This window comes from Mixta sp. Marseille-Q2659 (genome assembly GCF_940807255.1).
In the GTDB taxonomy this organism is placed as follows: domain Bacteria; phylum Pseudomonadota; class Gammaproteobacteria; order Enterobacterales; family Enterobacteriaceae; genus Mixta.
The window spans coordinates 57,186-172,528 of the sequence record NZ_CALNWY010000001.1; the positions used below are offsets into that span (position 1 = coordinate 57,186).

The following is a 115,343-nucleotide window of genomic DNA, read 5'->3' on the forward strand; positions in this document are numbered from 1 at the left end:
CGACAATCATCGGCACCGGAATGGTTTTTTGCGACCACTCATCCCAGTTATAAATATGAATATCCGTGCCGCAAATGGCGGTTTTACGGATTTTAATCAGCAGATCGTTATGGCCCGGCTCAGGGATGGGTGCATCGGTCACCATCCAAATGCCTTCCGCCGCCTTCAGTTTTGCCAGTGCTTTCATGACCGCGCTCCTCCGGCGATAACGCCCAACTGTTGTCCAATACGCGTAAAAGCGTCCACCGCGCGCTCAAGCTGCTGATGGGTATGCGCGGCGGAAATTTGCGTGCGGATACGCGCCTGGCCTTTCGGCACCACGGGATAGAAGAAACCGGTAACGTAAATGCCTTCATTCTGCAGCAGGCGCGCAAATTCTTGCGCTACCGTGGCTTCGCCGAGCATGACCGGAATAATGGCGTGATCGGCGCCCGCCAGGGTAAAGCCCGCCTCGGTAAGCGCGCGGCGAAAATAATGCGCGTTATCCCATAAACGCTGGCGCAGGCCGTCGCCTTCGCTCAACATCTCCAGCACCCGCAGCGAAGCACAGACAATCGCCGGTGCCAAAGAGTTAGAAAACAGGTACGGACGAGAGCGCTGACGCAGCCACTCTACCACCTCTTTTTTAGCCGCCGTATAGCCGCCGGAAGCGCCGCCCAGCGCTTTGCCCAACGTGCCGGTAATAATATCGACGCGGCCCATGACGTCGCAGTATTCATGCGTACCGCGCCCGCCCGCGCCAACGAATCCTACCGCGTGCGAATCATCGACCATTACCAGCGCATCAAACTCATCGGCCAGATCGCAGATACCGCGCAAATTGGCAATCACGCCGTCCATGGAGAACACGCCGTCGGTAGCGATCAGAATATGACGCGCGTTCGCCGCGCGCGCTTCTTCAAGACGGGCGCGCAGTTCGGCCATATCGTTATTGGCGTAGCGGTAGCGCTGCGCCTTGCATAAGCGTACGCCGTCAATAATCGAGGCATGATTCAGCGCATCGGAAATCACCGCATCTTCCGGCCCCAGCAGTGTTTCAAACAGCCCGCCGTTGGCATCGAAACAGGAGGAGTAAAGAATCGCATCCTCCATGCCAAGGAAATCGGCCAGGCGCTGTTCTAGCTGCTTATGAATATCCTGCGTTCCGCAAATAAAGCGCACCGAAGCCATACCAAAACCGTGGCTTTCCATGCCCTCTTTCGCCGCCAGTATTAGCGCCGGATGATTCGCCAGGCCAAGATAGTTATTGGCGCAAAAGTTCACCACTTCCTCACCTGAACCCAGGTGAATATCGGCCTGCTGTGCCGAGGTGATAATGCGCTCCTGCTTAAACAGGCCTTCCTGTTGCGTTACTGCCAGCTGTTCATTGATTTGACGATAAAAATCCGCAGGCATTTTTATTCTCCATTACCGGCTTATAGTCGGCACATCATACTGAACGCTTAGCGGTCAAACGATAATCGACGCAACAGAATGTTAATTTTGCAGCATATATCACGCCAGCCAGCCAGGTTACATTCCGTTACGGACTCCTCTGGCTGCCTGTACGCCGATGAAATGTTATGATGACGCTTATTTAGGTGTGGAACGCCCCGTTCCGCCTCACTGTTTAAGGTTAAGCCCATGATTATTGTGACTGGCGGCGCCGGCATGATCGGCAGCAATATTGTTAAAGCGCTGAATGACGAAGGTATTACCGACATTCTGGTGGTCGACAACCTGAAAGACGGCACCAAGTTCGTCAATCTGGTGGATCTCGACATCACCGATTACATGGATAAAGAAGATTTTATCGCCAGCGTGATGGCCGGCGATGACTTGGGCGATATTGATGCAGTATTCCATGAAGGCGCCTGCTCTTCCACCACCGAGTGGGATGGCAAATACATGATGGATAACAACTATCAGTATTCCAAAGAGCTGCTGCACTTCTGCCTGGAGCGCAATATTCCGTTCCTGTACGCCTCCTCTGCCGCCACTTACGGCGGCCGCAATGATAACTTTATTGAAGAGCGTCAGTACGAGCAGCCGCTGAATGTTTACGGCTATTCGAAAATGCTGTTCGATCACTATGTACGCCAAATCCTGCCGGAAGCGGATTCACAGGTATGCGGTTTCCGCTATTTCAACGTTTACGGGCCGCGTGAAGGGCACAAAGGCAGCATGGCCAGCGTCGCTTTCCATCTGAACACCCAGCTGAACAACGGCGAAAATCCTAAACTGTTTGAAGGCAGCGATAACTTTAAGCGCGACTTTATTCATGTCAGCGACGTAGCAGCGGTGAACCTCTGGTTCTGGAAAAAAGGCGTCTCCGGCATTTTCAACTGCGGAACCGGCCGTGCCGAATCTTTCCAGGCGGTAGCCGATGCGGCGCTGGCTTATCATCAAAAAGGCGCTATCGAGTACATCCCTTTCCCGGAAAAACTCAAAGGCCGCTATCAGGCTTATACCAAAGCCGATCTTACTAAGCTGCGGGCGGCGGGCTACGATAAGCCGTTTAAAACCGTGGCCGAAGGCGTGGCTGATTATATGGCCTGGCTAAACCGCGACGCATAAGGAAAGGAAGGCGCACCCGGCATGAAAATACTGGTAATCGGCCCTTCCTGGGTCGGCGATATGATGATGTCGCAAGGTCTCTATCGCACGCTGAAGGCCGAACATCCTGATGCCGAAATTGATGTGATGGCACCCGCCTGGTGCCGTCCGCTGTTGTCGCGCATGCCGGAAGTCAACGAGGCGCTGGCGATGCCGCTGGGCCACGGCGCCCTGGCGCTGGGCGAGCGCTACCGTCTGGGCAAAGCACTGCGCCATAAAAATTACCAGCGGGCTTATGTGTTGCCTGGCTCGTTTAAATCGGCGCTGGTGCCCTTCTTTGCCGGCATTGCGCGGCGTACCGGCTGGCGCGGCGAGATGCGCTATGGTCTGCTGAACGATCTGCGCGTGCTGGATAAACCCGCTTTCCCGCTGATGGTCGAGCGCTATGTGGCGCTGGCCTACGATAAGCCGGTTAAAAACGCGCGCGACCTGCCACAGCCGTTGTTATGGCCGCAGTTGCAGGTAGAAGAACAGGAAAAAATCGAAACCGCCGCCCTCTTTTCGCTCTCCGCCGACAGGCCGATTATCGGTTTCTGCCCAGGCGCGGAATTTGGCCCAGCCAAGCGCTGGCCGCATTACCACTACGCGACGCTGGCACAACAGCTGATTACCGCTGGTTATCAGATAGTCCTGTTTGGCTCCGCGAAAGATCATGAAACCGGCGAGCAGATCCGTCAGTCGCTGGATGAACCCGCACAGCAATATTGCCGCAATTTGGCCGGTGAAACGAAGCTGGAGCAGGCGGTCATTCTGCTGGCGCATTGCCGTGCGGTGGTTACCAATGATTCCGGGCTGATGCATGTCGCCGCGGCGCTGAACCGTCCGCTGGTTGCGCTGTACGGTCCCAGCAGCCCTGATTTCACGCCGCCTTTATCTCACCATGCCCGCGTGATCCGCCTGATTAGCGGCTATCATAAAGTGCGCAAAGGCGATGCGGAGGAAGGTTATCATCAAAGCCTGATTGATATTCAACCTGCACGCGTCATGGAAGAGCTTACCGCACTGTTAAGCCAGCAGGAGCCGGCATGAAGGTATTGATTGTAAAAACGTCTTCGATGGGAGACGTACTTCATACGTTGCCTGCTCTTACGGATGCGATGCAGGCGATTCCCGACATCCGCTTCGACTGGGTAGTTGAAGAGAATTTCGCGCAGATTCCTGGCTGGCATCCGGCAGTGGATCGCGTATTGCCGGTGGCGATACGCCGCTGGCGCAAGCACTGGTTCGGCAGTCAACAGCGCGAAGAGCGCGTGGCATTTAAGCGGGCGCTTCAGTCGCGTGAGTATGATGTCGTGATTGATGCACAGGGCCTGATTAAAAGCGCGGCGCTGGTCACGCGTCTGGCCAAAGGCGTAAAGCACGGCCAGGATAGCCGCAGCGCGCGCGAACCTTTCGCCAGCTGGTGGTACGACAAGCGTCACGAAATTGATAAGCGCCAGCACGCTGTAGAGCGTACGCGCGAGCTATTTGCCAAGAGTCTGGGCTATGAAAAGCCGCAAACGCAGGGCGATTATGCGATTGCCGCCCATTTTCTGGCTCATCCGCCCGCTGACGCGGGGCACTATCTGGTCTTTCTGCACGCCACCACGCGCGATAATAAGCACTGGCCGGAAAGCCACTGGCGTGAACTGATAGAGCGGCTTGCACCGTGCGGATTACGCATTAAACTTCCCTGGGGCGCTGAGCATGAGCATCAGCGGGCGCAGCGTCTGGCTGCTGGGTTTAATCACGTTGAGGTATTGCCGAAGCTGACGCTGGAACAGGTAGCGCAAACGCTGGCGGGCGCGAAAGCCGTGGTTTCTGTCGATACCGGCCTGAGCCATCTCACCGCCGCGCTCGACCGCCCTAATATCACGCTCTATGGCCCAACGGATCCTGGATTGATTGGGGGCTATGGGTTGAATCAGCATGTTCTGCGCGCGCCAGACAGTAATGACATGGCGGCGATAACATCTGAAAGCGTTTATGCTGCGTTGCAGCTTTTATTGAGTGCAAATTTGTAATGGCTACCTCGTACCGTCTGAGCATTATTATCGCCGCCCATAACTGTGACGCCTGGCTTAAAGATACGCTGAACAGCGTTATCGCTTCGCTGGGTGAGGCCAGCCCGCGCTGCGAAATCATCATCATTAACGATGCTTCAGACGACGATACGCAATCCATTATCGAAAGCTTCGCCGCTACTCATCCTCAGGTACACCATCAGCAGACACTGTTCCGTAATATTGGAAAAGTCCGTAATCATGCCGTTTCGCTGGCTCAGGGTGATTATATTCTGATGCTTGACGGTGATGATCAATTGCTTCCCGGCGCTATTGTCGATCACTTACGGGTGCTGGATGAGCAATCCCCTGATATATATCTCAGTAAAATTATTGAACAGCGAAGCGACAATTGCAGCAACATTCCTGGTTGGCATTATCGGGCTCCTGTTTCTTTAACCAATGATGAAGTTATCACGCGGTTTTTAATTCATCGGGATTTCCAGGCGCATTTTATTGGTCAGTATTTTCATCGCAGCTTGCTGCAGAGAAATCCATTCCCACATTTTATCTGTTATGAAGATGCGTGGCTTTTTCCGCTGTTATTAACTAAAAGTAAAAAAACGATCTTTTCTGAGTCAGGTTTTTATCTTTATAGAAAACATGCCACCAGCCTTTCAACTGTTATGAATCCTGTGAAGATCTCCTGCTTATTGGCTGCTACCGCTCATATGGATGAAGTGCTACCCGTTAAGTTTAAACCGTTAATTACTTGTCACTGGATTGACGTTATTAATCGTCATGCTGATGTTTTAAAACAACAGAATGAATGGGAGAGAGTGAAGAAGCGTATTCATGAACAGCATCTGGGTAGCTTCTTATTTAATGGCAAAGTTAGAATGAGCTATAAGAGAAAGATGCTTAAAGTAAGGCGGCTAAAATAGCCGCCAAAAAAAACACTATATTGACGTCCTGACTGTAACAGTCAGACTTTGCCACATCACACACAAGATAAGTAGAAGCGAAACACAAACGGTCAGCTCGCGACTGATAAAGACGACGTCCGTTAATCCACTGACAACAACCGCTGATATAACAGAAAGTAACAGAGCGTTATTTTTCCTTAGCGCATAGAACATAATTGCCAGATAAAACAAAACTATCACAAATACGCCCTGAATTCCTTGCAGCGTAGCGGTATCAATCAGCTCATTGTGCAAATGAATATTGACGTATTGTAAAGCACTGGCATCGCGATGATTTACTTCCACGTAATGTTTAAACCAGTCTGCCCGCTGCTCCATATTCATTCCCAGCGGATTAGCTAAAAAACAGGCAGTGCCAATATTCCACATTGCTAAACGACTGGTAAGTGAACCATTTTTATTGCCCTGACCATCACTATAACGGCTATATTCCGCCATTGATTTATCTAATCTCGGTTTGATCATCGGCTTGTAACAAGCTGTAGCTAATACAGCGACAGCAATAAACATTCCTGTCGCTGCTTTCCAGCCTAAATGACGAAACTGTAGCAAGCCAACAAATAAAATAATAACCGGAAATGCAGCGATCATATTACGCGTTCCGGTTTGAATAATAATAAACCAGGCTGTAATAAATATTCCTAAACACAGCAACAGATATTCTTTGGTATGGCTTTTCATAGCTAGCATAAAAATTAGCGCCGCTGCCAGCATCGCATAGCCGTAGGCAGAAATAGTAGCGCGATCGAGCGCAAACTCTACTCGCCCGGCATCGCTGAAATATTGATAGAGCCCGTAAAGAGTGGCGCCAATAAAAGCAAAGGCGAATCCCCATTCAATCATACGCAACGCAATATGTGAATGTCGTGATCTCTGGCTAAATAAGTAGTAACTAATTACTGAGGAAAATAACAGGCGTTTACCAGCATTTAGATAATCATTGAAAGGATTAAAATCCGCATTTCCCATATAATGCCAGTAAAACCAGATGACTTTACTGCATCCAAGCAAAGCTAATAGAACGGTAAACCAAAGTCTATTTCGACTCAGCTTACGTCCATTGAAAATAATTCCAATTATTGAAAAATAGAATGCCCAATAAAACGTAACTTTCGCCGTTTTTTCATGTATAAAAGTAAACATAACGGCCAACAATACTGTTGAGAGAGCTAAAAAATAAAACGCATCACGCCAACGATTGGCATTGATTAGATCGTTTTTTTTATCCGTAGATGAAATAGCTTTAGTCATTTACCGCGCCTGAAAGTATTGATAATATTCCGCCAGCGTCATACCTTGTGTCCGCTGCTGTAACCAACTAAATAATGCATCCAGATCGTCATACAGCCGTTCAATATCCGCTTCATTTTTAAAGGTTGGGCTGCCGTCAGGCATAAATTCTGAAGAATGCAGCATAAACTCCACATAGTCGCCTCCTTCCGTCAGCGTTGCTTCTGCTACGCGTTTCATTGCCGCCAGGTTTCCACCTGCAGGCCGCAGCCAGTTGACTGACGGACCGCGCTTTTTACCGCGTAGCCTGTCGTAACCCTGCTTTACTTTATTCATCAGCGCAGAATGTTTGTACTGGATGCTCATTGGCACTTCCAGCAGCGTTGAATTACCGCTACGGGAAATATCGTGCGGATCGAGGAAATAGGCATGGGAAGGAAAATGCGTATAGTCCGTTCCGCCTTGTCCCTGCGGCGCGCCGGGGGAATTACGCCAGCTAACGCGCGGCGTGACCGAACAGTCAACCTGATAACCCAGTTCGCGCAGCACGGCAGCATAGCGCTCATCAAAGGCCCAGCGTCCGGCGCGATGGCTTAACATTTTAGTCTGGAATTTATCTTCCAGCAGCTCGGTCATAAATCTGACCTTATCACGCAGCAAATTATCCGGATATTCAATAAGATAAGGCTGCCAGCGCCAGTCATCATCCGTCAGCGGCGTTTCGGGCGGACTGTTCCAGGCGTGCAGATGCATACCAACCTCGCCCTGACGCCGAGTGATCACATCGCGGGCAAATTCGACATAAGCAGGATCGCTGGCCATTTCATAGTTAGTTAGCCAGGTCGGCTTAAATCCATATTTTTCACACAGCGCCTGAAAACGCGGCAAAAATAGCGTATTACGGGTAGTGATGGTACGTCGATTGCGCCAAAGATTGTCGCCTTCCGTATCAATCGTGATGAGAAAAGCCGGTTTATTCATCTTATTTCCAACGCTCCGCTGATTAAGCCGACATGTTACGCAGCCCGTTTCTTCAGAGCAAAATTATTTCATTATGATAAATCCGCTTTTTTTAGCGTCGTTGGCGGACTAAGCTTCGCTTACTTAACCTATAGCTGATATACCGTCTGGTTTGTTTCTGACGCCATGAAGCTCTCTTTGTCAGTCCGGTATACCGGTCTACTGAACGCCTGCACTCGTCATAAGCGCTATCTTGCTGTGGTTGTGGGAACAGAGACTTAACTAACAACAAAATAACTCTTACACTTCTGCCAGTGGCGTTTTTGCACACATAAGGATTTTTAAAATTGTCCAGGCGTATTTTGCTGATCATTGATGGTTTACCCGGAGGCGGCGCAGAAAAAGTTGTGCTGACTCTGGCTAAAGGCCTGTTATCGCTGGGGCATCGCGTTTCGCTGTTTTCTTTACGCAGCGTATGCGATTACCCCCTACCAGCAGGGCTGGATTATCAGGTGATTCAGGATCGCTGTCGTAAACCCTGGCGTAAAGTAACTGAACTGCAAAGACGCGCTCGCCTGTTGGATCACGCGATTATCAAGGCGGAGCAGCAGGGCGGCGCATTTGATTTAGTCGTTTCCCATCTCCATAAAACCGACCGCATTGTCAGTCGCTGTCGTCATCTTGATCCTGCGAAAACCTGGTATTGTCTGCACGGCGTATTTTCTGCCTCTTATCTGGCGCGCCGCAAAGGGTTTGCGCGCTGGCTTAAAATTCAAAAAACCCGCCGGGTCTATCAGCATCGCAATATTATCGGCGTTTCGCAGTACGTGATTGACGATTTGAAACAGCACTACGGCATACAACCGTCCAGGGAAGCGGTTATTTTTAATCCTTTTGATGCTGAGCTGATTTTGCAACAGGCTGCGGAAGCCTGCGAGCTGTCCGGTCAGGATTATTTGCTACACGTCGGCCGCTTTCATCCGACAAAACGTCACGATCGCTTATTGCAGGCTTATGCGCACAGCGGCCTGCAAACGCCGCTGGTCCTCATCGGCCAGGGTGACGCCGCGCGCATTGCCGGGTTAAAACAGCTGGCAGAACAGCTTAATATTGCCGAACGTGTCATTTTCAAAGGTTTTACGCATAATCCCTATGCCTGGATAAATCATGCACGTATGCTGATTGTCAGTTCAGATAGCGAAGGTTTTGGAAACGTGCTGGTCGAAGCATTACTTTGTCAAACGCCGGTAGTCAGTACTCGCTGTCCTGGCGGGCCGGAAACCATTTTGCAAGGTGAGCTGGCGCGCGGTCTGGCAGACATGTCCAGCGAATCACTGGCGGAGAAAATTCGGGACATTTATCATTGCCCCCCCAGGCTGCAACAACTCGATCTCTCGGCCTACCATATTGCAACAGTCTGCCAGCGCTATCTTGCGCTGATCGAGCGTCAACCGTGATGCGCAATAATGGAATAATACTTTTTGCAGGGGATCGCTATGCTTTGCCCCGTTGCCAGTACCGCTGAGGAAACGGTGTGAATTATATTTTCATTTTTATTTTGCTGCTGCCGCTCAAGTGGATAAGGAAACTTTTCCAAAAAAAGGAAGGGCGCAACCTGGTGATTCAGACTGCCAAAATTGGCGACTTTATCAATATTACTCCGCTGCTGGCGCATCTGCAGCACAGCGACGCGCTGTTAAGCAGTACCGTTGCGCCTTTGGCGCAGCATGACGATACGCTGCAAAAAATTTGGTATATCGAAGATTATAAAAACGGTCTGGTCGCAAAAATTCAGCTGGCCTGGCAGTTAATGAACCGATATGACAATGTCTATCTGCTCCATCCTAATAACGCCAATCTGTTCTATGCCGCCTGCTGTAATGCCAGTAATAAACAGTTTTTGTCGAACTATCGCCGTAAATGGTACCAGGGCCTGTTTTACTGGACGGCTGACGGTATTGTGCAGCATGAGAAAAATACGCTGACGCTGGAAAATTATCTCAAGCTGGCGAACCCCACCTTTACGAAAGAGAGTTATCCAAAGCATGCCACGCGTCCGCTGTATCCTCTGGCTTCGGTGCCTGCGGCGCTACAGCGCCAGGACGGAATAAAAATTGGCATAAGTATTTCTGCGGGCAATAAAGCGAAAACTATACCGCCCGCAGTCTGGCAACGCCTGTTTGACCGGCTGGCTGACCTGCCCTGCTTGTTTTATGTTTTTGGCGCGCCGTCAGAAATGGATCGTCTGCAGGAGTTGTATAAGGTGGTTGGCGAACGTGAGAATATCATTAGCTTGATTGGCGATATTCCACTGGAAGGTTTGCCGCATGCTATCAGTATGATGGATTTTTATATTGCTTCTGATTCCGGTAATGTCTATATCGCCGATGCGGTTGGCGTGCCAATCATCCTGATTTATGGTCCCTGCTGCGTAGAAGAACAGCGTCCGCTGGGCGATGTTTTGTTAATCGGTCCCGATCATATTGCGCCTTCTTCGTTTGTTTTTGCGGCGTTATATCAGTTTCATCATCCGGCTGAACAACTCTATGCGCTCGACCAGCGCAAACTCGACGATATTTATCATTTTATTGCTGCCCGCCAGCCGGAGCGGCTGAGCCAACCCAAGCCTTAAACAACATGACTCAACACACTGCTACTGCTCCACCTTTACTCAGCGTCATCATTCCGATGTATAACGCTGGCAGCATGTTTGACAATTTTATGGCATCGTTGCTGGCGCAAACCTTTACCGATCTTGAAATCATTATCGTTAATGACGGTTCGACGGACGGCAGCGCCGAACGGGCGGCCGATTATGCGGCGCGCTATGAACATGTAAGCGTCATTAACCAGCAAAATGGCGGCGTTTCCCGTGCGCGCAATGCAGGACTGGCTGTCGCTCGCGGTAAATACGTCACCTTTCCAGATGCCGATGATACCCTGGTGCCAGAGATGTATCAGACGTTAGTCGGCATGGCCGAGCAGGACGATCTGGATGCCGCTCAGTGCAACGCGGAATGTTTTTATCCCAGCAGCCAGCGCGTTAAAACGCTGATTCCGCACGATCGCCTCACTTCAACCGACGTGCTGGACGGCGCCGCCTGGCTCAGCAAAGCGCTGGCGACCCGGCGTTATCTGCATGTGGTCTGGATGGGAATTTATCGCTTATCGCTGATTAAATCCTGCGAGCTGTGGTTTGAGCCGGGGCTTCATCATCAGGATATTCCATGGACCACAGAGTTTATGCTGAACGCGCGTCGGGTGCGCTATACCGATCGTCCGCTGTATCGTTATCATGTTCACGATCAATCCATCAGTAACCGCAAACGTACCGGGCAGCGCAATGTGGAATATCAGCGCCACTACCTGAAAATCGCCCGGATGCTGGAAGAGATTAATCAGCGTTATCGCGACAAAGTAAAAATTTATCCGCAGTTTCACTATCAGGTGACGCATGAAGCGCTGAGCGTTTGTCACTCGGTACGCCGGGAGCCTGAAGCCGATGCGCGCCAGGCCATTATTGCCGATATTTTTGCCACTCAAACCCATCGGCGAATGTTGCGCAATGCGCGTGGTCTGAAGCAATGGTATCAGCTGTTACTTTGGCTGAGCCGCATTTACCGCTGGCGTAAACGTTAACTGCGCAAAATCGGGGAGAATGGCGCAGACGGTGCTTTCTCCCCTGGCGGCTTTGCCCTAAAATCGGCCCACTTCCTTCTGAGACAGGCTTTGTATGGTAAGTCAGATCCCTGCATCCTTTACTCCACGCAATATTCTGGTGATTAAGCTGCGTCATCATGGCGATATGCTACTGACCACACCGGTTATTAATGCGCTCCATCAGCGTTACCCCAACGCCGCAATTGATGTCTTGCTTTACCAGGAGACGCGCCCGATGCTGCAGGCGCATCCGGCCATTCGTAAACTACATCTGATCGATCGTAAGTGGAAAAAGCAGGGTGTCTGGCATCAGCTTAAGCAGGAGCTGAAGCTGGTCAACGCCATTCGGGATAGCCATTACGATGTGGTGATTAATTTAGCCGATCAATGGCGCAGCGCTTTAATCGCCCGCCTTTCAGGCGCGCCAGTGCGCATCGGCTTTGCCTACAATAAACGTGATAACCCAATCTGGCGCTATTGCCATAACCAGCTGGTTTCAACGGCGAATTTCAGCCAGCTCCACACGGTTGAGCAAAACCTGTTGGCCCTGTCGCCGCTTGACGTCCCTACTGAAAATAGTCCTGTATCGATGTGCTATAGCGATGATGACTGGCGGGCAGCCCAGCAGCAGCTACAGAATCAGGGCATCCACGGCCCCTATATGGTTCTTCAGCCTACGTCGCGCTGGACCTTTAAATGCTGGGATGATGACAAGGTCGCGGCGTTAATCGATCGGTTAAACCAGCCCGGTTTACGTATTGTGTTAACGGCGGCACCCGACCGTAAAGAGATGGCGATGATCGAGCATATCCTTTCGCTGTGCCATAATCCGCAGGTTTCCACTATTGCCGGCCAGCTCAGTCTGCCGCAGCTGGCCGCGCTTATCGATCATGCCCGCCTGTTTATTGGCGTCGATTCCGCACCGATGCATATGGCGGCAGCGCTGCAAACGCCCTGCGTTGCGTTATTTGGGCCAACCAAGCTTCAGCAATGGCGACCCTGGGGCGTTAACAATCGGGTTATCTGGGCTGGCGATTACGGTTCGCTGCCGTCGCCGGATTCTATCGATACGAAAACTGAGCAGCGTTATTTAAGCGCGATTCCGGTTGACGATGTGGTTGCTGCGGCAAGGAGCTATCTGGATGCGTAAAATACGCCTGGCGATTGTGCGCCAAAAATACCGGCCCGACGGCGGCGCCGAGCGCTTTATTTCACGCGCGCTGGAAGCGCTGAATAGCGAACAACTCGACCTGAATATTATTACGCGCAGCTGGCAAGGCACGCCGAAACCTGACTGGCATCTGCATATTTGTAACCCGGCCAAATGGGGACGCGTCTCCAGAGAACGCGGTTTTGCCGCGGCGGCGCGTGCCTGCTGGCAACGCGAGCAATTTGATATTGTTCAGAGCCATGAGCGTATTGCAGGCTGCGATATTTTTCGCGCTGGCGATGGCGTACATCGCGTCTGGCTGGAACAGCGGGCGCGTATCGTTTCGCCGTTGCAGCGTCTGAGCGCCTCGCTTAGCCCATATCATCGCTACGTATTGCAGGCGGAAGAAGAGATGTTTCGCTCTGCTTCCCTGAAAAAGGTGATCTGTAATTCTGAGATGGTGAAGCAGGATATTATTCGCTGCTTTAACCTGCCCGATGACCGCATTACCGTTATTTATAACGCCATTGATTCTCAACGTTTTCAGCCTGCGACAGAGGCGATGCGGCATGCGTCCCGTCAGCAGCTGGCGATACCGCAGCAGGCCGTTGCGCTCATTTATGTCGGGTCCGGCTTTGAGCGTAAAGGCCTGAAGGCGGCAATCCAGGCCATCGCTAATAGCGATCGCTATCTGATCGTGGTCGGCCAGGATAAACATCAGTCGCGTTATCAACAGCTGGCGAATCAGCTTAACTGCCTCGATCGTCTGCGCTTTGTCGGTGTGCAGCAGGACGTACAGCCCTTTTATCATGCGGCTGATGGCCTAATTTTGCCGACGCTGTACGATCCTTTCCCCAATGTAATTCTTGAAGCAATGGCCTGCGGCCTGCCGGTGATTACCAGTACCGGCTGTGGCGGCGCGGAATTTATTGTTCAGGGCAAGCAGGGATTTGTCTGCGATGCGCTAAATATCAAAGGATTACAGGAAGCAGTGCAGGCCATTCCATCTAAAGCGCAGGATTCAGCAATGGGCGAAGCGGCACGGGCCAGAATAGAACCTTATACGCCGCAGCGGCTGGGCGCGGAGCTGCATTCTCTTTATCAGCAGTTGCTTACTGGCGCGGCGGAAGATAGATGAGCGCAGGCAAGTTATCTGCTAACATGCCACATTCCGCATATTTGCTTAAGTTTGACGCATAAGTGTCGTAAAGATCGGTATGACAACGATTTACACTGCCCTGCTTTACCTTATACAGCCTCTGATTTGGCTGCGCCTTTGGCTGCGCGGCCGCAAAGCGCCTGCCTATCGTAAACGCTGGGCGGAACGCTACGGCTTTTGTGCAGGAAAAGTGAGCCCTGGCGGTATTCTGCTGCATTCGGTTTCAGTAGGCGAAACGCTGGCCGCCGTTCCGCTGGTGCGGGCGCTGCGTCACCGCTACCCCACGCTGCCGATTACGGTTACCACCATGACGCCGACCGGCTCAGAGCGCGCGCAGTCCGCCTTTGGCAAAGATGTGCATCATGTCTATCTGCCTTACGAGCTTCCCGGCGCCATTCATCGCTTTCTTAATACCGCCGATCCCCGGCTGGTCATCATTATGGAGACCGAGCTGTGGCCCAACTTTATTAAAGCCCTGCATGAGCGTCAGGTGCCGCTTGTGATCGCCAATGCGCGCCTGTCAGCCCGTTCAGCGAAAGGCTATAAAAAGCTGGGGAAATTTATGCGTCAGCTGCTACAGCGCATTACGCTGATCGCCGCACAGAATGAAGAAGATGGCGCGCGCTTTGTCGAGCTGGGCCTGAAGCGGTCACAGCTGGCGATTACCGGCAGCCTGAAGTTTGATATTTCCGTTACGCCAGAACTGGCAGCGCGGGCGGTAACGCTACGCCGTCAGTGGGCGCCGCGCCGTCCGGTCTGGATTGCCACCAGCACTCACGAAGGCGAAGAGAGCATTATTCTGGATGCGCACCGCCGCCTGCTGGCGCATTTTCCCGATCTGCTGTTGATTCTGGTGCCGCGTCACCCTGAGCGTTTCGACACGGCGCGGGAAATGACGCAAAAAAGCGGCTTCAGCTATACGCTACGCAGTAGCGGTGAAATTCCTTCTGGCAGCACGCAGGTTGTTATCGGCGATACGATGGGCGAACTGATGCTGCTGTATGGCATTGCCGATCTGGCTTTTGTCGGCGGCAGCCTGGTGGAGCGCGGCGGTCACAATCCGCTGGAACCGGCAGCACACGCTATTCCGGTGTTGATGGGCCCGCACACCTTTAACTTCAAAGATATTTGCAGCAAGCTAAAACAGGCTGACGGCCTGATTACCGTAACCGATACCGCCACGCTGGTGCATGAGGTAGGTAATCTGCTGATCGATGACGATTACCGCCGATATCATGGCCGTCACGCCGTTGAGGTATTGCATCAAAATCAGGGCGCGTTGCAGCGTTTGCTACAGCTGCTTGAGCCTTACCTGCCGCCACGGAATCATTAAATGACCGCACGTCAACGCCTTTCCGTCGTAATGATCGCCAAAAACGAAGCGGAGCTGCTGCCGGATTGTCTGGCTTCGGTCAGCTGGGCTGATGAAATTATCCTGCTTGATTCCGGCAGCCAGGACAACACGTTAGAGATTGCCCGACAGTTCGGCGCAAAGGTTTATCAATCCTCCGTCTGGCCCGGCTATGGCAAGCAGCGCCAGCAGGCGCAGGCCCATGCCAGCGGTGATATGATTTTGATGATCGATGCAGATGAGCGCGTCACGCCTGAACTGCGTGCCGCCATTGAACAGGTGCTTAACGCAGCGCCGCAGCCAGATAAAGTCTACAGCCTGGGAAGGCTGAATCTGTTTTTAGGCCGTTTTATGCGTCACAGCGGCTGGTATCCCGATCGCGTAGTGCGCCTTTATCCACGCCGCTATAGCTATAGCGATCATCAGGTGCATGAGTCGCTGGAGAGCGGCCAGGCGCAGGTTGTCCCATTGGCAGGGCATCTGCAGCACCTGACCTGCCGTGACTTTGCTGCCTTTCAGCGTAAACAGCTAGCCTATGCGGAAGCCTGGGCGCAGCAGCGTCATCAACAGGGCAAGCGCTGCAGCGTCTTCTCGGTTTTCAGCCATACGCTGGGCGCCTTTTGTAAAACGCTGCTGCTACGCGCCGGTTTTCTGGATGGACGTCAGGGCTGGCTGTTAGCCGTCGTGAATGCGCAATATACTTTTAATAAGTACGCGGCGCTGTGGGCGCTGGGTCAGTCAGCGAGCGGAGAAAAGAAATGAGTACCAGAGCGATTTATCCCGGCACCTTCGATCCTTTAACGCATGGTCATCTGGATATCCTAAGTCGCGCGGCGCTGATGTTTGACCATATTATTCTGGCTATTGCCGCCAGCCCCAGCAAAAAGCCGCTGTTTAGCCTTGAAGAGCGCGTGGCGCTGGCTCAGCAGGCTACCGCGCATCTGCCCAACGTGGAAGTGACTGGATTCAGCGATCTGATGGCTAATTTTGCCCGCGAGCGGCAGGCCAACGTGCTGGTACGCGGCCTGCGTGCAGTTTCTGACTTTGAGTATGAAATGCAACTGGCGCATATGAATCGCCACCTTCTCCCCTCGCTGGAAAGCGTATTCCTTATGCCTTCCGAAGAGTACTCATTTATCTCTTCTTCGCTGGTCAAAGAAGTTGCCCGTCACGGCGGCGAGGTGAAGGCATTTTTGCCGGAGCCTGTTTACCAGGCGCTGCTGGCAAAGCTGGCTGGTTAACGCGGCAGACCTATTTCTGACAGCTTCGACAGAAAAAGGTACTCCGCTGGCCATGTTTAGCGATTTCAATCGGCGTTCCGCATACGCGGCATGGCTCTCCGGCACGTCCATACACCTGTAGCTCCTGCGCAAAATAGCCTGGCTTGCCGTCGCTCTGCAGAAAATCGCGTAGCGTCGTGCCGCCCTGTTCGATAGAACGCAGCAGTACCGCTTTTATCACTTTTACCAGTAGCGCGATTTCTTCATAGCTTAGCGACATCGCCGGACGATCGGGCAGGATCCCTGCGGCGAACAGCGACTCGCTGGCATAAATGTTACCGACGCCTACCACCAGCTTGTTTTCCATCAGCCAGGGTTTGATGGCGGTACGCTTTCCACGACATTTTTCAAACAGATAATCAGCATTAAACTGCTCGCTGAGCGGTTCCGGCCCCAGGTGCGCCAGCACATTGCTGGCCTGAAGGTCGGTACTCCACAGCCAGGCGCCAAAACGACGCGGATCGGTATAACGCAGCACTTTGCCGTTGCTCATTACCAGATCGACATGATCGTGTTTTGCCGCCGGGATCGCTTCCGGCAGTACGCGCAGGCTGCCGGACATACCAAGGTGGATAATAATCCAGCCCTCAGGCAGTTCCAGCAGCAGGTATTTAGCGCGGCGCTGAACGCTCAGCACCGGCTGATCGCTCAGAGCGTGAATCTCCTGTGATACCGGCCAGCGCAGACGCGGATTACGCACCACAGCGTGCAGAATGGTCTCTCCTACCAGGTGCGGTTCAATGCCGCGACGGCTGGTTTCTACCTCAGGTAATTCAGGCATGACAGCTCCTCACGTTTTACGGTTTCATAAAAACAAAAAACCCGGCCGAAGCCGGGTTTTTCGTGGAAGCCGCAATTATTTAATTTTAGCTTCTTTGTACATCACGTGCTGGCGTACAACCGGATCGAACTTTTTCAGTTCCAGTTTTTCCGGCTTAGTACGTTTGTTCTTCGTGGTGGTATAGAAGTGACCTGTACCAGCAGAGGAAACCAGCTTGATCTTCTCACGAATACCTTTAGCCATGATTCAGTTCCTTAGTACTTCTCACCACGGGCACGCAGATCGGCCAGAACCGTATCGATGCCCTTCTTATCAATTACACGCATACCTTTAGCAGATACACGCAGAGTAACGAAACGTTTCTCGCTCTCAACCCAGAAACGGTGAGAGTGCAGGTTCGGCAGGAAACGGCGTTTCGTCGCGTTCATTGCGTGGGAACGGTTGTTACCGGTCACCGGACGCTTGCCAGTTACTTGGCAGACTCGTGACATGTCAATTCTCCAAAAATCAAATCAGCTCGAGCTTTAAAAACTAGGTCTTGGCCGCCTCGTCAGGCTGGTAGCCCATCCAGGCGAGTTCCATGTGAACCCGCTGAGCAGGCCTAAACGCCAAACCCGAGATTCTCAAAGGTGGCGTAGTATACGCCTTGTATTGCCAGCGCTCAAGTCCCGAACAGATAAAGATCCCCCCGGATCGCCGAAATGGTACAGAAAAGCAGCGTTTTTCGCGCTTACAGCCAGCCTCGCTCGGCAAAAGAAACATATTCACCACTGCCAATCACTAAATGGTCGAGAACACGAATATTCATGAGCAGACAGGCCTGCCGAATATGTTGGGTAATATCCCGATCGGCACTGCTTGGCTCCGCGCGCCCTGAAGGGTGGTTGTGCGCCAGTATCAGCGCCGCCGCATTCAGCTTTAACGCGATGCGTACAATTTCACGCGGATGCACTTCCACGCTGGCAATGGTGCCGGAAAACATCTGCTGCGCCTCCAGCACCCGGTGCTGATTATCAAGAAATATCACCATAAAAACTTCCCGTTCCTGGTGCGCCAGCACGCTTTGCAGGTAAAGCTGCGTAAGCTGTGGATTTTCCAGCACGTTTTCACGCGCCAGCTGTGCGCTGAAAAAGCGCTTTCCCAGTTCGGCAATAGCGTGTAGCTGCGCCAGCTTAGCGTCGCCGATGCCTTTGATGGCCTTAAACGCGCTTTTTTCAGCGCTCATCAAAAGATAGAGCGAACCAAAAACCTCAAGCAGCTCGCCCGCTAACGCCATCACTGGTTTTCCGCAGGCGCCGGTGCGTAAGAAGATGGCCAGCAGCTCCGTATCAGTTAACGCCGATGCGCCCATCTGATGTAATTTTTCCCTGGGTTTTAACATGCGCTTTATCTCTCCCTGACGAGTAGCTCCTGAGCCATTACTTTGCGCCTGCCAGCACAAGGCAGCCAGCGGCGGGTTTTATCTTTTCGAGGCGACTCGCAAAGGTGGCGGGATGCTAAACGGCGCGATAGTAAGATTGTGATAAAATCGCGTCATTGTGATATGGCTGGGCTTGTCGCCAGGTCAACAAAGGCAGAAATGAAATGATGGGATTAACCGGTAAACATATTGTACTGGGCGTCAGCGGCGGTATCGCCGCCTACAAAACGCCTGAACTGGTGCGACGTCTGCGCGATCGTGGCGCCGAGGTGCGCGTGGTGATGACCGAGGCGGCGAAGGCATTTATCACGCCGCTGACCTTACAGGCGGTTTCCGGCTATCCGGTGTACGACGATCTGCTTGATCCGGCGGCGGAAGCCGCAATGGGCCATATTGAACTGGGAAAATGGGCCGATTTGGTTATTTTAGCGCCCGCCACGGCAGATTTAATTGCTCGTGTGGCGGCAGGTATGGCGAACGATCTGGTAACCACGGCTTGTCTGGCAACCGCTGCGCCAATTGCCATCGTACCGGCTATGAATCAGCAGATGTATCGCGCGAAGCCTACACAGGAAAATCTACAGCGCCTTGCCGAGCGCGGCGTACTGATTTGGGGACCTGACAGCGGCAGCCAGGCCTGCGGCGATGTGGGCCCTGGCCGCATGCTCGATCCGCTGGCGATTGTCGATCATGCCGTCGCCTGGTCTGCACCCGTCAACGATCTGCAACATCTCAATATTATGATTACCGCCGGTCCGACACGCGAAGCGCTCGACCCGGTGCGCTATATCTCTAATCACAGCTCAGGCAAGATGGGTTTCGCCATTGCCGCCGCCGCCGCCGCCCGTGGTGCGAACGTTACGCTGGTTGCCGGGCCAGTCGCATTAGCGACGCCCGCCGGCGTTAAGCGTGTTGATGTCACCAGCGCGCTAGAGATGGAAAAGACGGTAATGCTGCATATTACGCAGCAAGATATTTTCATTGGCAGCGCAGCCGTGGCAGACTACCGCGCAGCGGAAGTCGCGCCGGAAAAAATTAAAAAACAGGGTGATGAGATCACGCTGAAAATGATAAAAAACCCCGACATTATCGCTGGCGTAGGCGCTATGCAGGAACAGCGCCCCTATGTAGTAGGGTTTGCTGCTGAAACCCGTAATGTGGAAGAATACGCCCAACAAAAGCGTGTTCGGAAAAATCTGGACCTGATCTGCGCCAACGATGTTTCTAAACCAGGGCAAGGTTTCAACAGCGATACGAATGCTCTTCACCTTTTCTGGCAGGAGGGAGAAAAAGTTTTGCCTCTCGTAGATAAAACACTCCTTGGCCAGCAGTTATTAGACGAGATTGTCAGCCGTTATGATGAAAAAAATCGACGTTAAGATTATTGATGCGCGCGTAGGCAAGGAGTTTCCGCTGCCCACGTATGCGACCTCTGGCTCAGCGGGTTTGGATTTGCGCGCCTGTCTTGATGCCGCGCAGGAACTGGCGCCCGGCGCCACAACATTACTGCCTACCGGCCTGGCGATTCATATTGCCGATCCGTCCCTTGCCGCCGTTATTTTGCCGCGCTCCGGCCTGGGCCATAAGCATGGCATCGTACTGGGCAATCTGGTTGGCCTGATTGACTCTGATTATCAGGGCCAGCTGATGGTGTCCGTCTGGAACCGTGGCCAGGAGAGCTTTACTATCCAGCCTGGCGAACGTATTGCCCAGCTGGTTTTTGTCCCGGTGGTCCAGGCAGAATTTAATCTGGTTGAAGATTTCGACGCCAGCGCACGCGGTGAAGGCGGCTTCGGTCACTCCGGCCGAAATTAAACGCACAAGAACTCTCCTCCGCAACCCGAATTGTTTATTTTTCAGCACCGTGAGATGCCTTCTCACGGATGCTGCGTGGGCCTTTGCTCGTTTATGATAAATCTCAGGGGTTTATAACGTCATGGCAGAAAAAAAGAGCGCGAAAAGGAATCGTCGCGATGAAATCCTGCAGGCTCTGGCGCAGATGCTGGAGTCGAGCGATGGTAGCCAACGTATTACCACCGCAAAGTTGGCCGCCACGGTAGGTGTATCTGAAGCCGCGCTTTATCGTCATTTTCCCAGCAAAACGCGGATGTTTGATAGCCTGATCGAGTTTATTGAAGACAGCCTTATCACCCGCATCAACGCTATCCTGAAAGATGAAAAAGAGACCATGGCGCGTTTGCGCATGATCGTGCAGCTGATTTTGGGTTTTGGCGAACTCAATCCGGGTCTGACACGTATTTTGACCGGCCATGCATTGATGTTTGAACAGGATCGTTTACAGGGCCGCATTAACCAGCTTTTTGAGCGTATCGAGGCCCAGCTACGGCAGGTTATGCGCGAGCGAAAGATGCGTGAGGGCGAAGGCTTTACCACCGATGAAACGCTGCTGGCCAGCCAGCTGCTCGCTTTCTGCGAAGGCATGCTGTCACGCTTTGTACGTTCAGAGTTCCGCTATTTGCCGACAAAGGAATTTGAGGTACGTTGGCCGTTACTGGCGGCGCAGCTGGTGTAATGCTTGCTGTCCGGCACGGCTAGTTAGCATCCTGCCGTTGCCAGACAAAGGTGGATACAGCCGGGCCCGCTGATAAGCCCGGCGCATTGCAGTTAGATGCCGTAGGTTTGACGATAGGCGCGAACGGCAGCCAAGTGGTCGGCCATTTCCGGTTTCTCTTCCAGATAATCAATCAGATCGCTTAGCGTGATAATCGCCGTCACGTGACACTGATAATCATGCTCAACTTCCTGAATAGCAGAAATTTCGCCGCGGCCACGTTCCTGACGGTCAAGAGAAATCAGCACGCCAGCCAGCGTGGCGCCGTTAGCAGCGATGATTTCCATCGATTCACGGATAGCCGTCCCTGCGGTAATCACATCGTCAACCAGCATCACACGCCCCTGCAGCGGGCTGCCGACTAACATGCCACCCTCGCCGTGATCTTTTGCTTCCTTGCGGTTAAAGCAATAAGGAACGTCGCGCTGATGGTGGTCGGCGAGCGCAACAGCCGTAGTCGTAGCGATAGGAATGCCTTTGTAAGCCGGGCCGAACAACAGATCAAAATCGACGCCGGAATCTACCAGCGCCTGCGCATAAAAACGGCCCAGCAGCGCCAGGTCGCGGCCGGTATTAAACAGGCCCGCATTAAAAAAATAAGGGCTTTTACGTCCCGACTTCAGGGTAAACTCGCCGAATTTTAATACCTGCTTGTTCAGAGCAAACTCAATAAACTCACGCTGCCAGGCTTTCATCTTTACTCTCCTCGAAAATGAGCCATAAAAAAGGCGACTCTCTGGTCGCCTGAAATGATCAATTATTTAGCGCCGCCTTCTGCGCCTGAATCAAGGTATCGATACCGCCTCGCGCCAACGCCAGCAGCGTCAACAACTCTTCATGACTGAAGGGTTCGCCTTCGGCGGTGCCCTGAACTTCAATCATGCGGCCATCTTCCATCATTACCACGTTCATATCAGTTTCAGCGGCGGAATCTTCGATATATTCCAGATCGCATAATGCTTCACCGTTAACAATACCGACAGAAACGGCAGCCACCATGCCTTTCATCGGGTTCTTCGCCAGTTTGCCGGCGGCTACTAACGCATTCAGCGCATCAGCCAGTGCTACGCAGGCACCGGTAATAGAAGCCGTACGCGTGCCGCCATCAGCCTGCAGCACATCGCAATCAAGCGTAATGGTATATTCGCCCAGCGCTTTCAAATCGACCGCTGCGCGCAGCGAGCGTGCGATCAGGCGCTGAATTTCAAGCGTCCGCCCACCCTGTTTACCTTTGGCCGCTTCGCGCGCATTACGGCTATGGGTTGAGCGCGGCAGCATGCCATATTCGGCGGTGATCCAGCCCTGGCCCTGACCTTTCAAAAAACGCGGCACACCTTCTTCGACGGTCGCATTACAAAGTACCTTGGTATCACCGAATTCAACCAGTACAGAACCTTCTGCATGTTTGGTGTAATGACGAGTCAGGGTGACGGGACGCACCTGCTGTGTGAGACGGCCTGCTGGACGCATGGTTTTTCTCCGGCTTGCTAAGATTGGCTGCGCATTATACGGTTTTCAGCTCTGCCTGCCTACCGGCCCATTTCAGGAACGCAGCCAGAAAAGGTGAACTGGGGCTGATTTAATCAAGCGTTTCGCGGAAGGATTTTAGCGCAATAAACATAACCATGACGGCAAGCAACAGCAGCGGCAGGAGATCGGATAATAAATCGGTTAAAGAATTGCCCTTAAGCAGACGGATAAAACAGGTAAACTTCCCACAAGCTTAGCTTACCCCGCCAGCGGTAATGAATGTGCTTGTTCAAAACTAAACAAATAATTTAAGGTGAAAGTATAATTTTCATATTTATTAAATTTCTAACCAACTCGATTAATAATCAAATGCTTTATTTTGAAAAACTTAACATGAGTTTTAAAAAGTTTTTATAAAAAATATATTTAATTATAGATGGTAAATTATTTTTATAATAATTATAATGTACTTTAATTTCATGGCATTATAAAATTAATTTATAAATTATTTTTTATGATTCACAAAAAAACGCTAAATAACCCCTTAATAAAACGCAAGAAAAATACAGGTTCTACTGGAGTACTTAAAAACTCATTTGTATTGCCGGCAGTAAATCTCCTTATTTATCTCTCTACATCTATTGTAATTAAACCCCTTCCTTTTCTGTTAAAAATTCAAAGCCATCTGTAGCGAAAAATTGCTGTTTGCGGTCCTTCCGGCGCGCTAATCCGTCAAAATGCTTTAATACGCAACGGCAGCCAACATAATATATTCATCTTAATTGATGCTTTACCTGTTAAGGGGAAGGCGGCATCGCTATAATCCTTGGAACTTTACTTAATACGGGTACGCAAAATGATCCGCAGCATGACCGCCTACGCCCGGCGAGAAACCAAAGGCGAATGGGGCAGCGCAGCCTGGGAGCTGCGTTCCGTGAACCAACGCTATCTTGAAACCTATATTCGTCTGCCTGAACAATTCCGCAGCCTGGAACCGGTAATTCGTGAGCGCCTGCGCAACCGTCTTACTCGCGGGAAGATTGAGTGCAGTTTACGTTTTGATGCCGATCCAAGCGCGCAAAGCGCGCTGATCCTTAATCAGGCACTGGCCAAACAGCTGTTAGAAGCTGCACAGTGGGTTAAACAGCAAAATGCCGATGGCGCGATTGATCCCGTCGATATTTTACGCTGGCCTGGCGTTATGTCCGCACAGGATCAAGATTTGGATGCAATTAACGCTGAGCTGATCGCGACGCTGGAACTGGCGATTGATGATTTCATTGCCGCACGCGAAAGCGAAGGCGCCGCGTTGAAAAGCATGATCGAACAGCGCCTTGAAGGCGTTAGCGCCGAAGTGAAAAAAGTACGTGCATGGATGCCGGATGTGCTGAAATGGCAGCGCGAACGCCTGGTGACCAAACTGGAAGAGGCTCAGCTACAGCTGGACAACAATCGTGTTGAGCAGGAACTGGTGATGATGGCCCAGCGCATCGATGTCGCTGAAGAACTGGATCGCCTCGAAGCACACGTTAAAGAAACCTATAATATCCTGAAGAAAAAAGAGGCCGTCGGACGCCGCCTTGATTTTATGATGCAGGAATTTAATCGTGAGTCGAATACGCTGGCCTCGAAATCGATTAATGCGGATGTCACCGCTTCAGCCATTGAATTGAAGGTGCTTATTGAGCAAATGCGCGAGCAGATTCAGAATATTGAATAATTTTTAGCAGCCTTTAATCGACAATTGTCCGTAACATGGGGCTGAGTTGATTTCGCAGTAAAAAGCCTGAGTTCGGTACATAACCGGGCTCAGGCTTTTTAACGAAGTGAGGTTTTTTAGCCGCTAATGCTGAACCGGTTTTAAGACATCATTGATCAATAACTACCGATTAATGTATGAAATGCACCCGATCGACATCAATTTCAAGCTGACCATCGTTGCGGTCTACCTCGCCAATGAGCTGAACCCGCCTTTTGAAAACCACTTCATCTTCGTCTACATCTACCTTGATGCGACCGGTATTATCTTTAAACCAGTATTTATCATCATCGTATTTTGCCCGACCGACAATTTCGCCCTCCAGTACCACAAAAGCATTATCAGGCAGCTTTTTTGCCTCTGCTACTGAAATACTATGCGAACGCCCGTGGGGATAATTTTTTGCCTGTGCGGCGCAAAAAAAAAAGCAGGTAACGCACTGATCAATAAAAACAATACGCTTCTTTTCATATAAGCGATTCCTGAACATCCGTTTAGTAAAAGGGTTACCCTGGCCGAATCTGCAAATATTTAAAAAGAGAAAGGTCTCAAATAAGCGGTGCGGCAACGCTTTGCCCCGTTATGAAAGCCTTTTAGGTCGCATAGGCTTTTCACATGAACGTTCTACAATGCTTACATCGCTATTAGTTTTTTCAGGAGGATACGTGCTGCCATCACAAACGCTAAGCCTGACCATTAAGCGTCAATGGCTGGATCTTTATGAAACCATCTGGAAGCCTGAGTTTTTTCCAAAATGGGTAACAGGGCTGGGCGAGCTACCTTTGCAACCTGCTGGAAATGAAGCAAAAGGCAAGCATTCGGCCAGTGTACCAAAAGCGCGCTTTTCGGCGCATAACGAGTATGGCGTAATGGATTACTGGATTGATAATGGCTTCGGTAAGGAAATATATATGCCGATGCGTATCGTGCCGAATCAGGAAGGCGCACAGGTGTTACTTACGCTTTTTCGCCAGCCTTTTACTTCCGATGAAAAATTTCAGCAGGAACTGGACGTGTTACAGCATGATCTGCAACGGCTATATCAGCTGGTAACAACTTGACCATGCAGGCACTGCCCAACACATCGGCATGAAATTAATTTTAATCTGTTGTTTTTAAAGAAATTTAATGTTGCGAAGTTAGAACATTTTAGCAAGTCACCAAAAACTCTCATTACAGATACCCTTTTTCTCCATTAATGGGGCTTAATTTAATTTGGATCTGAACAAAATTACGCCACCGCCAATAATGCAGCCTGTTTATCTACGGTGGCGCATTTTTAACGAAATAATTTAATAAAATTAAACTATCGAAAGGCGGATTAATCTTAAGTAACCCAATAAAAATACCATTAATAATCAATAAGTTAATTGCTTTCAACTGTATGTTTTCTGTCACGATAAAAATTAACTCATCAGAGCAAAAATTAATTTCCTCTTGCTGATTTTATAATTCATTTATTTTATACATCCATTTATTATTAAAATAATAATTTCAGATATTTCTTATGGTGATTCTTGAGATAAAAAAAGTTATAAATCTCCCTGCACACAGCAATTTCTAATAATCAGACATTCCAGGAAATCCCTATGGAACGCACATCTCTGCAAGACTTTACCGAGCAAGAATATACCGAGCTTGCACGTAAAATACTGCTCGCTGAGTTTGAAACAACGGAAGGATTACTGAAGGCGGCAATGGAATTTGTTTTGTTATCAGGCCATCCTGCAGGAACAGATCTTATTTGTTACCCGCAGGAGTTTAATATTACCACACCACAGAGCATGGTTAATGTTGTTAAAACATGGCGACAACAGCATGGTCTCCCCTGCTTCAGAGACAATTACTTTTCCATTGCGCTTTAATTATCTGACTCACCTGCAATAAAGAATAATAAGAATAACGCCCAGGATTTTCTCATTTTAAAAATGGTAGCTTTACCGTTAAGAGTATACTATGTCTTTGAAGCAAAAAGCATTAAATGGAGCAAAGTGGTCAGCAATATCTTCAGTGATGACGATTGGGCTCGGCGTTTTACAGCTGGCCCTGCTGGCCAGAATTATTGATCCCAACCAGTTTGGTTTACTTACCATTGCGTTGGTTATTTTAACGCTGGTAGATACGCTTTCTGATTTTGGTTTGTCCAATTCAGTTATACAGCGAAAATCCATGTCAGAGGTGGAGTTATCTACATTATACTGGCTGAATATTATTATTGGCGCGGTGATTTTTATTATTGTCTACTCCAGTAGTCAATATATTAGTAATCTGCTTCATCAGCCAGCATTAAACGATCTTATTGAAGCGTTATCTGTTGCTTTTATCATTATCCCGCAGGGTCAGCAATTTCGGGCGCTGTTACAAAAAGAACTGGCATTTACTCAGATTGGACGAACCGAAGTATTGGCGGCACTATCAGGTTTTGCCGTTACGCTCATTTCTGCATACTTTTACCCATCGGCGCTGTGCGCTATTTGGGGTTATCTCACCATGGTTTCGGTGAGAATGCTGCTGTTTTGCTATTACGGCAGGGAGATTTATCGTCCCCAGTTTGTTTTTGATCTGAAAAGCGTGCGCAGTAATTTACGCTATGGCGGCTATCTTACCGCTGACAGCTTAATTAATCAGCTGAGTATGAATATGCCAACCATGCTGCTTTCGCGACTGCTGGGCGCGATCGCAACCGGTGGTTATAACCTGGCTTACAATCTGGCCGTGATGCCACCCGCCAAGATCAACCCAATTCTGACGCGCGTGCTGTTTCCGGCGTTTGCTCAGATGCAGGATGACCAGCCGCGTCTGCGCCATAACTTTTATAAAATGCTGTCCATCATGAGCTTGCTAAATTTTGTTGCACTGTTAGGCATGATTGGCGTCGCACATAATCTGGTGTTGAGCATTTTTGGCGAACGCTGGCTGTTTATTACGCCGGTGCTGCAAGTGCTGTGTATCGCAGGCATTATGCGGGCCATTAATAATCCGGTCGGCGCGTTAGTTATGGCTAAAGGTACGGTCGATATTAGTTCAAAGCTGAATGCACTGCGTCTGGTTCTTTCTATCCCCGCCGTCTGGCTGGGCGCGCAATGGGGCGGTCTTATGGGCGCTACCATCGGCTTTACGGCGCTACAGGCACTGACTGTATTGATGAATTATTTCGCGTTAATTCGTCCTATGTTAGGCGCCAGCGGCAAAGCCTACTTTGCCAGCCAGTGGATGCCGCTACGTATGGCGCTGCCGACGCTTTGGATTAGTTATGCTCTTGGCTACGCGCTAGAAGAAATGATGCCAGTTATGGCGATCCTGACAATACAGATTGCAGCAGGCGCACTGGTATGGGGATTAATGATGTTAAGCAGTCGCGATCCGCTGGTACTGGAGCTTAAACAGATCGTACGGCGTAAAGCCCGTCCTGCCGTTACGTTAAAGAGTGAAAACACGCTGGTATAATAATAAAGTTGTTTACGGGTGGAAAAGTATCCGTCAGCGGATATTTTATTAAGCGCGCTGCCATAGCGCGCTTTTTTATCTTCCGCACGCCTGCTTATTTACCCGCTTCGCATAAAAAGAACTAATCCGTAAGCAGATGCCTTAGAAATTTTCACTCGTCTACACTCAGAGAAGCGCTGTAGGCTTTGCCACCGTTTTCCTGGAGCTGGCTATGTTACTGACCGTTCTCTATATCATTGGCATTACTGCCGAAGCGATGACCGGCGCGCTTGCGGCCGGACGGCGAAAAATGGATCTCTTTGGCGTGATCATTATTGCGTCAGTCACTGCTATCGGCGGCGGTTCTGTACGCGATATGCTGCTGGGCCATTATCCGCTCGGCTGGGTAAAACACCCTGAATACATCATTATTGTTGCGGTTGCCGCTGTCATTACTACGGTTGTCGCTCCTCTGATGACGCATTTGCGCAAAGTTTTTCTGGTGCTGGATGCGCTGGGACTGGTGGTTTTCTCTATTATTGGCGCTCAGGTTGCGCTTGATATGGGCCACGCCTCTATTATTGCGGCCATCAGCGCGGTGATTACCGGCGTATTTGGCGGCGTGCTGCGCGATATGTTTTGTAATCGTATTCCGCTGGTTTTTCAGAAAGAGTTGTATGCCGGTATCGCGTTTGCCGCAGGCTGGCTCTACATTCTGTTGTTAAAAACGCCGCTGTCGCATGAAACAGTTATCATCATTACCCTGCTGTTTGGTTTTCTTTCCCGCCTGTTAGCGCTGCGTTTTCGTTTGGGGCTGCCCGTTTTCAATTACCCGCACCCTGAACATTAATGATTACGTAATAGTGATGAGGCAGGATAGGATAACGCAGTTATTCTGCCTGCTGCTGACTGGCCCGCCTCTGCTGAATAAAATCAATCAGCGCCCTTACCTGCTTATCCTTCAGCCAGTTTACGACCTTTTCTGCCAGCGTAGCGCCCATGCCCGGCAGCTGTTGCCAGTCGTGGGCGCTGCGCGCCAACAGCCCATCCCAGTCATCATCGGGTAACGCATTAAGCGCCGCTGACGGCAAAGGTACGCCAAGCGCTTTTACCCAGCGACGAAATGGCTGATGCTGCACTCTGTCGAAATAATGTCTTAGCTGCCTGGCTCTTTGAGGTGTCACGCCCGGTACGGCTGAAAGCTGTTCAATATCCATATTGAGCCATGAAAAAAGATGCAGGAAATCGGGGTGCAGAATCAAACGTTGCCAGGTGCTACGCTGGATACCTGGCAGATCGAGGACATCCTTTTGGCTCAACCAGCTCAGCCGTGAAAGAAACTGTTTTCGACAGTGGGGGCTGTTATCAAAACAGCTCAGGCTATGGTATTGCTCTGGGTTTGGCGCGTCAGGCCGATTACGCTGGGTAACGCGCCAGATCACTTTCTCGAAGCGCGGAATGCCTTGCCCCGCGAGGCCAATGACCACCTGATCGCCTGGCACAATATCAAGCGCCTGCCAGCGAGCCAGAGATCCTAAATTAACCCGACGTACGGTTTTATCATCCAGCTGTACCGGCGCGACATTAAGCACTACCGCAATTTTTCCGGTGCGTCCCACAGGGAAATCGATGGACTGAACTTCACTGCTGACTATTGGAGGATTATATTTCCAGGCAGCAATCTCTTCGCTGCTGCCCGGCATCCACTGCTTGCCAGTTGAACGCTTGTCCTGATGGATCACTACGCCATCGGTTACAAAGGGCAAAGGAGCGTGAAACCACCGATCGCGCCAGCGGGCGACATCCTCTTCACTGGCTACCGGTTGCGTCCATGCACTGGCCAGACCGAACCCTAACTGCTTAAGCGCCGCCTGCCGCATCGCCATGGTTTTTGGCCCATCCGGCCAGGCCCAAATAAAAACGCCCAGTTGGGCCAGTAAGGGCGACGGAGTCTGACGCATCAGGGCTCCAGCAACCTGGGCACGAGCATTAACGCCGCCCTGCTTCGCTTGCTGATGAGCGGTCACGGTTAAAAAGAGTTCACCCTGTAATACCAGCTCATCGCTCTTATCAGGAATCTCTCGCGGGATCGCAGGGATCGCGGCGGCCTTATCCAGCCAGCTCTGTCCTTTAAGGCCGTCGCCGCGACTGATAAGGGCTGCCAGTTTCCCCTGCCGATACACCAGCGTCACCGCGACACCATCAACCTTCGGCTGTACCCAGAGCGCTTCTTTGTCTTGCATCCAGTAAGCCACAGCCAGCTTATCCGGTAGTTTTTTGACGCCGGTATGAGCGACGGGATGATCGACCGTGCCGTTATCCGCCCAGACTGAGCGATCGGGCGCAATGGCCGGCTGAAAGCAGCGTTGCCATTGCCGAAGCCGCTGCTGCAGGCTGTCATAAAGCGTGTCGTCAATCAGTGTTTGGCCGTCACGATAGTAGGCCTGATCCCAGCTGCGTAACTGCTGTTGCAGCTGGGCGATTTCTTCCGTTGCGCGAACCGGCGTCCAGCGGGGACAAAGTGCCTGTGCCGTTCCGGCAAACAGCCACAGCAACCATAAAATCCTTTTCTCTGCCATCACCCTCTCCTTGTTCTCTGCTGCGGCAGTAAAACCCATAAACAGTGATACAGCGAGAAGCACGGTACTAAACTGGAAAACGGCGCGCGGATTTTTATTGCAAGGCGTGCAAATCACTTCACTTCATGAGGAAAACTTTCCAAAAAGGAAGAAAAACGACAGCGGAACGGCGCAAACGCTGCATGGCGGCGGCAAGCTGTGTATACTGTGCAGGAAACAGTCTCCGCTCTTTTACACACTTCAAGAACAATCATGGCTCAAGGCACGCTTTATATTATTTCTGCCCCCAGCGGTGCGGGTAAATCCAGCCTGATTCAGGCTATGCTGAAAACGCAGCCGCTGTACGATACTCAGGTATCCATTTCGCACACCACGCGCGGGATGCGCCCGGGCGAGCAGCACGGCGAACATTATTATTTCGTTTCCAAACAAGAGTTTGAAACGATGATCGCGCAGGATGCTTTTCTTGAGCATGCCGAAGTGTTTGGCAACTATTACGGCACTTCACGCGCAGCCATAGATCAAGTACTGGCGACCGGCGTTGATGTCTTTTTAGATATTGACTGGCAGGGCGCGCAGCAGATCCGGCAGAAAATGCCGACGGCACGCAGCATTTTTGTTTTGCCGCCTTCGAAAGAAGAACTGGATCGCCGCTTACGTGGCCGCGGTCAGGACAGCGAAGAGGTTATCGCCCGTCGTATGGCGCAGGCCGTGGCGGAAATGAGCCATTATGCCGAATACGACTATTTAATCGTCAATGATGATTTCGATCTGGCGCTGCTGGATCTGAAAACCATCATTCGCGCTGAGCGTCTGCGTATGGGCCGTCAAAAAGCCCGACATGATGCCTTAATCAGCAAACTGTTGGCAGACTGAAGTCACTTTCAGTATTATGCCGAGTCATTTCTTCACCTGTGGAGTAGCACACTTATGGCACGCGTAACCGTTCAGGACGCAGTAGAGAAAATTGGTAACCGCTTTGACCTGGTTCTGGTCGCTGCACGTCGCGCACGTCAGATGCAGGTGAGCGGTAAAGATCCGCTGGTACCGGAAGAGAACGATAAACCGACCGTTATCGCTCTGCGTGAAATCGAAGAAGGCCTGATCACTAATCAGATCCTTGATGTTCGTGAGCGCCAGGAACAGCATGAGCAGGAAGCCGCTGAATTGCAGGCTGTTACCGCTATCGCTGAAGGTCGTCGTTAATTAGCCGGAAGGCTCGCCCTTGTATCTTTTTGAAAGCCTCAATCAGCTGATTGAAAAATACTTGCCTGAGGAGCAGATCAAGCGCCTCAAGCAAGCTTACCTTGTCGCACGTGATGCTCACGAGGGGCAGACACGCTCCAGCGGCGAGCCTTATATCACGCATCCCGTCGCCGTCGCCTGTATTCTGGCGGAAATGAAGCTCGACTATGAAACCCTCATGGCCGCGCTGCTGCACGACGTGATTGAAGACACTCCCGCCACCTATCAGGACATGGAACAGCTGTTCGGCAAAAGCGTCGCCGAGCTGGTTGAAGGCGTATCCAAACTGGATAAGCTGAAGTTCCGGGATAAAAAAGAGGCGCAGGCGGAAAACTTCCGCAAGATGATCATGGCAATGGTGCAGGATATTCGCGTCATCCTGATCAAACTGGCCGACCGCACGCACAATATGCGTACGCTGGGTTCGCTACGGCCTGATAAACGTCGGCGCATCGCCCGTGAAACGCTGGAAATCTACAGTCCGCTGGCTCATCGCCTGGGTATTCATCATCTGAAAACCGAGCTGGAAGAGCTGGGCTTCGAAGCGCTTTATCCCAACCGTTATCGCGTTATTAAAGAAGTGGTGAAAGCCGCGCGCGGTAACCGTAAGGAGATGATCCAGAAAATCCTCGCGGAGATCGAAGGGCGTTTGCAGGAAGCCGGTATTCCCTGTCGCGTATTTGGCCGGGAAAAACATCTCTATTCCATCTATTGCAAAATGCACCTGAAAGAGCAGCGCTTTCACTCCATTATGGATATTTACGCGTTTCGCGTGATCGTCCGCGATGTGGATACCTGCTACCGCGTTTTGGGTCAGATGCATAGCCTGTACAAACCGCGTCCGGGCCGCGTAAAAGACTATATCGCTATTCCGAAAGCGAACGGCTATCAGTCGCTGCATACGTCGATGATTGGTCCGCATGGCGTACCGGTTGAAGTGCAGATTCGTACGGAAGATATGGATCAGATGGCGGAAATGGGGGTTGCGGCGCACTGGGCCTATAAAGAACAAGGCGAAAGCGGCACGACCGCACAGATCCGCGCGCAGCGCTGGCTACAAAGCCTGCTGGAATTACAGCAGAGCGCCGGCAGCTCCTTTGAATTTATCGAAAGCGTGAAATCCGATCTGTTCCCGGATGAGATTTACGTTTTTACGCCGGAAGGACGTATTGTCGAACTGCCCGCCGGCGCGACGCCGGTAGACTTCGCCTATGCCGTGCATACCGATATTGGTCATGCCTGCGTGGGTGCGCGCGTTGACAGGCAGCCTTACCCGCTTTCACAGCCGCTGGCCAGCGGTCAGACGGTTGAGATTATCACCGCGCCCGGTGCCCGGCCAAACGCTGCCTGGCTTAACTTTGTCGTCAGCTCAAAAGCGCGCGCCAAAATTCGCCAGCTGTTGAAAAACCTCAAACGCGAAGATTCGGTGAGTCTGGGTCGACGCCTGCTTAACCATGCCCTGGGCGGCAGCCGTAAACTGGCTGAAATCCCGCAGGTCAGCATTGAGCAGGAGCTGGAGCGCATGAAGCTGGCTTCGCTGGACGATCTGCTGGCGGAAATCGGTCTCGGCAACGCCATGAGCGTGGTGGTGGCGAAGAACCTGCTGGACACCGCAGGCGGACAATCCACCAGCGCCACGTCGCGCAGTAAACTGCCGATCAAAGGCGCTGATGGCGTGCTGATTACCTTTGCCAAATGCTGTCGTCCGATTCCAGGCGATCCGATTGTGGCGCACGTCAGCCCAGGTAAAGGGCTGGTGGTTCACCATGAATCCTGCCGTAACATTCGTGGCTATCAGAAAGAGCCTGAGAAGTTTATGGCGGTGGAGTGGGACAAGGTCACCGAGCAGGAATTCGTCGCTGAAATTAAAGTGGATATGTTTAATCATCAGGGCGCGCTGGCGAACCTGACGGCGGCAATTAATACCGCGGGTTCGAATATTCAGAGCCTGAACACCGAAGAGCGTGACGGCCGCGTTTACAGCACCTTTATTCGTCTGACGGCGCGCGATCGCGTTCACCTGGCAAATATTATGCGTAAAATTCGCGTGATGCCGGACGTGATCAAAGTTCACCGTAACCGAAATTAGCGCATGAATGCTCAACGTTTTGCTCGTATACGCGAGATGCTGGCTGCCCGCCAGCACGATCTCACCGTATGCATGGAGCAGGTACACAAGCCCCACAACGTGTCCGCCATTATTCGTACGGCGGACGCGGTGGGCGTTCACGAAGTCCATGCCATCTGGCCTGCCAACCGGATGCGTACCGTCGTCTCTTCCGCCGCAGGCAGCAACAGCTGGGTGCAGGTAAAAACGCACCGTACCATTGCGGATGCGGTATCCCATCTGAAACAGCAGGACATGCAGATCCTGGCAACCAACCTCTCCGCCAAAGCGGTCGATTTCCGTGAAATCGACTATACGCGTCCGACCTGCATTTTAATGGGTCAGGAAAAAACCGGCATCACGCAGGAAGCGCTGGCGCTGGCCGATCGGGACATTATTATTCCGATGGTCGGTATGGTGCAGTCGCTGAATGTTTCCGTCGCTTCCGCGCTTATTTTGTATGAAGCGCAGCGGCAGCGGCAGAACGCCGGAATGTATCAGCGCGACAGCAGCACGCTGCCGCGCGCCGAGCAACAGCGCCTGCTGTTTGAAGGTGGTTATCCGGTGCTGGCGCGCGTGGCAAAACAGAAACAGCTGCCCTACCCGGAAATCGACGACAATGGTGAAGTGGTCGCCGATACCGAATGGTGGGCCGCCATGCAGTCAACAGGCAAGCGATGAAAGGCCGCCTGCTGGATGCCGTTCCGCTAAGCACGCTTTCCGGCGTAGGCGCAAGCCAGGCCGGAAAGCTGGCGAAGATCGGGCTGCATACCGTGCAGGACCTGTTGCTGCATCTGCCGCTGCGTTACGAAGACCGCACGCAGCTCTACCGGATTAGTGATTTGCTGCCCGGCATTTGGGCAACGGTTGAAGGTGAAGTGCTGCATACCGACGTTACCTTTGGCCGCCGACGTATGCTGGTCAGCCAGATCAGCGATGGTTCGGGCGTAGTGACGCTGCGCTTTTTCAATTTCAACGCCGGCATGAAAAACGGACTGGCGCCCGGCGCGCGCGTGACCGCCTATGGCGAGATAAAACGCGGTCAGCGCGGTGCGGAAATTATTCATCCTGAATACCGCATTCAGGGCGAACACGGCGTTACCGAGCTACAGGAAACCCTTACGCCGGTTTATCCCACAACCGAGGGCATTCGCCAGGCGACACTGCGTAATCTGACCGACCAGGCGCTTACGCTGCTGGATACCTGTCCGATTGCTGAACTGCTGCCTGCTGAACTTCGCGGTGGCCTGCTGAGTCTGCCCGACGCGCTACGTACGTTGCATCGCCCGCCGCCGGATATGCAGCTTGTCGATCTGGAAAGCGGGCGCCATCCGGCGCAGCGCCGTTTAATCCTTGAAGAGCTGCTGGCGCATAACCTGAGCATGCTGGCCGTACGCGCTGGCGCACAGCGCTATCATGCGCTGCCGATGCAGCCGCGCCATGAGCTAAGCGATCGACTGCTGGCGGCGCTGCCGTTTAAACCGACCGCCGCGCAGCAGCGAGTGGTGAAAGAAATTGAGCAGGATCTTACTCACGACTATCCCATGATGCGGCTGGTGCAGGGCGACGTGGGTTCCGGGAAAACGCTGGTCGCCGCGCTGGCCGCCCTGAATGTTATTGCGCATGGTAAACAGGTTGCGCTGATGGCACCGACTGAGCTGCTGGCAGAGCAGCACGCCAATAACTTCCGTCAGTGGCTGGCGCCGCTGAGCCTGGAGGTCGGCTGGCTGGCAGGCAAGCAGAAAGGCAAAGCGCGTCTGGCGCAGCAGGAAGCGATCGCTAGTGGCCAGGTGTCGATGGTGGTCGGCACACATGCCATTTTCCAGGAACAGGTGCAGTTTAACGGCCTGGCGCTGGTTATTATTGATGAGCAGCATCGCTTCGGCGTGCATCAGCGCCTGGCGCTGTGGGAAAAAGGCGAAGAACAGGGATTTCATCCTCACCAGCTGATCATGACCGCAACACCAATTCCGCGCACGCTGGCAATGACCGCCTACGCCGATCTGGATACGTCAGTTATCGATGAGCTGCCGCCGGGACGTACGCCGGTGACCACGGTGGCGATCCCCGATTCACGCCGGGCGGAAATTATCGAGCGGGTGAAAAGCGCCTGTCAGACGGAAGGCCGTCAGGCCTACTGGGTTTGTACGCTGATTGAAGAATCCGATCTGCTGGAAGCGCAGGCGGCAGAAGCCACGTGGGAAGAGTTAAAACTGGCGCTGCCGGATCTGCAGGTTGGCCTGGTGTATGGCCGCATGAAGCCGCAGGAAAAGCAGGAGGTAATGCAGGCGTTTAAGCAGGGTCAGCTCCAGTTACTGGTCGCCACCACGGTTATTGAAGTCGGCGTCGATGTGCCCAACGCCAGCCTGATGATTATCGAAAACCCGGAACGGCTCGGTCTCGCCCAGCTGCATCAGCTGCGCGGACGCGTGGGACGCGGCGCCGTCGCCTCGCACTGTGTGCTGCTTTACAAAGCGCCGCTGAGCAAAACGGCGCAAAAGCGTTTGCAGGTTTTACGCGACAGCAATGATGGTTTCGTCATTGCCCAGTGCGATCTGGAGATTCGCGGACCAGGCGAGCTTCTCGGAACACGCCAGACGGGCAACGCGCAGTTTAAAGTCGCCGACCTGCTGCGCGATCAGGCGCTAATCCCTGAAGTACAGCGCATTGCTCGCCATATCCACCAGCATTACCCCGAACAGGCGCAGGCGCTGATAGAACGCTGGCTGCCAGAAACCGATCGTTATACCAACGCCTGACCGGCCTTTCCCTTTTCTGATCCAGAATAAATAAACCTTTTAAACCCTGAACGTGCGTTGGCAAACGATTGCTTTTGCGATGCAGTCGATTACAATCGCCACTTTGCTTTTTCAGGGAACCCACATCATGTCCGCCAACCCTAATGAAATCGCCCCGTCCGCTTCTGGAGCGACGCCGAAGAGCGAACTTATTTACCGTCTGGAAGATCGTCCACCGCTCCCGCAAACGCTGTTCGCGGCCTGTCAGCATCTGCTGGCTATGTTCGTTGCGGTTATTACGCCCGCTCTGCTGATCTGCCAGGCGCTGGGCTTGCCCGCTCAGGATACGCAGCACATTATCAGCATGTCGCTGTTCGCCTCCGGCGTGGCGTCGATTATCCAGATTAAAACCTGGGGGCCGGTAGGATCGGGACTGCTCTCTATTCAGGGCACCAGCTTTAACTTTGTCAGCCCGCTGATTATGGGCGGTCTGGCGTTAAAAAACGGCGGCGCCGATGTGCCAACCATGATGGCGGCTCTGTTTGGCACGCTGATGGTTGCCTCCTGTACGGAGATGATTCTTTCCCGTCTGCTGCACCTGGCACGTCGCATTATTACGCCGCTGGTTTCCGGGATTGTGGTGATGATTATCGGCCTGTCGCTGATTCAGGTTGGGCTCACCTCTATCGGCGGCGGCTTTGCCGCGATGAACGATCATACCTTCGGCGCGCCGAAAAACCTGCTGCTGGCGGGCGTGGTGCTGGCGGTGATTATTCTGCTCAATCGTCAGCGCAACCCTTATCTGCGCGTGGCATCGCTGGTGATCGCTATGGCCGTGGGTTATCTGCTGGCCTGGACGCTGGGCATGCTGCCGGACAATACGACGCCGTCAAACAGCGCGCTGGTGGCCGTGCCGATGCCGCTTTATTACGGACTGGGGTTTGACTGGAACCTGCTGATTCCGCTGATGCTGGTCTTTATGGTGACCTCACTGGAAACCATTGGTGATATTACCGCGACCTCCGATGTTTCAGAGCAGCCGGTTAGCGGGCCGCTCTATATGAAACGCCTGAAAGGCGGCGTACTGGCGAACGGCCTCAACTCTTTTGTTTCCGCGCTGTTTAACACCTTTCCTAACTCCTGTTTCGGCCAGAACAACGGCGTTATTCAGCTGACCGGCGTTGCCAGCCGCTATGTCGGTTTCGTTGTGGCGCTGATGCTGATATTGCTTGGTCTGTTTCCGGCGGTGAGCGGCTTCGTACAGCATATTCCAGAGCCGGTGCTGGGCGGCGCAACCATTGTGATGTTCGGCACCATCGCGGCGTCCGGCGTGCGCATCGTTTCACGTGAGCCGCTTAATCGCCGCGCTATTATGATTATGGCGCTGTCGCTGGCGGTAGGACTTGGTGTTTCTCAGCAGCCGCTGATCCTGCAGTTTGCGCCAGACTGGTTAAAAACGTTGCTCTCTTCAGGTATCGCCGCCGGCGGGATTACCGCAATTGTCTTAAACCTGCTTTTCCCTCAGGAGAAGTAAGCCTTCCCGGGCGGGCAGCAGCCCGCCCTTTGCATCGGGTAATTATTTCCGCCTTTACAACCCGACGGTTGAGCTATGCCAGTAATTAAGGCATAACAGGCGATACCGGAAATTCATACGGAAGGATGCAAATGAAATTTGTCGGAAAGTTAATTCTTTCGCTGCTGTTGCTACTGCTGCTCATCGTGGTCGTGCTATATATTTTGCTGCAAACCCGCTGGGGCGCTGAATGGGCCAGTCGGCGGATAAGCGACGATACGGCATATCATCTTTCTGTCGCCAAAATAGAACATAACTTCTCCGATCCTTCGCTGCTGATCCTGCATAACCTCACTTTTGGCCACGACGGCAAGCCCGCCGTTATTGTCGCCAAAAGCGTGAAGCTCGGCCTGTCGCTTTCGGTGTTCAACCAGCCCCGGCATTTTGCGCGCATTGAGCTACAGGACGGTACGCTGAATGCTGCTAACATGCCGGCGAACCTGGCCTGGCCGCTGCAGGCCGATCGTTTACAGCTGCGTAATATCAGCGTGAAAAGTTCCCGGCTGGCGATGGAGGCCACAACCTTAAACGGCGGCGTGATCCCGTGGCTGCCCCGCCCTGGCAATATTCTGGGCAATAATGCCAGCTTCCAGTTAAGCGCCGATAGCGTGGCCTTTAATGGGCTGAACGCCTCCAATGCGCTGATTCAGGGAAGGGTCAGTGATAAACAACTGATTATCAACAACTTCGGTGCCGATTTAGCACGCGGATCCGTAACCGGTAGCGCCCAACGCGATATGCAGGGCAACTGGAATGTGTCTGCGCTGCGCTTAAATGATATTCGTCTTCAAACGGATAAATCCCTTAACGACTTTTTACAGCCGCTGCGCAATTTGCCTTCGGTGCATTTTTCCCGTGTCGATATGACCGATGCGCGTTTGCAGGGGCCAGACTGGGCAGTGACCGATCTCGACCTGCTGCTGAAAAATCTGACCTTACGACATGGCGAATGGCAAAGCGACGACGGCTCGCTGGCGTTGAATGCAGACAACTTTATTAACGGTCAGCTCACTTTAAACGATCCAATTCTGAACCTCGATTTTTCGCCTCAGGGCGTAGCCGATGCCCGCTTTAGTTCACGTTGGGTAAACGGACTCATTCGGGCGCAGGGTAGTTGGGAACGGCAAAGCCGACAGCTGACGCTGGATGAACTGGTACTGGCGGGTCTGGAATATACGCTGCCGGAAAACTGGCGCGATCGCTGGATGGCAACGCTGCCGGACTGGCTTGATAGCGTTAAGGTGAAAAAGCTGAGCGGCAACCGCAACCTGATTATCGACATAAATCCGCAGTTCCCGTTTCAGATAACGGCGCTGGATACCAACGGTTCCGATCTGCTGCTGGCGCGTAATCATCAGTGGGGTGTCTGGCAGGGCACGCTTAACCTCAACGCGGCGGAAGCGACGTTTAACCGTACCGATCTTCGCCATCCCTCGCTGGCGCTCAATGCCAACAGTAATCAGATTAACGTAACGGAAATGAGCGCCTTTGCGGAAAAAGGGCTGCTTGAAGGGACGGCGACGCTGGATCAAACGCCAGCGCGCAATCTCGCTTTAACGCTGAACGGTCAGGCGGTTCCGCCTGACGTACTGCAAAACTGGGGTTGGCCGGCGGTAACGTTAACCGGCCAGTCTTCCCTGCAGCTGAAGCTGAATGCGCGCCTGGCGGCAGGCACGCCGTTAAAACAGAGCGCTAACGGCACCTTAACGCTATCGTCAGACGGGCAAACGCTACAGCAAACCATGACGCATGGGGAAATCAGTACGTCTCAGTGAGGCTCCAACGGCCCGTCGGGATCGGCGGGCAGCACAATATAAACGCCGCTAAATGTTGCTCCACGCTCTTCATTGCCAAACAGTTCAACTTCCAGCTGTACGCGCGCTTTGCGTCCACGCGCCAGACGATCCAGATCGCCGCTCAGCGAGCCGAGATCGGCACAGGCGCTCGGCTTACCGCTGATAGGCTGGCTGTAACGAATATGCGCATCGGCCAGAATAATAGTGCCGCCTAAATGACGCTCGCGCAGCAGCAGCCAGATCAGACCCCAGCCGGTCAACGTCGCCAGTGAAAACAGGCTACCCGCAAACAGCGTATGGTGCGGGTTTTGGTTGCCTGTCTCCGGCATGGTAGTCATAAATTTTTGCCCGGTGTACTGCGTGATACGCACGCCCATTTTTTCACTTAGCGGAATATGCTCGTACCAGGCCTGTTGCAGCTGTCCGCACCAGTCGGCGCGATGCAAAATGTCATCCAGCGTGATAACCGGTTTAATCATCAGGAAGTGACGCACCGGCGTGGTGAGCGGCGCGGTGATTTCGCCCTGGTTGAGGTAGCCCAGCTTGGCGAAGAACTCTACCGCATCCTCGCGCGCGCTGCAGACTACGCGTTTTACGCCTTCCTGACGCGCTACGGACTCCAGCGTCATCGCCACCAGCGTACCCAGGCCTTTGCCCTGCACCGTTGGATGTACCGCCAGGAAACGAATCGAAGCTTCATTGTCCGCATTAATATAAAGACGACCAGCGGCGACAGGTTTACCCTGCTCATCCACAACCATTTGATGATGCGCCATCGCATCCCAGGCGTCGCGCTCCGAACCCTGCGGCTGACGCAGCGGCTTACGTAACATCTCCCAGCGAAACTGGTAATACATTTCCAGTTCTTCGGCGGTTTCCGGCACTCGTAGGTGATACATAAAAGGATTCTCTCGTTCGGGGTGGGCGTGGCGATTTTTGACGTCTGCGGCCAGCAGCATCATACCTGTAGCCAGAAAGTCACCGGCCCATCATTCACTAATGCAACCTGCATATCTGCGGCGAAACGCCCGTTCTCAACGTTAATATTCTGTTGGCGGCAGCAGTCGCTAAAGTAGTGATAAAGACGCTCCGCCTCCTGCGGCTCGGCGCCGCGTGAAAAGCTGGGGCGCATGCCTTTTTGCGTATCGGCGGCCAGCGTAAACTGTGAAACCACCAATACGCTGCCGCCAGCCTGCTGCACGTTAAGGTTCATTTTGCCGTTTTCATCGCTAAAAATTCGATAGCCTAATACGCGTTCGCACAGGCGCTGCGCTTTCTGTTCGGTATCCTCTTTTTCCACACCCAGCAATACCAGCAAACCGGGGCCAATCTTGCCCACGGTTTCATCCGCAACCGTGACGCTGGCACTCTGAACCCGCTGAATCAATGCAATCATGCTTCCTCACTACACTTTTTTTGTTGTTGTCGCTGGCGATATTCTCCCAGCGTGACGGTAATTTCCGCACCCAGCAATACGATACACCACGTCCAGTAAACCCACAGAAACAGGATCGGGATGACGGCCAATACGCCGTAAATCAACTGATACGAAGGAAACATGGTGATGTAGAGCGCAAACGCCTTTTTACCCAGTTCAAACAACACGCCCGCCACCAGCGCGCCGACCAGCGCATCCCGCTGTGGCACGCGCGTGGTCGGCACCAGGCTGTACAGCAGCCAGAAAGCCAGCCACGAGAACAGCAGCGGGAAAATACGCAGCGCCTGATCGATAAGTCCGGTCATGCCGCTGACAGCAACCCATTTCAGTGAGAGCAGCCAGGTACTGATCGCCAGGCTGGCGCCGGCCAGCAGCGGGCCGAGCGTTAAAATCATCCAGTAAACGGCAAAAGAGTAGACCAGCGGGCGTTTTTTCTGACTGCGCCAGATGGCATTTAGCGCGCTGTCGATGGAGTGCATCAGTAACAGCGAGGTGACAATCAACCCGACCGCACCGACCACCGTCATTTTATTGACGTTCGCGACGAACTGATCGAGATAATCCTGCACGACATTGCCCGCTGCCGGGACAAAGTTACTAAAAATAAAATGCTTAAGCTGTACGCTAATGTCGGCAAAAACGGGAAAGGCGGCAAACAGCGAAAAAACCACGGCGACCAGCGGCACCAGCGCCAGCAGTGAGACAAAGGCGAGATTGCCCGCCTCGGTGGTCATACCGTCATGTTCAATACGCTGCCAAAGCAGCTTTAACCACGCACCCGCTGAGCGAATGCGCTGACGTAAAGAGAGCGGCGCCATTAGTTAACCATGACGGGCAAACCAGTCGGGAACGACCTGCGCATCGGTGACGTGAACGGTGGTGATCCCCAGCTGGCGCGCCGCTTCGATATTTTCCAGATTGTCATCAAAGAAAACCGCGTCTCCGGCACTGACGCCCTCTTCCTCCAGCACACGTTGATAAATACGCGCTTCTGGCTTACGCATTCCCATATCCTGCGACAGATAGAGTTTATCCGCAGCCAGCTGTACCTCCGGGTATTGCGACGGCCAGTAATCGCAGTGCAGTCGATTCGTATTAGAGAGGATGACCACGCGTTCGCCATTGCTGCGAAGCTTTTGCATCAGGGCGATAACTTCAGGACGCAGGCCGACGAATACCGCCTGCCAACCCGCAACAAACTGTTCGTAGCTCAATGCAATATCCAGTTCGGCGCACAGGTTAGCGGCAAATTGCTCATCGCTAATTTCTCCGCGCTCGTGCCGCGCAAAATTTTCACCCATCTGAAAGCGGCTTTGCAACAACGCCAGCGGGACACGGCCAAGGTCGCTCCAGACGCCCAGAACCCGGCTGAAGTCGATATTTACAATGACATTACCTAAATCAAAGATATACAGCATGGTCATCCCCTTTCATCCCGTTGAGTTATTCACTCTAGCGATAAAAGCGCAGGCTGAACAGAGTATGGCGAAAAGGAGGGAGGAAATGGGACGCCACCAGCGAAAGGAGCCACTGGCACACATCAGGAGAGAATGGGCAAAAAAATGGCTCCTTACGGAGCCATTTCATCACTTATCAGCAAGCAACATTAAACGTCTTTGCTGCCGCGTGAAGCGCGTTTACGATCGTTTTCCGTCAGGTGACGTTTACGAATACGTACGGACGTCGGGGTAACTTCTACCAGTTCGTCATCATCGATAAACTCGATCGCCTGCTCCAGCGTCATCTTGATCGGCGGCACCAGAGTGGTGGCTTCGTCCGTACCAGACGCACGCATGTTGGTCAGTTTTTTACCGGTCAGGCAGTTTACCGTCAGGTCGTTAGAGCGGCTGTGAATACCGATAATCTGGCCTTCGTAAACTTCCGCACCGTGACCCAGGAACAGCTTGCCGCGATCCTGCAAACCGAACAGCGCAAAGGCGACAGCCTTGCCCTGACCATTAGAGATCAGTACGCCGTTCTGACGCTGACCCACTTCGCCTGGACGTACGTCGTCGTAGTGGCTGAAGGTGGAGTACAGCAGACCGGTACCGGACGTCATGGTCATGAATTCGTTACGGAAGCCGATCAGGCCACGGCTTGGGATCACGTAGTCGAGACGTACGCGGCCTTTGCCATCCGGGTCCATGTTTTTCATGTCGCCTTTACGTTCGCCCATCGCCTGCATGACCGCGCCCTGATGCTGTTCTTCGATATCCAGCGTCACGTTCTCGAACGGTTCCTGCTTACGGCCGTCAACTTCGCGGAAGATAACTTTCGGACGGGATACCGCCAGCTCAAAGCCTTCACGACGCATGTTTTCGATCAGTACGGAGAGGTGCAGTTCGCCACGGCCAGAAACGCGGAACGCATCAGCGTCTTCGGTTTCTTCAACGCGCAGCGCAACGTTATGTACCAGCTCTTTCTTCAGACGATCAAGGATCTGACGTGAAGTGACGTATTTACCTTCTTTACCGCAGAACGGTGAGGTGTTTACGTTAAAGAACATGGTAACGGTCGGCTCATCCACGCTCAGCGCTGGCAGCGCTTCAACATTCTGCGGATCACAGATGGTATCGGAGATGTTCAGCTCGCCAAGACCGGTAATCGCAATGATGTCGCCCGCTTCGGCCAGATCGGTATCGATACGCTCCAGACCCAGGTGACCCAGCACCTTGCCGACTTTCGCGTTGCGCGTTTTACCTTCGCTGTCGATAACCGTAACCTGCTGGTTCGGCTTCACTTTACCGCGTTTAATGCGGCCGATGCCGATAACGCCCAGGTAGTTGTTGTAGTCCAGCTGCGAGATCTGCATCTGCAGCGGGCCGTCCAGGTCAACGTTTGGCGCCGGAACGTGGTCAACAATCGCCTGATACAGCGGTGTCATGTCGTCAGCCATATCGTTATGGTCGGCGCCAGCAATACCCTGCAAGGCGGAAGCGTAAATAATTGGGAAGTCGAGCTGCTCGTCGGTCGCATCAAGGTTTACGAACAGGTCGAACACCTGATCGACAACCCAGTCAGGACGCGCGCCAGGACGGTCGATTTTGTTGATAACCACGATCGGCTTCAGGCCGTGAGCAAAAGCTTTTTTGGTCACGAAACGCGTCTGCGGCATTGGGCCGTCCATCGCGTCGACAACCAGCAGCACTGAATCAACCATGGACATTACGCGCTCAACTTCACCACCGAAGTCGGCGTGTCCTGGGGTATCAACGATGTTGATACGATAGTCGTTCCATTTGATGGCGGTATTTTTCGCGAGGATGGTAATCCCACGCTCTTTCTCCAAATCGTTGGAGTCCATTACACGCTCGGTTGCTTCAGTACGGGCATCAAAAGTGCCAGACTGTTGCAACAGTTTGTCAACCAGGGTGGTTTTCCCATGGTCAACGTGCGCAATAATGGCGATGTTACGCAAATTTTCGATCACAGCTTTGCCTCAGGCATTAGAAATAGCGCGCTATTGTACACGGATTAATCGAAGGACTGAACAGGATCACAAATATCAAAGAAAGAATGCTGCAGGGGTTGCCTTAAACACCACTTTCAGTGCAAAAAATGCACCCGATTGACCAACTGCACCATAACAGTGCCTAAACTCTACCCAATTGCACTATAATGGTGCGCGACATCCATCATGGTGCATCCCTCGTTTGGCGAGAGCGCTTATAATAGCGCTTTTTAGCCCGAATAAAAAAGTTGGCACAAAATTCGCTTTAATCTACGTAAGCCAAAACGACAGTTTCCACAACGGTTGATAGCTTGTCTGAGAACATTGTTGCCTGCTGTACGCCCATCTTTACGCGCCTGGCCAGCGAAGTTCTCTCACCACGACGACAAATAATTACCTGGAGAGTTGAGTATGTCTGCTGAACACGTTCTTTCGATGATGAACGAACACGAAGTGAAATTTGTTGACCTGCGCTTTACCGATACCAAAGGTAAAGAACAGCATGTAACGATTCCTGCGCATCAGGTTGACGCAGACTTCTTTGAAGACGGCAAAATGTTTGATGGTTCTTCCATCGGCGGCTGGAAAGGCATTAACGAATCAGACATGGTGCTGATGCCGGATCCGACCACGGCTGTTCTGGACCCGTTCTTTGAAGATTCAACGCTGATCATCCGTTGTGACATCCTGGAACCTGGCACCATGCAGGGCTACGATCGCGATCCGCGTTCTATCGCCAAGCGCGCCGAAGATTTCCTGCGTTCTTCCGGCATTGCCGACACCGTACTGTTTGGCCCAGAGCCGGAATTCTTCCTGTTTGACGATATTCGCTTTGGCAGCAGCACCTCCGGCTCTCACGTTGCTATCGATGACATCGAAGCAGCATGGAACACCGGTAAAGAATACGAAGGCGGCAACAAAGGCCACCGTCCGGGCCTGAAAGGCGGCTATTTCCCGGTTCCGCCGGTTGACTCCTCACAGGACATCCGTTCTGCCATGTGTTTAACCATGGAGCAGATGGGCCTGGTTGTTGAAGCGCATCACCACGAAGTGGCCACCGCTGGTCAGAACGAAGTGGCGACCCGTTTCAACACCATGGTGAAAAAAGCGGACGAAATTCAGATCTACAAATATGTCGTGCATAACGTCGCACACGCTTACGGCAAAACCGCAACCTTTATGCCGAAACCGATGTTTGGCGATAACGGCTCTGGTATGCACTGCCATATGTCTCTGTCTAAAGGCGGCACTAACCTGTTCGCTGGCGACAAATACGGCGGCCTGTCTGAAACCGCGCTGTTCTACATCGGTGGCGTAATCAAGCACGCCAAAGCGATCAACGCCCTGGCTAACCCAACCACCAACTCTTACAAGCGTCTGGTTCCGGGTTACGAAGCGCCGGTTATGCTGGCCTACTCCGCGCGTAACCGTTCAGCATCTATCCGTATTCCGGTGGTTTCCAGCCCGAAAGCGCGCCGTATCGAAGCCCGCTTCCCGGATCCAGCTGCTAACCCGTACCTGGCGTTCGCTGCGCTGCTGATGGCTGGCCTGGACGGCATCATCAACAAGATCCATCCTGGCGATGCTATGGATAAAAACCTGTATGACCTGCCGCCGGAAGAAGAGGCTGAAATTCCAAAAGTAGCCGCTTCTCTGGAAGAAGCTCTGAGCGCGCTGAACGAAGACCGTGAGTTCCTGACCCGCGGCGGCGTGTTCACCGATGATGCGATCGATGCTTATATCGAACTGCGTAAGTCTGAAATGGAGCGCGTGCGTATGACGCCGCACCCGGTAGAGTTCGAGCTTTACTACAGCGTTTAATAAGTTTGAGTTTTTTGTTGCCGTGGAAACTTTCAGCCCATCTTCGGATGGGCTTTTTTCTCCACCTCTCCAACGGCCGGAATATCGCGTTATCAAACCTGAAACTATAATGCACTAAAACGGTGCAGGAGAACGCTGTATGGCAACTGGCCTGCTGCCCGATGCTGGGCAGATTCTCAATTCCCTGATTAACAGTATTCTGCTGGTTGATAACGACCTGGTTATTCATTATGCCAATCCCGCAGCGCAGCAGCTGTTAGCGCAAAGTTCCCGTAAGCTTTTTGGTACGCCGCTGCCGGAGCTGATGGGCTATTTTTCTCTTAACATCAACGTCATGCAGGAAAGCCTGACCGCCGGTCAGGGCTTCACCGATAGCGAAGTTACGCTGGTAGTCGATGGTCGCGCACATATTATGTCGCTTACGGCGCAGCGGCTGCCGGACGGCCTGATCCTGCTGGAAATGGCGCCGATGGATAATCAGCGTCGCCTTAGTCAAGAGCAAATACAGCATGCTCAACAGGTTGCAGCCCGCGATCTGGTGCGCGGCCTGGCGCATGAGATTAAAAATCCATTGGGCGGCCTGCGCGGTGCGGCTCAGCTGTTAGCAAAAGCGCTGCCCGATCCCGCATTAACGGAATATACCAAAGTCATTATTGAACAGGCTGACCGCCTGCGTAATCTGGTCGATCGTCTGCTAGGGCCGCAGCAGCCCGGTATGCACGTTACGCAGAGTATTCATCAGGTGGCGGAGCGCGTGGTGAATTTGGTCAACATGGAGCTACCGGAAAATATTTCGCTGGTGCGCGATTACGATCCCAGTCTGCCTGAACTGCCGCACGATCCCGATCAGATAGAGCAGGTGCTGCTAAATATTGTACGCAACGCACTGCAGGCACTGGGTGCTGAAGGCGGCACGATTACGCTGCGCACCCGTACCGCTTTTCAACTGACGTTACACGGCACGCGTTATCGTCTGGTCGCGCGTATCGATGTGGAAGATGACGGACCAGGCATACCTACGCAGCTCCAGGATACGTTGTTTTATCCGATGGTTAGCGGCAGAGAAGGCGGCACCGGCCTGGGCCTATCTATCGCACGCAGTCTGATCGATCAACACTCCGGGAAAATAGAATTTAGCAGTTGGCCTGGCCATACCGAATTTTCGATTTACCTGCCTATTCGCCAGTGAGGTTTCTATGCAACGAGGGATAGTTTGGATCGTCGATGACGATAGCTCCATCCGCTGGGTGCTTGAACGCGCACTTACTGGGGCCGGTTTAAGCTGTGCCACCTTTGACAGTGGCAATGATGTGCTGGATGCGCTCGCAAGCAAAACCCCAGACGTTTTACTTTCAGATATTCGTATGCCCGGCATGGATGGTCTGGCATTACTTAAACAGATTAAACAGCGCCATCCAATGCTGCCGGTCATCATAATGACCGCGCATTCCGACCTTGATGCCGCAGTCAGCGCCTATCAGCAAGGCGCTTTTGATTATCTGCCCAAGCCGTTTGATATTGATGAGGCGGTCGCGCTGGTTGAACGCGCGATCAGCCATTATCAGGAGCAGCAGCAACCGCGCAATCAGCCGGTCAGCGGCCCAACCACCGATATTATTGGCGAAGCGCCAGCGATGCAGGATGTGTTTCGTATCATTGGCCGCCTTTCACGCTCGTCAATTAGCGTGCTGATTAACGGCGAATCCGGCACCGGTAAAGAGCTGGTGGCCCACGCGCTGCATCGTCACAGCCCGCGCGCCAAGGCGCCCTTTATCGCTCTCAATATGGCCGCCATCCCCAAAGACCTGATTGAGTCGGAGCTGTTTGGTCATGAAAAAGGCGCCTTTACCGGCGCCAACCAGATCCGTCAGGGCCGTTTTGAACAGGCGGACGGCGGCACATTATTTCTGGATGAAATTGGCGATATGCCGCTGGATGTTCAAACACGCCTGCTGCGCGTGCTGGCTGACGGGCAGTTTTATCGCGTCGGCGGCTACGCGCCGGTGAAGGTGGACGTGCGTATTATCGCAGCGACGCACCAGAACCTGGAGCTGCGCGTGCAGGAGGGGAAATTCAGGGAAGACCTGTTTCACCGACTGAACGTGATTCGCGTACATTTGCCGCCGCTGCGTGAGCGTCGTGAAGATATTCCTCGTCTGGCGCGTTATTTCTTGCAGGTTGCCGCACGTGAGCTGGGCGTAGAGGCAAAAATCCTGCATCCAGAAACCGAGGCGGCGCTAACGCGCCTGCACTGGTCAGGTAACGTACGCCAGCTGGAGAACACCTGCCGCTGGCTGACGGTGATGGCTGCCGGTCAGGAAGTACTGATTCAGGACTTGCCGCCTGAGCTGTTTGAAAGCAGTACCAGCGATTCCACCATCCAGTCACTGCCGGACAGCTGGGCTACGCTGCTGGCGCAGTGGGCGGATCGCGCGCTGCGTTCCGGTCATCAAAACCTGCTTTCTGAAGCGCAGCCAGAGATGGAACGTACGCTGCTCACCACCGCGCTGCGGCATACACAAGGACACAAGCAGGAAGCAGCCCGTTTACTGGGCTGGGGACGCAATACCCTGACGCGAAAACTTAAAGAGTTAGGCATGGAATAAGCGCAAAAAAGATTAATTTTCACCCATTTTTTTGCGTTTCACTCTTTACACTCTGGAGCCGTTCAGTATCATTTTGGGCGGTCATCCGGAGGGTTATCATGCTCGAATCGCTGTTGGTATCGTTGAGCGCTGCAAGCAGTGCAGCCATCGGCCATTCACCACAAACCGCGCTGGCGGCGGTGTTATGCGCCGTAATGATCAACTTTTTTAGTTAGCAAAAAGGCCGGTTTATACCGGCCTTTTTACTGTGCCACGCGTTTTTACAGAAAAGCGAAGGTTCGCGGCTTTAGCTGTTAAATCACGCGGGAAAACTGCTGCTGACGCGCCTTTTGTCGCATATAAACATCAAAGCACATACAGATGTTACGGATCAGCAGCCGTCCTTTTGCTGTTACCTGCAACCCTTCCTTATTGATCTCCACCAGCCCATCGGCGGCCAGCGGTGCCAGCAACGCCAAATCCTCGGCAAAGTAATCGGTAAATTTCACGCCGTTTGCGGCTTCAATGGCATCGAAGGAAAGAGAAAAGTTGCAGATAAGCGATTTGATCACATCGCGGCGCAAGCAGTCATCCTGCGTTAATGTCAGACCACGCCATAACGCATTCCCCTGCTGTTCAACGCTGGCATAGTACGCTTTCAGCTCTTTTTGGTTTTGGGCGTAACAGTCGCCCAGCATGCTGATCGCCGAGACGCCCATCCCCAGTAAATCGGTATCGCCCTGCGTCGTGTAACCCTGGAAATTGCGGTGCAGTTTTCCGGCACGCTGTGCGATAGCCAGCTCATCATCCGGTCGGGCAAAATGATCCATTCCAATGTAGTGATAACCCTGCGCGGTTAACGTCGCGATAGTCTGCTGCAGAATAATCAGTTTTTGCTGTGGACTCGGCAGTTCTTCATCTTTAATTTTGCGCTGAGCAGCAAAAAGCGTTGGCAAGTGCGCATAGTTAAAAACGCTCAGGCGATCGGGTTTTAACATCGCGACTTTTTGCAGCGTATAGGCAAAGCTTTCCGGCGTTTGCATCGGCAGGCCGTAAATAAGATCGATATTGCTGGAGGTAAAGCCCAGCTGGCGGGCGCGCTCGATTAACGCAAAAATAAAGGCTTCATCCTGCACGCGATTTACGCGCTCCTGAACCACCTTATTAAAATCCTGTACGCCCATGCTCAGGCGGTTAAAGCCCAGCGAACGCAGATGATCGAGGACATCCAGCTCTATCTCGCGCGGGTCCACCTCAATAGAAATTTCCATTTCGTTATTGAAGTGAAAACATTCACGCAGCACTGCCATTAAGCGGCTCAGCTGCGCCTTGCTTAACCAGGTTGGCGTTCCGCCGCCCCAGTGCATTTGGGTAACGGTTCTGTTGCTGAACAGCGGGGCGCGCCGGCGGATTTCTTGCTCCAGCACATCCAAATAGCGATCGCCCTTATGCAGCTGGCGCGTTACCTGTTTGTTACAGCCGCAGAAATAGCAAAGCCGATGACAGAAAGGAATATGGATATAAAGAGAGAGCGGTCGATTGGGATAGCGCTGCGCCGCCTGCTGAAATGCGGCCTCGCTCCAGCCTTCAGAAAACTCCAGCGCGGTGGGATAAGAGGTATAACGTGGCCCGGCATAGTTATACTTTTCGATCAGGGCCTGATCCCACTCGGTTAACGGCATTGACATGTTCACTCCTTCCATTTACGACGCCTTACGGGCCGCGTCAATGGCAGGGAGGCCTGGCGCTGCCGGTTAGCGGTAGCACGGCGCAGCCGGGATTTCAGCTGCGTCAGGCGGCGTAGTTTAACAAACAGCCAAAACAGATAACACGCTAATAAAATGGCGACAATTGATCCAGGCCAAAACATAATCGAATACCTGAATGACGGGATACCAGTCTGCGTCAGTTCCCGTCAATTTACGCAATCGGGCTTACTGTTCGCCTTTTAGCAGACGATACATATCCACATCGGCTTCGTCTTCTTCTTCATCATCCAGACCGATGCCCAACTGCTCCATCAGCACATCAATACGATCCAGCGTCTGATCGAGCCAGGCCTGATCGTCTGCCGACAGCATCTCGCCATTTTCCAGACGATCGAGCAGATTATCCAGGCGCTCGTCATTTTCCAGCATCGCCAGCTCTTCTTCTGGACTCATCAGCGGCTTTTGCTCAACCGGCGCTTTTTTGATCGGTTTCGCAACCGTAACACCCTCTTTTAATAACGGCACCGGCTTTTTACTGCCGATACGCGGATCTTTTTCTTTTGCCGCGCCGTTTTTGGCGGCTTGGGGAGCGACGGGATTGGCGCGGCTACCTGCTGCGTGGCCGCGGCGCTTTTTATCGCGTTTACGATCGCGCGCTTCCTGATTTTTATCTTCGTGCGATTTGCGTTTCGCTTTTGGCGCAGCGCTGGTTTGTGGCTTACGAGCAGGTTTCATGATCTCTTTATCCGGGGAGTTTTCTTTAGTATAGAATTGCGGCGGAATCTAGCAGAAAGCGCGCAAAGAAAAAAGGCGGCAGGTCACCCTGTCGCCTTTTTTCGTACCTTCCGTAGAAGGACAACCTTCCTTTTACATCCGTGATGCAGTCAACGTCCCGGTTTTTCCCTGTGCTTTTCGCTCTCGTCCTGAGCGTTTCCCTTTCCTTGATGGCGCATTCCGATGCACCCGTTCCTTTTCCCAGCTCTGCGTTTTCCTGACTGCTCCCTGAGCGCTTCATCCTGAAGTGAGTCATCCAAACTCTGTGAAATACTTTAGACGAATAGGGGAAAGTAACAAGGTACCTAAAGATTTTCTTAGCCAGTTTTTTGCTGGTTTCAAATCAAATTATTGAATATAAATATATTTTTAATGAATTAAGCGCCAAAAAGCGTCAATAACTGGCAATAATTATGGCAAATATCTTACAAATTTATCAGGCAACCTGACCAGGCAGCGCTTTACGCGCTTTAAGGGTATAATCACGCCATTCAACTCAATGCACTCTCCAGGAGTTCCTATTTTGTCTGGCTGGAATTATCACGTTACCCATTTTGTTACCAGCGCCCCCGATATTCGTCACCTTCCGGCTGACACAGGTATTGAAGTGGCGTTTGCAGGCCGCTCTAATGCGGGTAAATCCAGCGCCCTGAATACGCTGACTAACCAGAAAAGTCTTGCGCGTACCAGTAAAACGCCGGGCCGGACACAGCTGATTAACCTGTTTCAGGTGGCAGAAGGCGTGCGGCTGGTCGATTTACCCGGCTATGGTTACGCTGAAGTCCCGGAAGAGATGAAGCTGAAATGGCAGCGGGCGCTGGGTGAATATCTGCAAAAGCGTGAATGCCTGAAAGGGCTGGTAGTGCTGATGGATATTCGCCATCCGCTAAAAGATCTCGATCAACAGATGATTGAATGGGCGGTTCAGAGTCAAATTCCGGTGCTGCTGCTGCTGACCAAAGCGGACAAACTAGCATCGGGCGCGCGTAAAAGTCAGCTGAATATGGTGCGAGAAGCCTCTTTGGCCTTTATGGGCGATATACAGGTGGAAGTGTTCTCTTCACTGAAAAAAATAGGCGTCGATAAACTACGATTGAAGCTGGATAGCTGGTTCAGCGCCCTTCATGAAGCGCCGTCTGAAGACGATGGCAAATAGCCAAAAAAGGATGCGTTAAGCATCCTTTTTTGTGCGGCGCCCAATAAAAAACGCCCCAGTCACAAAATGACTGGGGCGGCTAATATTCAGCCAAATCCGATTACGTGAAGTAAAAGGTCTGAAAGATAGAACATCTTACCTCTGTACCCTACGTCGTAAACTTTACCTGATTTTTTCTGACCGACAAAGAATTTTTTGTAGTTAATTTTCATAAAACAGCAGTTTTTTCTTAACAGCCGTCACATAACCAGCGAATCGCTGTAGCTTAATTACCAAAAAAATGTTTGAGCGCCAGAACCTTAGCTTTACGACGTTTGAGCTTTTAAATCTGGCGTGCCAGCTTCAGTAACCTGCAGCCCGCCACGCCGTTTACCATCAGTGTGCCTGATCCCAGTTATCACCGACGCCAATGTCTACCCGCAGTGGTACATCCAGCTTCATGCTGTTTTCCATTAACTGACGGATTTTCGCGCTGGCCTTTTCCACATCCTGCTCTTTAATTTCAAAAACCAGTTCATCGTGAACCTGCATAATCATGGTGACCTGCGGCGCATCGGGCTCCTGCAGCCAGGCGTCAACATCGATCATTGCCCGCTTGATAATGTCCGCAGCCGTTCCCTGCATCGGCGCGTTAATTGCCGCGCGCTCGGCCGCTTTGCGACGGATTGCATTGGCCGACTTAATGTCAGGCAGCCACAGACGACGTCCGTCCAGCGTAGAAACATAACCCTGTTTTGAAGCCTGCTGGCGCGTGTTCTCCATATATTTCAGCACGCCCGGATAGCGCTCAAAGTAGCGATCCATATACACTTTCGCTTCGCCGGCACCGATATTCAACTGACGAGATAAACCAAAGGCGCTCATGCCATAGATCAAACCGAAGTTGATCGCCTTCGCGCTACGCCGTTGTTCACTGGTAACTTTATCAACGCTTACGCCAAATACTTCGGCAGCCGTAACCCGGTGAATATCCTGGCCTTCGGCAAAGGCATCGAGCAACCCTTTATCCTGTGAAAGATGCGCCATGATTCGCAGCTCAATCTGGGAATAGTCGGCAGCGACAATACGACAGCCCTCCGGCGCGATAAATGCCTGGCGAATACGTCGGCCTTCATCATTGCGCACCGGAATGTTTTGCAGGTTTGGATCGGTAGAAGAAAGACGTCCTGTCGCGGTCACCGCCTGTTGATAGGACGTATGCACCCGGCCGGTACGCGGATTAATCATCTGCGGCAGCTTATCGGTATAGGTTGATTTCAGCTTGGACAGACCGCGATGTTCCAGGATAACTTTCGGCAGCGGATAATCCAGCGCCAGCTCGGCCAGCACTTCTTCACTGGTAGATGGCGCGCCGCCCGGCGTTTTTTTCGTTGGCTTGATGCCCTGCTTTTCAAACAGAATGGTTTGCAGCTGCTTGGTTGAAGAGAGGTTAAACGGTTCGCCCGCCAGCTCGTGTGCTTTCTCCTCCAGCTCTTTCAAACGTGTCGTCAGCTCTTGAGAATGCTTTGCCAGAATATGTTGATCGATCAACACGCCGTTGCGCTCGATGCGGGAAATGACCGTCAGCAACGGCATTTCGATCTCTTCAAAAACGCGCTTAGGCCCCGCCTCTTTTTCAAGTTCTGGCCACATTTTTAAATGCAGCTGCAGCGTGACGTCCGCATCCTCTGCTGCATAATGCGCCGCCTGTTCCAGGGCAATTTGGTTAAAGGTCAGCTGGTTTTTGCCCTTACCGGCAATTTCGGTAAAGGTCACGGTTTTATGGTTGAGCCAGCGAGCGGCCAGACTGTCCATATCGTGTTTACCTACCACGCTGTTCAGCATGTAGGATTCCAGCATGGTATCAAACTTAATGCCGCTCAGTTCAATATCATAATTTTTCAGCACGCTGCGATCGAACTTGAGATTCTGCCCAACCTTGAAAAGATCGGCATCTTCCAGCAATGGTTTGAGACGCGCCAGCACCGCGTTACGATCCAGTTGATCGGGCGCATCCAGATAATCATGCGCAACCGGCAGATAAGCCGCTTCGCCCGGCGCGACGGCAAATGACAGGCCGATAATATTCGCCGTTAAGGTATCCAGCGAATCGGTTTCCAGATCGAAGGCGAACAGTGAACTCTGTTTAAGCTTATTCAGCCAGCTATCAAAGGTTTCTTCATCAAGAATGGTGACGTAGCCGTCCGAGGAAAGTACGCTCACGCTTTCCGGCTGCGGCGCAGCTTCTTCCGTCAGCGCTTTCTGTCCGCCGGCGTTGGGTTTGCGGGCCTGCAACCATTTGCCTTCTTGCAGATCGCTAATCCAGCGACGGAACTCGTAATGACGGAACAGGCCAAGCAGCGTTTCCGCATCCGGCTCGCTGACCGTTAACTGTTCACAGGTAACATCCAGCTCGACGTCCGTTTTGATGGTGGCCAGCTGGTAGGAAAGCAGCGCGACCTCTTTATTCTGTTCCAGCTTAGCTGCCATGGTTTTCGCGCCACGGAAGCTCAGATCCGCAACCTTTTCCAGGTTGTCATAAAGCGTGCTAATGCCGCCTAAGCCCTGTAACAAAGCCTGCGCGGTTTTCTCGCCCACGCCCGGCACGCCAGGTATGTTATCGGAGGAGTCGCCCATCAACGCCAGAAAATCAATAATCAGTTCCGGCGGCACGCCAAATTTATCCTTCACCTCATCCGGCCCAAGAATGGCGTTATTCATGGTATTAATGAGCGTGATATTTGGCGTAACCAGCTGCGCCATATCTTTATCGCCGGTGCTGATTAACACGGCACGGCCCTGCTGTTCAGCCTGCAAAGCCAGCGTGCCGATCACATCATCAGCCTCAACGCCCGAAACGGCTAATAACGGCAAGCCCATGGCGCGAACCATATTATGCAAAGGTTCAATCTGTGCCCGGAGATCGTCCGGCATCGGCGGCCGATGAGATTTGTAATGCTCAAATAATTCGTCACGGAACGTTTTGCCCTTCGCATCGAAAACCACTGCAACATGGCTGGGTTTGTATTGCAGCAGCAGGCTGCGCAGCATATTCAGTACGCCATACATCGCTCCGGTCGGCTCTCCGGCACTGTTGGTCAGCGGCGGAAAAGCATGATAAGCGCGATAAAGGTAGGAAGATCCATCTACCAGAATCAAAGGGTTTTCTGCGATTTGAGCCATAAGTTTCACGTTCCAGGGTGATCGTTGGTATGGCATAAGGATGCCACATCATACGGACAAATATGAAATAACCTGGGCGGAAGTTTAGCGAGGTGTCAGGCAATCAGAACGGGCCGAAGGCTTGTCGCCTGTGGATAACTTTGTGTGCAAAAATGCTAACGTATTGTTATTTACGTAAATATACAATAAAGGTTGAAAATTAGTTATTAGTAATCAATCATTTGGATCATAAAAAAGATCGGAAAACCGAAAAAGTAAAATTAGATCAAATGTGGATATAAATATGAGAGATCCTTTTATCGCTAACGATCCGTTATCCATTCGGTTGGAAAGCGGCTTCCCTCTCGCTGTTTGTTTTTTCAGCACAGGTTGCGAAAAAGTATACTGCATGAATAAAAAAACGCCGGACTAACCGGCGTATTTTTTAGACTATTTTTACTGCTTTTCGACCAGGAATTTTACAACGTTGGCATATTGCTGAACGAAGTTATCCATTGAACTGGTATCCAGACCGCCGTTGTTAACCATATATTTGCCGTTAACAAACATGGCTGGCACACCGCGCAGATCAACATCTGCCGCCGCTTTCTGCTGCTGAGCGACCAGCGCTTTTACCGCAAAGCTGTTCCACGCGGCATCATAATCTTCCGGCTTGATGCCTGCTGCCTTCACAAAAGTCTCTTTCAGGCTGGCAGGATCGGTAATGGTTTGGGTTTTCTGAATGCCATCAAAGATCGGCGCCGTAACCTTATCTTCTACGCCCAGCGCCATCGCGACTGCCCATGCATGCGTTACGACCGGGCCTAAATCGCCGCCCAGAAAATCAACATGGTATTTGGTAACCTTAACGCCCGCTGGCAGTGCTTTTTTTACCGCATCGCCCACGTGATAAACTTCTTCAAATTGATAACAGTGCGGACAGAAAAAGGAGAAAAACTCCATTACCTGCGGCTTACCGGCTACTGACTTATCCAGCGTAACGTACTGCTGACCATCGGTGAACTGTGCAGCTGAGGCGCTAAACGCCAAAACAAGACCTACCAGCGCAAGCCATAATTTTTTCATTTTGAGACTCTCTCCTTAATCAAACATCAGTATTCAGGCATTAACCGCAGCGGCGGCTGCTGTAATACGGTATTTTGCTCTCTGAAAGACGCAATTTGTCTGCGCCAGAAATCTTCTTCCGTCATCCACGGAAAATTACGCGGAAAGGCAGGATCCTGCCAGCGACGAACAATCCACGCCAGATAATAAACCATGCGCATAGCGCGTAAAGGTTCAATTAATGACAATTCATTAATATCAAAGTCACGGTATTCGTTATACGCTTCCAGCAAAATATCCCACTGAATTCGCTGCTGCTGCCGATCGCCGTTGACCAGCATCCAGAGATCCTGCACAGCAGGCCCGTTTCGGGCATCGTCTAAATCCACAAACAAAGGGCCGTCGCGCCACAAAATATTACCAGGATGGCAGTCACCATGCAGACGCAGCGGCGTCCAGCGCGTATGCCAGCACGCCTGTAATGTTTTACTCAGCTCAGCAATGCTGTCGTTTAATGTATCTTTTAACGCCGACGGCACCAGATCGCTCTGCTGTAAAACATGCGCAGGCTCTTCGATATATTCCTGCAGCCCAATTGTGGGACGAGCCGTGAATAGTCTCCGTTCACCGGTTTGATGGATGCGCCCCAAAAACCGCCCTACGCTCTCCAGCTGATCTTCATTATCTGTTTCGTATTGTCGGCCACCCAGACTGGGAAAAACGGCAAACCAGAAACCGTCATGCTGATGTAATGTGCTGCCGTTGAGCATTAGCGGCGGCGCAAGCGGCACTTCATCCTGCTCAAGTTCCAGCGCAAACTGATGTTCTTCGTTAATCTGCTCGCGGCTCCAGCGTTGTGGACGATAGAATTTAACCACGTAGCGCCGCCTCTCCTCATCGGAGAACTGGTAGACACGATTCTCGTAGCTGTTAAGTGCGGTCAGACCAGAATCGACGCGCAATCCGGTATTCCAGAGCGCATCAACAATGGTATCGGGATTGAGGGTGTGAAAATGAAAGGCGGTGTTTTCCATCGTGCATCTCAGCTCAGTGCCAGAAGCGGGTAAGAATAACACCGATCGGTCTGCACGACAGGAAGGCGGGAAGATTAATCTTTAATTATGCCGCGCGCGCGCAGCAGCGCCGTTTTAAAATCATCTTCGTAATCTTTTTTCAGGCCGGGAATCGCTTCTTCTTTATCTTTACCGCGCATTTTCAGGTGATAGATCAGAATATCGTCGGTTAAGGTATTTAGCGGCCCCTCAAAACCTGACTCATCAGCCAGTTTTTGTAAAAATTGCAGCAGATTTAAATCTGGCTCTTCCTGCCAGGCAGGCTGTAGCAGTTCCAGAAGTTCGTTCAGTCGATGATATTTCATAAGTTTGCCCATGATGATTTACTGAGCGCTACGTTAGCAGGGTTATTCCCACATTAAAAGAGAGGGCTTACGCGTGAGCGAACAGCGTGAAACAATATCCGGCGTTATTCTGGCCGGAGGGCGCAGCAGCCGTATGGGTGGACAGGATAAAGCGCAAATGCGGCTACAGGGCAAACCCTTATGGCAGCATGTCTGGCAGCGGCTGGCTCCGCAGGTACAGGATGTCAGCATTAGCGCCAATCGTAATCTGGAGTGTTATCAGCAAAGCCACTTACGCATTATCAGCGATACGTTACCTGATTATCCGGGGCCACTCGCCGGTATGTTGAGTGCTTTTCAGCAAATTAACCGTCCCTGGATTGCCTTTTCTGCCTGCGATACGCCTTTTATTCCTGAAGATTACGTCATTCGCCTTTGGCAGCAAAAACGACAGGCTCCCGCGGTCTGGGTACGTTCGCATGAGCGCGATCATCCTGCGCTGTCATTAATTCATCGTGAAGTGGTTCCTGAGCTGACACGCTATCTGGCGAGCGGCGAGCGTAGGGTGATCTATTTCTTACAGCACATTGGAGGTCTTGCGGTGCCGTTTCACGATAACGAGCTGGCATTCGTGAATATCAACACGCCTGAAGAACTGCTGCATTACGAGAGAAAAATTTAATGTTGCCCGTATTGGCTATCGCCGCCTGGAGCGGAACCGGAAAAACAACGCTGCTCAGGCAGCTTATCCCTCTTTTAAAAGCGCAAGGCATCCGCACCGGGCTTATCAAGCATACTCACCATAATATGGATGTGGATACGCCGGGCAAAGACAGCTATGAGCTGCGTAAAGCTGGCGCCAATCAGGTTCTGGTCGCCAGTCAGCAACGCTGGGCGTTAATGACTGAAACACCTGATAATGATGCAATAGACTTTAATTTTTTAATAAGTCGCATGGATGCACGTTCGCTGGATCTTATTTTGATTGAAGGTTTTAAGGATGAGCCGATTCCGCGTATTGTTTTATGTCGCGATCGTAGTGAGGAAGAGATCGGAACCTTGCTGGATGCACATGTGATCGCCGTGGCCAGTAATCGTCCGCTTAACGTTTCTGTGCCTTTATTAGATCTGAACGATCCATCGCAAATCACAGCTTTTATTATTCAATGGATTAAGGAAGGTAAAACCTGAAATCAGGCACGTTCTTCTGGAACAAGACAGGGAGGCGGGCGTGACGGGATAAAAAAACGGCGGCGGGCCGGGCCGGCGCCGGACGGCGCACACGAAAAAGCCTCAGCTTTCGCTGAGGCTCCGTCGCTGGTTTGATGCCTGGCAGTTCCCTACTCTCGCATGGGGAGACCCCACACTACCATCGGCGCTGCGGCGTTTCACTTCTGAGTTCGGCATGGGGTCAGGTGGGACCACCGCGCTCTCGCCGCCAGGCAAATTCTGTTTTCCCCCGCCGCCTTCCGGCCACGCGGGATATATCCGTTAACAAGCTGAAGCTCTCAGTCCCAAAACGCCTGTGGCGTTGTAAGGTTAAGCCTCACGGGTCATTAGTACCGGTTAGCTCAACGCATCGCTGCGCTTACACACCCGGCCTATCAACGTCGTCGTCTTCAACGTCCCTTCAGGGGGCTCAGGGCCCCAGGGAAGACTCATCTCGAGGCAAGTTTCGTGCTTAGATGCTTTCAGCACTTATCTCTTCCGCACGTAGCTACCGGGCAGTGCCATTGGCATGACAACCCGAACACCAGCGGTGCGTTCACTCCGGTCCTCTCGTACTAGGAGCAACCCCTCTCAGTCTTCCAGCGCCCACGGCAGATAGGGACCGAACTGTCTCACGACGTTCTAAACCCAGCTCGCGTACCACTTTAAATGGCGAACAGCCATACCCTTGGGACCTACTTCAGCCCCAGGATGTGATGAGCCGACATCGAGGTGCCAAACACCGCCGTCGATATGAACTCTTGGGCGGTATCAGCCTGTTATCCCCGGAGTACCTTTTATCCGTTGAGCGATGGCCCTTCCATTCAGAACCACCGGATCACTATGACCTGCTTTCGCACCTGCTCGAACCGTCACTCTCGCAGTCAAGCCAGCTTATGCCATTGCACTAACCTCACGATGTCCGACCGTGATTAGCTGACCTTCGTACTCCTCCGTTACGCTTTGGGAGGAGACCGCCCCAGTCAAACTACCCACCAGACACTGTCCCCACGCCGGTTCACGGCGCCAGGTTAGAACATCAAACATTAAAGGGTGGTATTTCAAGGATGGCTCCGTGCGAACTGGCGTCCACACTTCTCAGCCTCCCACCTATCCTGCACATCAAGGCTCAATGTTCAGTGTCAAGCTGTAGTAAAGGTTCACGGGGTCTTTCCGTCTTGCCGCGGGTACACTGCATCTTCACAGCGAGTTCAATTTCACTGAGTCTCGGGTGGAGACAGCCTGGCCATCATTACGCCATTCGTGCAGGTCGGAACTTACCCGACAAGGAATTTCGCTACCTTAGGACCGTTATAGTTACGGCCGCCGTTTACCGGGGCTTCGATCAGGAGCTTCTCTTGCGATAACCCCATCAATTAACCTTCCGGCACCGGGCAGGCGTCACACCGTATACGTCCACTTTCGTGTTTGCACAGTGCTGTGTTTTTAATAAACAGTTGCAGCCAGCTGGTATCTTCGACTGGCTTCGGCTCGGGGAGCAAGTCCCTCCACCTACGTGCCAGCGTGCCTTCTCCCGAAGTTACGGCACCATTTTGCCTAGTTCCTTCACCCGAGTTCTCTCAAGCGCCTTGGTATTCTCTACCTGACCACCTGTGTCGGTTTGGGGTACGATTCGTTGTTACCTGGAGCTTAGAGGCTTTTCCTGGAAGCAGGGCATTTGTTGCTTCAGCACCGTGGTGCCTCGTCATCACGCCTCAGCCTTAACTTTCCGGATTTGCCTGGAAAGTCAGCCTACACGCTTAAACCGGGACAACCGTCGCCCGGCCAACATAGCCTTCTCCGTCCCCCCTTCGCAGTAACACCGAGTACGGGAATATTAACCCGTTTCCCATCGACTACGCCTTTCGGCCTCGCCTTAGGGGTCGACTCACCCTGCCCCGATTAACGTTGGACAGGAACCCTTGGTCTTCCGGCGAGCGGGCTTTTCACCCGCTTTATCGTTACTTATGTCAGCATTCGCACTTCTGATACCTCCAGCATGCCTCACAGCACACCTTCAACGGCTTACAGAACGCTCCCCTACCCAACAACACACAGTGTTGCTGCCGCAGCTTCGGTGCATGGTTTAGCCCCGTTACATCTTCCGCGCAGGCCGACTCGACCAGTGAGCTATTACGCTTTCTTTAAATGATGGCTGCTTCTAAGCCAACATCCTGGCTGTCTGGGCCTTCCCACATCGTTTCCCACTTAACCATGACTTTGGGACCTTAGCTGGCGGTCTGGGTTGTTTCCCTCTTCACGACGGACGTTAGCACCCGCCGTGTGTCTCCCGTGATAACATTCTCCGGTATTCGCAGTTTGCATCGGGTTGGTAAGCCGGGATGGCCCCCTAGCCGAAACAGTGCTCTACCCCCGGAGATGAATTCACGAGGCGCTACCTAAATAGCTTTCGGGGAGAACCAGCTATCTCCCGGTTTGATTGGCCTTTCACCCCCAGCCACAGGTCATCCGCTAATTTTTCAACATTAGTCGGTTCGGTCCTCCAGTTAGTGTTACCCAACCTTCAACCTGCCCATGGCTAGATCACCGGGTTTCGGGTCTATACCCTGCAACTTAGCGCCCGGTTAAGACTCGGTTTCCCTTCGGCTCCCCTATACGGTTAACCTTGCTACAGAATATAAGTCGCTGACCCATTATACAAAAGGTACGCAGTCACCCCATAAAGAGGCTCCCACTGCTTGTACGTACACGGTTTCAGGTTCTTTTTCACTCCCCTCGCCGGGGTTCTTTTCGCCTTTCCCTCACGGTACTGGTTCACTATCGGTCAGTCAGGAGTATTTAGCCTTGGAGGATGGTCCCCCCATATTCAGACAGGATACCACGTGTCCCGCCCTACTCATCGAGCTCACAACAGGTACGTCTTCGTGTACGGGACTGTCACCCTGTACCGTGCGCCTTTCCAGACGCTTCCACTGACGCACCTGCTGATGCAGGCTCTGGGCTGTTCCCCGTTCGCTCGCCGCTACTCAGGGAATCTCGGTTGATTTCTTTTCCTCGGGGTACTTAGATGTTTCAGTTCCCCCGGTTCGCCTCGTTAACCTATGTATTCAGTTAACGATAGTGCAACGGATTGCACTGGGTTTCCCCATTCGGGTATCGCCGGTTGATAGCGGTTCATATCACCTCACCGGCGCTTTTCGCAGATTAGCACGCCCTTCATCGCCTCTGACTGCCAGGGCATCCACCGTGTACGCTTATTCGCTTAACCTCACAACCCACAGGCGTCTTGCAACGCTTGCGTGCGTGAGTATTGAGAGAATCGTGAACAGTTTCATTACGAAAGCTGTTCCGTTTTCAATTTTCAGCTTGTTTCCGGATTGTTAAAGAGCAAAACTTCACAGTACATTCGCAAATGCACTCTGGAGTGTTCATCAACCGAAGTTGATGGTGGAGCTAAGCGGGATCGAACCGCTGACCTCCTGCGTGCAAGGCAGGCGCTCTCCCAGCTGAGCTATAGCCCCAGATGTGTTCGTAAAACCCGCGAAGAACCGTAATTCTTTTTCAGGCAAGGCGTACGTGCGGGACGTTTATCGTGATAAACGACCGTGCGTGTAACGCAGCATGAGAAAGAATTTGGTAGGCCTGAGTGGACTTGAACCACCGACCTCACCCTTATCAGGGGTGCGCTCTAACCACCTGAGCTACAAGCCTGCCGGGGTTTTACTGCTCAATACTTCTATCAGACAATCTGTGTGAACACTGCACGGCGGGATAGTGCATGGTAAGGAGGTGATCCAACCGCAGGTTCCCCTACGGTTACCTTGTTACGACTTCACCCCAGTCATGAATCACAAAGTGGTAAGCGCCCTCCCGAAGGTTAAGCTACCTACTTCTTTTGCAACCCACTCCCATGGTGTGACGGGCGGTGTGTACAAGGCCCGGGAACGTATTCACCGTGGCATTCTGATCCACGATTACTAGCGATTCCGACTTCATGGAGTCGAGTTGCAGACTCCAATCCGGACTACGACGCACTTTATGAGGTCCGCTTGCTCTCGCGAGGTCGCTTCTCTTTGTATGCGCCATTGTAGCACGTGTGTAGCCCTGGTCGTAAGGGCCATGATGACTTGACGTCATCCCCACCTTCCTCCGGTTTATCACCGGCAGTCTCCTTTGAGTTCCCGGCCGGACCGCTGGCAACAAAGGATAAGGGTTGCGCTCGTTGCGGGACTTAACCCAACATTTCACAACACGAGCTGACGACAGCCATGCAGCACCTGTCTCACAGTTCCCGAAGGCACCAAGCCATCTCTGGCAAGTTCTGTGGATGTCAAGACCAGGTAAGGTTCTTCGCGTTGCATCGAATTAAACCACATGCTCCACCGCTTGTGCGGGCCCCCGTCAATTCATTTGAGTTTTAACCTTGCGGCCGTACTCCCCAGGCGGTCGACTTAACGCGTTAGCTCCGGAAGCCACGAGTCAAGCTCACAGCCTCCAAGTCGACATCGTTTACGGCGTGGACTACCAGGGTATCTAATCCTGTTTGCTCCCCACGCTTTCGCACCTGAGCGTCAGTCTTCGTCCAGGGGGCCGCCTTCGCCACCGGTATTCCTCCAGATCTCTACGCATTTCACCGCTACACCTGGAATTCTACCCCCCTCTACGAGACTCAAGCCTGCCAGTTTCGGATGCAGTTCCCGGGTTGAGCCCGGGGATTTCACATCCGACTTGACAGACCGCCTGCGTGCGCTTTACGCCCAGTAATTCCGATTAACGCTTGCACCCTCCGTATTACCGCGGCTGCTGGCACGGAGTTAGCCGGTGCTTCTTCTGCGGGTAACGTCAATGACAGAGCGTATTAAGCTCCATCCCTTCCTCCCCGCTGAAAGTACTTTACAACCCGAAGGCCTTCTTCATACACGCGGCATGGCTGCATCAGGCTTGCGCCCATTGTGCAATATTCCCCACTGCTGCCTCCCGTAGGAGTCTGGACCGTGTCTCAGTTCCAGTGTGGCTGGTCATCCTCTCAGACCAGCTAGGGATCGTCGCCTAGGTGAGCCGTTACCCCACCTACTAGCTAATCCCATCTGGGTTCATCCGATGGTGTGAGGCCCGAAGGTCCCCCACTTTGGTCTTGCGACGTTATGCGGTATTAGCCACCGTTTCCAGTGGTTATCCCCCTCCATCGGGCAGATCCCCAGACATTACTCACCCGTCCGCCACTCGTCAGCGAAGCAGCAAGCTGCTTCCTGTTACCGTTCGACTTGCATGTGTTAGGCCTGCCGCCAGCGTTCAATCTGAGCCATGATCAAACTCTTCAATTAAAAGTCTGATGCTCAAAGAAAAACGTCGTAATGAATTACGTGTTCACTCTTCAAGACTTGATACTGCAAGATTTTTTTTGCGTATCCCGTCCGTGAGTGCCCACACAGATTGTCTGATAAATTGTTAAAGAGCGGTGCGACCGGCGCTTCGTGCCGTTGTCGCGAGGTGGCGTATATTACGCTTTCCTCTTTCAGAGTCAACCTCTTTTTCAGAAGTTTTTCTCCGGCGATTCAGAACTGCTGAACCACTCAACACCGCGTGGCGTAAGCCGTTGTGCCGTGTCGATGGAGGCGCATTATAGGGAGTTCTTCCGGCCTGACAAGTGCTAATTGCAAAAAAAATCCTGAACGCTCACATTTCATACATAACGTGTACAAACCGCGCGTTTTGTTAGCTAAACGCTAAAAAAATAGGCCTTGCGGCCTATTTTTTACTTTTACTGATGAGCAACGATAACGCCGTCGCGTACATCTATATGAATGGTTTTGCCCGGAAGCAGTTGTCCCGACAAGATTTGCTGTGCCAGCGGGTTTTCTACCTGTTGCTGAATCGCGCGTTTTAACGGACGAGCCCCGTAAACCGGATCGTAACCGTTCTGCCCCAATAGCTTCAGGGCTTCTTCTGACATATTTACCGTAAAGCCGCGCTCTTCCAGGCGTTTATACAGCCGTTGCAGCTGGATGCCAGCAATAGAAGCAATATGTTTCTCGCCCAGCGGATGGAACACCACCACTTCGTCGATGCGGTTAACAAACTCTGGACGGAAATGATGGCCAACAACCGTCATCACCAGATCTTTCATCGCGCTATAGTTCAGCTCACCGAAACGTTCCTGAATCAGATCGGAACCCAGGTTAGAAGTCATTATTACCACGGCATTGCGGAAATCGACTGTCCGTCCCTGCCCATCCGTCAGGCGTCCATCATCCAGCACCTGCAGTAAGATGTTAAATACATCAGGATGCGCTTTTTCCACTTCATCCAGCAGAATCACTGAGTAAGGCCGACGACGTACGGCTTCCGTGAGATAGCCGCCCTCTTCATAACCGACATAGCCCGGAGGCGCGCCCACCAGTCGTGAAACGGAATGTTTTTCCATAAACTCTGACATATCGATACGCACCATGGCGTCATCACTGTCAAACAGGAAATTAGCCAGCGCTTTGCATAGCTCGGTTTTACCTACCCCTGTTGGACCCAGGAACAGGAAAGAACCAATTGGACGGTTCGGGTCGGATAATCCTGCGCGGCTACGGCGTATAGCATTGGCAACGGCCTCTACCGCTTCATCCTGCCCGATAACACGCTGATGCAGATCCTGTTCCATACGCAGCAGTTTCTCACGCTCACCTTCCATCATGCGGGCGACAGGAATGCCGGTCCAGCGCGCCAGCACATCTGCAATCTCAACATCCGTTACGCGGTTACGCAGCAAACGCATGGTTTTCCCTTCGGACTGCGTGGCTGCCGCCAGTTGTTTTTCCAGCTCAGGTATTTTGCCGTACTGCAATTCAGACATTCGGCCCAGATCGCCAGAGCGACGTGCCTGTTCCAGCGCGATTTTCGCCTGTTCCAGTTCCGCTTTAATGGTCTGCGTGCCAGAGAGCGACGCTTTTTCCGCTTTCCACTCTTCTTCCAGCTCGGCGTATTCGCGCTCTTTTTGGTTAAGCTCATCCTCAAGCATTTCAAGGCGCTTCAGGCTGGCCTCATCCGACTCTTTCTTCAGCGCCTGCTGCTCCAGCTTCAGCTGAATAACGCGGCGTTCCAGACGATCCAGCGCCTCTGGTTTAGAGTCGATTTGCAAACGAATGCTGGACGCGGCCTCGTCGATCAGGTCAATGGCTTTATCCGGCAGCTGGCGATCGGCAATATAACGATGCGACAGCGTGGCGGCAGCAACAATGGCCGGATCGGTAATTTGCACATGGTGATGCAGCTCATAACGCTCTTTCAGGCCACGCAAAATAGCGATGGTATCTTCAACGCTGGGCTCAGCAACAAACACCTTCTGGAAACGGCGCTCCAGCGCAGCATCTTTTTCAATATACTGACGATACTCATCCAGCGTGGTCGCGCCAACGCAGTGCAGTTCACCACGCGCCAGCGCAGGCTTCAACATATTGCCCGCATCCATCGCGCCGTCGGCTTTGCCCGCGCCAACCATAGTATGCAGTTCGTCAATAAACAGAATGACGTTGCCTTCCTGTTTAGAGAGATCGTTCAGTACGCCTTTCAGTCGTTCTTCGAATTCACCGCGATATTTCGCACCGGCCACCAGCGATCCCATATCCAGCGCCAGGACGCGACGGCCTTTTAAGCCTTCCGGCACTTCACCGTTGACGATACGCTGCGCCAGTCCTTCAACAATCGCGGTTTTACCCACCCCAGGTTCGCCAATCAGCACTGGGTTATTTTTGGTACGACGCTGCAGCACCTGAATAGTACGGCGGATCTCTTCATCACGGCCGATAACCGGATCGAGTTTGCCCTGCTCCGCGCGTTCAGTCAGATCGATGGTGTATTTTTTCAGTGCCTGGCGCTGATCTTCAGCCCCTTGATCGTTCACGCTTTCCCCTCCACGCATTTGTTCGATAGCTTTCGTCAGCTTGTCGTTAGTGGCGCCGGCGGATTTCAGCAAATCAGCCAGCGAGCCGCGCGAATCAAGGGCAGCCAGAACAAATAATTCTGATGATATAAAATTGTCGCCGCGCTTTTGCGCCAGCTTGTCGCACAGGTTGAGTACCCGTACCAGATCGGCAGAAGGCTGAACGTCGCCGTCAGCACCTTCTACCTGTGGCAGACGGCTGATAGCCTGCTCCACACCGTTACGTAATCCGCCAACATCCACGCCTGCCGTAGTCAGTAAAGGACGGACAGTGCCGCCTTCCTGATTGAGCAAAGCACTCATCAAGTGAAGAGGTTCAATGAATTGGTTATCGCGCCCAAGGGCGAGGGATTGAGCATCGGCGAGCGCAAGCTGGAATTTGTTAGTAAGACGATCCAGACGCATGATTCCTCCCAATACAGGTCAAAATGCTACTGGAGATGAAATGAGGTCGACCCTCAGAATTTCAAGATGTTTGACCTGTATTATGGTGAAAAAAAGCGCACCCTGGATCGTCTTGTGGCGTAAGGTTATATCAGCCAGATCAAAGTTGCCATACGCCCGGTAGTACCGCTGCGTCGCCAGGAGAAAAAATGAGCAGATTCATGCCATGTACAGCGTCCACCCCCGCTAATTGCGCTGACCCCTTGCGCCATTAAACGTTGACGCGCCAGCAGCCACAAATCAGCATAAAACTTTGCACCAACGGGACGGAAAGCCTTCTCCGCCTGCGGATCGTGCGCAATAAAAGCGGCCCGGACTTCCGCACCGACTTCAAATGCCTCTGGCCCTATCGCCGGCCCCAGCCAGACATAAATGTCCTGAGGCCGAGCGGAAAACTGCCGCAGCGTATTTTCCAGGACGCCAGCACAGAGACCGCGCCAGCCCGCATGGGCCGCCGCGACCTCTTTTCCATCGACGGAGCAGAAAAGCACAGGCAGGCAATCCGCCGTCATTACTGCGCAAACCGTATTGGGCTGGTTGCTCCAGACCGCATCGGCCCGGCGCGTGGCCGGCATCGTCCCGTCAAGGCGCACCACGTCCGTTCCGTGTACCTGCTCCAGCCAATAAGGCATCGCAGGCAGTTCAACCATATCAACCAGACGTTGCCGGTTAGCCTGAACCGCTTCCGGCCGATCGCCGACGTGATCGCCAAGGTTAAGCGAATCCCAGGGCGCCGCGCTGACGCCGCCCGCACGCGTGGTGCTATAAGCGCGTACCGTGGCGGGTACCGGCCAGTCAGGAACAATCAGCTCGCTCATAGCCAGTCCAGCTGATCTTTGAACGCTTCCGTATCAGCTTTTAGCGCATCGATTAAATCAACCATATCCTGCGGCAACGGCGCATGCCATTCCATCTCAATACCGGTAATCGGATGATAGAGACGCAGCATCGTCGCATGCAAAGCCTGGCGATCAAAACTGCGTAGCGTAGCAATAAAGTCTTCAGACGCACCTTTCGGCGGACGAGGACGACCGCCATACAGCGGATCGCCCACCAGCGGATGGTTAATGTGCGCCATATGAACGCGGATTTGATGGGTACGGCCAGTTTCCAGGCGCAGGCGCAGGCGCGTATGCGCGCGGAAATGCTCCATAACGCGGTAATGCGTCACGGCATGTTTCCCCATCGGATGAACCGCCATATGGGTGCGTTTGGTTGAGTGACGGCTAATCGGCTCATCAACAATGCCACCCGCCGTCATGGTGCCGATGGCTACCGCTTCATACTCGCGCGTAATTTCACGCAGCTGCAATGATTCTACCAGATGCGTTTGCGCCGGTACGGTTTTCGCTACCACCATCAAACCGGTAGTATCTTTATCGAGACGATGGACGATGCCCGCACGCGGAACGTCAACAATTTCCGGGTAGTGATGCAGCAGTGCATTAAGCACGGTGCCGTCCGGGTTGCCCGCGCCGGGATGCACGACCAGATCGCGCGGCTTGTTGATGACCAGAATATGCTCATCTTCATAAACGATATTTAAAGGAATATCCTGCGCTTCCCAGCGCGCTTCTTCTTCAATTTCCGCCTGTATTGCCACGGCTTCGCCGCCCAATACCTTTTCTTTAGGCCTGTCAATGATGCTACCGTTGACGCTCACGCGACGATCGAGGATCCACTCTTTTATGCGCGAACGCGAATAATCAGGGAACAATTCCGCCAAAGACTGATCTAAGCGTTGTCCGAGTTGCGATTCGGAAACCGTTGCGGTGAGTTTTACTTGTTGTGCCATAAACAGCTTCTTCGTTAACGTTGGGTTTTCACGGCGATGCCGTTTAATATAATGTGCTATCGTACCTGGTCACTATCGGGAGCTAAACGGACAGCTTCCGCAATAACACACTCTGAGGATAATCAAATCGTCATGACGCGTATGAAATATCTGGTGGCTGCAGCCACGTTGAGCCTGGCTCTTGCGGGTTGTTCAAGCTCTAAGGATCAAGTGCCTGACAGTCCGCCTTCTGAGCTTTATGCAACGGCTCAGCAAAAACTGCAGGACGGTAACTTTAAAGGCGCAATAACGCAACTGGAAGCGCTGGATAACCGCTATCCATTTGGTCCTTACGCCCAACAAGTTCAGCTGGATCTCATCTACGCTTACTATAAAAATGCCGACCTGCCGATGGCACAAGCTGCCATCGATCGCTTTATGCGTCTGAACCCGACACATCCAAACATTGATTATGTTCTGTATATGAAAGGCCTGACGGATATGGCGCTGGACGATTCCGCGCTGCAAGGTTTCTTCGGTGTCGATCGTTCCGATCGCGATCCCGAACATGCGCGCGCTGCCTTCCGTGACTTTTCTCAGCTGTTACGTACTTATCCAAACAGCCAGTATGCTACCGATGCGCGCAAGCGTCTGGTCTATCTGAAGGATCGGCTGGCGAAATATGAGCTGTCCGTAGCGCAATTCTACACGAAACGCGAAGCCTATGTCGCGGTAGTGAATCGCGTTGAGCAAATGCTAAAAGATTATCCTGATACGCAGGCGACACGCACCGCGCTGCCGCTGATGGAAAATGCCTATCGTAAACTGCAGCTGAATGCCGAAGCAGAAAAAGTCGCGAAAATTATCGCGGCCAACCAGGCCTGATTCAGCGCCAGACAAAAAAGCAGCCTGCGGGCTGTTTTTTTGTCTATAAAAACAGCAACTTTTAATTAATTCCTTATTGTTAACCCATCAAGTCTGCCGCGCGAAAAAGCGTTCTACAAGCGGTTTCAGCACATTTACCGTCGCCCCTCACACATTTCATTTCTTTGACAAAACGTGACAGGTCAATGTGATTTCCATCACAAAAATAACCTCCCTGCACGGTATGCTAAACTTACTAAGACGGCAATGACAGAGAGGTAAACATGATGATTATGAACATTACCAGTAAACAAATGGAAATCACCCCCGCTATCCGCCAGCATGTCGAAGACCGTCTCTCCAAGCTCGAAAAGTGGCAAACCCATCTGATCAATCCGCATATTGTTCTGTCAAAAGAACCAAAAGAATATGTTGCCGACGCAACGATCAATACGCCTAATGGCCCGCTGGTCGCCAGCGCCGCTCATGAAGATATGTATGCCGCTATTAATGAGCTAATCGGTAAACTGGAACGCCAGCTGAATAAGGTTCAGCATAAAGGCGAAGCGCGCCGTGCCACCGCCAGCGTGAAAGGTTTAACTCCCGTCGATGAAGAATAAGTGCCAGCGCGCCCGGCCTTCTTTGGGCGCGATTAGCAACGACGACGCGCCTGCGGGCGCGTTTTTTATTGACAGCAGCAAAACGCTACGGTTACTTTAACCGCACTATCAGCCGCGAGTTCTATGATGAAATTTCCGTTTTTCTTCGCTTTCTTTTTTACCTTCCCCTGAACCGGGAGGCGTTTCGTCGCAGAAAAAAGAAAGCGAAGACGAACAGCAAAGCCTCCCAAACGGGGGGCTTTTTTATTATGGACATCTGACAGGTAACGCTATGAAACCGGAAAATCCGTTATTGGCCCTGCGCGATAAAATTAGCGCCATTGATGAAAAATTACTGGGCTTGCTCTCTGAGCGGCGGGCGCTGGCGATTGAAGTCGCAAAGGCGAAAATGGCCACGCATCGGCCAATACGCGATATCGAGCGTGAGCGCGATTTACTTGAACGCCTTATCACACTCGGCAAAACCCACCAGCTTGACGCGCATTACATCACCCGTTTATTTCAGCTTATTATCGAAGATTCCGTTCTTACTCAGCAGGCGCTACTGCAAAAACAGCTGAACCAGACCAATCAGCAATCGGCACGCATCGCCTTTCTGGGCCCCAAAGGTTCCTATTCCCACCTGGCCGCACGCAAATATGGCGCGCGCCATTTCACCCATGTTATCGAAAGCGGCTGTCAAAAATTTCAGGACATTATTCAGCAAGTAGAGAGCGGTCAGGCTGATTACGCCGTATTGCCGATTGAAAATACCAGTTCCGGTTCAATTAACGACGTTTATGACCTGTTACAGCAGACCAGCCTGTTTATTGTGGGCGAAATGACGGTGCCTATCGATCACTGCGTTCTGGTCACCGGCTCCACCGATTTACAGCAAATCGAAACGGTTTACAGCCATCCGCAGCCTTTCCAGCAGTGCAGCCAGTTTATTAACCGCTTCCCGCACTGGAAAATCGAATATACCGAAAGTACCGCCGCGGCAATGGAAAAAGTCGCAGCACTTAATTCGCCGAAAGTTGCCGCTCTGGGCAGCGAGGCGGGCGGCGCGCTGTATAACCTTCAGGTACTGGAACGCAACCTGGCAAATCAACAGCAGAACATCACGCGCTTTATTATTCTGGCGCGCAAGCCTGTCGATGTGTCCGCACAGGTTCCGGCTAAAACAACGCTGATTATGGCAACCGGGCAGCAATCCGGTGCGCTGGTTGAAGCGCTGCTGGTGCTGCGCCAACACAATCTCATTATGAGTAAACTTGAGTCGCGTCCGATTAACGGCAATCCATGGGAAGAGATGTTTTATCTGGATGTACAGGGAAATCTACGCACTAATGAAATGCAGCAAGCGATTCAGGAGCTGCGTGCTATTACCCGTTCCTTAAAAGTTTTAGGCTGCTATCCGGGCGAGAATGTTGTACCGGTCGAGCCACAATAATTGGCCTGGCGAGCCGGACATCTCTGTCCGGCTCTATTTCATATCAAACATACCCATCAACAGCATAAGTCAGCAGCGCAATAATTCCTGAATCCGACTTTATACCCTTTATAACCTCCTCTCGCCATTACTGCTCTGACCCACAGTAAATCAGCAAAATGAAGTCATCCTTCTTTTCCTGCTGACGGCATTCATATTTGTTAAAACTTAAAAAACATTAAAAATCAATTAATTATTAAGAATATCGCCGCTTGCCGCTTGCGGTTCATGTCCATATGCCAGGCTTAATTAACAGCTAATCATCGGGATTAGCGCGCTATGAATAACAAGGAGGCTAAATGGAACGCTTCAGCAATAAAGTGGTAATCGTGACCGGTGCAGGTTCAGGTATTGGCGCGGCAAGCGCCCGACGTTTTGCCGAAGAAGGCGCGCACGTTGTATTAGTCGGCCGCACCAGGGAAAAGCTGAATAATACTTTCGCTACGTTAAAAGCGGGAGACCATCTGGTTGTGGTTGCTGATGTTTCGCAACGGGAAGACGTTGAAGCGCTGGCTGAGCAGGTACAACAGCAATATGGCCATGCCGATGTGTTGTTAAACAATGCCGGGGTAACTACGTCAGGAAAAATCCATCAGGCCAGCGATGAAGACTGGAAAAAAGTGATGTCTACCGATCTTGATGGCGTTTTCTATTGTACCCGCGCCTTTATGCCTCTGCTGCTGAAAAGCCGCGGGAACGTGATTAATATTTCTTCTGTGTCTGGTCTGGGCGGCGACTGGGGGATGAGCATTTATAATGCGGCGAAAGGCGCTATCACTAACTTTACCCGCTCTCTGGCGATGGATTACGGCAAAGATGGCGTGCGCGTTAATGCCATCTGCCCCGGTCTGACCATCACCGATATGACGGAAGATATGAAGCAGAATGCGCAGCTGATGGCGAAGTTTAACGAGCGTATCGCACTTGGCCGACCGGGCGAAGCGGAAGAGATTGCCGCAGCCATTGCCTTCCTGGCCAGCGACGATGCGCGCTATATTACCGGCGTTAATTTACCGGTTGATGGTGGCATCACGGCTTCAAACGGTCAGCCGCCACAGGCGTAAGGCCGTAAAGAAAGCGGTTATTACGGTGGCTCAGGTGCGCTCCTGTCTCCGCAAGCTGTGAGACTATCATCAGCCTGCTATCACAGCGCCCTGTGCCAGCCTTAGCAAAAAATAAGCTCGTAAAAAAGCCCGCCATTTCGGCGGGCTTTAATATTTCAGCTTCAATCTTAAACCCGATTGTCATTCGCCGAGCGCAACAGGGAACGACTCTCCAGCATAAAGCGCGGCGCATAATCCCCAAACCACTGCTCTACCTTGCGGAAGCTATCGATAAAGCCCTGTTTATCGCTCTGCTCCAGTAAAGCAATAGCCTCGCCAAAGCGCTGGTAGTAACGCTTGATCAGCGCCAGGTTACTTTCTGATGACATAATAATATCGGCGTAGAGCTGCGGATCCTGCGCAAACAGACGTCCGACCATAGCCAGTTCCAGACGATAAATCGGCGATGAGAGTGCCAGCAGTTGCTCAAGCTGGACATTCTCTTCCGCCAGATGAAGGCCATAGGCAAAAGTGGCAAAGTGCCGCAACGCCTGAATAAAGGCCATGTTCTGATCGTGTTCGACGGCACTGATGCGATGCAAACGAGCGCCCCAGACCTGAATCTGCTCAAGGAACCACTGGTAAGCTTCCGGTTGACGCCCATCGCACCACACAACAACCTGCTTCGCCAGGCTGCCGCTGTCAGGACCAAACATCGGATGCAGACCTAATACCGGGCCGCGATGTGCGGCAAGCATCGCCTGTAAGGGCCGATTTTTTACCGACGCAATATCGACCAAAATACAATCATCCGGCAGCGGCGGCAGCTGACTAATCACCTGTTCGGTGAGATGAATAGGGACGCTGACGATGACCATACCCGCGTCCTGTAACAGCAAAGGCGCCTGCTCCCACTCTTCCTTATCAAGGATTTTTACCCGATAGCCGGAAAGCGTCAGCATCTTCTCAAACAGCTGCCCCATACGGCCTTTGCCACCGACAATCACCACCGGACGCAGATCGGGACAAAGCGTTTTGAAGCCCTTATCGTTTTCGCTGGAGTAAGATTCGCGCATAACGCGACGCAGTACATCCTCAATTAAATCGGGCGGCACGCCGAGCGCTTCCGCTTCTTTACGCCGCGAGGCCAGCATGGACGCTTCACGTTCCGGCACATAAATCGGCAATCCATAACGGCTTTTCACTTCTCCGACTTCGGCCACCAGCTCCAGCCGCTTCGCCAGTAAATCGAGCAGCGCTTTATCTACTTCATCAATTTGATCGCGCAGCGCGGTCAGTTCAGCCACCATCTTGTTCAACTCTCCTGTGACAAACGCGTCGCCAGTACGCCGCTTAAATCCTGATGAATTTGCTGCAGTAACTGTGCGGTCGTTTCCCAGCTAATGCAGGCATCGGTAACCGATACACCATAACGCATTTCGCTGCGCGGTTGTTCAGAAGACTGGTTGCCTTCAATAATATTGCTTTCCAGCATCAGGCCGATAATCGAGCGGTTGCCGTCTCTGATTTGCGCGACGGCGGATTCAGCCACAGATGGCTGACGGCGATAATCTTTATTTGAGTTTCCGTGACTGCAATCGATCATCAGCGATGGGCGCAGCCCCGCTTTGAGCATCTCATTCTCACACTGTGCGACATCTGCCGGGCTGTAGTTAGGCGTTTTACCGCCGCGCAAAATGACATGACCATCAGGGTTGCCCTGCGTCTGGAGCAGACAAACCTGACCCGCCTGATTGATGCCAACAAAGCGGTGCGGCATAGCAGCAGCGCGCATTGCGTTAATGGCAGTGCCCAGACTGCCATCAGTACCGTTTTTAAAGCCAACCGGCATAGAGAGGCCGGAAGCCATCTCGCGGTGCGTCTGTGACTCAGTGGTGCGCGCGCCAATCGCCGACCAGCTAAAAAGATCGCCCAGATATTGTGGACTGTTAGGATCAAGCGCTTCCGTAGCCAGCGGTAATCCCATTTCAACCAAACTTACCAGCAGCTGTCGGGCAATATGCAGTCCCGCCTCAACGTCAAACGAGTTATCCATATAAGGATCGTTAATTAACCCTTTCCAGCCTACGGTAGTGCGAGGTTTTTCGAAATAGACGCGCATGACGATATATAGCTGATCCTTCAGCTGTTCAGAAAGATCTTTCAGATGACGGGCATAAACAAGCGCAGCTTCAGGATCGTGAACAGAACAAGGGCCGCAAACCACTAATAACCGATGATCGCGTCCGGCAATAATGTCAGAGATGGTTTGGCGCGAGGCGGCAACCTCTTGTTCAAGTTGCGCATTCAGCGGGAATTTCTGTTTCAGCTGTTCCGGTGTAATCAAAACCTGTTCTGCGGCGATATGCACATTGTTCAACGCGTCTTTCTGCATGCTGGCGATCCTCAGTTTGGCCTTTTCGTCATTGCGATGAGGAAAGCAATGTAACACAAAGGGTACAGAAGCACACCATGATGTACATATTTTTTACCACATAAAAATAGACCTCAAAGACTTCAAATTTAAACTAACTAAAATCATAGACTTGGATATATAAAACAAAATCCACCGCACTAATTGTCGTAAATTAATATTTACAAAAGAATAAAACTCAACTTCTGAAAAACGTTAACCGGCCCCATGTCCCAGCCAGTAAAATAAGTAACAATACTATTTCCAACAATCGCTTACTCTGCTCCAGTCGAGTCCGGCAGCCGGTAAAATACGTTACGGAGAAGATATGGACATTTATTTGCGCCCTATGCTGGTATCTGATGCGGTCGATTATGCGGCGGCCGTTAATGAAAGTTTATCCTCCTTACAACCGTGGATGGTCTGGGCGCATGAGGATTATCAACGGGAAGAAGCGGTAGACTGGTTTCGCTGGATCGATCGCCAGCGGGAAAAAGGCGAAGCAAATGAAATGGGGATCTTCGCAACTGCTGACGATCGTTTCCTTGGTGCCGCCGGCATCCGTTATGCGCAGAATCCCGCAGAACTGAGCGCTATTGGATACTGGGTACGGCAGAAAGAGCAGCGTAAAGGCGTGGCGCGCCAGGCGGTATTACAACTCGCTCACGAAGGCTTCCGTCGCCCCGCGATTAAAACCATTGAAATCCTGGCGGCGGAAAATAACTACGCCAGCCGCGCTGTTGCCCTGAGCAGCGGCGCGCATTTTATCGACTTTCGTTATGGATTGATCGTGCTGGCTGAGGGGCCCGTTAACGCCGCGATTTATCATCTGCGGCGTGAAGATTTTATACCGGGAAATCCCTTAATTAACCGATAGTGTCTTCCCTGACCGACGTAGACTGGTTTTAAGACCCTTACGAAACCTTTCCCTGCTCTTCCCTCTTTTTATCTGGCAGAGCAGGATGTTGCATTAAGCAAACTTCTTGCGCCTGCCGCAGGCGTACTGCCCGTACTTACGTATTCTTTAACGGCCACTCGCCCGACGCTTCCGCCACTTTTTGCTGCGCCTGAAGTGCGCTCAGCTCCTCGGGAGAACTGGCTCGACTGATGGCTGAATGAAAGCTTGCCTGGCTGCTGGCGCTTTTCGGACGTGCGATAAAAGCGCTGCCGGGACTGGCCTGAGAGGCATCGCCAGCGCGTGAAGAAGAAGCCACCGTCTGATTAGCTGGCTGCCTCAGTTTGCCAAGAGGAATGTTATCCGTATAGCCGGACGGCGCCGCATCATCGACGGAGGCCGATTCTTCGCTCCGTCGCTCCAGCTCTGCAGCCACCGGATTGCCAGGGCGCGAGATCGTTGCCGCACTTTCTCCCGTATTTTCCTTACGTCTGGGGTTATTCATATCCAGCCTTGGATGATTATCAAAGAAGCTGTCTATTGCTTTTTCATTCGTATCGACGGGCTTCCCGGCAATAGTTCCCGCTACCCCCTGTGCAGCATAGGCGGTCGCCGCCCCGACAAAGTTTACCAGTTGCTCTACCGCCTGCTGCGACGTAACGTTCTTTGTCGCGTCCTGCATGGCATGGCGAGTCATATTCCGTAAACTATTCACGCCCGCCAGACCAGCGCCAAGCGTCATGGTTTCTGCAACCATATTGCCGGAAAGAATGTTCATGCCGCCCTGGGTTAACTGACGCGGCGAGATTAGCCCCTGCGCAGCGGCAGCTAACCGTTTAGCGCCGCCTTTTAACATTTGCTCGCTGATGCTGGTTTCATCAAGCGCCTTGAACCTTTCTTTCCAGTCGGTACGCCCCAACAAAAACTCGGCGCCGTGCAGCGCATTATTTCGGTTCTGCACCACTCCGCTAAGGGCGCCTCCCGCCACGGTTAATGGCGTACTGGTTGCCGTATTAGCCGCGTACTGCTGCGTTTTCGACAGGCCAGCTACGCCGGTCGCAACCAGGCCGGTTACCACGTTACGTGCGTTATATCCGGTTCCACCTAAAACCGCCTGCTTCATGTTATGGCCCAGTCCTTCACGGTGTTTAACCACTTGCTGCATGGCCGGCTCCAGCTTATCCATTTCCGCATCCATCCATTTAGTATCATGCTGGGCATTCGCCGAGACTTTATCCCAGAACGCTTTCAACACCATGGCGGAGCCCCCGCCAATAGCGCCGTTAATCGCCTCGGCGGTCAACGTACCCTCAGCGAAACCAAAATAGCTGTTGGCTACCTTGGCCAGCTTATCGGCTGGAAAAGAAGAGGTCGCAAAGGCGACGGCTCCCAGCGCGCTCTTGGCTGCCTCAGTAATATCATCCATTTTATCCCCCTTCCCTAATACGCCGCGCGCGCTGTCCTGGTTATATCCCATTTCATGCAGCCCGGTGGCGCGCGAATTAACCAACTCCTCCATACCTTCACCGGCAGTGAAATATTCCCTCATCAGATTTTTCAGCTCGGTAATGTTCTTCTGGCGCTGCGCATCTATGCCCGCCGCCGCTACGTTACCTGAATGCCCGGCGCCGCCAGCAGCGCTACTGCGCGCGCCTTGCGTCTGGCTATGGCCACCCGCGGCATCGGTCTGGTTATTGAGTGGTCGAGAGAAATTTTGCGCCGCAGGTTGACGCTGAATACCGTTAGTCATGTTCGATAGACTCCAGTGTTGAATAAACAACGATCACGTAACGGAAAGGCATCCGCCACGTGCGACTGTCGAAGGCAGCAAGCCTTCACTCGTGTTTGCCTGGTGAAAAGAACATCAGTACAACTTACACACGATTCGCCTTATGTAGCCCGTAAGGAGAAGAGGTTCCGGCATTTATGACATTTTTTATACAACTGTCGGCTGGCGCAGTTAATTCATGGGGAGGGAGGCTGAACGCCGTTTTGTTTTGGCATAAAAAAAGGGCTGGCTTTACGCCAACCCCTTTATTGCTATTAACTTTTAGATGTCGCTTGCGCGAATACTTAGTTAAGACGCTCTTTGATACGAGCTGCTTTACCAGTACGGTCACGCAGGTAGTACAGTTTCGCTTTACGCACGGCACCACGACGTTTCACGGTGATGCTGTCAACAACTGGGGAGTGAGTCTGGAATACACGCTCAACACCTTCGCCGTTGGAAATTTTGCGAACAGTGAATGCAGAGTGCAGACCGCGGTTACGAATAGCGATAACCACGCCCTCGAATGCCTGCAGACGCTTTTTAGAACCTTCAACGACCCATACTTTCACTTCCACGGAATCACCCGGACGGAAAGAAGGTACGTCCTGCTTCATCTGCTCTTGTTCGATTTGCTTGATAATGTTGCTCATAATTAAATCTCTTATCCTGGGTAAACTGATCGTATCGGAAGGCTAGCCTTCCGCATCATCGTTTTGTTGCGCATTGAATTCCCGTTGGAACTCGCTTAGCAACTTTGCTTGCTCTTCAGTCAGAGCCAGGTTTTCCAGAAGTTCAGGTCTTCTAAGCCAGGTACGGCCAAGCGACTGTTTCAGGCGCCAGCGGCGAATTTCAGCATGGTTGCCCGACAGCAATACTGACGGAACCTCCAGCCCTTCCAACACTTCAGGACGGGTATAGTGAGGACAGTCCAGCAACCCTTCGGAAAACGAATCTTCCTCGGCTGACGCCTGCTTGCCCAGTACGCCAGGTATAAACCGGGCGACGGAATCAATCAACGTCATTGCTGGCAGCTCACCGCCGCTGAGAACGTAATCCCCAATCGACCATTCTTCATCGATTTCAGTCTGGATCACGCGCTCATCGATCCCTTCGTAGCGACCGCATACCAGAATTAATTTCTGCTGCGTCGCCAGTTCGCAAACTCCATCTTGATCGAGTTTGCGCCCCTGAGGTGACAGATAAATCACCTTAGCGCCCTCTCCCGCCGCTGCTTTCGCTGCGTGGATGGCATCCCGCAAGGGTTGTACCATCATCAGCATTCCCGGACCGCCGCCGTAGGGACGATCGTCCACGGTGCGATGCCGGTCGTGCGTGAAGTCACGAGGACTCCAGCTCTGAACGCTGAGCAGGCCATTTTTTACTGCCCGGCCAGTTACCCCGTAATCGGTAATTGCACGAAACATCTCTGGAAACAGGCTAATAACACCAATCCACATAGAGTTCGCCGTTGGATTACCGTTTTGTTCGGAGGTCAAAAACCAGGATCCCAATCTACTTCAATGGTGCCGGTAGTGAGATCGACTTTCTTGATAACCTGTTCATCAAGAAACGGAATTAACCGCTCTTTCACACCGAACGCATCTTTCAGGTTTGCCTTAACGACCAGTACGTCGTTTGAACCGGTTTCCATCAAATCAATGACTTTACCCATTTCATAGCCGTCAGTAGTAACTACCTTGCAACCCATCAGGTCTTTCCAGTAGTAATCACCCTCTTCCAGCTCCGGCAACTGCGCGGAGTCGACTAAAATTTCACAGTTAGTCAACTGAGCCGCCGCATCACGATCATCAATGCCTTTGACTTTGATGATGATGTCCTGATTGTGGTGCTTCCAGCTTTCCAGCTCAATCTGCTGCCATTTACCGGCGCGTTGAATGAACCAGGGCTGGTAGTCAAAGATGCTGTCGGCATCTTCGGTGGAAGAAAACACTTTGAGCCAACCACGAATGCCGTAGGCCGCTCCCATTTTCCCCAGCGTGACGGGATTAACGGGAGGCTGTGTGGCGAGTTGTTTGCTCATGCTAACCACCGTGACAGATTAAGCTGCTTTTTTAGCTTCTTTGATCAGCGCGTTAACGCGATCGGACAGCGTTGCACCCTGGCCAACCCAGTGTTCAATACGATCCAGGTCCAGACGCAGCGCTTCAGCCTGACCAGATGCGATCGGGTTGAAGAAGCCTACACGCTCAATGAAACGACCATTGCGTGCGTTACGGCTGTCAGTAACGACAACCTGATAGAACGGACGCTTTTTCGCGCCGTGACGTGCCAAACGAATTGTTACCATAACATCCTCTTCAGTTAATAAAACAACCGGGCCCCATCGAGGAACGGGGCCCGGGTGTCGTATAAAAAGCCCGAAAATTTTACTCATTTTGGCGCAAAAAGCAATCTAAACTGAGCAACCCTTCGGGACTTTACAATGAAACAGCTTAACGCCCCGGAAAGCCCGGCGGCATCATGCCCTTCATTCCGCGCAGCATTTTCGCCATACCGCCCTTTTTCATCTTTTTCATCATGCGCTGCATATCGTCAAACTGCTTCAGCATGCGGTTGACATCCTGCACCTGCATCCCGGAACCGGCAGCGATACGACGTTTGCGTGAACCTTTGATAATCTCAGGTTTTTCACGCTCCTTGCGCGTCATGGAGTTAATCATCGCCTCCATGCGCACCAGCACTTTGTCATCCATCTGCGACTTAACGTTGTCGGGCAGCTGGCCCATGCCGGGGAGCTTGCCCATCAGGCTGGCCATGCCGCCCATATTGCGCATCTGCTTCAGCTGTTCCAGGAAGTCGTTCAGGTCGAAACCGTCGCCTTTCTTCAGCTTATTAGCCAGCTTTTCAGCCTGCGCGCGGTCAACCTTACTTTCTATATCCTCGATCAGCGACAGCACGTCGCCCATGCCAAGAATACGTGAGGCAAGACGATCGGGATAAAACGGCTCCAGCGCCTCGGTTTTCTCGCCGACGCCCATAAACTTAATCGGCTTGCCGGTGATATGACGAATGGACAGCGCGGCGCCGCCACGAGCATCGCCGTCGACTTTAGTCAGGATCACGCCGGTTAACGGCAGCGCCTCGTTAAAGGCTTTCGCGGTATTCGCCGCATCCTGACCAGTCATGGCATCGACCACAAACAGGGTTTCCACCGGATTAATCGCGGCGTGTACCTGTTTGATTTCGTCCATCATCGCTTCATCCACATGCAGACGACCGGCGGTATCCACCAGCAGCACATCGTAGAATTTTAGCTTTGCTTCTTTTAGCGCGTTGTTGACGATATCAACCGGTTTTTGACTCAGATCGGATGGACAGAAATCAACGCCAACCTGCTGCGCCAGCGTTTCCAGCTGTTTAATCGCCGCCGGGCGATAAACGTCGGCAGAAACAACCAGCACTTTTTTCTTGTGCTTTTCACGCAGGAACTTACCCAGCTTACCGACGCTGGTGGTTTTACCGGCGCCCTGCAAGCCCGCCATCAGCACCACGGCTGGCGGCTGCGCGGCCAGGTTAAGCGCATGGTTTTCTGAACCCATCGCTTCAACCAGCTCATTACGCACGATCTTGATAAACTCCTGACCTGGCGTCAGGCTCTTATTAACTTCGTGCCCTACCGCGCGCTCTTTTACGCGGTTAATAAATTCACGGACCACCGGCAGCGCAACGTCCGCTTCCAGCAGCGCCATCCGCACTTCGCGCAGGGTTTCTTTGACGTTCTCTTCGGTCAGCCTTCCGCGGCCGCTGATATTTCGCAGGGTTTGCGACAATCGATCGGTTAAATTATCAAACATTGTCTCTCGCTCAACATAATACAGAGCCGCCTGGGCGACACAATGCGGCGGATTATAACACGAAGCCTTACCGATCTCTGCAATCGACAATGAGAACGTTTGGAGCAAACTCTGGCTGGCGCTATACTGCGTTTTTCTTCATCTTTCCGGTATTTGACCACACTCTATGTCTGCTTTTGCGATTCTGGCGCTCTTTGCCTACTCATTTAGCCTTGCCCTGATTATTCCCAGCCTGCTGCGGAATAACGGCGCCTGGCGACGAATGGCCGTGCTTTCGGCAACGCTGGCGCTGGCGGCTCATGCGGTTGCGTTACAGCAGCGCATTTTCGTCAATGGCGCACAAAATCTTAGCCTGCTAAACATTGCATCGCTGGTCAGCCTGCTGATTTGCATTATTATGACTATTGTCGCGTCGCGTAATCGCGGCTGGCTGCTGCTGCCGATTGTTTACAGCTTTGCGCTGATTAATCTCGCCTTCGCGACCTTTGTGCCGAATGCGTTTATTACGCATCTGGAAACGACGCCCGGCATGATGATTCATATTGGACTGGCGCTTTTTGCCTACGCCACGTTGATTATCGCCGCGCTATACGCGCTGCAACTGGCCTGGATAGATTACCAACTGAAAAATAAGCGTCTCGCCTTCAGCAACGATATCCCCCCGTTGATGACGATTGAACGCAAAATGTTTCATATTACTCAGGTTGGCGTCGTGCTGCTGACGCTGGTTCTCTGCACCGGCCTGTTTTATATGAAGAATCTGTTTTCGCCGGAGAATGTCGATAAGGCAGTGCTGTCGATTTTGGCCTGGTTTGTTTATATCGTTTTGCTCTGGGGACACTATCATGAAGGCTGGCGTGGACGCCGCGTCGTTTGGTTTAACTGCGGCGGCGCGCTGCTGTTGACCATGTCTTACTTCGGCAGTCGCGTTTTACAGCATCTGCTTACCCACTGATTGACCACAAGGATTTCGCGTTGGAACACGTTTCAACCACCACTCTGATTATTACGCTGATTGTGATGATTCTGGTCTCGGCTTACTTTTCCGGTTCCGAGACCGGCATGATGACACTTAACCGTTACCGGCTGCGGCACAGAGCCAAAAACGGCAACCGCAGCGCCCGTCGCGTTGAAAAACTGCTGCGCCGTCCCGATCGCCTGATAAGCCTGGTGCTGATCGGCAATAACCTGGTGAATATTCTCGCCTCGTCGCTGGCGACGATTCTGGGCATGCGTTTATACGGCAATGCCGGCGTGGCTATTGCGACCGGCGTGCTGACATTTGCCGTCCTGGTTTTTGCCGAAGTCCTGCCAAAAACCATTGCCGCGCTCTACCCGGAAAAAGTTGCCTATCCCAGCAGCCTGCTGCTGGGCCCGCTGCAAATTATCATGATGCCGCTGGTATGGCTGTTGAACACTATTACTCGCCTGCTGATGCGTATGGTCGGCATCAAATCTGACGGCTCCATCAGCTCGGCGCTAAATAAAGATGAGTTGCGCACGCTGGTTTACGAATCACGTTCGCAGATCTCCCGCCGCCATCAGGAAATGCTGTTGTCGGTGCTGGATTTAGAGAAAGTTAATGTTGATGACATTATGGTTCCGCGTAATGAGATCGTTGGCATCAATATCAACGATGACTGGAAATCGATTGAACGTCAGGTTTCGCATTCTCCGCATGGCCGTATCGTCCTGTACCGGGATTCACTGGACGATGCCGTAGCCATGCTGCGTGTACGTGAGGCCTGGCGCATGATGACCGAGAAGAAAGAGTTCACGAAAGAGAACCTGCTGCGCGCCGCGGACGAGATCTACTATGTGCCGGAAGGGACGCCGCTTAACATGCAGCTGGTTAAATTCCAGCGCAACAAGAAAAAGGTCGGACTGGTGGTAGATGAGTACGGCGATATTAAAGGGCTGGTCACTATCGAAGATATTCTTGAAGAGATCGTCGGGGATTTTACCACCTCAATGTCGCCTTCGCTGGCTGAAGAGGTGATGCCGCAAAGCAATGGTTCGGTATTGATTGAAGGCAGCGCAAACGTGCGGGAAATTAACAAAGCCTTTAACTGGCATTTGCCTCAGGAAGAAGCGCGCACGATTAACGGAATGCTGCTGGAAGAACTTGAAGAGATTCCATTGCCGGGTACCCGAATTCAGATAGAAGACTATGACGTCGATATTCTGGACGTGCAGGATAACAGGGTGAAGCAGGTCAGAGTGACGCCGCAACAGCCGCTGAAAGCCAGCGTGGGATCGTAAGCCAGCCTGAAGACGCGCGACGCTACCGCCAAAGAGAATAATCCAGACATAAAAAGGGTCGCCGATGCGACCCTTTTTTGTCCGTGCCAATCAGTGAATTTCCAGCTCTTTCAGTTTATCTTTCGGCAGCGCCAGCTCTTCGTTATGGTTAACGCGCACGTCATGCTCCAGGATGTGACGCGCGATATCTTTCGCCTCATCCAGTGAGTGCATCTGGTAAGTGCCGCACTGATATTCATTGAGTTCCGGGATCTGGTTCTGATCGTTGACCTTCAGAACATCATTCATTGCCGCTTTCCAGGCGTCAGCAACGCGCTGCTCAGCCGGCGTGCCAATCAGGCTCATATAAAAACCGGTACGGCAGCCCATGGGTGAAATATCGATAATTTCCACGCCGTCACCGTTCAGATGGTTACGCATAAAACCTGCAAACAGGTGTTCCAGCGTGTGTATACCGCGCTCTGGCATCACTTCTTTATTTGGCACGCAGAAACGCAGGTCAAATACAGTGATGGTATCGCCATGAGGAGTGTTCATGGTTTTCGCTACGCGAACTGCCGGTGCGGCCATACGCATATGATCGACGGTAAAACTGTCCAGTAATGGCATATCGTTACCTCAGCTAAAAATTTTTTTGTGAACGATGAAACTTTTCGGTTCGCCGTGCGTCTGAATAAGTGAAAGACGCGCATTTGTTATCATCATCCCTGACAACAGAGATGTTAATTTGGCCACAGTGATGTGGCCTTTTTCTTTTCTACCCTTTCTTGCTCGCCAGAAACGCTTCAAAACTCAGCTTATCCGCCGCTTCCAGCTCCTGTTGCGCATTGCGCGAACGTAGCGCTTCCTGGGTAAAATCTTCTGCGCTCAGCACCTGTAGCGGTTCTTCCGTCAGCATCTGACGATACTGCTCGGCCAGCGCCAGACCGGTTCCGCTGATCCCGTTATCCAGCATCGCTTGTAAAATACGTGCTGAATAAGTTAGTTCAGGATCGTCGAAAGAAGCGACTAACCGATCGCAAACTTGTTGGTAATCAGGCGAACCGGATTGGCTATCAAGCACTTCCGCCACACGTTTCAGATCGGCATACAGTGCTTTGCCAACCACATCCAACGGCTGGCGTGCATCTTCACAGCCCATGCCAATGGTTTGCCCCGGCTTACGCCCTTCCAGAATGACACGATTCCAGTTTTTACGCGCGCATTGTAGCTCGGCGCTGCTCATTTCCGGCGCGTCCGCAAGAGTACACCAAATCAGGAACAGATCGAGGAAGCGCACCTGGGTTTCATCAACGCCAACCGGCGAGAAAGGGTTAATATCGAGCGAACGCACTTCAATATATTCAATGCCGCCGCGCGCCAGCGCATCAGACGGCGCTTCGCCTGAACGCGTAACACGCTTAGGCCGAATCGGCGCATACAGCTCGTTTTCAATCTGCAATACGTTGGTATTCAGCTGCAGCCAGCGCCCTTCTTCATCTTTTACGCCCATGCGCGCATATTCTTCAGACGGCGTTTTGATTGCCTTTTTCAGTGCCTCGACATAGCCGTCCAGCGTATTAAAGGTGATACCGAGATTACTTTGAGATTTATTGGTATAACCCAAGTCGCTTAAGCGCAGCGATGTCGCGTGAGGCAGCCAAAGCATACCGCGCTCGTTGCGTTCGAAAGGCAAGCTGCTCTCTTTCCCCTGAAGGAAAGTGGAACAAACAGCGGGCGACGCGCCAAAGAGATAGGGAATCACCCAGCCAAAGCGATAGTAGTTACGAATTAACCGTAAATAGCCCGCAGAGATCGCATCTTTACCGCTTTCGGTATCTTTTACGCCTGCCCAGGCCTGCCAGAAAGAGAGCGGCAGCGAGAAGTTATAATGTACGCCGGAAATGGTCTGCATTAATGCGCCATAGCGATTTTTCAACCCTTCGCGATACAGCGTTTTCATGCGGCCGATGTTAGAGCTGCCATATTGGGCCAGCTGGATAACATCGCTGCTTTCAATCACGCAAGGCATGCTAAAAGGCCACATGCGCTCCTCACCCAGTTCGCGCGCAACGTGACGGTGAATATCACGCAGAAACGCTAACAGATGATCGATGTCGCGATCGACCGGCGTAATAAACTCAAGCAGCGATTCAGCAAAATCGGTAGTGATCCATTTATGGGTCAACGCCGCGCCAAGGTGCGCTGGATGGTCGGTTGTAGCTAATTTGCCGTCAGGCCTGACACGTAGCGTTTCACGCTCAATGCCGCGGCCAATACCTTTCAGGGCGTCAGGGTGAGCTTCCAGCCAGGAAAGCGCCTGTGATACGTCCGGGATCAAAGTGACCTCCCGCTCAGAGAATAATTTATTTTTGTTTAGCATAATGTTAACCGTAGCCCCGATTCAGGGTGAATCAATGCCACCACGCCATGCCCTGTAAAGTCGCGGTCGCTACCACTACGTAACGCAGGGTCTTACCGATAGCCAGAAACAGCACTACCGGCAGCCATGAGAAACGCAACCAGCCAGCAAGGACACACAGCAGATCGCCAATCAGCGGTAGCCAGCTGAATAACAGTGCCGCAGGACCAAACCGGCGCAACCACGCCATTGCTGTGTCATGCCATCGCCCCTGCTTTGGCGGCAACAAGCGACCAATGACTACATTCGTTAATCCGCCGAGCGTGTTCCCCACGGCTGCGACAAAAATCAAACCTAATGCCGGCGTTTTCCCTGCCAGTAGTAACGTTACCAGCAGCACCTCAGAGCTACCGGGAAGCAGCGTGGCGCTCAAAAAGCTACTGGTAAATAACGAACCGTAACTCAGGATGTCATTCACAACAGGCGGACATCCACCGCATCCATACCGGCCGCTTCCGCTGCCTGCAGACCAAAATCAGCATCTTCAAACACGACGCACTTTTCTGGCGCGACGCCCATTAGCGCGGCACAGCGCAGAAAAGTATCTGGTTCAGGTTTATGGCGCGGTACATCATCGGCACCGACGATAACGTCAAAATAGTGGCGCAGATTAAGATGCGTTAATAATGCATCGGCCATTGCATGTTCACTGCCCGTTCCAACCGCCATCGGCTTACGCCCATGCCAGGTTTTGACAACGTCAATCAGCGGCAACGGACGCACGGTATCAAACAGCATGGCTTTAACCGCCACAGTTTTTTCTGCTGCCAGTTGGTGAGGGTCGAGATCCGCCTGGTGGCTGGCGATAATAAATTGCGCGACTTTCCAGGTCGGAGAACCGTTAAGGCCAATCATGGCCTCTTCATCAAAAGATAAACCATGGCGCCCCAGCACCTGATGCCATGCCTGGCGATGAGTTTGTTCAGTATCAAGAATAGTACCGTCCATATCGAAAATCAGGCCATCATAGCGCTCGTACATACCCTCTCCCGGCAATGAATAAATGCACCTTTACTTTAACGTAAAGTATGCAGGTTGTCGCCGGTAGCAGTGAACAGCAAATGCTTTGAATCTATTGGAGAATTTACGAATCAGAAAAAGGTCAGGGAGTTCAGGAGCATGAAGCAAAGGGCAAGTAAGAAGATAAATGGAATAATGCTGAAGCGTGAGCGGAGTGATTACAGAAGATATAAAAAAGGAATGAACAGAATCGAAGGGGAAATCAGAAGATGGTGCATCCGGGAGGATTCGAACCTCCGACCGCTCGGTTCGTAGCCGAGTACTCTATCCAGCTGAGCTACGGATGCATCGGAAAAACTGAGGGAACTGCAACGACCTGAAGAAATACCAGAGAAGACGTTTATGTCTTCGAGAAGATGGTGCATCCGGGAGGATTCGAACCTCCGACCGCTCGGTTCGTAGCCGAGTACTCTATCCAGCTGAGCTACGGATGCATAACAAATTCTTGTATAACGCAGGGTGCTGACAACTCACCGTGACACAGGCTGCTAATACTGTATCGTTTTACTTCTTAGAGATGGTGCATCCGGGAGGATTCGAACCTCCGACCGCTCGGTTCGTAGCCGAGTACTCTATCCAGCTGAGCTACGGATGCATCATTAAATGGCGGTGAGAGAGGGATTCGAACCCTCGATGCAGCTTTTGACCGCATACTCCCTTAGCAGGGGAGCGCCTTCAGCCTCTCGGCCATCTCACCTTACGCGTTCTTGCGAACTGTGCTGCTGAACTTTGTTTTCGCTCATCGGCACTGCGTGGCGCACATATTACTTTCCCGGACTTATAAGTCAAACAATTTTTCCCAACAAATTTCCGTTTGCACAAAAGCCGCCCAATCCGCGTAATTTGCCGACAAAAAGAGTGATTTATCAACAGTAAAACAGGAGGTAGTTCACAATCGGGAGGAAAAAGAATAAATCGGGATGGGAGAAAAGTTTGCGCTTCGCTGCAATCAGAGCGAGGCGCACGATTCGAAATGGCTTTATTGCGGTTGGCTCTTTTCAGCCTGAATGCGCTGATAAATCTCTTCGCGGTGTACTGAAACTTCTTTTGGCGCGTTCACACCAATACGAACCTGGTTACCTTTGACGCCCAGTACCGTTACCGTCACCTCATCGCCAATCATGAGGGTTTCACCAACTCGACGAGTTAGAATAAGCATTCTTTGCTCCTTGAAAGATTAAAAGAGTCGGGCCTGTCGGGTCCCCGGCATTATCCATCATATAGCGCTAAACGTAGATGATGACAAATACAGCAAAGCATCTTGTCACGCTAATACATTCTGCTGATAGTTAGTTTAGCCGAAATCATTACCCACAACCTGACTTTGTTATTACAGCGTACGGATTGCATTAAAAAGCGCCAGCGGAGGTAAATCCACGGCGCTTTCCGCACTACTTTGTTATCTCTTATAGTCTGGCGGTAACCCAGGATTCAACGCTGGCCAGCGCGTCAGGCAAGGCCTGCGCATCCGTACCACCCGCCTGCGCCATATCTGGACGCCCACCGCCTTTACCACCGACCTGCTGAGCCACAGCGCCAATCAGTTCGCCTGCTTTCACACGATCGGTGAGATCTTTGGTTACGCCAGCAATCAGAGAGACTTTCCCTTCAGCTACCGTAGCCAGGACAATCACTGCCGAGCCCAGCTGATTTTTCAAATCATCAACCATGACGCGCAGCAGCTTAGGTTCAACGTTACTCAGCTCAGTGACCAGCAGCTTGATGCCGTTGATCTCTTTCGCCTTGCTGCTCAGAGAAGCACTTTCCTGGGCCGCCTGTTGATCTTTTAACTGTTGCAGCTCTTTTTCCAGCGCACGGGCATGATCGAGCATGGCGCGCACTTTCTCATTCAGGTTCGCGCTGTTCGCTTTCACCAGCTGCGCAATATCCTGTAACTGTTCAGCCTGCGCATTAACCTGCGCCAGCGCCGCTTCGCCCGTAATGGCTTCGATGCGGCGTATGCCGGCTGCGGTACCCGATTCGGAGGTGATGCGGAACAGGCCAATATCACCCGTACGGCTGGCGTGTGTGCCGCCGCACAGTTCAGTAGAAAAGTCGCCCATCGACAGTACACGCACACGTGCATCATATTTCTCGCCAAACAGCGCCATGGCGCCTTTCGCTTTGGCCTCTTCGAGATCCATGATGTTAGTTTCTACCGGCAGGTTACGGCGAATCTGTGCATTAACGATATCCTCGACCTGACGGATCTCCTGCGGCTTCATCGCTTCGGAATGCGAGAAATCGAAACGCAGGTATTTATCGTTAACCAGCGAGCCCTTCTGCCCGACATGATCGCCCAGAACCTGGCGCAGCGCAGCATGAAGCAAATGTGTGGCGGAGTGGTTCAGACGAATGCGCGCCCGGCGCGCCTCATCAACCTGCGCGTCCAGTCGGTCGCCGATACGCAGCTGACCTGACGTCAGCTTGCCGATATGACCGATAGCCTGACCATATTTCTGCGTATCGCTCACGTTGAACTCAGCGTTTAACCCTTTCAGGATGCCGGTATCGCCAACCTGACCGCCCGACTCGCCATAAAATGGCGTTTCGTCCAGTACGATGACGCCTTCCTGACCAGCGGTAATTTCATCTGCTGGTTGGCCGTTGACATAGATCGCGGTAACGGCGGCTTTCAGCGCCAGATGGTCATAACCTTTGAACGCTGAGGCGGAATCGATACTGATCACATTGCTGTAATCGGCGCCAAAACCGCTGGCTTCACGCGCGCGCTGTCGCTGGCGCTCCATTGCCTGCTCAAAGCCCGCTTCATCGATTTTCAGATTACGCTCGCGGCACACGTCTGCCGTCAGGTCAGCCGGAAAACCAAAGGTGTCGTAGAGACGGAAGACCGTTTCGCCATCCAGCGTATCGCTCTGCAGGCTGGCAAGCTCTTCGTCCAACAGCGCCAGACCACGCTCCAGCGTTTTAGCGAACTGCTCTTCTTCGCTTTTCAGAATCTGCTCAACCTGCGCCTGCTGGCGTTGCAGATCTTCACCGGCGCTGCCCATAACCTCAATCAGCGGGCCGACCAGCTTATAGAAGAAGCTGCCTTTAGCGCCCAGCATATTGCCATGACGTACCGCACGACGAATGATACGGCGCAACACATAGCCACGGTTTTCATTCGACGGGATAACGCCATCGGCAATCAGGAATGCACAGGAACGAATATGGTCCGCAATTACGCGCAGCGACTTGTTGCTCAGATCGGTGGCACCGGTAACCTCAGCCACCGCCGCGATCAGTTTCTGGAACAGATCGATTTCATAGTTGGAGTTAACATGCTGCAGCACCGCGGAAATACGCTCCAGGCCCATACCGGTATCAACCGAAGGTTTAGGCAGCGGCAGCATAGTCCCGTCAGGCTGACGGTTAAACTGCATAAAGACGATATTCCAGATCTCGATGTAACGGTCGCCGTCCTCTTCCGGGCTACCCGGCGGGCCGCCATAAATATGATCGCCGTGATCGTAGAAAATTTCACTGCATGGGCCGCACGGGCCGGTATCACCCATTTGCCAGAAGTTATCTGACGCGTAAGCGCCGCCTTTGTTATCGCCGATACGAATAATGCGCTCTGGCGGCACGCCAATTTCATTGGCCCAAATGTCCCAGGCTTCGTTATCGGTTTCGTAAACGGTCACCCACAGACGCTCTTTCGGCAGGTTAAACCACTGCGCCGAAGTCAGCAGTTCCCAGGCGAAGGCGATAGCTTCTTTTTTGAAATAATCGCCGAAGCTGAAGTTGCCCAGCATTTCGAAGAAGGTATGGTGACGCGCAGTATAACCGACGTTTTCCAGATCGTTATGTTTACCACCGGCGCGCACGCAGCGCTGCGAAGTGGTAGCACGCGAGTAGCTGCGCTTGTCTTGTCCAAGGAAAACGTCTTTAAACTGGTTCATCCCGGCGTTAGTAAACAGCAACGTCGGATCGTTATGGGGTACGAGGGAGCTGCTGGCAACAACCTGGTGTCCCTTGCTATGGAAAAAATCGAGAAACGTTTGACGGATCTCAGCAGTACTCTTGCTCATAAATATCCTGGAATACGCTAACGAAGGTTCTTCCCTTGGCACCGGGCGGGCATTCCACACGGCTGCGTGAAGAGTTACCAACAAAAAGTGGGAATAAGATAAATTTTCTTCCGGGGGAAGTAAAATCCCATCTCGACTCAATCATCATAATTTCGATAAATAGCCTGAATATCTTCCATAAAAAAGCCTTTAGCCTGTAGATAGCGCATTACTTTGGCTTTTTGCTTCCATTCCTGCGGCAGCGGCAAGCCAAATTTACGTTCGGCAGCGTCTAATGCCTGGGCTGACCAGTCGACTTCCGCTTCGCCAAGCGCGGCCTCCGCCAGATCGCGACCGATGCCCTTTTGCGCCAGTTCCATACGGATACGCTGCGGGCCATAGCCTTTGCGGCTACGGCTGATAACAAAGCGCTGGGCAAAACGGACATCATCCAGCCAGCTATGTTCATAACACCAGGCAACGAGCTGCTCCAGCAACTCCGTCGGAATCTCTTCCGCCGGTTCATCATGACGCATGGCCGCACGCGCTGCTGACTGCGTTATCTTACGCCGGAACTCCGCTTCGCTATGGTCGCGCATCGCCAGAATGCGTGTCGCCCGATCCAACAGACGTGCAAAAGTTACAGGGGTGGCAGGCTTGTCGGTCATTGTGCTTCCGTCAGGGTTGAAGTTTGAGATAAGCAGTAAAAACGAGGGTAGCGAGAATTAAGGCTGGATACAAAGTATTAAAGAAAAACCCCGGACAGCTGGGCTGGCCGGGGTCTTTTTCAGAAGGCTTCACTTATTCGGAAGCTTCGCTAACATCAGAAAACGTCAGAAAATTAAAAATCTTCGTTAGTTTCGCTGGCAGCGCCTTCGTAATCATCCGCTGAGAAATCCGCTTTGCCTTCTTCGGTCGGATTATTCAGCAGCATATCACGCAGCTTCTGCTCGATTTCTTTTGCTACCGCGCTGTTTTCTTTCAGGTAGTTGCTGGCATTTGCTTTACCCTGGCCGATCTTATCGCCATTGTAGCTATACCACGCACCCGCCTTCTCGATCAGCTTGTGTTTCACGCCCAGATCGACCAGCTCGCCGTAGATATTAATCCCTTCGCCGTACATGATCTGGAATTCAGCCTGTTTAAACGGCGCGGCGATCTTGTTTTTGACCACTTTCACGCGCGTTTCGCTACCGACCACGTTATCGCCCTCTTTGATTGCGCCGATACGACGAATATCAAGACGGACAGAAGCGTAGAATTTCAGCGCATTACCACCGGTGGTGGTTTCCGGGTTACCGAACATAACGCCAATTTTCATACGGATCTGGTTGATAAAGATCAGCAGCGTGTTGGACTGCTTCAGGTTACCGGCCAGCTTACGCATCGCCTGGCTCATCATACGTGCGGCAAGGCCCATATGTGAGTCGCCGATTTCACCTTCGATTTCCGCTTTCGGCGTCAGCGCCGCAACGGAGTCGACGATGATGACGTCTACCGCACCGGAACGGGCCAGCGCATCACAGATTTCCAGCGCTTGCTCACCGGTATCAGGCTGTGAACACAGCAGGTTATCGATATCTACGCCGAGCTTTTTGGCATAAACCGGATCCAGCGCATGTTCCGCGTCAATAAAGGCGCAGGTTTTGCCTGAACGCTGTGCGGCGGCAATAACCTGCAGCGTCAGCGTGGTTTTACCGGAAGATTCCGGGCCGTAAATTTCGACAATACGACCCATTGGCAGGCCGCCAGCACCAAGGGCGATATCAAGCGAAAGCGAACCGGTCGAGATGGTTTCCACATCCATTGAGCGGTCTTCACCCAGGCGCATGATGGAGCCTTTACCAAATTGCTTCTCAATTTGGCCCAGCGCTGCAGCCAGAGCCTTTTGCTTGTTTTCGTCAATAGCCATTTCTACTCCTAATCATGCCGGGGTAAAGCACGCCACAGTTGTGTGCAATGCTCTCGTTCGTTGGATGGTAATTATACTGTATAATCATACAGTATCAAGTCAAATTTTGAGAAAATCATCATGTAATATTTGTAACGCTACGGCCACGGTTTGACGGCGCACCGCTTCTCTATCCCCCTGAAAAACAATGCTTTTCGTTAACTGTTTTCCTGTCGAGGAAACAACGGCGAACCAGACCGTACCGACCGGCTTTTCCGCCGTGCCACCATCGGGTCCGGCAATACCGCTGACCGCAATAGCATAGTCGGCTTTGGCCTCTTTTAAAGCGCCCGCCGCCATCTCCTGCACGACCTGTTCGCTTACCGCTCCCCAACGCTGCAGGCTGCCTTCCGTCACGCCAACCATCTGCTGCTTGGCATCGTTACTGTAGGTAATAAAGGCGCGTTCAAACCAGGCGGAACTACCAGCAATATCAGTGAATACCTTGGCAATCCAGCCGCCGGTACAGGATTCCGCCGTGGTAACGGTAGCCCGACGTTGTAACAGCAGCTGTCCGGTAGTCGCGCTTAATTGTTTCAGTTGTTCGTCAGTCATCATTTCATCCGTGCAAGCAATCTCTATCAACGTTAGCAATAAACCGGGCGCAAGGCGTACCGTTTTCGCTTTTTAAGCTGGACGGAATGATGCTTTTGCGAGGCGGATTCCCGTTCTATATGAGGGCGGCGAGGCGACATAGCAAGTCAGGCAGACTGCAGATTATTGCTGCGGAAAAGCTTTCTGCTTAGTGATTAAGAGAGTTAAGTCTCTTTGCATAACGCGACCAGTAAAAATGAAAATTGCGATCGCGGTTGGATTATTACGCTGCCTGCTGTGACACATATGTATGAAAGCGATTAAGTTAAAACGATGTTTCATTTCTTGCGTGTGGGGAATCTATGGAAGCAAAGCCAGCTTTTTCGGGCGTCTGGTGCCCGTCAGTAACACCCTTTACAGCAGATAATCGTCTCGATCTGGATGCGCTGGGGCAACATTTTGCGCGGCTGGACGCCTCCGGCATCGATACCTTGTTGCTCATGGGCAGCATCGGCGAATTTGTCTCGCTGTCGCAGGAAGAACGCAAATTACTTCTCCGTGAAGCGCGCAGTATGTCGCGGCTGAGTATGGTGGCGAACATTTCCAGCAGCGCCAGGGCGGATATGCTGGATTTAGCGCGCCAGGCATGGGAAAGCGGCTACGACGCCGTTATGGTATTACCGCCCTGGTATTACGGCCAAACCCGGCAGCAGCTGTTAAGTTATTATCGCCAGCTGGATCGGGAGCTGGGTGGCAAATGGTTTGCCTATAACTTCCCTGCTCGCACCGGCTGCGATTTGGATGCGGCGCTGGTGGCGCAACTGGCCGCAGAGCTACCAAACTTTATCGGAATAAAGGACACAACCGATTGCCTGTCCCATAACCGTTCCTTAATAGAGGAAACCAAAAAAGTACGGGCCGATTTTGCCGTGCTTTCCGGTTACGATGAATATCTGTTGCCAAACCTGTTAGCAGGCGGTGCCGGCGTTATCAGTGGATTAAATAATCTGGTTCCCGCGATGTTTGCCGAAGCGATGCACGCCTGGCGAGCCGGGGATTTAGCCGCGCTGACGCAGTTCCAGCAGCGCATCGGCAAACTGATGGCGATCTATACGGTGGGCGATGACTTTGTGACGACCATCAAGACGGCAGTGGCACGCAAGTTCGGCTATATGTCATCGCTGTCGCGCAACAGCGGCGGTGCCCTGAGCGAGGCGCAGTGCGAAGCGATTGATATGCTATTTAGCTGAGCGGGAGAGAGCAGCAAAGCATAAACGCTGAGCTGCTTTAACCAGACGACTATCGCCCCTGCCGCTTTAATCCTGCTTAGATCTTTTTAACAAACTCTGATTTAAGCTTCATGGGACCAAAGCCGTCGATCTTACAGTCAATATTATGATCTCCCTTTACCAGACGGATCCCTTTAACCTTGGTTCCGATCTTCAGCGCTGAAGAGCTGCCCTTCACTTTGAGATCTTTGATTACCGTTACGCTGTCGCCGTCCGCCAGCAGCGTACCGTTCGCATCACGTACCACTAATCCCTCATCTTCTAACGTTCCGGCCTCTTGCTGTGACCAGATATGACCGCATTCTGGACAATTCAGCGCATCGCCATCCTGCCAGGTATATTCGGAATGGCATTCAGGGCAAGAAGGTAAAGTCTGCATTACAACCTCATTAAGTAACTACCCGGTGGGTAACGAAAAAGGCGCTCATTCTATAACCTTAATTTTATCGGGGACAACCTTATTCCTGCGGCGCCATTGATGTAGCACAAGCTTGTGCCACTTTGCGAGCCATGCCGAAGAAACGATTTTAGCGTTGCGATAAACCTCCCCTTCCGGCGCTGCGCCTGTTAACGTCGGGTAGCGCTTTGGATGCTTTAACGATAGGATCCGCCTGCATAACCCGACCGCCGCAGATACCAACAGGAACACGCAAGTTGAGTAAGATGACCGTGAAAGGATCAACAGATATGGATATTGGTAACCATACGCCAATGATGCAGCAGTACCTTCGCCTGAAGGCACAGCATCCTGACATCCTGCTGTTTTATCGTATGGGGGATTTCTATGAGCTGTTTTATGACGATGCCAAACGCGCATCTCAACTGCTGGATATCTCTCTGACCAAACGCGGCGCGTCCGCGGGCGAACCGATACCCATGGCGGGCGTTCCCTATCATGCCGTAGAAAACTATCTGGCCAGGCTGGTTCAGCTGGGCGAGTCGGTAGCTATTTGCGAACAGATTGGCGATCCGGCGCTAAGCAAAGGGCCAGTTGAGCGTAAAGTAGTGCGCATTGTAACGCCAGGCACCATCAGTGATGAAGCCCTGTTAAACGAGCGCCAGGATAATTTACTGGCAGCAATTTGGCAGGATTCACGCGGCTTTGGCTATGCCACGCTGGATATCAGTTCAGGCCGTTTCCGTCTGACCGAGCCTGCCGATCGCGAAGCGATGGCCGCGGAGTTACAGCGTACCAATCCTGCTGAGCTGCTCTACCCGGAAGATTTTGCGGCGATGGATCTTATTGAAAACCGTCGCGGCATGCGCCGCCGCCCGCTGTGGGAGTTTGAACTCGATACCGCGCGCCAGCAGCTTAATCTCCAATTCGGAACGCGCGATCTGACCGGCTTCGGTGTAGAAAACGCCCATCTTGCGCTACGCGCAGCTGGCTGTTTGCTGCAATACGTTAAAGATACGCAGCGCACCTCTTTACCGCATATCCGCGCACTGACCATGGAGCGGCAGCAGGATAGCATCATCATGGATGCCGCCACGCGCCGCAATCTGGAGATCACGCAGAATCTGGCTGGCGGCGTGGATAATACGCTGGCGGCGGTACTGGATAAAACGGTAACGCCGATGGGCAGCCGTATGCTGAAACGCTGGCTGCACACGCCGGTAAGAGACAGCCGCATCATTATTCAACGTCAGGAAAGCATTGCCGCTTTACAGGATCTCAGTGCCGATCTGCAGCCGGTGTTACGCCAGGTTGGCGATCTGGAGCGTATTCTGGCGCGCCTGGCGTTACGTACCGCCCGCCCACGCGATCTGGCGCGGATGCGCCACGCATTTCAGCAGCTGCCGGAGCTGAATGCACTGTTAGAAAACGCCGAGGCCGGACATCTTCCAACGCTACGCCAGCAAATGGGCGAATTTAACGAGCTGCGCGAACTGCTGGAGCGCGCTATTATTGAAACGCCGCCGGTGCTGGTTCGCGATGGCGGCGTAATTGCGCCCGGCTATAACGCGGAGCTGGACGAATGGCGCGCGCTGGCTGACGGCGCCACCGATTATCTTGACCGTCTTGAAATCCGTGAACGTGAAAAGCTGGGTCTGGACACGCTCAAGGTCGGCTTCAATGCGGTACATGGTTATTACATTCAGGTAAGCCGTGGACAGAGCCATCTGGTGCCGATGCACTATGTTCGTCGCCAGACGCTGAAAAATGCCGAGCGCTACATTATTCCTGAGCTAAAAGAGTATGAGGATAAAGTGCTTACCTCCAAAGGTAAGGCGCTGGCGCTGGAGAAGGCGCTCTATGACGAACTCTTCGATCTTCTGCTGCCGCATCTGGATGCGCTGCTGCAAAGCGCCGCCGCGCTGGCCGAGCTGGATGTATTAACGAACCTGGCCGAGCGCGCCTGGACGTTAAATTATACCCGCCCAGCCTTAAGCGATAAGCCAGGCATCAAGCTGACCGGCGGCCGTCATCCGGTGGTCGAGCAGGTATTAAAAGAGCCCTTTATCGCTAACCCGCTGTCGCTGTCGCCGCAGCGTCGCATGCTGGTGATTACCGGCCCGAATATGGGCGGTAAAAGTACCTACATGCGTCAGACGGCGCTGATTGTGCTGATGGCCTGCATCGGCAGCTTCGTTCCGGCAGAGCAGGCAACTATCGGGCCGGTCGATCGCATCTTTACGCGCGTCGGCGCAGCGGACGATCTCGCCTCAGGCCGCTCAACCTTTATGGTTGAGATGACCGAAACGGCCAATATTCTGCATAACGCGACCGAGCATAGTCTGGTATTAATGGATGAAATCGGACGCGGCACCTCAACCTATGACGGCCTGTCTCTCGCCTGGGCCTGTGCAGAAAGTCTGGCCAGCCGCATTAAGGCGATGACGCTGTTCGCTACCCACTATTTTGAGCTGACAACGCTCGCTGAAAAAATGGAAGGCGTCGCTAACGTGCATCTGGATGCCGTTGAGCATGGCGATACCATTGCCTTTATGCACAGCGTACAAGAAGGCGCGGCCAGCAAAAGCTACGGGCTGGCGGTGGCTGCACTGGCTGGCGTACCGAAAGAGGTGATTAAACGGGCACGCCAAAAGCTAAAAGAGCTGGAGGCGTTATCAGGCACGGCGGCGGCAAGCAATGCAGATGGCCCGCAGTTACCGCTGCTGGTTGAAGAAACTTCGCCTGCCGTCGAGGCGCTGGAGGCGCTGGATCCCGATACGCTTTCACCGCGCCAGGCGCTGGAGTGGATTTACCGTCTTAAATCTCTGCTTTAGATCAGCGAGCCTGTGATTCAGCAAAGCTAAATCACAGGCAATAAAAAAGCGGTGGCCACTGACCACCGCTTTTCGCATTACCTTATTGTCTAAGCATTATTACTCACGAAACAGAGCTTCAATGCTCAGGCCCTGCGCCTGCAGAATTTCCCGCAGACGACGCAGACCTTCAACCTGGATCTGGCGTACACGCTCACGAGTCAGACCGATTTCACGGCCCACATCTTCAAGCGTTGCCGCTTCGTAGCCTAACAGACCGAAACGACGAGCCAGTACTTCACGCTGCTTAGCGTTCAGTTCAAACAACCACTTAACGATGCTTTGTTTCATGTCATCGTCCTGCGTGGTGTCTTCTGGTCCGTTGTCTTTCTCATCGGCCAGAATATCCAGCAGTGCTTTCTCAGAATCGCCGCCTAACGGCGTATCAACTGAAGTAATGCGTTCGTTGAGACGTAACATACGGCTTACGTCATCAACCGGTTTATCCAGCTGCTCGGCGATCTCTTCCGCACTTGGCTCATGATCGAGCTTATGGGACAGTTCACGCGCGGTGCGCAGATAAACGTTCAACTCCTTGACGATGTGAATCGGCAAACGAATAGTACGGGTTTGGTTCATAATTGCCCGTTCAATCGTTTGACGAATCCACCAGGTGGCATACGTTGAGAAACGGAACCCACGTTCCGGGTCAAACTTCTCAACTGCACGAATTAAGCCAAGGTTGCCCTCTTCAATCAGGCCCAACAGTGCCAGACCACGATTGCTGTAACGACGAGCAATCTTCACCACCAGTCGTAAGTTACTTTCAATCATGCGACGACGAGATGGAATGTCGCCTTTTAATGCGCGGCGAGCAAAGAATACTTCTTCCTCTGCCGTCAACAGCGGCGAATAACCAATCTCACCGAGGTAAAGCTGCGTCGCATCTAAAACACGTTGCGTCGCACCCTGTGACAACAACTCTTCTTCAGCTAGTTCGTTATCACCAGGTTCATTTTCAACAAGAGCCTTCTCGTCGAAAATCTCAGCTCCGTTCTCGTCGAATTCCGCATCTTCGTGTAACTCGTTAACTTTCAGCGTATTCTGGCTCATAAGCGGCTCCTACCCGTGATCCGTGGGCAGAACTTCAAGGCTCTGCCCGTTTATCGCTGCGGTAAATAACGCAACGGGTTGACGGATTTCCCCTTGTAACGAATTTCAAAATGTAATCTTACTGAACTGGTTCCGGTGCTACCCATAGTAGCTATCTTCTGCCCCGCCTTAACTTCTTGTTGTTCCCGGACCAGCATAGTGTCGTTATGGGCGTAGGCACTCAGGTAATCATCATTATGTTTGATGATAATCAGATTACCGTAACCGCGCAGTGCATTACCTGCATACACTACACGACCGGATGCGGTGGCAACCACTGGCTGTCCTCGCGATCCTGCGATATCGATCCCTTTATTACCACCTTCAGCGGCAGAGAAGTTATCGATAATCTTACCGTCGGTAGGCCAACGCCAGCCAGCCACAGGGGTTGAACTGGAAGTTGTACTGCTGACCGTCGGCGGTGCGGTAACCGGGGCTGTTGTCGTTGCAACAGTTGTTGTCCCCGCTGAAGGCAACATTTTGCCGCCATCTGATTTTTCTGAATCATCAGAATACGTAATAACCGGTTGCTGCGCAACTGTAGAAGATTTGATTTGTGTTGAGCCTGGAGGAGTAGGTACGCCCCCCTGCGTTGCATCCGCTACCGTAATCGCATTTCCACCGGTAATCGGTGAACCTGAGCCGTTACCAACCTGCAAAGCCTGTCCCACGTTGAGGTTGTAAGGCGCAGCGATATTATTTCGCTGGGCTAAATCACGAAAATCATTGCCGGTAATCCAGGCGATATAGAACAATGTATCGCCTCGTTTCACCGTATATGTATCACCGCTGTAACTACCTTTCGGAATATTCTCATAACTGCGGTTATAAACGATACGGCCATTCTGCGTGATTACATTAGCATTGTTACTATTCGCGCTGGATGAAAATACAGGCCTTGCAGAAGTCGAGCCGTTTGACATGCCGCCGGAACCGGCGCTTACGGCTCCGCCCTGTGACTGACTGCCAACGGAGCTAATCGGAGCCTGAGCGTTATCATTAGAAGTACAACCCGTCAGCCAAAATCCAATTAATGAAACAGCCGCAAGGCGGCTTAAAGTAAAAAGTGGGCTTCCTGTGCTCATTTATCCCCCGTGATAACAAACCTGTGACGCGCTTTAAAACCGCGGACGCGACATGGCGCGTCCGGTTATCTGTTGCTGACAGATGGAATGGCTGATACTAACAACAACCCTATTCCTGTGCCATTAATCAGTTGTGAAGAAATGCGTTGTTGATTGTCGCAGCGATCAGGCGAGATCGCCCTGTACCAACGGTACAAAACGTACCGGCTCAATCGTTTCAACGATAAATTCGCTACCTTTACGCCGAATGCGCTTCAGAAGCTGTAGCTCTTCCCCCACCGGCAGAACCATTATTCCGCCCTCATCAAGCTGGGCCATCAGAGCTTCAGGAATTTCCGGCGGCGCGGCGGTGACAATTATGGCATCAAATGGCGCGCGCGCCGCCCAACCTTGCCAGCCATCGCCATGACGCGTAGAGACATTATGCAGATCGAGCTGTTTCAGGCGGCGTTTTGCCTGCCATTGCAGCCCTTTAATCCGCTCAACGGAACAGACATGATCGACCAGATGCGCGAGGATGGCCGTTTGATAGCCTGAGCCGGTGCCAATTTCCAGCACGCGTGAATCGGGCTTCAGCTCCAGCAGTGCGGTCATTTTCGCCACCATATAAGGTTGCGAAATGGTCTGCCCGGAGCCAATCGGCAGCGCCATGTTTTCCCACGCCTTATGCTCCAGCGCTTCATCAACAAAGCGTTCGCGCGGAACATCCCCGATCGCTTTCAGCAAAAGCTCATCCTCAATGCCCTGCTGACGTAACTGATTCAGCAAAGCCTCGATGCGTCTGCTCACCATAGCGACTCGACTCCGGCTTTAGTTAACCAGCTGGCGACCACCTCTTGCGCCTGATGCGCGGTCAGATCGACATGCAGCGCCGTTACGGAGACATAGCCTTCATCAACGGCGGCAAAATCGGTATCCGGCCCGGCGTCATGCTTATCGCCCGGCGGCCCGATCCAGTAGAGCGTATTGCCGCGCGGATCCTGCTGCGGAATAACTTTATCGGCGGGATGACGACTGCCGCAGCGGGTTACGCGGATCCTTTGATTTGATCCAGCGGCAGGTCGGGAACATTAATATTCAGAATACGGCCGGTGCGCAGCGGCTCGCGCTGCAGGCCCTGTAAAATAGCGCAGGTGACTGCCGCAGCGGTTTCATAATGCTGCTGACCGTCAAGGGACACCGCCAGCGCGGGCAGCCCCAGATGACGCCCTTCCATCGCGGCAGCGACCGTGCCAGAGTAAATGACGTCATCGCCTAAATTCGGCCCGGCATTAATCCCGGAAACCACAATATCCGGCTTTGGCCGCATCAGGGCATTCACGCCCAGGAATACGCAATCGGTCGGCGTGCCCATCTGTACGGCAATATCGCCGTTTGGCCAGGGAAAAGTACGTAACGGCGTTTCCAGTGTCAGCGAGTTTGAGGCGCCGCTGCGATTGCGATCGGGCGCGACAACCTGCACTTCGGCTATCTCACGCAGCGCCTTTGCCAGCGTCTGAATACCCGGCGCCTGAATTCCGTCATCATTACTCAGCAATATCCGCATCGTTACCTTCCAGTTCGAAAAGTTCCCTGACTATGCTGGTGGCAAAGCTTCCTGCCGGCAGCCAAAAACGTAACGCCAGCGTGGCGTCATCGTGCCAGTCCCACTGCATATCGCGTGGGATAACCAGCATCGCTCGACGCGCCGCTTCTACCCGCTCACGCTCAAGCAGCTGAATAAAGGCCGTGCTGTCGACGAGACTCTGCTGTTCGAAAGCCAGCGCAGCGTCACGGCTGCCCCACTCGCCGCTGCCCGGCAGCGGCGCGGTAATCCGCAGCTCATTATTTTCAATGCGCGTCTGCAAAGCCGGAAGTTCTTCTTCTGTGGCAACAAACCAGCTGCCGCGACCGGTGAGCTGTAGCGCATCGCCGTTCATTGCTTGCGTCAAGCTGCCCTGCTGTGCCAGGCGATCGCTGACCACTTGATTAAACATAACGCTACGCGCGGCGGAAAGCAGAAAACTGCGTTTGTTGCGTTCACGCACGCGGATTTCGTCATTCGCCCAGCGCTTTGCCTGTTCCAGGTTATTGCCCTGATGACCAAAACGCTGCTGACCAAAATAGTTTGGCGCGCCGCCCGATTGCACGCGTAGCAGCCTTTCTTCCAGCACCGCTCGGTCGCTGATGCGACGCAGCACCAGTTGAAAAGCGTTCCCTGCCAGCGCGCCGGTGCGCAATTTGCGCTTGTGGCGCGCCAGATGAAGGATTTCGCAGCCTTCCAGCGTAAAGGCGGAGAAATCCGGCGTCTCTTTGCCCGGCAGACGCAGGCAGATCGTTTGCTCCGTTACTGCATGGCGATCTTTCATGCCGGCAAAACTGACGTCGCGCGGATGGATACCGACGAACTTCGCCAGCGCATCCGCCACGAAGCGCGTATTACATCCCGTTTTACGAATGCGCACCAGCAGGTGTTCGCCTTCGCCGTCCGCCTCGTAGCCCAGATCTTCGGTCACCACGAAATCTTGCGGGCTGGCCTTGAGCTGCCCCTGAATTTCCGGTTTCCCATGCAGCCACTGCCATTCAGGTAACGCCATTATGCCTCCGCCCGTACAATAAGCGCCACGGCTTCACAGGCGATGCCTTCGCCGCGTCCGGTAAAGCCCAGCTTCTCGGTGGTGGTCGCTTTTACGTTGACGTCATCCATGTGGCAACCCAGATCTTCTGCAATATTGATGCGCATCTGCGGCACGTGCGGCAGCATTTTCGGCGCCTGCGCAATAATGGTGACATCAACATTCACCAGCCGGTAGCCTTTTGCCTGAATGCGTCGCCAGGCTTCGCGCAACAGTCCGCGACTGTCAGCGCCTTTAAACGCCGGATCGGTATCGGGAAACAGCTTGCCAATATCGCCCATTGCGGCGGCGCCCAGCAGCGCGTCGGTTAACGCATGCAGCGCGACATCGCCATCGGAATGAGCAATAAAGCCTTGTTCAAACGGAATCCGCACGCCGCCGATAATCAACGGGCCTTCGCCACCGAAAGCATGGACGTCAAAACCGTGACCAATACGCATTATGCGCACTCCTTATTATGTTGTTGAGTAAGATAGAATGCCGCCAGCGCCAGATCTTCCGGGCGGGTCACTTTAATATTGTCGCTGCGGCCAGCGACCAGCTCTGGATGGTAGCCGCAATACTCCAGCGCCGAGGCCTCATCGGTAATGGTTGCGCCTTCATTTAACGCCCGTTCCAGACAGAGGCGCAGCAGCGCCAGCGGAAACAGCTGCGGCGTAAGCGCATGCCATAACGCTTCGCGCTCAACGGTATGCGCGATGGCATCTTTACCCGGTTCGCTGCGTTTCATGGTATCGCGCACCGGTGCGGCCAGAATGCCGCCAATACGGCTGGAGTGACAAATCATCAGCAGGCGCTGCAAATCTTCGGCGGCCAGGCAGGGACGCGCCGCATCATGCACCAGCACCCATTCGGCCTGCTCCGCGACCTGCAGACCGGCCAGCACCGAATCGGCGCGCTGTTTTCCGCCCGTCACCGTGATAATGCGGCTATCGTGCGCCAGCGGCAGCTGTTGAAAATAGTTGTCGTCCGGGCTAAGCGCAATAATCACCCGGTTAATTGCCGGATGCGCCAGCAGGCTGGCGATGCTGTGTTCCAGAATCGTGGACTGACCGATGGTCAGGTACTGCTTGGGGCGCCCGGACTGCATACGGCTGCCGATACCGGCCGCGGGCACCACGGCGATAATATCCGGCCAGGCGTCAGTTTTAGTGGTCATTGCTATCGTTGTTGATTTGGCAAAGCCTGCTGTCCGTTACGTTTATTTTGATCGGGCACCAGACGATAGAAAGTCTCTCCGGGTCTAATCATCCCCAGCTCATTGCGCGCGCGCTCTTCAATCGCTTCCGAACCGCCGTTCAAATCGTCGATTTCAGCAAACAGCTGATCGTTGCGCGCCTTTAGTTTGGCATTATTCGCCTGTTGTACCGCAACGTCTTCGTTGACGCGGGTGTAATCATGAATACCATTTTTGCCCAGCCACAACGAATATTGCAGCCAAACCAGTAATGCCAGTAACAGCAGCGTCAGTTTTCCCATCCCCGCCCCCTGAAAAACGGCTCAATCATCCCATAACTTTTCACCGGACTCCACTGTGCAGGCGAAATTGCGCCGCTTTCTGCACGGGGCGCCTGGAAATAGCGCAGCAGGTAAAGTTTTGTAACGCGTGGTCGCGTTTGATCATAGCCCGATATCGGTAAAAACAGCCTTGCTACGTATGCCGGGGCGCGAATCGCCAAAGGATCGCAGGCATTACCAGCCGGTGAGCCAGGAGAAGAGCAGCCAGAAAAGACACACCACCGTGACCAGAGTTAACAGCAGCGTCCAGATAATCTGACCACGCAGCAGCAGACAAAACGCGATGCCAATCAGGACGGCTACCGGCAGCAGAGCGAGGAAGAAGGGCCAGGTATACAGCAGGAAAAACAGCGTATTGGAGCCGTAGAGCAGGAAGGGGATCGCCAGCGCGCACCAGTAAGAAACAAAACCAATAACGCCGCCGGGAAAAGACCAGGCGCGCTCGTCCTGGTCACTGTTATTTTTACGGGCCAGCAGGGGTGTAACATTATGCATAGGTATCCTGTTGTTGCGCATAGCGGCCTGCTCTCAGGCAGTTTGCCGCTGCAATCTCAGGAATTGATAATATCGTGCCGACGCAGCAGGTCTAACAGTTGCGCCGTCAATTTTGTTACCAATTGTTCGCCATCCAGGCGGATTTCCGGCTGTTCCGGCGCTTCATAAACCGCGTCGATGCCGGTGAAGTTACGTAGCTCGCCCGCCCGCGCTTTTTTGTATAATCCTTTGGGATCGCGCGCTTCGCAAATTGACAGCGGCGTATCGACAAACACCTCGATAAATTCGCCGTCGCCCAGCATTTCTCGCACCATCTGCCTTTCAGCGCGGTGCGGCGAAATAAAGGCGGTCAGCACCACCAGACCCGCATCTACCATCAGCCGCGCCACTTCCCCGACGCGACGGATATTCTCTTTACGATCGGCATCGCTAAAGCCCAGGTCGCGGCATAAGCCGTGGCGGACATTATCACCATCCAGTAAATAAGTACTGACGCCCAGCTGATGCAGCGCCTGCTCCAGCGCGCCCGCCACGGTGGATTTACCGGAGCCGGAAAGTCCGGTAAACCAGAGGACGACGCCCTGATGGCCATGCTGGCATTCGCGATCGGCACGCGTTACCGCGTGCGCATGCCAGACCACATTTTCGTCATGAGAGGCCATCTTATTTACTGCCCAGGTTATGCAGATCGCGTGCTTCCCAGTGCGGGAAATGACGGCGGATCAGCGCGTTCAATTCCAGCTCGAAAGCGGAGAACTGACCGTGATGCGCTTTCGCGTCCTGCTGCGGCTGACGAATCATCCCGGCGCCGACGGTCACGTTAGAGAGACGATCGATAAAGATCATGCCGCCGGTGACCGGATTCTGCTGATAAGGATCCAGCACCATCGGCTCATCAAACGTCAGGTTGACCAGCCCGATGCCGTTGAGCGGCAGCGCCTCGACCTGATTGTTATGAGTCAGGTTGTTGATATTGACCTGATACTCAATGCTTTCAATGCGGGCACGGGTTTTCTTACCGGCGATTTTAACGTCGTAACTTTGTCCCGGCGTCAGCGCCTGCTCCGCCATCCAGACCACGTCAACCGATGCGCCCTGCACCGCTTTCAGCGTCTCATCCGCCGCCACCAGCAGATCGCCACGGCTAATATCGATCTCATCGTTTAATACAATGGTGATCGCTTCGCCTGGTGCCGCTTCCGGCAGATCGCCGTCGAAGGTCACAATGCGCGCCACGGTGGATTCAACGCCCGACGGCAGCACCTTAATACGCTGTCCCACGCGCAGAATGCCGGAGGCCAGCGTACCGGCGTAACCACGGAAATCGAGATTCGGGCGGTTAACATACTGCACCGGGAAACGCATCGGCTGGCTTTCCACCACGCGATTTACCTCCACCGTTTCCAGCACGTCCAGCAGCGTCGGGCCGCTGTACCAGCTCATCGCGGTGCTTTGCGAAGCGACGTTATCGCCTTCCAGCGCCGACATCGGCACAAAGCGAATATCGAGGTCGCCCGGCAGCTGCGCCGCGAAATCAAAATATTCTTGTTTGATCTGCTCAAAGCGATCCTGGCTGTACTCCACCAGATCCATTTTATTGATCGCCACCACCAGATGCTTAATGCCCAGCAGCGTTGAGATAAAGCTGTGGCGGCGCGTCTGATCCAGCACGCCTTTACGCGCGTCAATCAGCAGAATCGCCAGGTCGCAGGTCGAGGCGCCGGTGGCCATATTGCGCGTGTACTGCTCGTGCCCCGGCGTATCGGCAATAATAAATTTGCGCTTTTCAGTCGAGAAATAGCGATAGGCGACATCAATGGTGATGCCCTGCTCGCGCTCCGCCTGCAGGCCATCCACCAGCAGCGCCAGATCGAGCTTTTCGCCCTGGGTGCCGTGACGCTTGCTGTCATTGTGCAGCGAGGAGAGCTGGTCTTCATAAATCTGGCGGGTATCGTGCAGCAGTCGCCCAATCAGGGTACTTTTGCCGTCGTCCACGCTGCCGCAGGTAAGAAAACGCAGCAGGCTTTTGTGCTGCTGCGCATGCAGCCAGGCTTCCACCCCGCCTTTATCGGCGATCTGTTGTGCAATAACGGTATTCATCTGGCGTCTCCTCAGAAATAACCCTGACGTTTTTTCAGCTCCATTGAGCCAGCCTGGTCGCGGTCAATGACGCGGCCCTGTCGCTCGCTGGTGGTGGAAACCAGCATCTCTTCGATAATTTCCGGCAGCGTCTGCGCCGAAGAATCCACCGCGCCGGTCAGCGGCCAGCAACCGAGCGTACGGAACCGCACCATGCGCGGTTTAATTTCCTCGCCGGGCTGCAGATTGATACGGTCATCGTCAATCATCATCAGCATACCGTCGCGCTCCAGCACCGGGCGCTCTGCCGCCAGGTAGAGCGGCACGATCTCGATATTTTCAAGGAAGATGTATTGCCAGATATCCAGCTCAGTCCAGTTAGAGAGCGGGAATACGCGGATGCTTTCGCCTTTATTAATCTGCCCGTTGTAGTTGTGCCACAGCTCAGGCCGCTGATTTTTCGGATCCCAGCGGTGGAAGCGATCGCGGAAGGAGTAGATACGTTCTTTGGCGCGTGATTTTTCTTCATCACGACGTGCGCCGCCGAAAGCCGCATCAAAACCATATTTGTTCAGCGCCTGTTTCAGCCCTTCGGTTTTCATGATGTCGGTGTGCTTGGCGCTACCGTGGACAAAGGGATTGATGCCCATCGCCACGCCCTCCGGGTTGCGATGCACAATCAGCTCGGCGCCGATCTCTTTTACCGTACGGTCGCGAAACTCATACATTTCACGGAATTTCCAGCCGGTATCGACGTGCAGCAGCGGGAACGGCAGCGTACCGGGATAGAACGCTTTGCGCGCCAGATGCAGCATCACCGATGAATCTTTACCAATGGAGTAAAGCATGACCGGATTGCCAAATTCAGCCGCCACTTCGCGGATAATATGGATACTTTCCGCCTCCAGTTGACGCAAATGAGTCAGTCGATTTTGATCCATAATTTTTCCTCAAGCCAAATTCACAACGGCGGAATTGCGTCCGGCCTGCTGTGCTGAATGTTGAAACCAGGCGAGCTGCGCATGGAGGTTTACCACTTCGCCAATCACCAGCAGCGCGGGCGTCGGGGCCTGTTGCGCCAGCTGTTCCAGCTCGGCCAGCGTTCCGGTAAGTACCTGCTGATCCTGACGCGTACCGCGTCCAATGACCGCCACCGGCGTGGTCGCGGCGCGACCATGGGTAATGAGCTGTCCGGCGATTTCCGCGGCCTTCACCGTACCCATATAGATCGCCAGCGTCTGACGCGCGCGCGCCAGCGCAGGCCAGTCAATGGCATCGCCATCTGCGCGGCAGTGGCCAGTAATAAACAGCACGCTTTGGGCATAATCACGATGGGTCAGTGGAATACCGGCATAGGCCGTCGCGCCGGAGGCCGCGGTAACGCCAGGCACGACCTGAAAAGGAATGCCCGCCTCCTGCGCCGCCTGTAACTCTTCGCCGCCGCGTCCGAAAATAAAAGGATCGCCACCCTTCAGACGCACCACGCGCTTGCCCTGAGCGGCCAGCGAAACCAACAGGCGATTGGTCTCTTCCTGCGCCACAGAATGCGCGCCGGCACGTTTGCCCACGCACAAGCGATCGGCATCACGGCGTACCAAATCAAGAATTTCATCGCTGACCAGATGGTCATACAGCACCACGTCCGCCTGCTGCATAACCTGCAGCGCACGAAGCGTCAGCAGGCCAGCATCGCCCGGCCCGGCGCCGACTAAAATAATTTCGCCCTGATGAGATGTTTCTGCGGTGAGCTCAGCATCGAGCGTCTGTTTGGCGCCCTGTACGTTGCCTGCCGCCATCTGGCTGGCAAACAGGCCGTTGAAGGCGCGCTCCCAAAAGCGCCGACGATCGGACATTTTGCTAAAGCGCTGTTTAACCTTTTCGCGCCATTCACCGGCGACCTGTGCCATCTGGCCCAGATTGGCGGGCAGCAGCGCCTCCAGTTTTTCACGCAGCATACGCGCCAGCACCGGTGCGGTGCCGCTGGAGGAGATCGCGACTACCAGCGGTGAGCGATCGACAATCGATGGGAAGATAAAGGAGCATTTCGGCTGGTCATCAACCACGTTAGCCAGCAGACGACGCTGGTTTGCCGCCGTAAACACCTGCGCATTCAGCGCGCTGTCATCGGTGGCGGCAATAACCAGATAAACGCTGTCGAGCTGCTGCTCCTCAAAGTGCGGCGCCAGCCACTCGACCTGCTGACTATCGGCCAGGCTTTGCAGCTCTGCGCACAGTTCGCGCGCGGCGATTTGCACCTGCGCGCCAGCGCGCCGCAGCAGTTCGATTTTGCGCGCCGCCACGTCACCGCCGCCGACAACCAGTACCGGCTTAGCTTTCAGAACGGCAAATATAGGGAGGTAATCCACGTCGACCTTACATTGAATAACAAAAAGTTAACGCGACTATACGACTGCTGCTTCAGGCAGATGAAATTACGAATTGGAATGAGTAGTTACCGAATGGAATAACGCTTCAGGAAAGCTTCGTACAAAAGGTGCTTAACAGATGATATTTCGGGCATTTAAGAACGATTGAAATTGTGTAATGCGCGTCACAATTTCATACTATCCACGCAAAATTATTTCGTTTCAGCGTCATCGGATGACGTTTAAGGATCTGTATGTTTCCCTTTCTCCGCCTGACTGCGTTGGCCGCGCTGCTCAGCTGCGGTTTCAGCCTGCCGGTAAGCGCCAGCGCGCCGGCTGTCGGCCAGTTTGCAGAGCAGCAGTTACGTCATATTGCCACCTGGTTTCCTGGCCGCATGGCGGGCAGCCCAGCTGAATTGCTTACCGCAGACTATCTTCAGCAGCAGTTTGTTGAGATGGGCTATAAAAGCGATAAACGCGATTTTAAAACCAGAGCGCCGTGGCGGGATAACGACAACAAGACGCACTGGCGCAATCTGACCGCGACGTCGGTGATAGCCGCCCGTCCCGGCGAGGTGCCGCAGGAAATTTTAATTGTGGCGCATCTGGATACCTGGCGTCCGCTTAGCGAAGGCGAAGCCGATAAGAATATTGGCGGCCTGCGTCTGCAGGGCGCCGATGATAACGCCTCCGGTCTTGGCGTGATGCTGGAGCTGGCGCAGGCGTTAAGCAAAACGCCGCTGCATTACGGCATTCGTTTTGTCGCGTTAAGCGCCTGGCAAAATGATTTGCACGGCTGCGATGATTATATTGCGCGCATGAAAGCCGCCGATCGCAAAAATACGTTGCTGGTGATCGATCTTGAGAGCCTGATTGTCGGCGATAAGCTCTATTTTAACAGCGGCAAAAATACCGCCTCCGCGGTAATCAAGCAGACGCGCGATCGGGCACTGGATATTGCTCACCATAATGGCATTAACGCCACGAAGCCCCCGCCCCACAGCGCCGCTTATCCCGTGCCGAACGCCTTTGACGAAGCGGGCTTTTCCTTGCTGACGGTACGCGCGACCAACTGGGCGCTGGGCAAAAAGGACGGTTATCAGCAGCGAGCGGCCTCGCCGCATTTTCCGCAGGGAATAAGCCATCATCAGACCGATCGGGATAATTTAAGCTATCTTGACCAGTGGTTGCCCGGCCGTATTACCGCCCGCATGCGCGACAGCGTTCGTATTCTGCTTCCTCTGATTACAGAGTTAGCTAATCCTCCCAGCGTGAAGAAAGGGTCATAATGTACATTATTAATCTGAGCTACATCGTCCGATTGAAGAAGTAGAAGCCTTAACGGAGCCGCATATCAGCTGGTTGAAGCGTTATTTCGAAGCAGGCGTTTTTATCGCTGCAGGCCGTAAAGATCCGCGCATCGGCGGCGTGATTATGGCAAAGGATATTGATCGCAGCCGCCTGGATACGATTCTGGCTGAGGACCCCTTTGTCGCCGTGGCGGATTACGAGGTGACGAAGGTGAATATTACCCTGACCTCAGAGGCGCTGAAGGCGCTGACCGAGAGCTGATCCGTGCCGGTGTGACATTGCTCGGCGCCGGTCGCGGGAGGACCAGTGGAGTAAAGCCTCCGCGTCAGGGATGACGCGGCGGAGTCCCCAGGGATGGATTGACGACGTCTTTTACGGAACGGCCCGCCCGCCGCTGATCCCGTCGCCAACATCTCTGGCGCGCCAAAGAAAAAGGCGGCTTTTCAGCCGCCTTCGTTAACTAATCCATACAACCTTATTCGTGCAATCCACACTCGCGTTTTAAACCGAAGAAGCGCGTTTCTTCTTCGGCCATGCCCGGCTCCCATTTGCGCGTGGTATGGGTATCGCCCACGGAAAGATAGCCTTCTTCCCACAGCGGGTGATAGCCCAGGCCATGCTGTTGCAAATACTGGTAAACCTGACGGTTATCCCAGTCAATAATCGGCAGCACCTTAAACACGCCGCGCTGAATGGCCAGCACCGGCAAATTCGCACGACTGCCGGACTGCTCGCGACGCAAACCGGCAAACCAGCTCTGCGCGCCCAGCGTCTGCAGCGCGCGATTCATCGGCTCGACCTTATTGATTTCGTTGTAGCGCTCAATCCCTTCCACGCCCTGCTCCCACAGCTTGCCATAGCGCGCTTCCTGCCACGCTGGCGACTGCTCCGCCCGAAATATCTTCAGGTTCAGATCCAGCTTCTCCGTCAGCTCATCAATAAAGCGGTAGGTTTCTGGAAACAGGTAACCGGTATCGGTCAGGATCACCGGAATGTCTGGCTTCTGGCGCGTCACCAGATGCAGCGATACCGCCGCCTGAATACCAAAGCTGGAAGAGAGAACAAACTCACCCGGCAGATTTTCCAGTGCCCAGATCACACGATCTTCGGCGGACAGCGCTTCCAGCTGCGTATTGACCTCCGCTAACGCCATCACGCGTTCAACTTTCGGTAACTCATTCAGTGCTGCGAGATCGAGTACAGACATCATCCCCTCCGTTATTCCCAGAAATCGCGGGCTGGATCGACCACCGGCCTGATAATACCGGCGCGAATGGTAAAATCGCCAAAGCCTTCACCTGGCGTGCGCTCCTGCGCCCAACGTCCTACCAGCTCATCGATATTCGACAGGATTTCATCTTCGGTAATATTTTCACGGTACATACGCGGAATGCGCGTGCCGCTGCGGTTGCCGCCAAGGTGCAGGTTATAACGTCCCGGCGCTTTGCCCACCAGCCCCAGCTCCGCCAGCATTGCGCGGCCGCAGCCGTTCGGGCAGCCGGTGACGCGCAGAACAATATGCTCATTGCCGACGCCGTGTTTCGTCATGATCGCTTCCACGCGCGTCACAAAGGCAGGCAGGAAACGTTCCGCTTCTGCCATCGCCAGTGGACAGGTAGGAAATGCCACACAGGCCATCGAGTTTTCACGCTGCGCGGTGACGCTCTCCATCAGCCCGTGCGCTCGCGCGATCTCTTCAATACGATCTTTCTCGCTTTCCGGCACGCCCGCCACGATCAGGTTCTGATTGGCGGTCAGACGGAAATCGCCCTGATGAATTTTGGCAATCTCTGCAATGCCGCTTTTCAGCGGACGTCCTGGATAATCGAGCAGGCGGCCATTTTCAATAAACAGCGTCAGATGCCATTTATTATCGATCCCTTTGACCCAGCCAAAGCGATCGCCGCGCGTGGTGAACTCATAAGGACGGATCGGGCCAAAGGTGAGTCCGGCGCGCCGCTCCACTTCCGCTTTAAATGTCTCAACGCCTACGCGCTCAAGGGTATATTTGGTTTTGGCGTTTTTACGGTTAGTACGATTGCCCCAGTCGCGCTGGGTGGTGACGACCGCTTCCGCGACTGCCAGCGTTTTATCCAGCGGCAGGAAACCAAACTCGCTGGCGGTGCGCGCATAGGTCTCTTTATTGCCATGCTCAATGGATAAACCACCGCCGACCAGCAGGTTAAAGCCCACCAGCTTGCCATTTTCCGCAATAGCGACAAAGTTCAGATCGTTGGCATGCAGGTCGACATCGTTATGCGGCGGCACGACTACCGTGGTTTTAAACTTACGCGGCAGATAAGTTGCGCTAAGAATCGGCTCTTCTTCGGTGGTCGCGACCTTTTTCTCATCCAGCCAGATCTCAGCATAGGCGCGCGTGCGCGGCAGCAGATGCTCAGAGATTTTCTTCGCCCACTCGTACGCTTCCTGGTGCAGCTCAGACTCCACCGGGTTGGAGCTGCACAGCACGTTACGGTTCATATCGTTCGCGGTGCCGATGGCGTCGAGACCGACTTCATGCAGCATCTGGTGCGCGGGCTTCACGTTCTTTTTCAGAATGCCGTGAAACTGAAAGGTCTGACGATTGGTCAGGCGCACGCTGCCGTACAGCGTATTTTCAGTCGCAAACTTTTCAATCGCCAGCCACTGTGTCGGCGTAATGATGCCGCCCGGCAGACGGCAGCGCAGCATCATCGCGTGGCGCGGCTCCAGCTTCTGCTCGGCGCGTTCGGCGCGAATATCGCGATCGTCCTGCTGATACATGCCGTGAAAACGAATCAGCAGGAAGTTATCGCCGCTGAAGCCGCCGGTCAGGCCATTCTGTAAATCGTCGGCAATGGTTCCGCGCAGAAAATTGCTCTCTTTTTTCATGCGCTCCGCATCGGAGAGTTTTCCTTCAACGACCAGCGGTCCAGGGTGTTTTTCACTCATTAGTAAACATCTCGCTGATAACGGCGCTCAATGCGCAGCTCACTTAAAAATTCGTCAGCCGATTCAAGGTCCATTCCGCCCTGCTCAGCTACCACTTCCAGTAATGCCTGTTCGACATCTTTTGCCATACGGTTGGCATCGCCGCAGACATAAATATGGGCACCTTCCTGCAGCCAGCGCCACACTTCCGCGCCTTTTTCACGGATTTTGTCCTGTACATAAATTTTATGCTGTTGGTCACGCGACCAGGCCAAATCGATGTTTGTCAGCAATCCTTCTTTAACATAGCGCTGCCATTCCACCTGATAGAGAAAATCTTCGGTGAAGTGCGGATTGCCGAAGAACAGCCAGTTTTTGCCGCTGGCGCCGTCATTTTCACGCTGCTGCATAAAGGCGCGGAACGGCGCAATGCCGGTACCCGGCCCGATCATAATCACCGGCGCATCCGGGTTGGTCGGCAGGCGGAAGTTATCGTTATGCTCGATAAAGACGCGGACTTCGCCCTCTTCTTCCAGCCGATCGGCCAGATAGCTGGAGGCACCGCCTGCGCGCGGACGACCGTCGATTTCATAACGCACCGCGCCG

The 115,343-nt window shown here is 52.9% G+C and carries 104 protein-coding genes, 6 tRNA genes, 3 rRNA genes, 2 pseudogenes and 1 other annotated feature (2 of these 116 cut by a window edge); of the genes and pseudogenes, 46 read left to right on the plus strand and 69 right to left on the minus strand.

Annotation, left to right across the window (positions count from 1 at the left end; all coding sequences use genetic code 11):
- Both tdh and P3C52_RS00275 read right to left on the minus strand, forming a co-directional pair.
- Nucleotides 1-187: the 5' portion of an L-threonine 3-dehydrogenase gene (gene tdh, locus P3C52_RS00270; protein ID WP_275553249.1), read on the minus strand. It extends 842 nt beyond the left edge of the window; the window shows 187 of its 1,029 coding nt (coding positions 1-187); it begins with the start codon at nucleotides 185-187; the stop codon falls past the left edge of the window.
- Nucleotides 184-1,395: a glycine C-acetyltransferase gene (locus P3C52_RS00275; protein WP_275553250.1), complete on the minus strand. Its 1,212-nt coding sequence runs from the start codon at nucleotides 1,393-1,395 to the stop codon at nucleotides 184-186. Before P3C52_RS00275 ends, tdh begins: the two co-directional genes overlap by 4 nt.
- 228 nt (nucleotides 1,396-1,623) lie before the next feature.
- Here P3C52_RS00275 and rfaD point away from each other — a divergent pair, with 228 nt between their 5' ends.
- The 4 genes from rfaD to P3C52_RS00295 are packed head-to-tail and all read left to right on the plus strand — an operon-like array spanning nucleotide 1,624 to nucleotide 5,521.
- Nucleotides 1,624-2,556 carry an ADP-glyceromanno-heptose 6-epimerase gene (gene rfaD / locus P3C52_RS00280; RefSeq protein WP_275553251.1) on the plus strand — a complete coding sequence of 311 codons (933 nt, stop codon included), beginning with the start codon at nucleotides 1,624-1,626 and terminating at the stop codon, nucleotides 2,554-2,556.
- A 21-nt stretch (nucleotides 2,557-2,577) separates the two neighbouring features.
- A complete protein-coding gene (gene rfaF, locus P3C52_RS00285; protein ID WP_275553252.1) occupies nucleotides 2,578-3,624 on the plus strand; it encodes an ADP-heptose--LPS heptosyltransferase RfaF in 1,047 nt (348 codons plus the stop codon).
- On the plus strand, nucleotides 3,621-4,598 hold the full coding sequence (gene rfaC, locus P3C52_RS00290) for a lipopolysaccharide heptosyltransferase RfaC (RefSeq protein WP_275553253.1): 978 nt from the start codon (nucleotides 3,621-3,623) through the stop codon (nucleotides 4,596-4,598). The genes rfaF and rfaC overlap by 4 nt, the downstream gene beginning before the upstream one ends.
- Nucleotides 4,598-5,521 (plus strand): glycosyltransferase family 2 protein, encoded by a 924-nt coding sequence (locus P3C52_RS00295; RefSeq protein ID WP_275553254.1) that lies wholly within the window; start codon nucleotides 4,598-4,600, stop codon nucleotides 5,519-5,521. The genes rfaC and P3C52_RS00295 overlap by 1 nt, the downstream gene beginning before the upstream one ends.
- Before the next feature lie 15 nt (nucleotides 5,522-5,536).
- On the opposite strand, the gene P3C52_RS00300 is transcribed toward P3C52_RS00295, so the two are convergent.
- Both P3C52_RS00300 and P3C52_RS00305 read right to left on the minus strand, forming a co-directional pair.
- Nucleotides 5,537-6,814 carry an O-antigen ligase family protein gene (locus tag P3C52_RS00300; RefSeq protein WP_275553255.1) on the minus strand — a complete coding sequence of 426 codons (1,278 nt, stop codon included), beginning with the start codon at nucleotides 6,812-6,814 and terminating at the stop codon, nucleotides 5,537-5,539.
- Nucleotides 6,815-7,774, minus strand: a complete 960-nt coding sequence (locus tag P3C52_RS00305; RefSeq protein WP_275553256.1) for a polysaccharide deacetylase family protein — start codon at nucleotides 7,772-7,774, stop codon at nucleotides 6,815-6,817.
- 326 nt (nucleotides 7,775-8,100) lie between these two features.
- Between P3C52_RS00305 and P3C52_RS00310 the strand changes: the two genes are divergently transcribed.
- The 8 genes from P3C52_RS00310 (at nucleotide 8,101) to coaD (ending at nucleotide 16,314) form a co-directional block, all read left to right on the plus strand.
- Nucleotides 8,101-9,210, plus strand: coding sequence for a glycosyltransferase (locus tag P3C52_RS00310; RefSeq protein ID WP_275553257.1), 1,110 nt, complete (start codon nucleotides 8,101-8,103; stop codon nucleotides 9,208-9,210).
- Between the two features lie 77 nt (nucleotides 9,211-9,287).
- On the plus strand, nucleotides 9,288-10,385 hold the full coding sequence (locus tag P3C52_RS00315) for a glycosyltransferase family 9 protein (RefSeq protein WP_275553258.1): 1,098 nt from the start codon (nucleotides 9,288-9,290) through the stop codon (nucleotides 10,383-10,385).
- Nucleotides 10,386-10,390: 5 nt separating this feature from the next.
- Nucleotides 10,391-11,392 (plus strand): glycosyltransferase, encoded by a 1,002-nt coding sequence (locus tag P3C52_RS00320; RefSeq protein ID WP_275553259.1) that lies wholly within the window; start codon nucleotides 10,391-10,393, stop codon nucleotides 11,390-11,392.
- A 94-nt stretch (nucleotides 11,393-11,486) separates the two neighbouring features.
- Nucleotides 11,487-12,563, plus strand: a complete 1,077-nt coding sequence (gene rfaQ, locus P3C52_RS00325; protein ID WP_275553260.1) for a putative lipopolysaccharide heptosyltransferase III — start codon at nucleotides 11,487-11,489, stop codon at nucleotides 12,561-12,563.
- Nucleotides 12,556-13,701, plus strand: a complete 1,146-nt coding sequence (locus P3C52_RS00330; RefSeq protein WP_275553261.1) for a glycosyltransferase family 4 protein — start codon at nucleotides 12,556-12,558, stop codon at nucleotides 13,699-13,701. The genes rfaQ and P3C52_RS00330 overlap by 8 nt, the downstream gene beginning before the upstream one ends.
- Before the next feature lie 79 nt (nucleotides 13,702-13,780).
- Nucleotides 13,781-15,055 (plus strand): lipid IV(A) 3-deoxy-D-manno-octulosonic acid transferase, encoded by a 1,275-nt coding sequence (gene waaA, locus P3C52_RS00335; RefSeq protein ID WP_275553262.1) that lies wholly within the window; start codon nucleotides 13,781-13,783, stop codon nucleotides 15,053-15,055.
- Nucleotides 15,056-15,835 (plus strand): glycosyltransferase family 2 protein, encoded by a 780-nt coding sequence (locus tag P3C52_RS00340; protein WP_275553263.1) that lies wholly within the window; start codon nucleotides 15,056-15,058, stop codon nucleotides 15,833-15,835. It abuts the gene before it with no gap.
- Nucleotides 15,832-16,314 (plus strand): pantetheine-phosphate adenylyltransferase, encoded by a 483-nt coding sequence (gene coaD / locus P3C52_RS00345; RefSeq protein ID WP_275553264.1) that lies wholly within the window; start codon nucleotides 15,832-15,834, stop codon nucleotides 16,312-16,314. The genes P3C52_RS00340 and coaD overlap by 4 nt, the downstream gene beginning before the upstream one ends.
- Nucleotides 16,315-16,324: 10 nt before the next feature.
- Here the strand turns inward: coaD and mutM are convergent, their stop codons facing one another.
- The 4 genes from mutM to radC all read right to left on the minus strand — a co-directional run bounded on the left by mutM (nucleotide 16,325) and on the right by radC (nucleotide 18,515).
- Complete coding sequence (mutM, locus tag P3C52_RS00350; RefSeq protein WP_275553265.1) at nucleotides 16,325-17,134, minus strand: bifunctional DNA-formamidopyrimidine glycosylase/DNA-(apurinic or apyrimidinic site) lyase; 810 nt, start codon at nucleotides 17,132-17,134, stop codon at nucleotides 16,325-16,327.
- A gap of 75 nt (nucleotides 17,135-17,209) precedes the next feature.
- A complete protein-coding gene (rpmG, locus tag P3C52_RS00355; RefSeq protein ID WP_013094893.1) occupies nucleotides 17,210-17,377 on the minus strand; it encodes a 50S ribosomal protein L33 in 168 nt (55 codons plus the stop codon).
- A gap of 11 nt (nucleotides 17,378-17,388) precedes the next feature.
- Nucleotides 17,389-17,625 (minus strand): 50S ribosomal protein L28, encoded by a 237-nt coding sequence (gene rpmB, locus P3C52_RS00360; RefSeq protein ID WP_038629143.1) that lies wholly within the window; start codon nucleotides 17,623-17,625, stop codon nucleotides 17,389-17,391.
- A gap of 239 nt (nucleotides 17,626-17,864) precedes the next feature.
- Nucleotides 17,865-18,515 carry a DNA repair protein RadC gene (gene radC / locus P3C52_RS00365; protein WP_275553266.1) on the minus strand — a complete coding sequence of 217 codons (651 nt, stop codon included), beginning with the start codon at nucleotides 18,513-18,515 and terminating at the stop codon, nucleotides 17,865-17,867.
- A 206-nt stretch (nucleotides 18,516-18,721) separates the two neighbouring features.
- Between radC and coaBC the strand changes: the two genes are divergently transcribed.
- The 3 genes from coaBC to slmA all read left to right on the plus strand — a co-directional run bounded on the left by coaBC (nucleotide 18,722) and on the right by slmA (nucleotide 21,087).
- A complete protein-coding gene (gene coaBC / locus P3C52_RS00370) occupies nucleotides 18,722-19,933 on the plus strand; it encodes a bifunctional phosphopantothenoylcysteine decarboxylase/phosphopantothenate--cysteine ligase CoaBC (protein WP_275553531.1) in 1,212 nt (403 codons plus the stop codon).
- Nucleotides 19,911-20,369, plus strand: coding sequence for a dUTP diphosphatase (gene dut / locus P3C52_RS00375; protein ID WP_275553267.1), 459 nt, complete (start codon nucleotides 19,911-19,913; stop codon nucleotides 20,367-20,369). The genes coaBC and dut overlap by 23 nt, the downstream gene beginning before the upstream one ends.
- A gap of 121 nt (nucleotides 20,370-20,490) precedes the next feature.
- On the plus strand, nucleotides 20,491-21,087 hold the full coding sequence (slmA, locus tag P3C52_RS00380) for a nucleoid occlusion factor SlmA (RefSeq protein ID WP_275553268.1): 597 nt from the start codon (nucleotides 20,491-20,493) through the stop codon (nucleotides 21,085-21,087).
- Between the two features lie 92 nt (nucleotides 21,088-21,179).
- Here slmA and pyrE read toward each other — a convergent pair whose 3' ends face one another.
- Nucleotides 21,180-21,821 (minus strand): orotate phosphoribosyltransferase, encoded by a 642-nt coding sequence (gene pyrE / locus P3C52_RS00385; protein WP_275553269.1) that lies wholly within the window; start codon nucleotides 21,819-21,821, stop codon nucleotides 21,180-21,182.
- Between the two features lie 58 nt (nucleotides 21,822-21,879).
- Nucleotides 21,880-22,596 (minus strand): ribonuclease PH, encoded by a 717-nt coding sequence (rph, locus tag P3C52_RS00390; RefSeq protein WP_275553270.1) that lies wholly within the window; start codon nucleotides 22,594-22,596, stop codon nucleotides 21,880-21,882.
- Nucleotides 22,597-23,452: 856 nt separating this feature from the next.
- On the opposite strand from rph, the gene P3C52_RS00395 reads away from it, so the two are divergent.
- Nucleotides 23,453-24,316, plus strand: a complete 864-nt coding sequence (locus P3C52_RS00395) for a YicC/YloC family endoribonuclease (RefSeq protein WP_275553271.1) — start codon at nucleotides 23,453-23,455, stop codon at nucleotides 24,314-24,316.
- Nucleotides 24,317-24,485: 169 nt separating this feature from the next.
- Here P3C52_RS00395 and P3C52_RS00400 read toward each other — a convergent pair whose 3' ends face one another.
- Nucleotides 24,486-24,923: a NirD/YgiW/YdeI family stress tolerance protein gene (locus P3C52_RS00400; protein WP_275553272.1), complete on the minus strand. Its 438-nt coding sequence runs from the start codon at nucleotides 24,921-24,923 to the stop codon at nucleotides 24,486-24,488.
- A 97-nt stretch (nucleotides 24,924-25,020) separates the two neighbouring features.
- Here P3C52_RS00400 and P3C52_RS00405 point away from each other — a divergent pair, with 97 nt between their 5' ends.
- The 4 genes from P3C52_RS00405 (at nucleotide 25,021) to P3C52_RS00420 (ending at nucleotide 28,631) form a co-directional block, all read left to right on the plus strand.
- Complete coding sequence (locus P3C52_RS00405; RefSeq protein ID WP_275553532.1) at nucleotides 25,021-25,416, plus strand: polyketide cyclase; 396 nt, start codon at nucleotides 25,021-25,023, stop codon at nucleotides 25,414-25,416.
- A gap of 528 nt (nucleotides 25,417-25,944) precedes the next feature.
- A complete protein-coding gene (locus tag P3C52_RS00410) occupies nucleotides 25,945-26,220 on the plus strand; it encodes a bacteriocin immunity protein (RefSeq protein WP_275553273.1) in 276 nt (91 codons plus the stop codon).
- A 91-nt stretch (nucleotides 26,221-26,311) separates the two neighbouring features.
- Nucleotides 26,312-27,802, plus strand: a complete 1,491-nt coding sequence (locus tag P3C52_RS00415) for an MOP flippase family protein (RefSeq protein ID WP_275553274.1) — start codon at nucleotides 26,312-26,314, stop codon at nucleotides 27,800-27,802.
- 211 nt (nucleotides 27,803-28,013) lie between these two features.
- The gene (locus tag P3C52_RS00420; protein WP_275553275.1) at nucleotides 28,014-28,631 is read left to right on the plus strand and encodes a trimeric intracellular cation channel family protein; all 618 of its coding nucleotides are present in this window, start codon (nucleotides 28,014-28,016) and stop codon (nucleotides 28,629-28,631) included.
- 40 nt (nucleotides 28,632-28,671) lie between these two features.
- On the opposite strand, the gene ligB is transcribed toward P3C52_RS00420, so the two are convergent.
- Nucleotides 28,672-30,360: an NAD-dependent DNA ligase LigB gene (gene ligB / locus P3C52_RS00425; RefSeq protein ID WP_275553276.1), complete on the minus strand. Its 1,689-nt coding sequence runs from the start codon at nucleotides 30,358-30,360 to the stop codon at nucleotides 28,672-28,674.
- A 252-nt stretch (nucleotides 30,361-30,612) separates the two neighbouring features.
- On the opposite strand from ligB, the gene gmk reads away from it, so the two are divergent.
- From gmk to P3C52_RS00460, 7 genes are all read left to right on the plus strand, one after another.
- Complete coding sequence (gene gmk / locus P3C52_RS00430; protein WP_275553277.1) at nucleotides 30,613-31,236, plus strand: guanylate kinase; 624 nt, start codon at nucleotides 30,613-30,615, stop codon at nucleotides 31,234-31,236.
- 54 nt (nucleotides 31,237-31,290) lie between these two features.
- Entirely contained in the window at nucleotides 31,291-31,566 is a 276-nt protein-coding gene (gene rpoZ / locus P3C52_RS00435; RefSeq protein ID WP_085069262.1) for a DNA-directed RNA polymerase subunit omega, read from the plus strand.
- Between the two features lie 19 nt (nucleotides 31,567-31,585).
- Nucleotides 31,586-33,694: a bifunctional GTP diphosphokinase/guanosine-3',5'-bis pyrophosphate 3'-pyrophosphohydrolase gene (gene spoT / locus P3C52_RS00440; protein WP_275553278.1), complete on the plus strand. Its 2,109-nt coding sequence runs from the start codon at nucleotides 31,586-31,588 to the stop codon at nucleotides 33,692-33,694.
- 3 nt (nucleotides 33,695-33,697) lie between these two features.
- Nucleotides 33,698-34,393, plus strand: coding sequence for a tRNA (guanosine(18)-2'-O)-methyltransferase TrmH (gene trmH, locus P3C52_RS00445; RefSeq protein WP_275553279.1), 696 nt, complete (start codon nucleotides 33,698-33,700; stop codon nucleotides 34,391-34,393).
- A complete protein-coding gene (gene recG / locus P3C52_RS00450; RefSeq protein ID WP_275553280.1) occupies nucleotides 34,390-36,471 on the plus strand; it encodes an ATP-dependent DNA helicase RecG in 2,082 nt (693 codons plus the stop codon). Before trmH ends, recG begins: the two co-directional genes overlap by 4 nt.
- 127 nt (nucleotides 36,472-36,598) lie before the next feature.
- A complete protein-coding gene (locus P3C52_RS00455) occupies nucleotides 36,599-37,984 on the plus strand; it encodes a uracil-xanthine permease family protein (protein WP_275553281.1) in 1,386 nt (461 codons plus the stop codon).
- 131 nt (nucleotides 37,985-38,115) lie between these two features.
- Nucleotides 38,116-39,798 (plus strand): AsmA family protein, encoded by a 1,683-nt coding sequence (locus P3C52_RS00460; RefSeq protein WP_275553282.1) that lies wholly within the window; start codon nucleotides 38,116-38,118, stop codon nucleotides 39,796-39,798.
- Here the strand turns inward: P3C52_RS00460 and fabY are convergent.
- The 5 genes from fabY to typA all read right to left on the minus strand — a co-directional run bounded on the left by fabY (nucleotide 39,792) and on the right by typA (nucleotide 44,687).
- Complete coding sequence (fabY, locus tag P3C52_RS00465; protein WP_275553283.1) at nucleotides 39,792-40,718, minus strand: fatty acid biosynthesis protein FabY; 927 nt, start codon at nucleotides 40,716-40,718, stop codon at nucleotides 39,792-39,794. The two genes, P3C52_RS00460 and fabY, sit on opposite strands and share 7 nt — an antisense overlap.
- Nucleotides 40,719-40,777: 59 nt before the next feature.
- Entirely contained in the window at nucleotides 40,778-41,215 is a 438-nt protein-coding gene (gene dtd / locus P3C52_RS00470) for a D-aminoacyl-tRNA deacylase (RefSeq protein ID WP_275553284.1), read from the minus strand.
- The gene (locus P3C52_RS00475) at nucleotides 41,212-42,075 is read right to left on the minus strand and encodes a virulence factor BrkB family protein (protein ID WP_275553285.1); all 864 of its coding nucleotides are present in this window, start codon (nucleotides 42,073-42,075) and stop codon (nucleotides 41,212-41,214) included. The genes dtd and P3C52_RS00475 overlap by 4 nt, the downstream gene beginning before the upstream one ends.
- 3 nt (nucleotides 42,076-42,078) lie before the next feature.
- Nucleotides 42,079-42,675 carry a glucose-1-phosphatase gene (gene yihX, locus P3C52_RS00480; RefSeq protein WP_275553286.1) on the minus strand — a complete coding sequence of 199 codons (597 nt, stop codon included), beginning with the start codon at nucleotides 42,673-42,675 and terminating at the stop codon, nucleotides 42,079-42,081.
- Nucleotides 42,676-42,863: 188 nt separating this feature from the next.
- Nucleotides 42,864-44,687: a ribosome-dependent GTPase TypA gene (gene typA / locus P3C52_RS00485; protein WP_275553287.1), complete on the minus strand. Its 1,824-nt coding sequence runs from the start codon at nucleotides 44,685-44,687 to the stop codon at nucleotides 42,864-42,866.
- Nucleotides 44,688-45,119: 432 nt separating this feature from the next.
- Between typA and glnA the strand changes: the two genes are divergently transcribed.
- The 4 genes from glnA (at nucleotide 45,120) to P3C52_RS00505 (ending at nucleotide 49,350) form a co-directional block, all read left to right on the plus strand.
- Nucleotides 45,120-46,529 carry a glutamate--ammonia ligase gene (gene glnA, locus P3C52_RS00490; RefSeq protein WP_275553288.1) on the plus strand — a complete coding sequence of 470 codons (1,410 nt, stop codon included), beginning with the start codon at nucleotides 45,120-45,122 and terminating at the stop codon, nucleotides 46,527-46,529.
- 139 nt (nucleotides 46,530-46,668) lie between these two features.
- Entirely contained in the window at nucleotides 46,669-47,718 is a 1,050-nt protein-coding gene (glnL, locus tag P3C52_RS00495; RefSeq protein WP_275553289.1) for a nitrogen regulation protein NR(II), read from the plus strand.
- 7 nt (nucleotides 47,719-47,725) lie between these two features.
- Nucleotides 47,726-49,135 (plus strand): nitrogen regulation protein NR(I), encoded by a 1,410-nt coding sequence (glnG, locus tag P3C52_RS00500; RefSeq protein WP_275553290.1) that lies wholly within the window; start codon nucleotides 47,726-47,728, stop codon nucleotides 49,133-49,135.
- A 98-nt stretch (nucleotides 49,136-49,233) separates the two neighbouring features.
- Nucleotides 49,234-49,350, plus strand: a complete 117-nt coding sequence (locus P3C52_RS00505; protein WP_275553291.1) for a YshB family small membrane protein — start codon at nucleotides 49,234-49,236, stop codon at nucleotides 49,348-49,350.
- A gap of 78 nt (nucleotides 49,351-49,428) precedes the next feature.
- Here the strand turns inward: P3C52_RS00505 and hemN are convergent, their stop codons facing one another.
- Nucleotides 49,429-50,802 (minus strand): oxygen-independent coproporphyrinogen III oxidase, encoded by a 1,374-nt coding sequence (gene hemN, locus P3C52_RS00510; protein WP_275553292.1) that lies wholly within the window; start codon nucleotides 50,800-50,802, stop codon nucleotides 49,429-49,431.
- Between the two features lie 246 nt (nucleotides 50,803-51,048).
- Complete coding sequence (yihI, locus tag P3C52_RS00515) at nucleotides 51,049-51,558, minus strand: Der GTPase-activating protein YihI (protein ID WP_275553293.1); 510 nt, start codon at nucleotides 51,556-51,558, stop codon at nucleotides 51,049-51,051.
- Between the two features lie 562 nt (nucleotides 51,559-52,120).
- Between yihI and yihA the strand changes: the two genes are divergently transcribed.
- Entirely contained in the window at nucleotides 52,121-52,753 is a 633-nt protein-coding gene (gene yihA, locus P3C52_RS00520) for a ribosome biogenesis GTP-binding protein YihA/YsxC (protein ID WP_343251999.1), read from the plus strand.
- Nucleotides 52,754-53,128: 375 nt separating this feature from the next.
- Here yihA and polA read toward each other — a convergent pair whose 3' ends face one another.
- The 4 genes from polA to P3C52_RS00540 all read right to left on the minus strand — a co-directional run bounded on the left by polA (nucleotide 53,129) and on the right by P3C52_RS00540 (nucleotide 58,337).
- Entirely contained in the window at nucleotides 53,129-55,915 is a 2,787-nt protein-coding gene (gene polA / locus P3C52_RS00525) for a DNA polymerase I (RefSeq protein ID WP_275553295.1), read from the minus strand.
- Between the two features lie 435 nt (nucleotides 55,916-56,350).
- Nucleotides 56,351-56,980 carry a thiol:disulfide interchange protein DsbA gene (gene dsbA, locus P3C52_RS00530; RefSeq protein WP_275553296.1) on the minus strand — a complete coding sequence of 210 codons (630 nt, stop codon included), beginning with the start codon at nucleotides 56,978-56,980 and terminating at the stop codon, nucleotides 56,351-56,353.
- A 26-nt stretch (nucleotides 56,981-57,006) separates the two neighbouring features.
- Entirely contained in the window at nucleotides 57,007-57,993 is a 987-nt protein-coding gene (locus P3C52_RS00535; protein WP_275553297.1) for a serine/threonine protein kinase, read from the minus strand.
- A 74-nt stretch (nucleotides 57,994-58,067) separates the two neighbouring features.
- The gene (locus tag P3C52_RS00540) at nucleotides 58,068-58,337 is read right to left on the minus strand and encodes a YihD family protein (RefSeq protein ID WP_275553298.1); all 270 of its coding nucleotides are present in this window, start codon (nucleotides 58,335-58,337) and stop codon (nucleotides 58,068-58,070) included.
- Between the two features lie 73 nt (nucleotides 58,338-58,410).
- Between P3C52_RS00540 and mobA the strand changes: the two genes are divergently transcribed.
- Together mobA and mobB are read left to right on the plus strand one after the other, a co-directional pair.
- Nucleotides 58,411-58,998 (plus strand): molybdenum cofactor guanylyltransferase MobA, encoded by a 588-nt coding sequence (gene mobA, locus P3C52_RS00545; protein WP_275553299.1) that lies wholly within the window; start codon nucleotides 58,411-58,413, stop codon nucleotides 58,996-58,998.
- Complete coding sequence (gene mobB, locus P3C52_RS00550) at nucleotides 58,998-59,507, plus strand: molybdopterin-guanine dinucleotide biosynthesis protein MobB (protein WP_275553300.1); 510 nt, start codon at nucleotides 58,998-59,000, stop codon at nucleotides 59,505-59,507. The genes mobA and mobB overlap by 1 nt, the downstream gene beginning before the upstream one ends.
- A gap of 136 nt (nucleotides 59,508-59,643) precedes the next feature.
- Here the strand turns inward: mobB and rrf are convergent.
- The 8 genes from rrf to rluD all read right to left on the minus strand — a co-directional run bounded on the left by rrf (nucleotide 59,644) and on the right by rluD (nucleotide 69,655).
- Nucleotides 59,644-59,759 (minus strand): 5S ribosomal RNA (rrf, locus tag P3C52_RS00555).
- 92 nt (nucleotides 59,760-59,851) lie between these two features.
- A 23S ribosomal RNA gene (locus tag P3C52_RS00560) occupies nucleotides 59,852-62,754 on the minus strand.
- Between the two features lie 177 nt (nucleotides 62,755-62,931).
- Nucleotides 62,932-63,007 (minus strand) — tRNA-Ala (locus P3C52_RS00565).
- A 113-nt stretch (nucleotides 63,008-63,120) separates the two neighbouring features.
- Nucleotides 63,121-63,197 (minus strand) — tRNA-Ile (locus tag P3C52_RS00570).
- Nucleotides 63,198-63,268: 71 nt separating this feature from the next.
- Nucleotides 63,269-64,810: ribosomal RNA gene (locus P3C52_RS00575) — 16S ribosomal RNA — on the minus strand.
- Together the 16S, 23S and 5S rRNA genes with 2 tRNA genes alongside form the textbook arrangement of a ribosomal RNA operon.
- A gap of 437 nt (nucleotides 64,811-65,247) precedes the next feature.
- On the minus strand, nucleotides 65,248-67,833 hold the full coding sequence (clpB, locus tag P3C52_RS00580) for an ATP-dependent chaperone ClpB (protein ID WP_275553301.1): 2,586 nt from the start codon (nucleotides 67,831-67,833) through the stop codon (nucleotides 65,248-65,250).
- A gap of 113 nt (nucleotides 67,834-67,946) precedes the next feature.
- Nucleotides 67,947-68,678 carry a purine nucleoside phosphorylase YfiH gene (yfiH, locus tag P3C52_RS00585; protein WP_275553302.1) on the minus strand — a complete coding sequence of 244 codons (732 nt, stop codon included), beginning with the start codon at nucleotides 68,676-68,678 and terminating at the stop codon, nucleotides 67,947-67,949.
- The gene (gene rluD, locus P3C52_RS00590) at nucleotides 68,675-69,655 is read right to left on the minus strand and encodes a 23S rRNA pseudouridine(1911/1915/1917) synthase RluD (protein ID WP_275553303.1); all 981 of its coding nucleotides are present in this window, start codon (nucleotides 69,653-69,655) and stop codon (nucleotides 68,675-68,677) included. The genes yfiH and rluD overlap by 4 nt, the downstream gene beginning before the upstream one ends.
- A gap of 132 nt (nucleotides 69,656-69,787) precedes the next feature.
- Between rluD and bamD the strand changes: the two genes are divergently transcribed.
- From bamD to P3C52_RS00615, 5 genes are all read left to right on the plus strand, one after another.
- A complete protein-coding gene (bamD, locus tag P3C52_RS00595) occupies nucleotides 69,788-70,519 on the plus strand; it encodes an outer membrane protein assembly factor BamD (RefSeq protein ID WP_275553304.1) in 732 nt (243 codons plus the stop codon).
- A gap of 266 nt (nucleotides 70,520-70,785) precedes the next feature.
- Nucleotides 70,786-71,118, plus strand: a complete 333-nt coding sequence (gene raiA, locus P3C52_RS00600; RefSeq protein WP_275553533.1) for a ribosome-associated translation inhibitor RaiA — start codon at nucleotides 70,786-70,788, stop codon at nucleotides 71,116-71,118.
- Between the two features lie 122 nt (nucleotides 71,119-71,240).
- Nucleotides 71,241-71,366, plus strand: a sequence feature (Phe leader region).
- The gene (locus tag P3C52_RS00605) at nucleotides 71,242-71,289 is read left to right on the plus strand and encodes a hypothetical protein (RefSeq protein WP_205960878.1); all 48 of its coding nucleotides are present in this window, start codon (nucleotides 71,242-71,244) and stop codon (nucleotides 71,287-71,289) included. (Overlaps the previous feature by 48 nt.)
- A 23-nt stretch (nucleotides 71,367-71,389) precedes the next feature.
- Nucleotides 71,390-72,550: a bifunctional chorismate mutase/prephenate dehydratase gene (gene pheA / locus P3C52_RS00610; protein ID WP_275553305.1), complete on the plus strand. Its 1,161-nt coding sequence runs from the start codon at nucleotides 71,390-71,392 to the stop codon at nucleotides 72,548-72,550.
- A 338-nt stretch (nucleotides 72,551-72,888) separates the two neighbouring features.
- Nucleotides 72,889-73,653 (plus strand): SDR family oxidoreductase, encoded by a 765-nt coding sequence (locus P3C52_RS00615; RefSeq protein WP_275553306.1) that lies wholly within the window; start codon nucleotides 72,889-72,891, stop codon nucleotides 73,651-73,653.
- Nucleotides 73,654-73,820: 167 nt separating this feature from the next.
- Here P3C52_RS00615 and tyrA read toward each other — a convergent pair whose 3' ends face one another.
- A complete protein-coding gene (tyrA, locus tag P3C52_RS00620; RefSeq protein ID WP_275553307.1) occupies nucleotides 73,821-74,942 on the minus strand; it encodes a bifunctional chorismate mutase/prephenate dehydrogenase in 1,122 nt (373 codons plus the stop codon).
- A 5-nt stretch (nucleotides 74,943-74,947) separates the two neighbouring features.
- A complete protein-coding gene (locus P3C52_RS00625; RefSeq protein ID WP_275553308.1) occupies nucleotides 74,948-76,027 on the minus strand; it encodes a 3-deoxy-7-phosphoheptulonate synthase in 1,080 nt (359 codons plus the stop codon).
- 346 nt (nucleotides 76,028-76,373) lie between these two features.
- On the opposite strand from P3C52_RS00625, the gene P3C52_RS00630 reads away from it, so the two are divergent.
- Nucleotides 76,374-76,922, plus strand: coding sequence for a GNAT family N-acetyltransferase (locus tag P3C52_RS00630; RefSeq protein WP_275553309.1), 549 nt, complete (start codon nucleotides 76,374-76,376; stop codon nucleotides 76,920-76,922).
- Between the two features lie 136 nt (nucleotides 76,923-77,058).
- Here the strand turns inward: P3C52_RS00630 and P3C52_RS00635 are convergent, their stop codons facing one another.
- The 6 genes from P3C52_RS00635 to ffh form a co-directional block, all read right to left on the minus strand.
- Nucleotides 77,059-78,690, minus strand: coding sequence for a hypothetical protein (locus P3C52_RS00635; RefSeq protein ID WP_275553310.1), 1,632 nt, complete (start codon nucleotides 78,688-78,690; stop codon nucleotides 77,059-77,061).
- A gap of 323 nt (nucleotides 78,691-79,013) precedes the next feature.
- Nucleotides 79,014-79,361, minus strand: a complete 348-nt coding sequence (gene rplS, locus P3C52_RS00640) for a 50S ribosomal protein L19 (protein WP_275553311.1) — start codon at nucleotides 79,359-79,361, stop codon at nucleotides 79,014-79,016.
- A gap of 42 nt (nucleotides 79,362-79,403) precedes the next feature.
- Nucleotides 79,404-80,168: a tRNA (guanosine(37)-N1)-methyltransferase TrmD gene (gene trmD, locus P3C52_RS00645; protein WP_275553312.1), complete on the minus strand. Its 765-nt coding sequence runs from the start codon at nucleotides 80,166-80,168 to the stop codon at nucleotides 79,404-79,406.
- Nucleotides 80,169-80,203: 35 nt separating this feature from the next.
- On the minus strand, nucleotides 80,204-80,752 hold the full coding sequence (gene rimM, locus P3C52_RS00650; protein WP_275553313.1) for a ribosome maturation factor RimM: 549 nt from the start codon (nucleotides 80,750-80,752) through the stop codon (nucleotides 80,204-80,206).
- A gap of 18 nt (nucleotides 80,753-80,770) precedes the next feature.
- Nucleotides 80,771-81,019 carry a 30S ribosomal protein S16 gene (gene rpsP / locus P3C52_RS00655; protein ID WP_033739514.1) on the minus strand — a complete coding sequence of 83 codons (249 nt, stop codon included), beginning with the start codon at nucleotides 81,017-81,019 and terminating at the stop codon, nucleotides 80,771-80,773.
- 145 nt (nucleotides 81,020-81,164) lie between these two features.
- Nucleotides 81,165-82,526, minus strand: coding sequence for a signal recognition particle protein (gene ffh / locus P3C52_RS00660; RefSeq protein WP_275553314.1), 1,362 nt, complete (start codon nucleotides 82,524-82,526; stop codon nucleotides 81,165-81,167).
- A gap of 166 nt (nucleotides 82,527-82,692) precedes the next feature.
- Here ffh and P3C52_RS00665 point away from each other — a divergent pair, with 166 nt between their 5' ends.
- Complete coding sequence (locus P3C52_RS00665) at nucleotides 82,693-83,481, plus strand: inner membrane protein YpjD (RefSeq protein ID WP_275553315.1); 789 nt, start codon at nucleotides 82,693-82,695, stop codon at nucleotides 83,479-83,481.
- Between the two features lie 20 nt (nucleotides 83,482-83,501).
- A complete protein-coding gene (locus P3C52_RS00670) occupies nucleotides 83,502-84,788 on the plus strand; it encodes an HlyC/CorC family transporter (protein ID WP_275553316.1) in 1,287 nt (428 codons plus the stop codon).
- A 90-nt stretch (nucleotides 84,789-84,878) separates the two neighbouring features.
- Here P3C52_RS00670 and luxS read toward each other — a convergent pair whose 3' ends face one another.
- The 13 genes from luxS to pncC all read right to left on the minus strand — a co-directional run bounded on the left by luxS (nucleotide 84,879) and on the right by pncC (nucleotide 94,731).
- The gene (luxS, locus tag P3C52_RS00675; RefSeq protein WP_275553317.1) at nucleotides 84,879-85,397 is read right to left on the minus strand and encodes an S-ribosylhomocysteine lyase; all 519 of its coding nucleotides are present in this window, start codon (nucleotides 85,395-85,397) and stop codon (nucleotides 84,879-84,881) included.
- Nucleotides 85,398-85,545: 148 nt separating this feature from the next.
- Complete coding sequence (gene gshA, locus P3C52_RS00680; protein WP_275553318.1) at nucleotides 85,546-87,150, minus strand: glutamate--cysteine ligase; 1,605 nt, start codon at nucleotides 87,148-87,150, stop codon at nucleotides 85,546-85,548.
- 31 nt (nucleotides 87,151-87,181) lie between these two features.
- Entirely contained in the window at nucleotides 87,182-87,607 is a 426-nt protein-coding gene (locus P3C52_RS00685) for a YqaA family protein (RefSeq protein ID WP_275553319.1), read from the minus strand.
- Nucleotides 87,604-88,170, minus strand: a complete 567-nt coding sequence (gene yqaB, locus P3C52_RS00690; protein WP_275553320.1) for a fructose-1-phosphate/6-phosphogluconate phosphatase — start codon at nucleotides 88,168-88,170, stop codon at nucleotides 87,604-87,606. The genes P3C52_RS00685 and yqaB overlap by 4 nt, the downstream gene beginning before the upstream one ends.
- A 249-nt stretch (nucleotides 88,171-88,419) precedes the next feature.
- Nucleotides 88,420-88,496 (minus strand) — tRNA-Arg (locus P3C52_RS00695).
- Nucleotides 88,497-88,566: 70 nt separating this feature from the next.
- Nucleotides 88,567-88,643 (minus strand) — tRNA-Arg (locus P3C52_RS00700).
- An 84-nt stretch (nucleotides 88,644-88,727) separates the two neighbouring features.
- A tRNA-Arg gene (locus P3C52_RS00705) sits at nucleotides 88,728-88,804 on the minus strand.
- A gap of 9 nt (nucleotides 88,805-88,813) precedes the next feature.
- Nucleotides 88,814-88,906 (minus strand) — tRNA-Ser (locus P3C52_RS00710).
- Nucleotides 88,907-89,188: 282 nt separating this feature from the next.
- The gene (gene csrA / locus P3C52_RS00715; protein ID WP_038624529.1) at nucleotides 89,189-89,368 is read right to left on the minus strand and encodes a carbon storage regulator CsrA; all 180 of its coding nucleotides are present in this window, start codon (nucleotides 89,366-89,368) and stop codon (nucleotides 89,189-89,191) included.
- A gap of 247 nt (nucleotides 89,369-89,615) precedes the next feature.
- Entirely contained in the window at nucleotides 89,616-92,243 is a 2,628-nt protein-coding gene (gene alaS, locus P3C52_RS00720; protein ID WP_275553321.1) for an alanine--tRNA ligase, read from the minus strand.
- A gap of 137 nt (nucleotides 92,244-92,380) precedes the next feature.
- Nucleotides 92,381-92,890: a regulatory protein RecX gene (locus P3C52_RS00725; protein WP_275553322.1), complete on the minus strand. Its 510-nt coding sequence runs from the start codon at nucleotides 92,888-92,890 to the stop codon at nucleotides 92,381-92,383.
- 173 nt (nucleotides 92,891-93,063) lie between these two features.
- Nucleotides 93,064-94,134, minus strand: a complete 1,071-nt coding sequence (gene recA / locus P3C52_RS00730) for a recombinase RecA (RefSeq protein ID WP_275553323.1) — start codon at nucleotides 94,132-94,134, stop codon at nucleotides 93,064-93,066.
- A gap of 99 nt (nucleotides 94,135-94,233) precedes the next feature.
- Complete coding sequence (gene pncC / locus P3C52_RS00735) at nucleotides 94,234-94,731, minus strand: nicotinamide-nucleotide amidase (protein ID WP_275553324.1); 498 nt, start codon at nucleotides 94,729-94,731, stop codon at nucleotides 94,234-94,236.
- Between the two features lie 338 nt (nucleotides 94,732-95,069).
- Here pncC and P3C52_RS00740 point away from each other — a divergent pair, with 338 nt between their 5' ends.
- The gene (locus P3C52_RS00740) at nucleotides 95,070-95,957 is read left to right on the plus strand and encodes a dihydrodipicolinate synthase family protein (RefSeq protein WP_275553325.1); all 888 of its coding nucleotides are present in this window, start codon (nucleotides 95,070-95,072) and stop codon (nucleotides 95,955-95,957) included.
- Between the two features lie 76 nt (nucleotides 95,958-96,033).
- Here P3C52_RS00740 and P3C52_RS00745 read toward each other — a convergent pair whose 3' ends face one another.
- Nucleotides 96,034-96,375 carry a zinc ribbon domain-containing protein YjdM gene (locus P3C52_RS00745; RefSeq protein ID WP_275553326.1) on the minus strand — a complete coding sequence of 114 codons (342 nt, stop codon included), beginning with the start codon at nucleotides 96,373-96,375 and terminating at the stop codon, nucleotides 96,034-96,036.
- Nucleotides 96,376-96,659: 284 nt separating this feature from the next.
- Between P3C52_RS00745 and mutS the strand changes: the two genes are divergently transcribed.
- Entirely contained in the window at nucleotides 96,660-99,227 is a 2,568-nt protein-coding gene (gene mutS, locus P3C52_RS00750; protein ID WP_275553534.1) for a DNA mismatch repair protein MutS, read from the plus strand.
- A 99-nt stretch (nucleotides 99,228-99,326) separates the two neighbouring features.
- Here the strand turns inward: mutS and rpoS are convergent, their stop codons facing one another.
- From rpoS to cysG, 13 genes and pseudogenes are all read right to left on the minus strand, one after another.
- Nucleotides 99,327-100,319 carry an RNA polymerase sigma factor RpoS gene (gene rpoS, locus P3C52_RS00755; protein ID WP_275553327.1) on the minus strand — a complete coding sequence of 331 codons (993 nt, stop codon included), beginning with the start codon at nucleotides 100,317-100,319 and terminating at the stop codon, nucleotides 99,327-99,329.
- Between the two features lie 50 nt (nucleotides 100,320-100,369).
- Nucleotides 100,370-101,443, minus strand: coding sequence for a murein hydrolase activator NlpD (gene nlpD, locus P3C52_RS00760; RefSeq protein WP_275553328.1), 1,074 nt, complete (start codon nucleotides 101,441-101,443; stop codon nucleotides 100,370-100,372).
- 165 nt (nucleotides 101,444-101,608) lie between these two features.
- The gene (locus P3C52_RS00765) at nucleotides 101,609-102,235 is read right to left on the minus strand and encodes a protein-L-isoaspartate(D-aspartate) O-methyltransferase (RefSeq protein ID WP_275553329.1); all 627 of its coding nucleotides are present in this window, start codon (nucleotides 102,233-102,235) and stop codon (nucleotides 101,609-101,611) included.
- Nucleotides 102,229-102,989, minus strand: a pseudogene (surE, locus tag P3C52_RS00770) (5'/3'-nucleotidase SurE). Before surE ends, P3C52_RS00765 begins: the two are co-directional and overlap by 7 nt.
- Nucleotides 102,970-104,019, minus strand: coding sequence for a tRNA pseudouridine(13) synthase TruD (truD, locus tag P3C52_RS00775; RefSeq protein WP_275553330.1), 1,050 nt, complete (start codon nucleotides 104,017-104,019; stop codon nucleotides 102,970-102,972). The pseudogene surE and the gene truD overlap by 20 nt, the downstream one beginning before the upstream one ends.
- Complete coding sequence (gene ispF, locus P3C52_RS00780; RefSeq protein WP_275553331.1) at nucleotides 104,019-104,498, minus strand: 2-C-methyl-D-erythritol 2,4-cyclodiphosphate synthase; 480 nt, start codon at nucleotides 104,496-104,498, stop codon at nucleotides 104,019-104,021. Before ispF ends, truD begins: the two co-directional genes overlap by 1 nt.
- The gene (gene ispD / locus P3C52_RS00785; protein ID WP_275553332.1) at nucleotides 104,498-105,217 is read right to left on the minus strand and encodes a 2-C-methyl-D-erythritol 4-phosphate cytidylyltransferase; all 720 of its coding nucleotides are present in this window, start codon (nucleotides 105,215-105,217) and stop codon (nucleotides 104,498-104,500) included. Before ispD ends, ispF begins: the two co-directional genes overlap by 1 nt.
- A gap of 2 nt (nucleotides 105,218-105,219) precedes the next feature.
- Nucleotides 105,220-105,537 carry a cell division protein FtsB gene (ftsB, locus tag P3C52_RS00790; protein WP_275553333.1) on the minus strand — a complete coding sequence of 106 codons (318 nt, stop codon included), beginning with the start codon at nucleotides 105,535-105,537 and terminating at the stop codon, nucleotides 105,220-105,222.
- Nucleotides 105,538-105,750: 213 nt separating this feature from the next.
- A complete protein-coding gene (locus tag P3C52_RS00795) occupies nucleotides 105,751-106,071 on the minus strand; it encodes a DUF3561 family protein (RefSeq protein ID WP_275553334.1) in 321 nt (106 codons plus the stop codon).
- A 56-nt stretch (nucleotides 106,072-106,127) separates the two neighbouring features.
- Nucleotides 106,128-106,733 carry an adenylyl-sulfate kinase gene (gene cysC, locus P3C52_RS00800; RefSeq protein WP_275553335.1) on the minus strand — a complete coding sequence of 202 codons (606 nt, stop codon included), beginning with the start codon at nucleotides 106,731-106,733 and terminating at the stop codon, nucleotides 106,128-106,130.
- A 1-nt stretch (nucleotide 106,734) separates the two neighbouring features.
- A complete protein-coding gene (cysN, locus tag P3C52_RS00805; RefSeq protein WP_275553336.1) occupies nucleotides 106,735-108,171 on the minus strand; it encodes a sulfate adenylyltransferase subunit CysN in 1,437 nt (478 codons plus the stop codon).
- A gap of 11 nt (nucleotides 108,172-108,182) precedes the next feature.
- Entirely contained in the window at nucleotides 108,183-109,091 is a 909-nt protein-coding gene (gene cysD / locus P3C52_RS00810; RefSeq protein WP_275553337.1) for a sulfate adenylyltransferase subunit CysD, read from the minus strand.
- Nucleotides 109,092-109,100: 9 nt separating this feature from the next.
- On the minus strand, nucleotides 109,101-110,516 hold the full coding sequence (gene cysG, locus P3C52_RS00815; RefSeq protein ID WP_275553338.1) for a siroheme synthase CysG: 1,416 nt from the start codon (nucleotides 110,514-110,516) through the stop codon (nucleotides 109,101-109,103).
- 254 nt (nucleotides 110,517-110,770) lie between these two features.
- Here cysG and P3C52_RS00820 point away from each other — a divergent pair, with 254 nt between their 5' ends.
- Together P3C52_RS00820 and P3C52_RS00825 are read left to right on the plus strand one after the other, a co-directional pair.
- Nucleotides 110,771-111,805, plus strand: coding sequence for an aminopeptidase (locus P3C52_RS00820; RefSeq protein WP_275553339.1), 1,035 nt, complete (start codon nucleotides 110,771-110,773; stop codon nucleotides 111,803-111,805).
- Nucleotides 111,805-112,088: pseudogene (locus P3C52_RS00825) on the plus strand (YciI family protein). Before P3C52_RS00820 ends, P3C52_RS00825 begins: the two are co-directional and overlap by 1 nt.
- Nucleotides 112,089-112,302: 214 nt before the next feature.
- Here P3C52_RS00825 and P3C52_RS00830 read toward each other — a convergent pair.
- The 3 genes in view from P3C52_RS00830 to cysJ are tightly spaced (at most 11 nt apart) and all read right to left on the minus strand, a layout consistent with a single transcriptional unit that may run on beyond the window.
- Nucleotides 112,303-113,034 (minus strand): phosphoadenylyl-sulfate reductase, encoded by a 732-nt coding sequence (locus tag P3C52_RS00830; RefSeq protein ID WP_275553535.1) that lies wholly within the window; start codon nucleotides 113,032-113,034, stop codon nucleotides 112,303-112,305.
- An 11-nt stretch (nucleotides 113,035-113,045) separates the two neighbouring features.
- Nucleotides 113,046-114,758 carry an assimilatory sulfite reductase (NADPH) hemoprotein subunit gene (gene cysI, locus P3C52_RS00835; RefSeq protein ID WP_275553340.1) on the minus strand — a complete coding sequence of 571 codons (1,713 nt, stop codon included), beginning with the start codon at nucleotides 114,756-114,758 and terminating at the stop codon, nucleotides 113,046-113,048.
- Nucleotides 114,758-115,343: the 3' portion of an NADPH-dependent assimilatory sulfite reductase flavoprotein subunit gene (gene cysJ / locus P3C52_RS00840; protein WP_275553341.1), read on the minus strand. Its footprint extends 1,229 nt past the window's final position; the window shows 586 of its 1,815 coding nt (coding positions 1,230-1,815); its start codon lies beyond the right edge, outside the window; the stop codon is at nucleotides 114,758-114,760. The genes cysI and cysJ overlap by 1 nt, the downstream gene beginning before the upstream one ends.

Coding starts and splice junctions, on each gene's coding strand:
- P3C52_RS00275 (WP_275553250.1), bottom strand. CDS start 1,395: ATGCCTGCGGATTTTTATCGTCAAATCAATGAACAGCTGGCAGTAACG.
- rfaD (WP_275553251.1), top strand. CDS start 1,624: ATGATTATTGTGACTGGCGGCGCCGGCATGATCGGCAGCAATATTGTT.
- rfaF (WP_275553252.1), top strand. CDS start 2,578: ATGAAAATACTGGTAATCGGCCCTTCCTGGGTCGGCGATATGATGATG.
- rfaC (WP_275553253.1), top strand. CDS start 3,621: ATGAAGGTATTGATTGTAAAAACGTCTTCGATGGGAGACGTACTTCAT.
- P3C52_RS00295 (WP_275553254.1), top strand. CDS start 4,598: ATGGCTACCTCGTACCGTCTGAGCATTATTATCGCCGCCCATAACTGT.
- P3C52_RS00300 (WP_275553255.1), bottom strand. CDS start 6,814: ATGACTAAAGCTATTTCATCTACGGATAAAAAAAACGATCTAATCAAT.
- P3C52_RS00305 (WP_275553256.1), bottom strand. CDS start 7,774: ATGAATAAACCGGCTTTTCTCATCACGATTGATACGGAAGGCGACAAT.
- P3C52_RS00320 (WP_275553259.1), top strand. CDS start 10,391: ATGACTCAACACACTGCTACTGCTCCACCTTTACTCAGCGTCATCATT.
- rfaQ (WP_275553260.1), top strand. CDS start 11,487: ATGGTAAGTCAGATCCCTGCATCCTTTACTCCACGCAATATTCTGGTG.
- P3C52_RS00330 (WP_275553261.1), top strand. CDS start 12,556: ATGCGTAAAATACGCCTGGCGATTGTGCGCCAAAAATACCGGCCCGAC.
- waaA (WP_275553262.1), top strand. CDS start 13,781: ATGACAACGATTTACACTGCCCTGCTTTACCTTATACAGCCTCTGATT.
- P3C52_RS00340 (WP_275553263.1), top strand. CDS start 15,056: ATGACCGCACGTCAACGCCTTTCCGTCGTAATGATCGCCAAAAACGAA.
- coaD (WP_275553264.1), top strand. CDS start 15,832: ATGAGTACCAGAGCGATTTATCCCGGCACCTTCGATCCTTTAACGCAT.
- mutM (WP_275553265.1), bottom strand. CDS start 17,134: ATGCCTGAATTACCTGAGGTAGAAACCAGCCGTCGCGGCATTGAACCG.
- rpmG (WP_013094893.1), bottom strand. CDS start 17,377: ATGGCTAAAGGTATTCGTGAGAAGATCAAGCTGGTTTCCTCTGCTGGT.
- rpmB (WP_038629143.1), bottom strand. CDS start 17,625: ATGTCACGAGTCTGCCAAGTAACTGGCAAGCGTCCGGTGACCGGTAAC.
- radC (WP_275553266.1), bottom strand. CDS start 18,515: ATGTTAAAACCCAGGGAAAAATTACATCAGATGGGCGCATCGGCGTTA.
- coaBC (WP_275553531.1), top strand. CDS start 18,722: ATGGGATTAACCGGTAAACATATTGTACTGGGCGTCAGCGGCGGTATC.
- dut (WP_275553267.1), top strand. CDS start 19,911: ATGATGAAAAAAATCGACGTTAAGATTATTGATGCGCGCGTAGGCAAG.
- slmA (WP_275553268.1), top strand. CDS start 20,491: ATGGCAGAAAAAAAGAGCGCGAAAAGGAATCGTCGCGATGAAATCCTG.
- pyrE (WP_275553269.1), bottom strand. CDS start 21,821: ATGAAAGCCTGGCAGCGTGAGTTTATTGAGTTTGCTCTGAACAAGCAG.
- rph (WP_275553270.1), bottom strand. CDS start 22,596: ATGCGTCCAGCAGGCCGTCTCACACAGCAGGTGCGTCCCGTCACCCTG.
- P3C52_RS00395 (WP_275553271.1), top strand. CDS start 23,453: ATGATCCGCAGCATGACCGCCTACGCCCGGCGAGAAACCAAAGGCGAA.
- P3C52_RS00410 (WP_275553273.1), top strand. CDS start 25,945: ATGGAACGCACATCTCTGCAAGACTTTACCGAGCAAGAATATACCGAG.
- P3C52_RS00415 (WP_275553274.1), top strand. CDS start 26,312: ATGTCTTTGAAGCAAAAAGCATTAAATGGAGCAAAGTGGTCAGCAATA.
- P3C52_RS00420 (WP_275553275.1), top strand. CDS start 28,014: ATGTTACTGACCGTTCTCTATATCATTGGCATTACTGCCGAAGCGATG.
- ligB (WP_275553276.1), bottom strand. CDS start 30,360: ATGGCAGAGAAAAGGATTTTATGGTTGCTGTGGCTGTTTGCCGGAACG.
- gmk (WP_275553277.1), top strand. CDS start 30,613: ATGGCTCAAGGCACGCTTTATATTATTTCTGCCCCCAGCGGTGCGGGT.
- rpoZ (WP_085069262.1), top strand. CDS start 31,291: ATGGCACGCGTAACCGTTCAGGACGCAGTAGAGAAAATTGGTAACCGC.
- trmH (WP_275553279.1), top strand. CDS start 33,698: ATGAATGCTCAACGTTTTGCTCGTATACGCGAGATGCTGGCTGCCCGC.
- recG (WP_275553280.1), top strand. CDS start 34,390: ATGAAAGGCCGCCTGCTGGATGCCGTTCCGCTAAGCACGCTTTCCGGC.
- P3C52_RS00455 (WP_275553281.1), top strand. CDS start 36,599: ATGTCCGCCAACCCTAATGAAATCGCCCCGTCCGCTTCTGGAGCGACG.
- P3C52_RS00460 (WP_275553282.1), top strand. CDS start 38,116: ATGAAATTTGTCGGAAAGTTAATTCTTTCGCTGCTGTTGCTACTGCTG.
- fabY (WP_275553283.1), bottom strand. CDS start 40,718: ATGTATCACCTACGAGTGCCGGAAACCGCCGAAGAACTGGAAATGTAT.
- dtd (WP_275553284.1), bottom strand. CDS start 41,215: ATGATTGCATTGATTCAGCGGGTTCAGAGTGCCAGCGTCACGGTTGCG.
- P3C52_RS00475 (WP_275553285.1), bottom strand. CDS start 42,075: ATGGCGCCGCTCTCTTTACGTCAGCGCATTCGCTCAGCGGGTGCGTGG.
- yihX (WP_275553286.1), bottom strand. CDS start 42,675: ATGCTGTATATCTTTGATTTAGGTAATGTCATTGTAAATATCGACTTC.
- glnA (WP_275553288.1), top strand. CDS start 45,120: ATGTCTGCTGAACACGTTCTTTCGATGATGAACGAACACGAAGTGAAA.
- glnL (WP_275553289.1), top strand. CDS start 46,669: ATGGCAACTGGCCTGCTGCCCGATGCTGGGCAGATTCTCAATTCCCTG.
- glnG (WP_275553290.1), top strand. CDS start 47,726: ATGCAACGAGGGATAGTTTGGATCGTCGATGACGATAGCTCCATCCGC.
- P3C52_RS00505 (WP_275553291.1), top strand. CDS start 49,234: ATGCTCGAATCGCTGTTGGTATCGTTGAGCGCTGCAAGCAGTGCAGCC.
- hemN (WP_275553292.1), bottom strand. CDS start 50,802: ATGTCAATGCCGTTAACCGAGTGGGATCAGGCCCTGATCGAAAAGTAT.
- yihI (WP_275553293.1), bottom strand. CDS start 51,558: ATGAAACCTGCTCGTAAGCCACAAACCAGCGCTGCGCCAAAAGCGAAA.
- polA (WP_275553295.1), bottom strand. CDS start 55,915: ATGGCTCAAATCGCAGAAAACCCTTTGATTCTGGTAGATGGATCTTCC.
- dsbA (WP_275553296.1), bottom strand. CDS start 56,980: ATGAAAAAATTATGGCTTGCGCTGGTAGGTCTTGTTTTGGCGTTTAGC.
- P3C52_RS00535 (WP_275553297.1), bottom strand. CDS start 57,993: ATGGAAAACACCGCCTTTCATTTTCACACCCTCAATCCCGATACCATT.
- P3C52_RS00540 (WP_275553298.1), bottom strand. CDS start 58,337: ATGAAATATCATCGACTGAACGAACTTCTGGAACTGCTACAGCCTGCC.
- mobB (WP_275553300.1), top strand. CDS start 58,998: ATGTTGCCCGTATTGGCTATCGCCGCCTGGAGCGGAACCGGAAAAACA.
- yfiH (WP_275553302.1), bottom strand. CDS start 68,678: ATGAGCGAGCTGATTGTTCCTGACTGGCCGGTACCCGCCACGGTACGC.
- rluD (WP_275553303.1), bottom strand. CDS start 69,655: ATGGCACAACAAGTAAAACTCACCGCAACGGTTTCCGAATCGCAACTC.
- bamD (WP_275553304.1), top strand. CDS start 69,788: ATGACGCGTATGAAATATCTGGTGGCTGCAGCCACGTTGAGCCTGGCT.
- raiA (WP_275553533.1), top strand. CDS start 70,786: ATGATTATGAACATTACCAGTAAACAAATGGAAATCACCCCCGCTATC.
- pheA (WP_275553305.1), top strand. CDS start 71,390: ATGAAACCGGAAAATCCGTTATTGGCCCTGCGCGATAAAATTAGCGCC.
- P3C52_RS00615 (WP_275553306.1), top strand. CDS start 72,889: ATGGAACGCTTCAGCAATAAAGTGGTAATCGTGACCGGTGCAGGTTCA.
- tyrA (WP_275553307.1), bottom strand. CDS start 74,942: ATGGTGGCTGAACTGACCGCGCTGCGCGATCAAATTGATGAAGTAGAT.
- P3C52_RS00625 (WP_275553308.1), bottom strand. CDS start 76,027: ATGCAGAAAGACGCGTTGAACAATGTGCATATCGCCGCAGAACAGGTT.
- P3C52_RS00630 (WP_275553309.1), top strand. CDS start 76,374: ATGGACATTTATTTGCGCCCTATGCTGGTATCTGATGCGGTCGATTAT.
- P3C52_RS00635 (WP_275553310.1), bottom strand. CDS start 78,690: ATGACTAACGGTATTCAGCGTCAACCTGCGGCGCAAAATTTCTCTCGA.
- rplS (WP_275553311.1), bottom strand. CDS start 79,361: ATGAGCAACATTATCAAGCAAATCGAACAAGAGCAGATGAAGCAGGAC.
- trmD (WP_275553312.1), bottom strand. CDS start 80,168: ATGTGGATTGGTGTTATTAGCCTGTTTCCAGAGATGTTTCGTGCAATT.
- rimM (WP_275553313.1), bottom strand. CDS start 80,752: ATGAGCAAACAACTCGCCACACAGCCTCCCGTTAATCCCGTCACGCTG.
- rpsP (WP_033739514.1), bottom strand. CDS start 81,019: ATGGTAACAATTCGTTTGGCACGTCACGGCGCGAAAAAGCGTCCGTTC.
- ffh (WP_275553314.1), bottom strand. CDS start 82,526: ATGTTTGATAATTTAACCGATCGATTGTCGCAAACCCTGCGAAATATC.
- P3C52_RS00665 (WP_275553315.1), top strand. CDS start 82,693: ATGTCTGCTTTTGCGATTCTGGCGCTCTTTGCCTACTCATTTAGCCTT.
- luxS (WP_275553317.1), bottom strand. CDS start 85,397: ATGCCATTACTGGACAGTTTTACCGTCGATCATATGCGTATGGCCGCA.
- gshA (WP_275553318.1), bottom strand. CDS start 87,150: ATGCTAAACAAAAATAAATTATTCTCTGAGCGGGAGGTCACTTTGATC.
- yqaB (WP_275553320.1), bottom strand. CDS start 88,170: ATGTACGAGCGCTATGATGGCCTGATTTTCGATATGGACGGTACTATT.
- csrA (WP_038624529.1), bottom strand. CDS start 89,368: ATGCTTATTCTAACTCGTCGAGTTGGTGAAACCCTCATGATTGGCGAT.
- alaS (WP_275553321.1), bottom strand. CDS start 92,243: ATGAGCAAGAGTACTGCTGAGATCCGTCAAACGTTTCTCGATTTTTTC.
- P3C52_RS00725 (WP_275553322.1), bottom strand. CDS start 92,890: ATGACCGACAAGCCTGCCACCCCTGTAACTTTTGCACGTCTGTTGGAT.
- recA (WP_275553323.1), bottom strand. CDS start 94,134: ATGGCTATTGACGAAAACAAGCAAAAGGCTCTGGCTGCAGCGCTGGGC.
- pncC (WP_275553324.1), bottom strand. CDS start 94,731: ATGATGACTGACGAACAACTGAAACAATTAAGCGCGACTACCGGACAG.
- P3C52_RS00740 (WP_275553325.1), top strand. CDS start 95,070: ATGGAAGCAAAGCCAGCTTTTTCGGGCGTCTGGTGCCCGTCAGTAACA.
- P3C52_RS00745 (WP_275553326.1), bottom strand. CDS start 96,375: ATGCAGACTTTACCTTCTTGCCCTGAATGCCATTCCGAATATACCTGG.
- mutS (WP_275553534.1), top strand. CDS start 96,660: ATGACCGTGAAAGGATCAACAGATATGGATATTGGTAACCATACGCCA.
- rpoS (WP_275553327.1), bottom strand. CDS start 100,319: ATGAGCCAGAATACGCTGAAAGTTAACGAGTTACACGAAGATGCGGAA.
- nlpD (WP_275553328.1), bottom strand. CDS start 101,443: ATGAGCACAGGAAGCCCACTTTTTACTTTAAGCCGCCTTGCGGCTGTT.
- P3C52_RS00765 (WP_275553329.1), bottom strand. CDS start 102,235: ATGGTGAGCAGACGCATCGAGGCTTTGCTGAATCAGTTACGTCAGCAG.
- truD (WP_275553330.1), bottom strand. CDS start 104,019: ATGGCGTTACCTGAATGGCAGTGGCTGCATGGGAAACCGGAAATTCAG.
- ispF (WP_275553331.1), bottom strand. CDS start 104,498: ATGCGTATTGGTCACGGTTTTGACGTCCATGCTTTCGGTGGCGAAGGC.
- ispD (WP_275553332.1), bottom strand. CDS start 105,217: ATGACCACTAAAACTGACGCCTGGCCGGATATTATCGCCGTGGTGCCC.
- ftsB (WP_275553333.1), bottom strand. CDS start 105,537: ATGGGAAAACTGACGCTGCTGTTACTGGCATTACTGGTTTGGCTGCAA.
- P3C52_RS00795 (WP_275553334.1), bottom strand. CDS start 106,071: ATGCATAATGTTACACCCCTGCTGGCCCGTAAAAATAACAGTGACCAG.
- cysC (WP_275553335.1), bottom strand. CDS start 106,733: ATGGCCTCTCATGACGAAAATGTGGTCTGGCATGCGCACGCGGTAACG.
- cysN (WP_275553336.1), bottom strand. CDS start 108,171: ATGAATACCGTTATTGCACAACAGATCGCCGATAAAGGCGGGGTGGAA.
- cysD (WP_275553337.1), bottom strand. CDS start 109,091: ATGGATCAAAATCGACTGACTCATTTGCGTCAACTGGAGGCGGAAAGT.
- P3C52_RS00820 (WP_275553339.1), top strand. CDS start 110,771: ATGTTTCCCTTTCTCCGCCTGACTGCGTTGGCCGCGCTGCTCAGCTGC.
- P3C52_RS00830 (WP_275553535.1), bottom strand. CDS start 113,034: ATGTCTGTACTCGATCTCGCAGCACTGAATGAGTTACCGAAAGTTGAA.
- cysI (WP_275553340.1), bottom strand. CDS start 114,758: ATGAGTGAAAAACACCCTGGACCGCTGGTCGTTGAAGGAAAACTCTCC.